The 113,105-nt window shown below is 73.2% G+C and carries 98 protein-coding genes (2 of these 98 running past the window's edge); 58 read left to right on the forward strand and 40 right to left on the reverse strand.

The genetic code is table 11. The features are described from left to right. The 5 genes from uraD to ACWFQ8_RS04590 all read left to right on the forward strand — a co-directional run. Positions 1-288: the 3' portion of a 2-oxo-4-hydroxy-4-carboxy-5-ureidoimidazoline decarboxylase gene (uraD, locus tag ACWFQ8_RS04570; protein ID WP_453784702.1), read on the forward strand. The gene continues 219 nt to the left of window position 1, outside the view; the window shows 288 of its 507 coding nt (coding positions 220-507); the start codon falls outside the window, past its left edge; its stop codon occupies positions 286-288. A 4-nt stretch (positions 289-292) separates the two neighbouring features. Then, a complete protein-coding gene (uraH, locus tag ACWFQ8_RS04575) occupies positions 293-697 on the forward strand; it encodes a hydroxyisourate hydrolase (RefSeq protein ID WP_453784703.1) in 405 nt (134 codons plus the stop codon). Between the two features lies 1 nt (position 698). Continuing rightward, positions 699-1,622, forward strand: coding sequence for a factor-independent urate hydroxylase (pucL, locus tag ACWFQ8_RS04580; RefSeq protein WP_453784704.1), 924 nt, complete (start codon positions 699-701; stop codon positions 1,620-1,622). A gap of 191 nt (positions 1,623-1,813) precedes the next feature. Beyond that, positions 1,814-3,217, forward strand: coding sequence for an 8-oxoguanine deaminase (locus ACWFQ8_RS04585; protein WP_453784705.1), 1,404 nt, complete (start codon positions 1,814-1,816; stop codon positions 3,215-3,217). A gap of 358 nt (positions 3,218-3,575) precedes the next feature. Next, on the forward strand, positions 3,576-4,964 hold the full coding sequence (locus tag ACWFQ8_RS04590; protein ID WP_453784706.1) for a nucleobase:cation symporter-2 family protein: 1,389 nt from the start codon (positions 3,576-3,578) through the stop codon (positions 4,962-4,964). A gap of 90 nt (positions 4,965-5,054) precedes the next feature. Here the strand turns inward: ACWFQ8_RS04590 and ACWFQ8_RS04595 are convergent, their stop codons facing one another. From ACWFQ8_RS04595 to ACWFQ8_RS04610, 4 genes are all read right to left on the reverse strand, one after another. Beyond that, positions 5,055-5,651, reverse strand: coding sequence for a 3'-5' exoribonuclease domain-containing protein (locus tag ACWFQ8_RS04595; protein ID WP_453784707.1), 597 nt, complete (start codon positions 5,649-5,651; stop codon positions 5,055-5,057). A gap of 132 nt (positions 5,652-5,783) precedes the next feature. Then, positions 5,784-6,875 carry a GDSL-type esterase/lipase family protein gene (locus tag ACWFQ8_RS04600; protein ID WP_453784873.1) on the reverse strand — a complete coding sequence of 364 codons (1,092 nt, stop codon included), beginning with the start codon at positions 6,873-6,875 and terminating at the stop codon, positions 5,784-5,786. 405 nt (positions 6,876-7,280) lie between these two features. Continuing rightward, positions 7,281-8,900, reverse strand: coding sequence for a malate synthase A (aceB, locus tag ACWFQ8_RS04605; protein ID WP_453784708.1), 1,620 nt, complete (start codon positions 8,898-8,900; stop codon positions 7,281-7,283). A 252-nt stretch (positions 8,901-9,152) separates the two neighbouring features. Continuing rightward, positions 9,153-9,857 carry a nucleotidyltransferase family protein gene (locus ACWFQ8_RS04610; protein ID WP_453784709.1) on the reverse strand — a complete coding sequence of 235 codons (705 nt, stop codon included), beginning with the start codon at positions 9,855-9,857 and terminating at the stop codon, positions 9,153-9,155. Positions 9,858-10,100: 243 nt separating this feature from the next. On the opposite strand from ACWFQ8_RS04610, the gene yczR reads away from it, so the two are divergent. Next, on the forward strand, positions 10,101-11,588 hold the full coding sequence (yczR, locus tag ACWFQ8_RS04615; RefSeq protein WP_453784710.1) for a MocR-like transcription factor YczR: 1,488 nt from the start codon (positions 10,101-10,103) through the stop codon (positions 11,586-11,588). A 70-nt stretch (positions 11,589-11,658) separates the two neighbouring features. Here the strand turns inward: yczR and ACWFQ8_RS04620 are convergent, their stop codons facing one another. Next, positions 11,659-12,288, reverse strand: a complete 630-nt coding sequence (locus tag ACWFQ8_RS04620; RefSeq protein ID WP_453784711.1) for a response regulator — start codon at positions 12,286-12,288, stop codon at positions 11,659-11,661. After that, positions 12,288-13,535, reverse strand: coding sequence for a sensor histidine kinase (locus ACWFQ8_RS04625; protein WP_453784712.1), 1,248 nt, complete (start codon positions 13,533-13,535; stop codon positions 12,288-12,290). The genes ACWFQ8_RS04620 and ACWFQ8_RS04625 overlap by 1 nt, the downstream gene beginning before the upstream one ends. A 134-nt stretch (positions 13,536-13,669) precedes the next feature. On the opposite strand from ACWFQ8_RS04625, the gene ACWFQ8_RS04630 reads away from it, so the two are divergent. Both ACWFQ8_RS04630 and ACWFQ8_RS04635 read left to right on the forward strand, forming a co-directional pair. Continuing rightward, the gene (locus ACWFQ8_RS04630; RefSeq protein WP_453784713.1) at positions 13,670-14,755 is read left to right on the forward strand and encodes an ABC transporter permease; all 1,086 of its coding nucleotides are present in this window, start codon (positions 13,670-13,672) and stop codon (positions 14,753-14,755) included. Beyond that, complete coding sequence (locus ACWFQ8_RS04635; RefSeq protein ID WP_453784714.1) at positions 14,752-15,444, forward strand: ABC transporter ATP-binding protein; 693 nt, start codon at positions 14,752-14,754, stop codon at positions 15,442-15,444. Before ACWFQ8_RS04630 ends, ACWFQ8_RS04635 begins: the two co-directional genes overlap by 4 nt. Positions 15,445-15,578: 134 nt before the next feature. Here ACWFQ8_RS04635 and ACWFQ8_RS04640 read toward each other — a convergent pair whose 3' ends face one another. Beyond that, positions 15,579-16,382 carry an IclR family transcriptional regulator gene (locus tag ACWFQ8_RS04640; RefSeq protein WP_453784715.1) on the reverse strand — a complete coding sequence of 268 codons (804 nt, stop codon included), beginning with the start codon at positions 16,380-16,382 and terminating at the stop codon, positions 15,579-15,581. Between the two features lie 336 nt (positions 16,383-16,718). Between ACWFQ8_RS04640 and allB the strand changes: the two genes are divergently transcribed. The 3 genes from allB to ACWFQ8_RS04655 all read left to right on the forward strand — a co-directional run bounded on the left by allB (position 16,719) and on the right by ACWFQ8_RS04655 (position 20,087). Next, positions 16,719-18,053, forward strand: coding sequence for an allantoinase AllB (gene allB, locus ACWFQ8_RS04645; RefSeq protein WP_453784874.1), 1,335 nt, complete (start codon positions 16,719-16,721; stop codon positions 18,051-18,053). Between the two features lie 2 nt (positions 18,054-18,055). Next, entirely contained in the window at positions 18,056-19,168 is a 1,113-nt protein-coding gene (alc, locus tag ACWFQ8_RS04650) for an allantoicase (RefSeq protein WP_453784716.1), read from the forward strand. A gap of 301 nt (positions 19,169-19,469) precedes the next feature. Next, positions 19,470-20,087: a dihydrofolate reductase family protein gene (locus ACWFQ8_RS04655; protein ID WP_453784717.1), complete on the forward strand. Its 618-nt coding sequence runs from the start codon at positions 19,470-19,472 to the stop codon at positions 20,085-20,087. Positions 20,088-20,239: 152 nt separating this feature from the next. Here the strand turns inward: ACWFQ8_RS04655 and ACWFQ8_RS04660 are convergent, their stop codons facing one another. After that, positions 20,240-20,641 carry a hypothetical protein gene (locus tag ACWFQ8_RS04660; protein WP_453784718.1) on the reverse strand — a complete coding sequence of 134 codons (402 nt, stop codon included), beginning with the start codon at positions 20,639-20,641 and terminating at the stop codon, positions 20,240-20,242. Between the two features lie 910 nt (positions 20,642-21,551). On the opposite strand from ACWFQ8_RS04660, the gene ACWFQ8_RS04665 reads away from it, so the two are divergent. Beyond that, entirely contained in the window at positions 21,552-22,481 is a 930-nt protein-coding gene (locus tag ACWFQ8_RS04665; RefSeq protein ID WP_453784719.1) for a DMT family transporter, read from the forward strand. 98 nt (positions 22,482-22,579) lie between these two features. Here the strand turns inward: ACWFQ8_RS04665 and ACWFQ8_RS04670 are convergent, their stop codons facing one another. Continuing rightward, positions 22,580-23,584, reverse strand: coding sequence for a Gfo/Idh/MocA family protein (locus ACWFQ8_RS04670; RefSeq protein ID WP_453784720.1), 1,005 nt, complete (start codon positions 23,582-23,584; stop codon positions 22,580-22,582). A 151-nt stretch (positions 23,585-23,735) separates the two neighbouring features. On the opposite strand from ACWFQ8_RS04670, the gene ACWFQ8_RS04675 reads away from it, so the two are divergent. The 8 genes from ACWFQ8_RS04675 to ACWFQ8_RS04710 all read left to right on the forward strand — a co-directional run bounded on the left by ACWFQ8_RS04675 (position 23,736) and on the right by ACWFQ8_RS04710 (position 30,459). Further along, entirely contained in the window at positions 23,736-24,755 is a 1,020-nt protein-coding gene (locus ACWFQ8_RS04675) for a sugar ABC transporter substrate-binding protein (protein WP_453784721.1), read from the forward strand. Beyond that, complete coding sequence (locus tag ACWFQ8_RS04680; RefSeq protein WP_453784722.1) at positions 24,752-25,783, forward strand: ABC transporter permease; 1,032 nt, start codon at positions 24,752-24,754, stop codon at positions 25,781-25,783. Before ACWFQ8_RS04675 ends, ACWFQ8_RS04680 begins: the two co-directional genes overlap by 4 nt. Further along, entirely contained in the window at positions 25,753-26,631 is an 879-nt protein-coding gene (locus tag ACWFQ8_RS04685) for an ATP-binding cassette domain-containing protein (protein ID WP_453784723.1), read from the forward strand. The genes ACWFQ8_RS04680 and ACWFQ8_RS04685 overlap by 31 nt, the downstream gene beginning before the upstream one ends. Before the next feature lie 16 nt (positions 26,632-26,647). Beyond that, complete coding sequence (locus tag ACWFQ8_RS04690; protein ID WP_453784724.1) at positions 26,648-27,826, forward strand: ROK family glucokinase; 1,179 nt, start codon at positions 26,648-26,650, stop codon at positions 27,824-27,826. After that, positions 27,823-28,413, forward strand: a complete 591-nt coding sequence (locus ACWFQ8_RS04695; RefSeq protein ID WP_453784725.1) for a hypothetical protein — start codon at positions 27,823-27,825, stop codon at positions 28,411-28,413. Before ACWFQ8_RS04690 ends, ACWFQ8_RS04695 begins: the two co-directional genes overlap by 4 nt. Positions 28,414-28,445: 32 nt before the next feature. Further along, positions 28,446-29,078 carry an MBL fold metallo-hydrolase gene (locus tag ACWFQ8_RS04700; RefSeq protein WP_453784726.1) on the forward strand — a complete coding sequence of 211 codons (633 nt, stop codon included), beginning with the start codon at positions 28,446-28,448 and terminating at the stop codon, positions 29,076-29,078. 30 nt (positions 29,079-29,108) lie between these two features. Next, entirely contained in the window at positions 29,109-29,894 is a 786-nt protein-coding gene (locus ACWFQ8_RS04705) for an exodeoxyribonuclease III (RefSeq protein WP_453784727.1), read from the forward strand. A 124-nt stretch (positions 29,895-30,018) separates the two neighbouring features. Beyond that, positions 30,019-30,459: a DUF6278 family protein gene (locus tag ACWFQ8_RS04710; RefSeq protein ID WP_453784728.1), complete on the forward strand. Its 441-nt coding sequence runs from the start codon at positions 30,019-30,021 to the stop codon at positions 30,457-30,459. A 46-nt stretch (positions 30,460-30,505) separates the two neighbouring features. Here ACWFQ8_RS04710 and ACWFQ8_RS04715 read toward each other — a convergent pair whose 3' ends face one another. Further along, on the reverse strand, positions 30,506-32,101 hold the full coding sequence (locus ACWFQ8_RS04715; RefSeq protein WP_453784729.1) for a CocE/NonD family hydrolase: 1,596 nt from the start codon (positions 32,099-32,101) through the stop codon (positions 30,506-30,508). A gap of 155 nt (positions 32,102-32,256) precedes the next feature. Further along, on the reverse strand, positions 32,257-33,435 hold the full coding sequence (locus ACWFQ8_RS04720) for an Ig-like domain-containing protein (RefSeq protein WP_453784875.1): 1,179 nt from the start codon (positions 33,433-33,435) through the stop codon (positions 32,257-32,259). A gap of 268 nt (positions 33,436-33,703) precedes the next feature. Here ACWFQ8_RS04720 and ACWFQ8_RS04725 point away from each other — a divergent pair, with 268 nt between their 5' ends. From ACWFQ8_RS04725 to ACWFQ8_RS04750, 6 genes are all read left to right on the forward strand, one after another. Beyond that, positions 33,704-34,879 carry a lipid II:glycine glycyltransferase FemX gene (locus ACWFQ8_RS04725; RefSeq protein WP_453784730.1) on the forward strand — a complete coding sequence of 392 codons (1,176 nt, stop codon included), beginning with the start codon at positions 33,704-33,706 and terminating at the stop codon, positions 34,877-34,879. Beyond that, entirely contained in the window at positions 34,876-36,642 is a 1,767-nt protein-coding gene (gene murJ / locus ACWFQ8_RS04730; protein WP_453784731.1) for a murein biosynthesis integral membrane protein MurJ, read from the forward strand. The genes ACWFQ8_RS04725 and murJ overlap by 4 nt, the downstream gene beginning before the upstream one ends. 39 nt (positions 36,643-36,681) lie before the next feature. Continuing rightward, positions 36,682-37,365, forward strand: coding sequence for a response regulator (locus ACWFQ8_RS04735; RefSeq protein WP_453784732.1), 684 nt, complete (start codon positions 36,682-36,684; stop codon positions 37,363-37,365). Positions 37,366-37,375: 10 nt separating this feature from the next. Next, the gene (locus ACWFQ8_RS04740) at positions 37,376-38,821 is read left to right on the forward strand and encodes an ATP-binding protein (protein WP_453784733.1); all 1,446 of its coding nucleotides are present in this window, start codon (positions 37,376-37,378) and stop codon (positions 38,819-38,821) included. Then, on the forward strand, positions 38,818-39,336 hold the full coding sequence (locus tag ACWFQ8_RS04745; RefSeq protein WP_453784734.1) for a hypothetical protein: 519 nt from the start codon (positions 38,818-38,820) through the stop codon (positions 39,334-39,336). Before ACWFQ8_RS04740 ends, ACWFQ8_RS04745 begins: the two co-directional genes overlap by 4 nt. A gap of 68 nt (positions 39,337-39,404) precedes the next feature. Beyond that, the gene (locus ACWFQ8_RS04750; RefSeq protein WP_453784735.1) at positions 39,405-40,664 is read left to right on the forward strand and encodes a cytochrome P450; all 1,260 of its coding nucleotides are present in this window, start codon (positions 39,405-39,407) and stop codon (positions 40,662-40,664) included. Here the strand turns inward: ACWFQ8_RS04750 and ACWFQ8_RS04755 are convergent. After that, positions 40,624-41,346: a hypothetical protein gene (locus tag ACWFQ8_RS04755; RefSeq protein WP_453784736.1), complete on the reverse strand. Its 723-nt coding sequence runs from the start codon at positions 41,344-41,346 to the stop codon at positions 40,624-40,626. The genes ACWFQ8_RS04750 and ACWFQ8_RS04755 overlap by 41 nt on opposite strands. A gap of 101 nt (positions 41,347-41,447) precedes the next feature. On the opposite strand from ACWFQ8_RS04755, the gene ggt reads away from it, so the two are divergent. Continuing rightward, positions 41,448-43,247: a gamma-glutamyltransferase gene (ggt, locus tag ACWFQ8_RS04760; protein ID WP_453784737.1), complete on the forward strand. Its 1,800-nt coding sequence runs from the start codon at positions 41,448-41,450 to the stop codon at positions 43,245-43,247. An 83-nt stretch (positions 43,248-43,330) separates the two neighbouring features. Here the strand turns inward: ggt and map are convergent, their stop codons facing one another. Continuing rightward, positions 43,331-44,098 carry a type I methionyl aminopeptidase gene (gene map / locus ACWFQ8_RS04765; RefSeq protein WP_453784738.1) on the reverse strand — a complete coding sequence of 256 codons (768 nt, stop codon included), beginning with the start codon at positions 44,096-44,098 and terminating at the stop codon, positions 43,331-43,333. Between the two features lie 64 nt (positions 44,099-44,162). Here map and ACWFQ8_RS04770 point away from each other — a divergent pair, with 64 nt between their 5' ends. The 10 genes from ACWFQ8_RS04770 to ACWFQ8_RS04815 all read left to right on the forward strand — a co-directional run bounded on the left by ACWFQ8_RS04770 (position 44,163) and on the right by ACWFQ8_RS04815 (position 54,228). Then, positions 44,163-44,414, forward strand: a complete 252-nt coding sequence (locus ACWFQ8_RS04770; RefSeq protein WP_453784739.1) for a helix-turn-helix domain-containing protein — start codon at positions 44,163-44,165, stop codon at positions 44,412-44,414. A gap of 52 nt (positions 44,415-44,466) precedes the next feature. Further along, entirely contained in the window at positions 44,467-44,847 is a 381-nt protein-coding gene (locus ACWFQ8_RS04775) for a PPOX class F420-dependent oxidoreductase (RefSeq protein WP_453784740.1), read from the forward strand. Positions 44,848-44,892: 45 nt separating this feature from the next. Further along, the gene (locus ACWFQ8_RS04780) at positions 44,893-46,524 is read left to right on the forward strand and encodes a hypothetical protein (RefSeq protein ID WP_453784741.1); all 1,632 of its coding nucleotides are present in this window, start codon (positions 44,893-44,895) and stop codon (positions 46,522-46,524) included. Positions 46,525-46,691: 167 nt separating this feature from the next. After that, complete coding sequence (locus tag ACWFQ8_RS04785) at positions 46,692-47,534, forward strand: nitrilase-related carbon-nitrogen hydrolase (protein ID WP_453784742.1); 843 nt, start codon at positions 46,692-46,694, stop codon at positions 47,532-47,534. Then, positions 47,531-48,826: an aspartate aminotransferase family protein gene (locus ACWFQ8_RS04790; protein ID WP_453784743.1), complete on the forward strand. Its 1,296-nt coding sequence runs from the start codon at positions 47,531-47,533 to the stop codon at positions 48,824-48,826. Before ACWFQ8_RS04785 ends, ACWFQ8_RS04790 begins: the two co-directional genes overlap by 4 nt. Positions 48,827-48,835: 9 nt before the next feature. Continuing rightward, positions 48,836-50,236: a dihydropyrimidinase gene (hydA, locus tag ACWFQ8_RS04795; RefSeq protein WP_453784744.1), complete on the forward strand. Its 1,401-nt coding sequence runs from the start codon at positions 48,836-48,838 to the stop codon at positions 50,234-50,236. 15 nt (positions 50,237-50,251) lie between these two features. After that, positions 50,252-51,253 carry a TIGR03842 family LLM class F420-dependent oxidoreductase gene (locus ACWFQ8_RS04800; protein ID WP_453784745.1) on the forward strand — a complete coding sequence of 334 codons (1,002 nt, stop codon included), beginning with the start codon at positions 50,252-50,254 and terminating at the stop codon, positions 51,251-51,253. A gap of 143 nt (positions 51,254-51,396) precedes the next feature. Then, entirely contained in the window at positions 51,397-52,221 is an 825-nt protein-coding gene (locus ACWFQ8_RS04805) for an inositol monophosphatase family protein (RefSeq protein ID WP_453784746.1), read from the forward strand. Positions 52,222-52,291: 70 nt separating this feature from the next. Further along, the gene (locus ACWFQ8_RS04810) at positions 52,292-53,710 is read left to right on the forward strand and encodes a phytoene desaturase family protein (protein WP_453784747.1); all 1,419 of its coding nucleotides are present in this window, start codon (positions 52,292-52,294) and stop codon (positions 53,708-53,710) included. Then, positions 53,710-54,228, forward strand: a complete 519-nt coding sequence (locus ACWFQ8_RS04815) for an O-acetyl-ADP-ribose deacetylase (protein WP_453784748.1) — start codon at positions 53,710-53,712, stop codon at positions 54,226-54,228. The genes ACWFQ8_RS04810 and ACWFQ8_RS04815 overlap by 1 nt, the downstream gene beginning before the upstream one ends. 25 nt (positions 54,229-54,253) lie before the next feature. Here the strand turns inward: ACWFQ8_RS04815 and ACWFQ8_RS04820 are convergent, their stop codons facing one another. After that, positions 54,254-54,748 carry an Lrp/AsnC family transcriptional regulator gene (locus ACWFQ8_RS04820; protein ID WP_453784749.1) on the reverse strand — a complete coding sequence of 165 codons (495 nt, stop codon included), beginning with the start codon at positions 54,746-54,748 and terminating at the stop codon, positions 54,254-54,256. Between the two features lie 136 nt (positions 54,749-54,884). On the opposite strand from ACWFQ8_RS04820, the gene ACWFQ8_RS04825 reads away from it, so the two are divergent. Beyond that, the gene (locus tag ACWFQ8_RS04825) at positions 54,885-55,874 is read left to right on the forward strand and encodes a DMT family transporter (RefSeq protein WP_453784750.1); all 990 of its coding nucleotides are present in this window, start codon (positions 54,885-54,887) and stop codon (positions 55,872-55,874) included. Further along, the gene (locus tag ACWFQ8_RS04830; RefSeq protein ID WP_453784751.1) at positions 55,867-57,075 is read left to right on the forward strand and encodes an amino acid aminotransferase; all 1,209 of its coding nucleotides are present in this window, start codon (positions 55,867-55,869) and stop codon (positions 57,073-57,075) included. The genes ACWFQ8_RS04825 and ACWFQ8_RS04830 overlap by 8 nt, the downstream gene beginning before the upstream one ends. A 228-nt stretch (positions 57,076-57,303) precedes the next feature. Here the strand turns inward: ACWFQ8_RS04830 and ACWFQ8_RS04835 are convergent, their stop codons facing one another. The 3 genes from ACWFQ8_RS04835 to ACWFQ8_RS04845 are packed head-to-tail and all read right to left on the reverse strand — an operon-like array spanning position 57,304 to position 64,078. Continuing rightward, the gene (locus tag ACWFQ8_RS04835) at positions 57,304-58,371 is read right to left on the reverse strand and encodes a trypsin-like serine peptidase (protein WP_453784752.1); all 1,068 of its coding nucleotides are present in this window, start codon (positions 58,369-58,371) and stop codon (positions 57,304-57,306) included. A gap of 1 nt (position 58,372) precedes the next feature. Further along, positions 58,373-59,533, reverse strand: coding sequence for a trypsin-like peptidase domain-containing protein (locus ACWFQ8_RS04840; RefSeq protein WP_453784753.1), 1,161 nt, complete (start codon positions 59,531-59,533; stop codon positions 58,373-58,375). Between the two features lie 6 nt (positions 59,534-59,539). Then, entirely contained in the window at positions 59,540-64,078 is a 4,539-nt protein-coding gene (locus ACWFQ8_RS04845) for an AAA family ATPase (protein WP_453784754.1), read from the reverse strand. Between the two features lie 567 nt (positions 64,079-64,645). Here ACWFQ8_RS04845 and ACWFQ8_RS04850 point away from each other — a divergent pair. After that, positions 64,646-65,497 (forward strand): caspase family protein, encoded by an 852-nt coding sequence (locus tag ACWFQ8_RS04850; RefSeq protein WP_453784755.1) that lies wholly within the window; start codon positions 64,646-64,648, stop codon positions 65,495-65,497. A 125-nt stretch (positions 65,498-65,622) separates the two neighbouring features. After that, on the forward strand, positions 65,623-67,689 hold the full coding sequence (locus ACWFQ8_RS04855) for a SpoIIE family protein phosphatase (protein ID WP_453784756.1): 2,067 nt from the start codon (positions 65,623-65,625) through the stop codon (positions 67,687-67,689). A 61-nt stretch (positions 67,690-67,750) separates the two neighbouring features. On the opposite strand, the gene ACWFQ8_RS04860 is transcribed toward ACWFQ8_RS04855, so the two are convergent. The 3 genes from ACWFQ8_RS04860 to ACWFQ8_RS04870 all read right to left on the reverse strand — a co-directional run bounded on the left by ACWFQ8_RS04860 (position 67,751) and on the right by ACWFQ8_RS04870 (position 73,042). Then, on the reverse strand, positions 67,751-70,558 hold the full coding sequence (locus tag ACWFQ8_RS04860) for a SpoIIE family protein phosphatase (RefSeq protein ID WP_453784757.1): 2,808 nt from the start codon (positions 70,556-70,558) through the stop codon (positions 67,751-67,753). Positions 70,559-70,695: 137 nt separating this feature from the next. Next, on the reverse strand, positions 70,696-71,850 hold the full coding sequence (locus ACWFQ8_RS04865) for a glycerate kinase (RefSeq protein ID WP_453784758.1): 1,155 nt from the start codon (positions 71,848-71,850) through the stop codon (positions 70,696-70,698). A 178-nt stretch (positions 71,851-72,028) separates the two neighbouring features. Then, positions 72,029-73,042, reverse strand: coding sequence for a glycosyltransferase family 2 protein (locus ACWFQ8_RS04870; RefSeq protein WP_453784759.1), 1,014 nt, complete (start codon positions 73,040-73,042; stop codon positions 72,029-72,031). 279 nt (positions 73,043-73,321) lie between these two features. On the opposite strand from ACWFQ8_RS04870, the gene ACWFQ8_RS04875 reads away from it, so the two are divergent. After that, positions 73,322-73,852 (forward strand): NUDIX domain-containing protein, encoded by a 531-nt coding sequence (locus tag ACWFQ8_RS04875; RefSeq protein WP_453784760.1) that lies wholly within the window; start codon positions 73,322-73,324, stop codon positions 73,850-73,852. Between the two features lie 35 nt (positions 73,853-73,887). Next, on the forward strand, positions 73,888-74,319 hold the full coding sequence (locus ACWFQ8_RS04880) for a hypothetical protein (protein WP_453784761.1): 432 nt from the start codon (positions 73,888-73,890) through the stop codon (positions 74,317-74,319). Here the strand turns inward: ACWFQ8_RS04880 and ACWFQ8_RS04885 are convergent. The 3 genes from ACWFQ8_RS04885 to ACWFQ8_RS04895 form a co-directional block, all read right to left on the reverse strand. Next, the gene (locus tag ACWFQ8_RS04885; protein WP_453784762.1) at positions 74,259-74,828 is read right to left on the reverse strand and encodes a methylated-DNA--[protein]-cysteine S-methyltransferase; all 570 of its coding nucleotides are present in this window, start codon (positions 74,826-74,828) and stop codon (positions 74,259-74,261) included. The two genes, ACWFQ8_RS04880 and ACWFQ8_RS04885, sit on opposite strands and share 61 nt — an antisense overlap. 15 nt (positions 74,829-74,843) lie before the next feature. After that, the gene (locus ACWFQ8_RS04890; RefSeq protein WP_453784763.1) at positions 74,844-76,328 is read right to left on the reverse strand and encodes an AlkA N-terminal domain-containing protein; all 1,485 of its coding nucleotides are present in this window, start codon (positions 76,326-76,328) and stop codon (positions 74,844-74,846) included. 147 nt (positions 76,329-76,475) lie between these two features. Then, on the reverse strand, positions 76,476-77,699 hold the full coding sequence (locus tag ACWFQ8_RS04895) for a PucR family transcriptional regulator (RefSeq protein WP_453784764.1): 1,224 nt from the start codon (positions 77,697-77,699) through the stop codon (positions 76,476-76,478). Between the two features lie 219 nt (positions 77,700-77,918). On the opposite strand from ACWFQ8_RS04895, the gene ACWFQ8_RS04900 reads away from it, so the two are divergent. From ACWFQ8_RS04900 to ACWFQ8_RS04920, 5 genes are all read left to right on the forward strand, one after another. After that, positions 77,919-78,707, forward strand: coding sequence for an ABC transporter ATP-binding protein (locus ACWFQ8_RS04900; RefSeq protein WP_453784765.1), 789 nt, complete (start codon positions 77,919-77,921; stop codon positions 78,705-78,707). Between the two features lie 95 nt (positions 78,708-78,802). Then, positions 78,803-79,594: an ABC transporter ATP-binding protein gene (locus ACWFQ8_RS04905; protein WP_453784876.1), complete on the forward strand. Its 792-nt coding sequence runs from the start codon at positions 78,803-78,805 to the stop codon at positions 79,592-79,594. Next, on the forward strand, positions 79,591-80,481 hold the full coding sequence (locus ACWFQ8_RS04910; protein WP_453784766.1) for a branched-chain amino acid ABC transporter permease: 891 nt from the start codon (positions 79,591-79,593) through the stop codon (positions 80,479-80,481). Before ACWFQ8_RS04905 ends, ACWFQ8_RS04910 begins: the two co-directional genes overlap by 4 nt. Then, positions 80,474-81,622: a branched-chain amino acid ABC transporter permease gene (locus ACWFQ8_RS04915; RefSeq protein WP_453784767.1), complete on the forward strand. Its 1,149-nt coding sequence runs from the start codon at positions 80,474-80,476 to the stop codon at positions 81,620-81,622. The genes ACWFQ8_RS04910 and ACWFQ8_RS04915 overlap by 8 nt, the downstream gene beginning before the upstream one ends. Then, positions 81,619-82,899, forward strand: coding sequence for an ABC transporter substrate-binding protein (locus ACWFQ8_RS04920; RefSeq protein ID WP_453784768.1), 1,281 nt, complete (start codon positions 81,619-81,621; stop codon positions 82,897-82,899). The genes ACWFQ8_RS04915 and ACWFQ8_RS04920 overlap by 4 nt, the downstream gene beginning before the upstream one ends. A 103-nt stretch (positions 82,900-83,002) precedes the next feature. Here the strand turns inward: ACWFQ8_RS04920 and pssA are convergent, their stop codons facing one another. From pssA to ACWFQ8_RS04965, 9 genes are all read right to left on the reverse strand, one after another. Further along, positions 83,003-83,878, reverse strand: coding sequence for a CDP-diacylglycerol--serine O-phosphatidyltransferase (pssA, locus tag ACWFQ8_RS04925; RefSeq protein ID WP_453784769.1), 876 nt, complete (start codon positions 83,876-83,878; stop codon positions 83,003-83,005). Then, entirely contained in the window at positions 83,865-84,521 is a 657-nt protein-coding gene (locus ACWFQ8_RS04930) for a phosphatidylserine decarboxylase (protein ID WP_453784770.1), read from the reverse strand. Before ACWFQ8_RS04930 ends, pssA begins: the two co-directional genes overlap by 14 nt. 185 nt (positions 84,522-84,706) lie before the next feature. Then, positions 84,707-85,912, reverse strand: a complete 1,206-nt coding sequence (locus tag ACWFQ8_RS04935) for an acyl-CoA dehydrogenase family protein (RefSeq protein WP_384544074.1) — start codon at positions 85,910-85,912, stop codon at positions 84,707-84,709. Positions 85,913-85,914: 2 nt separating this feature from the next. Continuing rightward, positions 85,915-86,427 (reverse strand): MaoC family dehydratase, encoded by a 513-nt coding sequence (locus ACWFQ8_RS04940; RefSeq protein ID WP_453784771.1) that lies wholly within the window; start codon positions 86,425-86,427, stop codon positions 85,915-85,917. Between the two features lie 16 nt (positions 86,428-86,443). Further along, positions 86,444-87,418, reverse strand: a complete 975-nt coding sequence (locus ACWFQ8_RS04945) for an HpcH/HpaI aldolase/citrate lyase family protein (RefSeq protein ID WP_453784772.1) — start codon at positions 87,416-87,418, stop codon at positions 86,444-86,446. Continuing rightward, positions 87,415-89,466 carry a protein meaA gene (locus ACWFQ8_RS04950; protein WP_453784773.1) on the reverse strand — a complete coding sequence of 684 codons (2,052 nt, stop codon included), beginning with the start codon at positions 89,464-89,466 and terminating at the stop codon, positions 87,415-87,417. The genes ACWFQ8_RS04945 and ACWFQ8_RS04950 overlap by 4 nt, the downstream gene beginning before the upstream one ends. A 31-nt stretch (positions 89,467-89,497) precedes the next feature. Continuing rightward, positions 89,498-90,835, reverse strand: a complete 1,338-nt coding sequence (gene ccrA / locus ACWFQ8_RS04955) for a crotonyl-CoA carboxylase/reductase (protein ID WP_453784774.1) — start codon at positions 90,833-90,835, stop codon at positions 89,498-89,500. Between the two features lie 426 nt (positions 90,836-91,261). Then, the gene (locus tag ACWFQ8_RS04960) at positions 91,262-92,092 is read right to left on the reverse strand and encodes a TetR family transcriptional regulator (RefSeq protein WP_453784775.1); all 831 of its coding nucleotides are present in this window, start codon (positions 92,090-92,092) and stop codon (positions 91,262-91,264) included. A 166-nt stretch (positions 92,093-92,258) separates the two neighbouring features. Continuing rightward, entirely contained in the window at positions 92,259-94,055 is a 1,797-nt protein-coding gene (locus ACWFQ8_RS04965; RefSeq protein ID WP_453784776.1) for a 3-hydroxyacyl-CoA dehydrogenase family protein, read from the reverse strand. Positions 94,056-94,424: 369 nt separating this feature from the next. Between ACWFQ8_RS04965 and ACWFQ8_RS04970 the strand changes: the two genes are divergently transcribed. Continuing rightward, positions 94,425-94,985: an adenylosuccinate lyase gene (locus tag ACWFQ8_RS04970; protein ID WP_453784777.1), complete on the forward strand. Its 561-nt coding sequence runs from the start codon at positions 94,425-94,427 to the stop codon at positions 94,983-94,985. A gap of 225 nt (positions 94,986-95,210) precedes the next feature. Here ACWFQ8_RS04970 and ACWFQ8_RS04975 read toward each other — a convergent pair whose 3' ends face one another. The 3 genes from ACWFQ8_RS04975 to ACWFQ8_RS04985 form a co-directional block, all read right to left on the reverse strand. Beyond that, positions 95,211-96,590 (reverse strand): acyltransferase family protein, encoded by a 1,380-nt coding sequence (locus ACWFQ8_RS04975; RefSeq protein ID WP_453784778.1) that lies wholly within the window; start codon positions 96,588-96,590, stop codon positions 95,211-95,213. Positions 96,591-96,750: 160 nt separating this feature from the next. Next, a complete protein-coding gene (locus ACWFQ8_RS04980) occupies positions 96,751-98,352 on the reverse strand; it encodes an alpha/beta fold hydrolase (RefSeq protein WP_453784779.1) in 1,602 nt (533 codons plus the stop codon). Positions 98,353-98,464: 112 nt separating this feature from the next. Next, a complete protein-coding gene (locus ACWFQ8_RS04985) occupies positions 98,465-99,526 on the reverse strand; it encodes an Rv2578c family radical SAM protein (protein ID WP_453784780.1) in 1,062 nt (353 codons plus the stop codon). A 273-nt stretch (positions 99,527-99,799) separates the two neighbouring features. On the opposite strand from ACWFQ8_RS04985, the gene ACWFQ8_RS04990 reads away from it, so the two are divergent. The 4 genes from ACWFQ8_RS04990 to ACWFQ8_RS05005 all read left to right on the forward strand — a co-directional run bounded on the left by ACWFQ8_RS04990 (position 99,800) and on the right by ACWFQ8_RS05005 (position 104,949). Then, positions 99,800-100,243: an SRPBCC family protein gene (locus ACWFQ8_RS04990; RefSeq protein WP_453784781.1), complete on the forward strand. Its 444-nt coding sequence runs from the start codon at positions 99,800-99,802 to the stop codon at positions 100,241-100,243. 408 nt (positions 100,244-100,651) lie between these two features. Then, positions 100,652-101,485 carry a M55 family metallopeptidase gene (locus ACWFQ8_RS04995; RefSeq protein ID WP_453784782.1) on the forward strand — a complete coding sequence of 278 codons (834 nt, stop codon included), beginning with the start codon at positions 100,652-100,654 and terminating at the stop codon, positions 101,483-101,485. 1 nt (position 101,486) lies between these two features. Continuing rightward, positions 101,487-102,926 carry a M20/M25/M40 family metallo-hydrolase gene (locus ACWFQ8_RS05000; protein WP_453784783.1) on the forward strand — a complete coding sequence of 480 codons (1,440 nt, stop codon included), beginning with the start codon at positions 101,487-101,489 and terminating at the stop codon, positions 102,924-102,926. A 10-nt stretch (positions 102,927-102,936) separates the two neighbouring features. After that, on the forward strand, positions 102,937-104,949 hold the full coding sequence (locus ACWFQ8_RS05005) for a S9 family peptidase (RefSeq protein WP_453784784.1): 2,013 nt from the start codon (positions 102,937-102,939) through the stop codon (positions 104,947-104,949). Positions 104,950-105,055: 106 nt separating this feature from the next. On the opposite strand, the gene ACWFQ8_RS05010 is transcribed toward ACWFQ8_RS05005, so the two are convergent. Beyond that, entirely contained in the window at positions 105,056-105,841 is a 786-nt protein-coding gene (locus ACWFQ8_RS05010; protein ID WP_453784785.1) for a hypothetical protein, read from the reverse strand. Positions 105,842-105,876: 35 nt separating this feature from the next. Between ACWFQ8_RS05010 and ACWFQ8_RS05015 the strand changes: the two genes are divergently transcribed. Beyond that, complete coding sequence (locus ACWFQ8_RS05015; RefSeq protein ID WP_453784786.1) at positions 105,877-106,452, forward strand: GNAT family N-acetyltransferase; 576 nt, start codon at positions 105,877-105,879, stop codon at positions 106,450-106,452. Positions 106,453-106,479: 27 nt separating this feature from the next. On the opposite strand, the gene ACWFQ8_RS05020 is transcribed toward ACWFQ8_RS05015, so the two are convergent. Next, positions 106,480-107,292 (reverse strand): methyltransferase domain-containing protein, encoded by an 813-nt coding sequence (locus ACWFQ8_RS05020; RefSeq protein ID WP_453784877.1) that lies wholly within the window; start codon positions 107,290-107,292, stop codon positions 106,480-106,482. Positions 107,293-107,497: 205 nt separating this feature from the next. Here ACWFQ8_RS05020 and ACWFQ8_RS05025 point away from each other — a divergent pair, with 205 nt between their 5' ends. From ACWFQ8_RS05025 to ACWFQ8_RS05035, 3 genes are all read left to right on the forward strand, one after another. Continuing rightward, positions 107,498-108,070, forward strand: coding sequence for a TIGR03086 family metal-binding protein (locus tag ACWFQ8_RS05025; protein ID WP_453784787.1), 573 nt, complete (start codon positions 107,498-107,500; stop codon positions 108,068-108,070). 184 nt (positions 108,071-108,254) lie between these two features. Next, entirely contained in the window at positions 108,255-109,481 is a 1,227-nt protein-coding gene (locus ACWFQ8_RS05030) for an aminotransferase class I/II-fold pyridoxal phosphate-dependent enzyme (RefSeq protein ID WP_453784788.1), read from the forward strand. A 49-nt stretch (positions 109,482-109,530) separates the two neighbouring features. After that, the gene (locus tag ACWFQ8_RS05035) at positions 109,531-110,652 is read left to right on the forward strand and encodes an MBL fold metallo-hydrolase (RefSeq protein ID WP_453784789.1); all 1,122 of its coding nucleotides are present in this window, start codon (positions 109,531-109,533) and stop codon (positions 110,650-110,652) included. A 19-nt stretch (positions 110,653-110,671) separates the two neighbouring features. Here ACWFQ8_RS05035 and ACWFQ8_RS05040 read toward each other — a convergent pair whose 3' ends face one another. The 3 genes from ACWFQ8_RS05040 to ACWFQ8_RS05050 form a co-directional block, all read right to left on the reverse strand. Next, positions 110,672-111,136 (reverse strand): MarR family winged helix-turn-helix transcriptional regulator, encoded by a 465-nt coding sequence (locus ACWFQ8_RS05040; protein ID WP_453784878.1) that lies wholly within the window; start codon positions 111,134-111,136, stop codon positions 110,672-110,674. 99 nt (positions 111,137-111,235) lie between these two features. Then, positions 111,236-111,874: a DedA family protein gene (locus ACWFQ8_RS05045; RefSeq protein ID WP_453784790.1), complete on the reverse strand. Its 639-nt coding sequence runs from the start codon at positions 111,872-111,874 to the stop codon at positions 111,236-111,238. Then, positions 111,871-112,647: an MBL fold metallo-hydrolase gene (locus ACWFQ8_RS05050; RefSeq protein WP_453784879.1), complete on the reverse strand. Its 777-nt coding sequence runs from the start codon at positions 112,645-112,647 to the stop codon at positions 111,871-111,873. The genes ACWFQ8_RS05045 and ACWFQ8_RS05050 overlap by 4 nt, the downstream gene beginning before the upstream one ends. 148 nt (positions 112,648-112,795) lie before the next feature. Between ACWFQ8_RS05050 and ACWFQ8_RS05055 the strand changes: the two genes are divergently transcribed. After that, on the forward strand, positions 112,796-113,105 hold the 5' portion of the coding sequence (locus ACWFQ8_RS05055; RefSeq protein WP_453784791.1) for a hypothetical protein. It continues 95 nt past the right edge of the window; the window shows 310 of its 405 coding nt (coding positions 1-310); its start codon is at positions 112,796-112,798; its stop codon lies off the right edge, out of view.

The following is a 113,105-nucleotide window of genomic DNA, read 5'->3' on the forward strand; positions in this document are numbered from 1 at the left end:
CCGATCGGCCGGCCGAAGCCGGGAGACCCGACCTCCGCCCGCGAGCAGCGCGGTATGGCCGGTGCCTCGCAGGAGCTCAAGACCGAACTCCTCGAACTGAACCTGGCCTACCAGGAGAAGTTCGGCCACGTGTTCCTCATCTGCGCCACCGGTGCGACCGGTGAGTTCATGCGGGACGCGGTCAAGGTCCGGATCGACAACTCGCCGGAGCAGGAGCGGGAGATCGCCCGCGGTGAGCTCGTCAAGATCAACAAGATCCGCCTGACCCGACTCGCAGAGGGAGAGTGAGCACATGAGCACCGAGACCACGGCGTCGGTGTCCACGCACATCCTGGACACCAGCATCGGCAAGCCCGCCGAAGGCGTCGCCATCGCGCTGTCGGCCCGCACCGGGCTCGACGGCGAGTGGTCGGCCCTGGGCGGCTCCGCCACCGACGCGGACGGGCGCTGCAAGAACCTGCCGGCGCTGCCGGAGGGCACCACCCACGTACGTCTCGACTTCGAGACCGAGACGTACTTCTTCAGTGAGCACAGTTCCAAGAAGCAAGCCGAGGCGCAGCAGGACGCCCCCCGCGTAAGGGACAGCGGTGCGTTTTTCCCGGAAGTGACGATCACCTTCGCTGTCACCCCCGGCGAGCACTACCACGTACCGCTGCTGCTCAACCCGTTCGGCTACTCCGTTTACCGAGGGAGCTAGCATGGCCACGATTCTGGGCCAGAACCAGTACGGCAAGGCAGAGAACCGCGTCGTCAAGATCACGCGGGACGGCGACACCCACCACATCAAGGACCTGAACGTCTCGGTCGCCCTCTCCGGCGACATGGACGACGTCCACTACTCCGGCTCGAACGCCAACGTCCTTCCGACGGACACCACCAAGAACACGGTGTACGCCTTCGCCAAGGAGCACGGCATCGAGTCCGCCGAGCAGTTCGGCATCCACCTGGCGCGCTGGTTCGTGAACAGCCAGGAGCCGATCCAGAAGGCGCGCATCCGGATCGAGGAGTACGCCTGGGACCGGATCGCGACCTCGGACGCCAACTCCAAGTTCATCGGCGCCGACGAGGTGAACCACTCCTTCGTCCGCCAGGGCATGGAGACCCGCGTCACCCAGATCACGTACGACGGCCAGAACTGGGAGGTCGTCTCCGGCCTCAAGGACCTGGTCGTCATGAACTCCACGAACTCCGAGTTCTGGGGTTACGTGAAGGACAAGTACACGACGCTGAAGGAGGCCTACGACCGCATCCTGGCCACCCAGGTGTCGGCCCGCTGGCGCTTCAACTGGTCGGACGACGAGCAGCGGATGCCCCACTGGGAGAAGTCCTACGCCGAGGTCCGCAAGCACATGCTCCAGGCCTTCGCGGAGACCTACTCCCTCTCGCTGCAGCAGACCCTCTACCAGATGGGTTCGCGCATCATCAACCACCGTTCGGAGATCGACGAGGTCCGCTTCTCGCTCCCGAACAAGCACCACTTCCTCGTCGACCTGGAGCCCTTCGGCCTCAAGAACGACAACGAGGTCTACTTCGCCGCCGACCGCCCGTACGGCCTGATCGAGGCGACCGTCCTCCGGGACGGCGTTGACGCCCGCATCCCCGTGGACATGACCAACCTCTGACGCGGCACGCGCGTCCCGGGGCTCCGCAGTGGCCCCGGGACCGCGCGACACCCTTCAAGCTCGCTGAATCGGCACCCGGACGCATCACACGGGGCGGCAGTACTGTCAGCTGTCAAGGCCCCCGGCTCCGGCACTCAAATCTCCTGGGCCTTGCCGTGCCCGTACCGCCACTGAAAGCACGAGGAAGTCCCATGGCAGCATCGGCAGCCCTTGACGGCGCGGTCGAGCGCATCGTCATCGAGAACTGCGCGATCGCGACCGTCGACGCGAACGACACCGAGTACGCCTCGGGCCACGTGGTCGTCGCCGGCAACAGGATCGAGTCGATCGGTGCGGGCAAAGCCCCCGAGAACCTCGACAACGTGGTCCGCCGCATCGACGGCACGGGTCACCTCGTCACCCCCGGTCTGGTCAACACCCACCACCACTTCTACCAGTGGATCACCCGGGGTCTGGCCACCGACCACAATCTCTTCAACTGGCTCGTCGCGCTGTACCCGACGTGGGCGCGCATCGACGAGCAGATGACGTACACGGCGGCCCAGGGCTCCCTGGCCGCGATGGCCCGCGGTGGTGTCACCACCGCCATGGACCACCACTACGTGTTCCCCAAGGGCTCCGGCGACCTCTCCGGCTCGATCATCCGCGCCGCTTCCGAGATGGGCGTCCGCTTCACCCTCGCCCGCGGCTCCATGGACCGCAGCGAGAAGGACGGCGGCCTGCCCCCGGACCACGCCGTCGAGACCCTTGAGGGCGCGCTCGCCGACACCGAGGCGACCGTGAAGAAGTACCACGACGCCTCCTTCGACGCGATGACCCAGGTCGCCGTCGCCCCGTGCTCCCCCTTCTCGGTCTCCACCGAGCTGCTGAAGCAGGGCGCCGAGCTGGCCCGCCGCCTGGGCGTGCGCATGCACACGCACGGCTCCGAGACCGTCGAGGAAGAGCAGTTCTGCAAGCAGCTGTTCGGCATGGGCCCGACCGACTACTTCGAGTCGACCGGCTGGCTCGGCGAGGACGTGTGGATGGCGCACAGCGTCCACATGAACGACTCCGACATCGCCGCGTTCGCCCGCACCAGGACCGGTGTCGCGCACTGCCCGTCCTCCAACGCCCGTCTGGCCGCCGGCATCGCCCGGGTACCGGACATGCTGGCCGCCGGTGTACCGGTCGGCCTCGGCGTGGACGGCACCGCCTCCAACGAGTCCGGTGAACTGCACACCGAGCTGCGCAACGCGCTGCTGATCAACCGCCTGAACCCGGTCCACCGCGAGCGCGCCCTGAACGCGCGCCAGGCCCTGCGCCTCGGTACGTACGGCGGTGCGCAGGTCCTCGGCCGCGGCGACAGCATCGGTTCGCTGGAGGCCGGCAAGTGCGCCGACCTCGTGATGTGGAACCTGAGCACCTTCCTGCACTCCTCGATCGCCGACCCGGTCACCGCGCTGGTCTTCGGCGCCGCGGCTCCGGTGACGGCCTCGTTCGTCAACGGCAAGCAGATCGTGGAGAACAACCGACTCCTCTTCGCCGACGAGGACGCCATCGCCGTGTCCACGCGGGAAGAGGCCCAGCGCCTCGCGCGGATCTCCGCGCAGGCCTGATCCCCCGGAGTCCGGCCGGGGGGGACGGCCCCCGGTCGGTAGCCGCGGACCCGAGCGGGGTCCGTCGGCAGCCGATCCCGGGAAGCGCCTGCGGACCTCCGTGGGCGCCCCCGGGGCCGGTGACTCGTGCCACCGGCTCCACCGCGGCGGAACCGACTCGGGCGAATCGATTCCGCACCCTCGGGACACCTCGGACACGACGTTCGGCGCACCCGACGTTCGACGCACCCGACGTTACGGCGCACCCGACGTTGGGCGCACCACCCACAACTGAACACAGGCTCGACTCGCACCGCTTTCGCACCACCTCCATGACACCCACGTCCCTGCCAACGTGTTTAACCGACCGGAGGAAGCCGTGGCCGCAACGCCCAGGTTTCGCAAAGACGCAGTCGCAGTACCGGAGGAGAAGCACCCGGTCGACGAGACCCTGCCTCCGCTGAAGATGTTCACGAGCGGCCTCCAGCACGTGGCCGCCATGTACGCGGGTGTCGTCGCCCCGCCCATGATCGTCGGACCCGCCGTCGGTCTCTCCGCGACCGAGACCGCCTTCCTGATGGGCGCCTCGCTCTTCACCGCCGGCCTCGCCACCCTGCTCCAGACCCTCGGCTTCTGGAAGATCGGCGCCAAACTCCCCTTCGTCAACGGCGTTTCCTTCGCCGGTGTGACTCCGATGATCGCGATCGGCAAGGGAGAGGGGGACAACGCCGTCCCCATCATCTTCGGCGCGATCATCGTCGCCGGCGCGGTCGGCTTCCTCGCCGCCCCCTACTTCGGCAAGCTGGTCCGCTTCTTCCCGCCGGTCGTCACCGGAACGGTCATCACCCTGATCGGCGTCTCGCTCCTGCCGGTGGCCTTCAACTGGTCGCAGGGCGGGAACAGTGCCGCCACCGACTACGGCTCGGTGAAGAACATCGGGATGGCCGCCGCCACCCTCGTCATCGTGCTGCTGATGCGCAAGTTCCTGCGCGGCTTCCTCCAGCAGATATCCATCCTGCTCGGCCTGGTCGCCGGTACGCTCATCGCCCTGCCGCTGGGCATGACGAGCTTCGACGCCGTCCGCAACGCCTCCGTCGTCGGCTTCCCGACCCCGTTCCACTTCGGCGCCCCGCAGTTCCAGGTGGCCGCCATCATCTCCATGTGCATCGTCATGCTCGTCTGTATGACCGAGTCCACCGCCGACATCCTGGCGCTGGGCAGGATCGTCGGACGTCCGGCGGATGCGAGGACCATCGAGGGCGGCCTGCGCGCCGACGCCCTGGGCAGCGCGATCAGTCCGCTGTTCAACGGCTTCATGTGCAGCGCCTTCGCGCAGAACATCGGCCTCGTCGCCATGACCAAGGTGCGCAGCCGCTTCGTCGTCGCAGCCGGCGGCGGCATCCTCATCCTGCTCGGGCTGTGCCCGATGGCCGCCTCCGTGATCGGCGTGGTTCCGCTGCCGGTCCTCGGCGGCGCGGGCATCGTCCTCTTCGGCTCGGTCGCCGCCAGCGGAATCCAGACCCTGGCGGGCGCGGCCATGGAGAAGGGCGAGAACGCCCTGATCGTCGCCGCCTCGGTGGGCATCGGCCTGATCCCGATCGCCGCGCCGCAGTTCTACCACGCCTTCCCGAAGGACCTGCTGGTCGTCCTCGACTCCGGCATCAGCACCGGCTGCGTCGTGGCCATCCTGCTGAACCTGGCCTTCAACCACCTCGGCGCCGGGAACGGCACGGCCCGGGCCGTCGCGGACCCGGTGCCGGCGCACTGACGACCCGGCCGCCCGCGTCGGCCGCGCGCACGCCACCCGCCGCGGGTGTGGCGTGCGCGCGCCGCGCCCGTACGTCCGGGGTGAGTGCCGTCACGGCGCCCCGGGCGTCCACAGCATCAGGTTGCTCATCAGTTCGGCCTGCTCGATCGCGTCGTCCAACGCGTGGTGGGTGTGGCGCCGCTTCGACAGAAGGTCGCGGGGCATGCGGCCCTTCACGGCAGCCCGCAGCGGGACCCGCGCCTTCGTCGCGTACAGGGTCTTCATGTCCAGGCAGCCGGAGTGGCCGAACGGGCTGTCGCCGCCGAAGGACATCAGGTACCAGTACAGGAACGTCCAGTCGAAGGAGGCCGGGTAGCCGCACATCACCGGTTGGGCCCCCGCCGACACCTCGCGCACCCAGGCGGCAAACTCGGCCATCGCCGCCGCCGGTTCGGCACCCTCCCGCACCAGCCGGTCGCGGTCCAGCCCGCTGACGGCCAGCGCCTCGGGCACGTACTGGTCGCTGATCGGCCGCAACTCGCGGTAGAACGTGAGCCGTTCCGGATCGGCGGCCGTATACGAGGCGCCGTCCTGGCGCCCGGCGACGGCGGCCCCGAAGCTGATCATGGAGTACGGACCCGGGATGGGGCCGTCGGCCTCGATGTCGACGGAGATGTAGAGACTGGGACGTGCGGTACGCGATGCCATGCGCGTGAGCATGCCAGCCGGCCCGGCGCCGTTCACCGGGATTTACGCTGCCCGCCAGGAGGGCGCGATGCCGTCCGTCGCGTCGTTCGAGGCCCCGGCGGGCAACGTCCTGTCGGCTGCCGGAAGACCGCCCTAGGAGGCGGGGGTCAGGAACATGCCCGTCTGGTCGGCGCCCGGGGTGTTCTTGCAGCTGAAGCCGGAGGCGGCCGGCTGCGCCGCCACCAGGGCGAGGCAGCGCCCCGCCGCCAGCTGTCCGAAGTGGTTCGGGTGCATGGACTCCTGGATCAGCCCCTGGGTCTCGCTGCTGTCGATCCAGCGCGCCCACTCACTGGTCTTGGCCGAGGCCGGCGCGGTGGCGCTGACCTGCTTGCTCGCCCTGGCGCACACCTCACGCCCCTGGAGCATGTCCCGCAGGTCCAGGAACTGCACCCCCTTGGCCGCGGCGACCCCCTTGAGGCGGTTCGCGAGCTGCGGCACCAGCGAGTCCCGCGCCCAGTCGGAGTCACGGTTCCAGAACGGGCACCCGCCCGTGTTCAGCCGGCTCCAGTCGCTCTGCGTGTAGCGGTTCTCCGTGCCGCGCGGGATCGGCGAGGGGTAGGACTGCAGCACGATCCGGTAGGAGGAGTCGGTGTAGCCGGCGCCCCGCATCACCGCCCGTACCTCGTCCACGGACTTGCCGACGTCGGCCATCACCGCGTCGATCTTCTGGTCCACCCCGTACTGCTGGTCGTCGTAGCAGTAGGAGTTCCAGATGATGAAGTCGTACGCGCAGTCCTTGATGATCTCCGCGAAGCCGAGGTCGTTCCCGCCGACGGACAGCGCGATGACCTTGACGTCGTGGGACGCGGCCACGGTCGCGAGCCGGTCGGCCTGCGGGGCCTCGCCCTTGAAGGCCGTACCGCCGTTGGCGGCGCGGAACACGTTCTGCGCGGTCGCCCCGGAGCAGGCCAGGTTCACGGCGACATCGGCGATGGGCCCGGCGCTGCGGACCTCGGCGGAGTCGGAGCGGTGGCACCCGCCCGCGGTGCTCCCGTACACCTTGCCGGGGTCGTAGACGCTGCCGCTGACCCAGCCCCGGTCGGTGCCGGCGCGGCTCCCGGTGTCGGTCAGGCTGTTGCCCTTCCAGCGTCCGGCTTCACCGGAGATGTAGCTGTCGCCCAGGGAGACCACGGCGGTGGGCCCGGTCCCGGGGCCGGCCGCCGACGTTCCGGCGCCACCGGCCATCAGCGCCCCGACGGTCAGGGGCACGACCATGCCGGTCCTGGCCAGTCGTCGCACACGACTGCGGTGCCGGTCCTTGCTGACGTTGCGGAATCCGATCACTGCGGAACTCCTGCGGTCGGCCACGCGCGAGTCGGGAACAACTGCGGTGCGTGGCTGCTCTAGTGGGGGTACCGCCGGCCGGTGGCAACCGGAAAGGTGACACGCCGCACGTTGTTACCGCTAGGTAGCCGCAGATTACGATGAAGTAACGACCGACCGACCGATCGTTCGGGTTCTCGCCGGCTCGGCTCCGCTTCGCCGTTCGCCTTCGAGAACGGCTCCGCCCCCGCGCCCTGGGGGCGACGGGGGCGGAGCCTGCCGTGCTCTGTCTGTTCGACCGCTGTGCGTCCGGCCGAACGAGGCTTGCTAGCCGGCCAGTTGGTCGTACGCGGGGAGCGTCAGGAAGTCCGCGTAGTCCGCGTCCAGGGAGACCTGGAGCAGCAGGTCGTGGGCCTGCTGCCAGGTGCCGGTCGTGAAGGCCTCCTCGCCGACCTCGGCGCGGATGGCGGCCAGTTCCTGAGCGGCGATGGTGCGGGTCAGCTCGGCCGTGGCGAGCTCGCCGTTCTCGAAGACCACACCGGCGTTGATCCACTGCCAGATCTGCGAACGGGAGATCTCGGCGGTGGCCGCGTCCTCCATCAGGCCGAAGATGCCGACGGCGCCGAGGCCGCGCAGCCACGCCTCGATGTAGCGGATGCCGACCTGGACCGCGTTGCGCAGGCCCTCGTACGTCGGCTTCGCGTCCAGGGAGTCGATCGCGATGAGCTCGCCGGGGGCCACCGAGACGTCCTCGCGGAGGCGGTCCTTCTGGTTCGGCTTCTCGCCGAGCACCGCGTCGAAGGAGGCCATGGCGATCGGGACCAGGTCCGGGTGGGCAACCCAGGAGCCGTCGAAGCCGTCGCCCGCCTCGCGGTCCTTGTCGGCCTTGACCTTCTCGAACGCGACCTTGTTGACCTCGGCGTCCTTGCGGGACGGGATGAAGGCCGCCATGCCGCCGATGGCGTGCGCGCCGCGCTTGTGGCAGGTGCGGACCAGCAGTTCGGTGTACGCCCGCATGAACGGGGCGGTCATGGTGACCGCGTTGCGGTCCGGCAGGACGAACTTCTCGCCGCCGTCACGGAAGTTCTTGACGATGGAGAAGAGGTAGTCCCAGCGGCCCGCGTTCAGGCCCGCCGCGTGGTCGCGCAGCTCGTAGAGGATCTCCTCCATCTCGTACGCGGCGGTGATGGTCTCGATGAGGACCGTGGCGCGGACGGTGCCCTGCGGGATGCCGACGTAGTCCTGGGCGAAGACGAAGATCTCGTTCCAGAGGCGCGCCTCCAGGTGCGACTCCGTCTTCGGCAGGTAGAAGTACGGGCCCTTGCCGAGCTCGATCAGGCGCTTCGCGTTGTGGAAGAAGTACAGGCCGAAGTCGACGAGCGCGCCCGAGGCGGAGGCGCCCTCGAACTGGAGGTGGCGCTCCTGGAGGTGCCAGCCGCGCGGCCGCATCACGACGGTCGCGAGCTGGTCGGCGGGCTTGAGGGCGTACGACTTGCCGGTGCGCGCGTCCGTGAAGTCGATGCGGCGCTCGTAGGCGTCGATGAGGTTGAGCTGGCCGAGGACGACGTTTTCCCAGGTGGGAGCAGAGGCGTCCTCGAAGTCGGCGAGCCAGACCTTGGCGCCCGAGTTCAAGGCGTTGATGGTCATCTTGCGGTCCGTCGGACCGGTGATCTCCACCCGGCGGTCGTTCAGCGCGGCCGGGGCCGGCGCCACCTTCCAGTCGCCCTCGCGGACCTGTGCGGTGTCCGGGAGGAAGTCGAGGGTGGACGTACGGGCGATCTCGGCGCGGCGCTCGGCGCGGCGGGCGAGGAGCTCGGCGCGGCGGGGGGCGAACCGCCGGTGCAGCTCGGCCACGAAGGCGAGGGCCGCTTCGGTGAGGACTTCGTCCTGCCGGGGCAGGGGCTCGGCGTCGACGATGGCCAGCGGGGACGGCGCTGGTGCGGACATATCTGTCACTCCTTCAGCGGCGGTGCCTGGCGGCCGCGGGGGAATGCTCGCGCGAGACGGCACGCAGTGCCGTCGGGTGTGGAGAGTTCCGCAATACGGTCGCGGGCGCCGTCTGGGGGTTCAGGGCGCTTCTGACCAGTGGATAGTAATTTCCTCATGGTGGAAGTTCAATGGTTTGTTGATGTCGAGATTCTCAGAGTCGACAGATTCCGGTTGCCCGTGGCCCCCAGTGCCATTCCCGTCACACCCCGCTCAGGCGAGTCGGGCCAGGTCGGGCGGCGTGTCGATGTCGAAGGCCTCCGCGATGTCCCCGCACTCCACCAGGGTGAGCTCCCCGGCGTGGCGCGCCAGGTGCACTCGCGCGCCCTGGTCGCCCGTCGCCGTCGCCGCGATGTCCGCCCAGCGCTCCGCGCCGAACAGCACCGGATGGCCGCGCTCCCCGCCGTACGCCGCCGCCGCCAGGCTGGCCGGGGAGCGGTACGCCGCCCGGACCCGGGCCACGGCCGCCGCGCCGATCCCGGGCTGGTCCACCAGCGAGACCAGCGCCGCGGCCGCGCCCGTACCGGCCAGCGAGGCGAGGCCGACCCGCAGGGAGGAACCCATGCCCTCCGCCCAGTCCGGGTTGTCCACGACCGCACAGCCCGCGAGGTCCGCGCGCTCGCGGACCTCGGCCGCGGAGGCGCCGAGCACCACGTGCACCGGGCCGCAGCCCGCCTCGCGCAGCACCCGTACGGCGTTCTCCACGAGCGGCCGCCCCCGGTAGGGGAGCAGGGCCTTCGGCCGGCCGCCGAGGCGCCGGCCGCCGCCGGCCGCCAGGAGCAGGCCCGCGACGAGCGGCCCGCCCCTCTCCGGAGCCGGAGCCGGAGCCGGGGAAGGCTCCGGCCCCGGCCGCGGAGCGGTCAGTGTCGGATCGGTGTGGCGCGGCGCGGCGCCCCGCGCTTCGGTGTGCTCTGACATAACGGTGATTCTTGCTCCTGCGCCCGGACCGCCGTGCGCCGTCCGGCGGTCAGGGCGCGCCGCACGGAGGCCAGCGCGGCCCCGATCCGCAGCGGTTCTGAGATCCGGTTCTCGGTGGCGGCCAGCAGAGCTCGTTCGTCGCGATCGGTCAGCATCTCGGCTTCTCCTTGCCAATCGGGGGCCAATACGGCGAGTCTGTCCCTCGATTGGCCTGGCCGGCAGAGCCAATCAGGGGAGGTTGGCATGGCAAACGGGCGAGTGGTCCAGACGGCGGACAGAACCATCGGCAGCCGCCAGCTCGCGGCGCTGCTGCCCGCCGAAGTGCTGGCCAAGCCCGGCTACCGGGCGCTCGCCGACGCCGTCCGCACCCTGATCCTCGACGGCCGCGTCGCGCTCCACGTCAGACTGCCCGCCGAGCGCGAGTTCGCCGACGCGGTCGGCGCCAGCCGCGCCACCGTCACCGGTGCCTACGACCTGCTGCGCGAGAGCGGCTACGTACGCAGCCGGCGCGGCTCCGGAACCTGGACCGAGCTCCCCGACGGGCACCGCCCGGTCGGCGCCCACGCCCTGGTCGGGGCGGGCGGCTACAGCCCCGACGGGGACCCGGGCATCGACCTGGCCATCGCCGCCATGGGCGCCCCGGACGGCAGTCTCACCGATGCCCTCGCCTGGGCCGCCGCCCGGCTGCCCGGCGTCGCCCGAAGCCCCGGCTACCACCCCTTCGGCCTGCCTGACCTGCGGACCGCCGTCGCCGAGCGGTTCACCCGGCGCGGGCTGCCCACCCGCCCCGAGCAGATCCTGGTCACGGCCGGGGCCCAGCAGGCCTTCTCGCTGGTCGTCAGCCTGCTCTGCCGGGCCGGGGACCGCGTCGTCACCGAGAACCCGACCTACGCCAACGCCCTGGACGCCCTGCGCCACGCCCGGCTGCGCACCGGCTCCATCGCCGTCTCCGACGCGGGCTGGGACATGGAGATAGCCGAGTCCACGCTGCGCCAGACCGTGCCGAGGCTGGCCTACGTGATCCCCGACTTCCAGAACCCGACCGGCGCGCTCATGCCGCCCGAGCAGCGGCTGCGGCTGCTCGCAGCGACCCGGCGCACCGGAACCTGGCTGGTGGTCGACGAGACCGTCGCCGACATCGCCCTGGACGTCCCGGCGCCCGCGCCCCTGGCCTCACTGGCCCCGCGCGGCGGCGCGGACCACGTGGTGACCATCGGCTCGCTCAGCAAGACGCACTGGGGCGGCCTGCGGGTGGGCTGGATCCGGGCCACCGCGAAGATGATCGCCGAGCTGACGGCCGTGCGGGTCGCGGCCGACATGAGCGGCTCCGTCCTCGACCAGCTGGTCGCGCTCCCGCTGATGGAGGGCCTCGACCGGTCGCTGCCCCCGCGCCTCGCGCAGCTGCGCACGCAGCGCGAGGCCCTGGTGCGCTCGCTCCAGCGGCACACCCCGGAGTGGTCCTGGCAGCTTCCGCCGGGCGGGCTCTCGCTCTGGGTGGACCTCGGCGAGGCCGTCAGCTCCCCCCTCGCCGAGCGGGCGGCGGCGGCCGGGGTCCACATCGGGCGCGGAGCCCGCTTCGGAGTGGACCCGGGCACCTTCGAGCACCGGCTGCGCATCCCGTACACCCTCCCCCCGGAGCGGCTGGACGAGGGCGTGCGGCGCCTCGCGAGCGCCCTCCACGACGGCGTCCCGCTGCCGTCGACGGTCGAGCGCCCGCACTGGGTGGCGTGACGCGCCCGCCGCCCGGTCCCGCACGAGGACGCGGTGGCCGCCGGGGGAGCGGGCGGCGGTGCGGCCGCCCTCAGCGCGTGCGGATCAGCCGCCGGCTGCCGGCCGCCGCCACCGCCGAGGTGCGGGAGTCGACGCCGAGCTTGGCGTAGATGTGCACCAGGTGGGATTTGACCGTGGCCTGGCTGAGGAAGAGCTTCTTGGAGATCTGCTGGTTCGACAGCCCGTCCGCGACCAGTTGCAGCACCTCCAGCTCCCGCTTCGTCAGTGCCTCCGCCGGGGTCCGCATACGGTCCATCAGCCGCAGGGCCACCGCCGGTGCCAGCGCCGACTGACCGGCCGCGGCGGTCCGCACGGCCGCCGCCAGCTCTTCCGGCGGCGCGTCCTTGAGCAGGTAGCCGGAGGCGCCCGCCTCCACCGCCGCCAGGATGTCGGCGTCCGTGTCGTACGTGGTCAGGACGAGCACCCGGGGCGCTCCCGGGCGGGCCGTGATCAGCGCCGTCGCCTCGGAGCCGTGCATGCCGGACCCGAACTGGAGGTCCATCAGGACCACGTCCACCGGCGCGGCCCCCGCCAGCTCCACCGCCCGCTCGGCGGTCGCGGCCTCCGCGACCACGGCGAAGTCCGGTTCGGTGTCGAGCACCGCGCGCAACCCGGCCCGTACCACCGGGTGGTCGTCGGCCAGCAGCAGCCGGATGGTCATCAGGGGGCCTCCACGGGCAGCGGCAGGGTGACGGCCACGGCGGTGCCCTGGCCGGGATCGGACTCCACGGTGAACAGGCCGCCCAGCGACTGCGCGCGCGAGCGCATCGCCGGCAGCCCGAAGCCGCCGCCGGATCCCGACGCGGCGCGGGAGGGGTCGAAGCCCCGTCCGTCGTCCACGATGTCCAGGGTGACGGAGGCGTCCATGAAGGTCAGGGTGATCTCGGCGCGCCCCGCCCGGGCGTGCCGCACCACGTTGGCCAGCGCCGACTGCGCGATCCGCAGCAGGGCCACCTCGTAGGGCGTGGGCAGCACCCGCGGACCGCCGCTCAGCGAGAACCGCACCCGGGGCCCCGGGACCCCCGCGCACAGCCGCTCCAACGCGGCCGCGAGCGACCCGTGCTCCAGGTCCGGCGGGGTGAGGGCCCGTACGAAGCGGCGCGCCTCGGCCAGGTTCTCCTGGGCCGCCTCGCGCGCCCGGGCGATGTGCGCGAGCGCCGCCGCCGACGCGTCGGCGGGGGCGGCGGACCCGGGCCCGGCGGGCGGCTCCGCCAGCGCCCGCTCCGCGGCCCGCAGCAGCAGCTGGATGGAGGACAGGCCCTGGGCCAGGGTGTCGTGGATCTCCCGGGCGAGCCGCTCCCGCTCGGCCATGATCCCGGCGCCCCGCTCGGCGGCGGCCAGCTCGGCCCGGGTCGTGATCAGCTCCTCGATCAGCTCGCGCCGGCGTTCGCTCTCGCGGTACAGCGCCTGGTAGCCCAGTACGGTCGCCACCGCCACGGCGCCGCCCAGCAGCGGGCCGAGGAAGGCCCCCGGGGTCACGGCGCTGCTGTGCGCGAGGAAGCCGCCGATCGCCGCGCAGGCGGTCACGGCGACGGCCGCGACCCCCCAGCGCAGCCGCAGCAGGTGCAGCTCCAGGAAGTACAGCGGAAAGGCGATCCACAGCCCGTCGGGGGAGACCGCGAGCAGCGCCGCCCAGGCCGCCCCCAGGCCGGCGAGCCATACCGCCCCGGCCCGCGGGGAGCTGTGCACCGCGGGCGTCCGTACGCCCCCCAGGTACACGGCGGCCGCGAGCGCGCAGGCGGCGACCACCCAGCCGGAACGGGGCGCGGAGCCGGCGACGGCCCGGCCGGCGGCCAGCGCGAGCAGGCCGAGGAACAGCGCGTGCAGACACAGCCGCAGGACGCGGGAGACGGGGGTCAGCGGGCGCGAGGCGGCCGCGGCGGGGGTGGGGGAATTCGGGGCAGCCATGGCCCGACCAGCGTAAGTGGGCTCCGGCCGCCCCCGGTCAACCAAAAGTTTGATGTCCGCGTGCGCCCTTCGATACGAGGATCCCTCCTGTGGCGCGATGCCGTGCGGCCACCGGGCAGACCAGGGTGGGGATCATGTTCGTCGCATGGAGAGATCTACGGTTCGCGAAGGGCCGGTTCGCCCTCATGGGCTCGGTCGTCCTACTGATCACGCTGCTGGTCGGCCTGCTGTCCGGGCTCACCTCGGGCCTGGCTCGGGAGAACATCTCGGCGATCACCGGCCTGCCCGCCTCGCACCTGGCGTTCGCCGCGCCGGCCGGTGACCAGAAGGTGTCCTTCACTCACTCGCAGGTGTCCGAGAAGGCCTGGCGGGCCTGGCGCGAGCGGCCGGGGGTGACCTCGGCGGAGCCGCTCGGCATCCGCACCACCAACGCCGCCTCGGGCGAGCGCACCGCCGCCGTGTCCGTCTTCGGCGTCGACCCCGCCGGTCCGCTGGGCCCGCACGGGAGCGGGCTCGCGCAGGGCGCCGCGGTCCTGACCGAGAAGGCGGCCGCGGAGCTCGGCGGACTCGCCGCCGGCGCCAAGCTCAAGATCGGGCCGCTCGAACTCACGGTGGCCGCCGTCTCCGGCACCGCCGCCTACAGCCACACCCCGGTCATCTGGACGGACCTCGACGACTGGCAACGCATCGGCAACCCCGGCACCTCCACGGACACCCTCGCCACGGTCGTCGCCCTGACCGGGGACGGCCCGGACCTCGCCGCCGGGGACCGGGCCGCGGGAACCCGGGCCCTGACCGTCGACGAGGCCCTGGGCGCCATCGGCTCGTACCAGGCCGAGAACGGCTCGCTCCAGCTGATGCGCGGCTTCCTCTTCGCGATCTCGGCCCTGGTCATAGGTGCCTTCTTCACCGTGTGGACGATCCAGCGCAGCGGGGACGTCGCCGTCCTGAAGGCACTGGGTGCCTCCACCCCGTACCTCCTCAAGGACGCCCTCGGCCAGGCCGTGGTCATGCTCGCGGCGGGCACTGGGCTGGGGACGCTGCTCGCGGCCGGATTCGGGGCGCTGATCAGCGGTGGGGACGTGCCCTTCGTCCTCGACACCGCCACCGTGCTGGTCCCGGCCGCCGTGATGATCGCGCTCGGCGCCCTGGGCGCGGCCCTGTCCATCCGGCGGATCACCGCCGTCGACCCGCTGACCGCCCTCGGGAGTGCCAGATGAGCCTGCTCGTCCACGACGTCACGCTGACCTACCCCGACGGCGACGGCCGTCTGACCGCCCTCGACGCGGTCCACCTGGAGGTGCCCGCCGGCACGCTGACGGCGGTCGTCGGGCCCTCCGGCTCCGGGAAGTCCAGCCTGCTCGCGGTGGCCGCCACCCTGGTCACCCCGGACTCCGGGCGGGTCGTGGTCGCGGGCCGGGACACGGCGGAGCTCGACGCGGCGCGGAAGTCGGCGCTGCGCCGGGAGAAGATCGGCATCGTCTTCCAGCAGCCGAACCTGCTGGCCTCGCTCACGGCGGTGGAGCAGCTCCAGGTGATGGCCCACCTCTCCGGCCGGCCGGCCCGGTCGGTGCGCCGCCGCGCGCTGGAGCTGCTGGACGCGGTGGGCCTGGCCGACAAGGCGGGCAAGCGCCCGCACCAGCTGTCCGGCGGCCAGCGCCAGCGGGTGAACATCGCCCGCGCCCTGATGAACGAGCCCGCCGTGCTGCTGGTCGACGAACCGACCAGCGCCCTGGACCACGAGCGCGGCGCGGCGGTGCTCGACCTGCTCGTCGGCCTCACCCGCGAGCGTGCCACCGCGACCGTGCTGGTCACGCACGACCGCGCCCACCTGGAGCGGATGGACCGTACGGCGACCATGGCCGACGGCCGCCTCACGCTCGCGGCGGCCCCGGCCCGTACGGGCTGAGCGGCGGCCCGGGCGAGATCCCGGCGGTCCCCCTCCGCCCGGAGGGTGACCGCGAAAGGCCCCGGCGCCCCCTCCGGGCGGAGGGGGACCGGGGCCGTCCCGCAGGTCGTGTCGTGCCGCGCCGGGCGTCCGGGTCAGGCGGGGTTCTGGTTGGACAGCACCACCGACAGCTCGGCCGCGACGCCCTGCAGGATCGGCACGATCGAGTCCGTGAGCGCCTCGGTCACCCGGCCCGCAGGGCCCGAGATGGAGATCGCGGCGGCGGTCGGCGAGTTCGGGACCGAGACGGCGAGGCAGCGCACTCCTATCTCCTGCTCGTTGTCATCGACCGCGTAGCCCGCCTTGCGAACCTGCTCCAGGGCCTCCAGGAAGCCCTCGGGCGTGGTGATGGTCTTCTCGGTCGCGGCCGGCATCCCGGTACGGGCCAGCAGGGCCCGTACCTCGTCGGCGGGGGTGTGGGCGAGGAGCGCCTTGCCCACACCGGTGGAGTGCGGCAGCACCCGGCGGCCGACCTCGGTGAACATGCGCATGGAGTGCTTGGACGGGACCTGGGCGACGTAGACGATCTCGTCCCCGTCGAGCAGGGCCATGTTCGCGGTCTCGCCGGTCTCCTCGACGAGTCGGGCCAGGTAGGGCCGGGCCCAGGTGCCCAGCAGGCGCGAGGCGGACTCGCCGAGGCGGATCAGCCGGGGTCCGAGGGAGTAACGTCGGTTGGGCTGCTGACGTACGTAGCCGCATGCCACGAGGGTGCGCATGAGGCGGTGGATGGTCGGCAGCGGCAGGCCGCTGGCGGCGGAGAGCTCGCTGAGGCCGACCTCGCCCCCCGCGTCCGCCATACGTTCGAGCAGATCGAAGGCGCGCTCAAGGGACTGGACGCCACCGCTGGCGGCAGTGGGCTTGGCGGAAGCGTCGGTGGTGCTGGCGCTGGACGTCGGCACGGCGCGGTCCTTTCGGTGCTGGCAGGCAAGGAAGCAGCCTACCGGTCGGTCGGCGTCGGCCCTAGAGCCGGGGCGGTGGCGTCCCCGCCGGTCAGAGGCGGTTTGTCCGGGTGGCGGACGTCCTCGGGAAGTTACCCGTCCGGCTCCCCGTGGTGATAGCTCCATTCTGTATAGCGAAATCTTAATTCCATCCTGTGGAAACATCCAATGGCGGTGGAAGCAAGTCAGTGGTCCGTCCGGTCACTCTTGACTGCTCTCGGATCGCCGTGAAGACTCCGTCAACAGAACGTTGAATTTCGCTCTGTGGAAGTAGATGGGGAGGTTCCGGTGTCCGACGTGGCCGTGGAACTGGTACTGCGCTCGACGCGCGTCATCACCCCCGAGGGGACGCGCGCCGCCTCGGTCGCCGTCGCCGGCGGGAAGATCACGGCCGTGCTGGCGCACGGGGCAGAGGTGCCGGCCGGAGCCCGGCTGGAGGACTTCGGCGACGACGTCCTGCTCCCCGGTCTGGTCGACACCCACGTCCACGTGAACGACCCCGGCCGCACCGAGTGGGAGGGCTTCTGGACGGCCACCCGCGCCGCGGCCGCCGGTGGCATCACCACGATCCTCGACATGCCGCTGAACTCCCTGCCGCCGACCACCACGACCGGGAACCTCCGCGTCAAGCAGGAGGTCGCCCGTACCAAGGCGCACGTGGACATCGGCTTCTGGGGCGGCGCCCTGCCGGACAACGTCAAGGACCTGCGCCCGCTGCACGACGCCGGCGTCTACGGCTTCAAGTGCTTCCTGTCGCCCTCGGGCGTGGACGAGTTCCCCGAGCTCGACCAGGAGCAACTGGCCACCTCCCTCGCCGAGATCACCGGCTTCGGCGGCCTGCTGATCGTGCACGCCGAGGACCCGCACCACCTGGAGTCCGCCCCGCAGAACCCGGGCCCCAAGTACGCGGACTTCCTCGCCTCCCGTCCCAGGGACGCCGAGAACACCGCGATCCAGAACCTGATCGACCAGGCGAAGCGCCTCGACGCGCGCGTCCACGTGCTGCACCTGTCGTCCAGCGACGCGCTGCCGCTGATCGCCGCCGCCAAGGCCGAGGGCGTCCGGATCACCGTCGAGTCCTGCCCGCACTTCCTCACCCTCACCGCCGAGGAAGTGCCCGACGGCGCGACGGAGTTCAAGTGCTGCCCGCCCATCCGCGAGGCCGCCAACCAGGACCTCCTGTGGGACGCGCTCGCCGACGGCACGATCGACTGCATCGTCTCCGACCACTCGCCCTCCACCGCGGACCTCAAGACCGGCGACTTCGCCACCGCGTGGGGCGGCATCTCCTCCCTCCAGCTGGGCCTCCCGGCGATCTGGACGGAGGCCCGCCGCCGCGGCCGCTCGCTGGAGGACGTCGCGCGCTGGATGTCCGCCGCCCCGGCCGCCCTCGCCGGCCTGGCGGGCAAGGGTGCGATCGAGGTGGGCCGCGACGCCGACTTCGCCGTCCTCGCGCCTGAAGAGACCTTCACCGTGGACCCCGCGGAACTGCACCACCGCAACCGGGTCACGGCGTACGCGGGCAAGACCCTGCACGGCGTCGTGAAGTCCACCTGGCTGCGCGGCACGCAGATCGCCGACCACGGCATCCCGACCGAGCCCACGGGCCTCCTCCTCGAAAGGCAGAACTGACAGTGGCGATTCCTACTTTCACCGGCAACGCGAACCCGTACGGAGGCGGCGACCCGTACGCGGACTACCGCACCGCGGACTTCCCGTTCACCCAGTACGCGAACCTCGCCGCCCGTGAGCTGGGCGCCGGTGTCATCGAGGCCAACGACGAGTTCTTCGCCCAGCGCGAGAACCTGCTGATCTCCGAGCCCGCGCACTTCGACCCCGAGGACTTCGGCCACAAGGGCAAGGTCATGGACGGCTGGGAGACCCGCCGCCGCCGCGGCGTCTGCGCCAGCCGGCCCTGGCCGACCGCAGAGGACCACGACTGGGCGCTCGTACGCCTGGGCGCCCCCGGCGTCATCCGCGGCATCGTCGTCGACACCGCCCACTTCCGCGGCAACATGCCGCAGGCCGTCTCGGTCCAGGGCGCCTCGGTCGCGGGCTCCCCGACGGCGCAGGAGCTCCTGTCCGACGACGTGAAGTGGACGACCCTCGTCGAGCGCACCCCGGTCGGCGGCCACGCGGCCAACGGCTTCGAGGTGGACGTCGAGCAGCGCTTCACCCACCTGCGCGTCAACCAGCACCCCGACGGCGGCATCGCCCGCCTGCGCGTCTACGGCGAGGTCCGCACCGACCCGGAGTGGCTCGCCGCGCTGGGCACGTTCGACGTCGTCGCGCTGGAGAACGGCGGCTCGGTGCAGGACGCGTCCAACCGCTTCTACTCCCCGCCGACCAACACCATCAACCCGGGCCGCTCCCGCAAGATGGACGACGGCTGGGAGACCGCCCGCCGCCGCGACAACGGCAACGACTGGATCCGCTATCAGCTCGTCGCCGAGTCCGAGATCCGCGCCGTCGAGATCGACACCGCCTACCTCAAGGGCAACTCGGCCGGCTGGGCCTCGCTGTCGATCAAGACGGGCGAGGCGGGCGAGTGGACGGAGTTCCTGCCGCGCACCCGCCTGCAGCCCGACACCAACCACCGCTTCGTCCTGGACGCCCCGGCGGTCGGCACGCACGTCCGGATCGACATCTTCCCGGACGGCGGCTTCTCCCGCCTGCGCCTGTACGGCTCCCTGACGGAAGCCGGCGCCGCGGCCCACGCCGCCCGCCACCAGGAACTCGGCGGCTGACCGCCCCCGATCCGGCCCCGCCGCCGTTCGAAGCGCGGGGTCCGGGGCGCGGCCCCGGGAACGAACCCGCACCCGGGGGCCGACACCACCGGGCCGCACGGCCCGAAGGGCGCGCCGCCCCGCATCACGCCCTCCGGCGCACCCGGGGCGCCGGCCCGGGCGTGCTCCGAGGTCGGGTCGGCTGCGTCGGGCCGGGCGAAAGGCGGGGCAGGTGCGCGTGGCGGGGCGGTGAGTTCGCGGGGGTCCGGGAGTCTGCATGCAGAGGCCGGCGTCCGGCGGGCCGAGTAAGGAGCGCGGAGTCATGGCCAAGCTGACCCTCACCACGTTTGTCACCCTCGACGGTGTGATGCAGGCGCCCGGTGGGCCGGAGGAGGACCGCAGCGGGGGGTTCGAGTACGGCGGCTGGGCGGCGCCGTTCGTCGACGCGGGCATGGCGCAATACATGACGGAGGTCTTCGACCGGGCCGGGGCCTTCGTGCTGGGGCGGCGGACCTACGAGATCTTCGCCGGCTACTGGCCGCGCCAGACGGATCCGTCCGACCCGATCGCGAGCCGGCTGAACGGCCTGCCGAAGTACGTGGCCTCGGCCACCCTCAAGGAGCCGGACTGGTCCGGGACCACCGTGCTCGACGGCGAGCACCTGCAGAGCGAGATCGTCCGGGTCAAGGACGCGCTGGACGGGGAACTCCAGGTCCACGGCAGCGGCGCGCTGGCGCAGTGGCTGCTGGCCCGGGACCTGGTGGACGAGCTGAACCTGCTCATCTTCCCGGTGTTCCTGGGCACGGGCCGACGGCTGTTCGCGACGGGCAGCCTGCCGACCGCCTGCGAGCTGACCGCTTCCCGCACCACGGAGAGCGGCATCGCCATCCACACGTACCGGGTCACCGGCCGCGCCGAGTTCGCCACCATCGGCGGCTAAGTGCCCGCGCCCGGTCCCGCGGAGTCTTCGTGGGCTGGGGCGCCGGTCGCGACCGAGGAGCCTTCGCGTGCCCGCCCGGGCCTGCCTCCGGGTGTCGCGTCCCGGCCGCCGTCGGCCGCCGTCGGCCGCCGCGCCGGCGAACGGTCACAGCACTAGCGGCGGTCCAGTGCCAGTTGGACCACGCGGCCTTCGCGCAGGACGAGCAGGTCCGGGGCCTCGTGCTCGTAGTGGCGGAGCCGGCCGACCGGGCCCGGCGGGCGGATGTGCGGGGCCAGCACCGTCAGGAGGTCCTCCAGGTCGGGCAGCTGGTCCTCGTGGATCTCCTGGCGGGCGGTGAGGGCCCAGCCGCCGCGGCCGCCGCGTGTGAACTCCCCGACGAGCACGCCTCCGATCCGAGAGGCCGGACCGCGGGCCGCGAGCAGGAGGGACGGTCCGTACGGGTCCTTGTCGGGCTCCTGCGCCGGGGCGAGCTGACGCCGCAGCTCCGCGAGGACGGCATCGGGCGTGGCCTCATCGAGGTCGAACGCGAGGTCGAGGGCGTAGAGATCAGCCATGCCACCGATCCTAGGGCGTGCGCGCCGGTGCCGTCCCTGCGATCCGCCCTACGCCTGCGGCGCACCCCGCCCCGACCCTGGCTTCGGGCTCGCCCCGACGCCGACCACGGGCCCGCTCCGCCCCCGCCCCCGCTCCGCCCCCGCTCCGACCCCGACCCCGACTCCGTCCCCCACCCAGGCCCCCGACCCCGTCCCCGACCCAGGCCCCCGACCCTGACCCAGGCCCTCGGGCCCGCCCCGACCCTGGGTTCGGTCCTGCCCCCCGCCGAGGCTCCGCCGGCCTCCGGCCCGGTGCTTTGCCCCCGCCGGGGCGGTGCGGCCCGGTCCGCAGTGTGACGGCTCGTGCCGGTCCGGCGAGGCCGCGGAGGCCCGACCCAGCGGTGGCGCCCGCCCGGCCCCGGGCCCGCGCTCCGCCCGGGCATGGTGCCCACGTCCCGACCGGGCATGGTGCCCACGTCCCGACCGGGCCCTGTCCGCGCTCCGCCCGGGCCCGGTGCCCGCGTCCCGTCCGGGCCTGGTGCCCGCGTCCCGCCCGGGCCCGGTGTCGGCGTCCCGGCCGGTCCCGCCGCCCGGCCGGGACGGGGCTTCGGCGGCCTCCGGCCCCGGCCCGTGCCCGGCCCGCGCCCCCCGCGCGGCCGGTCCCGGGCCCGGTGCCCGCGCTCCGTCCGGGCCCGGTGCCCGCGTCCCGTCCGGGCCCGGTGCCCGCGTCCCGCCCGGACCCGGTGCCCGCGTCCCGACGGGGCCCGAAGCCCCGTCCCGGCCGGTCCCGGGCCTGGTGTCCGCGCCTCGGTCCGGTCCGGCTGCGCCGTCGGAAACGGATCCACCAGCCGTGACGGGCTCCGGTAGCGTGGGCGCGCACCCGTGCGAGCCGCCGAAGTCTCCACCCCGTGACAGCCGTTGGAGACCCCCGGTGACCGTTGCCCCCTCGCCCGAGCTTGCCGTCGCCGCCGCCCAAGACCGGCGCGGCGGCGGCCGGTTCGCCGATCTGCCCGTGCTCGCCGTCGCCGTCGTCTGGGGCGGCAGCTACCTCGCCGCCAAGGGCATCACCACCGCCCACACCGTCATCGCGGTGCTCGTGCTCCGCTTCGCGCTCGTGCTGCCCGTCCTCGTCGTGACGGGCCGGCGCCGGCTGCGCGAACTGACCTCCGCCCAGCTGCGCGGCGCCGCGCTGCTGGGATTCGTACTCGGCGGGATCTTCCTCCTGGAGACCTACGGGGTCGTCCACACCTCCGCCACCAATGCCGGGCTGATCATCAGCCTGACCATGATCTTCACCCCCCTCGCCGAGTCCGCCGTACGGCGCCGCGCGCCCTCCGCCGCCTTCCTCGGCGCCGCCGCCGTCTCCGTCGCGGGCGTCGTGCTGCTCACCCAGGGCGCCGGCTTCACCGTCCCCGGCCTCGGTGACCTGCTCATTCTCGGAGCCGCCCTCGCCCGCACCCTGCACGTCCTGCTGATGGCCCGGATCAAGGTGGTCCAGGACGCCGACTCGCTCTCCCTGACCACCGTCCAGCTCGGCGCCGCCGTCCTCGTCTTCGCCGTGCTCGCCGCCCTGCCCGGCACCGGCGCCTCGCCCTGGGCGGCCGCCGCAGACTTCGGGCCCGCCGAGTGGGCCGGGCTCGTGTTCCTCTCCGTCTTCTGCACCCTGTTCGCCTTCTACGTGCAGATGTGGGCCGTACGCCGCACCTCGCCCTCCCGCGTCAGCCTGCTGCTGGGCACCGAACCGCTCTGGGCGGCCGCCGCCGGCATCGCCATCGGCGGCGAGCACCTCGGTCCGGCGGGCCTGATCGGGGTCGTGCTCGTCCTCGCCGGGACGGCGTGGGGGCGCCGCGCCGCCGGCTGAGGCGCCCGCGACGCCCCCGGAGTTGTCCGGAACGCGTCCCCTCACCCCGTGCTCCCCGGCCCTACTGTGGCCTGATGCCCGCCCCCGCGGGGCCCCGCCTACAGGTCCGGGAGCTCCTCCAGCCGCACCGGCCGCCGCTCGCGGCGCGAGCGCTCGCACGCCTCCGCCACCCGGAAGGCGGCGAGCGCCTCCCGCCCGTCGCAGGGGTTCGGCCCCTCGCCGCGCACCAGGCGTACGAAGGCCGCCAGCTCGGCCTCGTACGCGGGGCCGAACCGCTCCAGGAACCCCGTCCACGGCTTGCTGGCCGCCGGCGGACCGTGCGGTTCCGTCGAGGTGATCGGCGTCCGGTCGTCCAGCCCGCAGGAGACCTGGTCCAACTCCCCGGCCAGCTCCATGCGCACGTCGTAGCCCGCGCCGTTGCAGCGGGTGCCGCCGGCGGTGACCAGCGTCCCGTCGTCCAGCGAGAGCACGGCCGCCGCGGTGTCGATGTCGCCGGCGTCCCGGAACAGCGCCGGACCCGCGTCCGACCCGGTCGCGTACACCTCGACCACCTCGCGCCCCGTCACCCAGCGCACCATGTCGAAATCGTGCACCAGGCAGTCCCGGTAGAGCCCGCCGGAGGTCGCGAGGTAGGCGGCCGGCGGCGGGGACGGGTCGGCGGTCATGGTCCGTACGGTGTGCAGCCGGCCCAGGGCGCCCGAGCGGACCAGCTCGCGGGCCGTGCGGTAGCCCGCGTCGAAGCGGCGCATGAAGCCCAGCTGGAGCGTCCCGCCGACCGCGGCCACCTCGCGCAGCACGTCCAGGGTGCGGGCCAGGGTGGTGGTGATCGGCTTCTCGCAGAACACCGGCAGGCCGCCGCGCACGGCCCGGACGACGAGCTCCGCGTGCGCCTCGGTGGCGCAGGCCACCACCACCGCGTCCACCCCCCAGGTGAAGACCTGCTCCACGGAGGGCGCCGCGGTGGCCCCGAGCCGGTCGGCGAGGCGCGCCGCCCGCGCGGGGTCGGCGTCGGCGAGCAGGAGCGAGCCCGCCTCCGGATGGCGGGCCAGGGCCGCCGCGTGGAAGGAGCCGATCCGGCCCGTGCCGATGAGCCCGATGCGCATGCACTCAACCTGGCCCCCTACCGGGGACCTGTCAATCCGCCCGCGCCCGCCCCGGTGCCCCTTCATGGTCCACTGTGGCGGATACTGGGCGGCTGGAACCGGAATGACCGTTTGATGACGGACGAGACCGACGAGGGAAGGGCACGGCGACGTGGCTAGGGTTCGGACAGGGGTACGCGTCGTGGGCGCCGTGCTCGCGGCGGTACTGGGAGCCTCGCTCGCGGGCTGCAGCAGCACGGGCGGCAAGCGTGCCGAGGAACGGGCCAGGGCCGCGGAGCAGGGCCGGCCCGCCGTTTCCACCCCTCGCTGGACCTTCGCGATGGTGACCCACGCGGGTGACGGCGACACCTTCTGGGACATCGTCCAGAAGGGCGCCAAGGAGGCCGCGGCCAAGGACAACATCAACTTCGTCTACGCCCACGACGACCAGGCCCAGCAGCAGGCGCAGTTCGTCCAGAACGCCATCGACCAGAAGGTCGACGGCATCATCGTGAGCCTCGCCAAGCCCGAGGCCCTCAAGGACGTCATCGGCAAGGCCGTCAAGGCCGGCATCCCGGTGGTCACGGTCAACTCCGGCTCCGCCCAGTCCGCCGCGTACGGAGCGCTGACCCACATCGGCCAGGACGAGGAGATCGCCGGCGAGGCCGTCGGCGCCGAGCTGACGAAGCGGGGCCGCAAGCGGGCCCTCTGCGTCCTGCACGAACAGGGCAACGTCGGTCACGAGCAGCGCTGCGCCGGAGCGAAGAGAACGTTCGGGGAGTCCGGCGGGGTCATGGAGAACCTGTACGTCGAGGGCACCAACATGCCGTCCGTCCAGGCCGCCCTCCAGGCCAAGCTCCAGGCCGACCCCTCGGTGGACGCGATCCTCACCCTGGGCGCGCCCTTCGCCCCCACCGCCGTCAAGGCGAAGGACGCGGCGGGCAGCAAGGCCGAGGTGGACACCTTCGACCTCAACGACTCCGTCGCCCGCGACCTGAAGTCCGGGACGCTGGGCTTCGCCGTGGACCAGCAGCCCTACCTCCAGGGCTACGAGGCCGTCGACCTGCTGTGGCTGCACCGCTACAACGCGGACGTGCTCGGCGGCGGCCGTCCGGTCCTCACCGGACCGCAGATCGTCACCGGCGCCGAGGCCGCGCAGCTGGAGGAGTACATCAAGCGGGGCACCCGATGAGCGCGGCCGCGGCAGCGGACGAACGGCTCGCGCCCCCCTCCCTGCTCCGCAGGCTGCTGGGCCGCCCGGAGCTGGGCGCGGTGGTCGGCGCGGCCGCCGTCTTCGTCTTCTTCTCCTTCGCGGCCGACAGCTTCCTGCGGGCCTCCAGCCTCAGCACGATCCTGTACTCGGCCTCCACCATCGGGATCATGGCGGTACCGGTGGCCCTGCTGATGATCGGCGGCGAGTTCGACCTGTCCGCCGGCGTCATGGTCACCACCTCGGCGCTGCTCAGCTCGATGTTCAGCTACCAGATGACCGCGAACGTGTGGGTCGGGGTGCTGGTCTCGCTGGTGGTCACGCTGGCCGTCGGATTCTTCAACGGCTTCATGCTGACCCGCACGAAACTGCCGAGCTTCATCATCACGCTCGGCACCTTCCTGATGCTGACGGGGCTGAACCTGGGCTTCACCAAGCTGATCAGCGGATCGGTGTCCACGAAGAGCATCGCCGACATGGAGGGCTTCTCCTCGGCGCGGGCCCTCTTCGCCTCGCAGTGGAACATCGGCTCGGTCACCCTCAAGGTCACCGTCCTGTGGTGGCTGGTCCTGGTCGCCGTCGCCACCTGGATCCTGCTGCGCACCCGCGCCGGGAACTGGATCTTCGCGGTCGGCGGCGGGGCCGACGCGGCCCGCGCGGTCGGCGTCCCGGTCGTGAAGACCCGGATCGGTCTCTACATGGGCGTCGCCCTGTGCGCCTGGATCTCGGGACAGCACATCCTCTTCTCGTTCGACGTGGTCCAGTCGGGCGAGGGCGTCGGCAACGAATTCCTCTACATCATCGCGGCCGTGATCGGCGGCTGCCTGATGACCGGCGGCTACGGCTCCGCCATCGGCTCCGCCGTCGGCGCCTTCATCTTCGGCATGACCAGCAACGGCATCGTGTACGCCCAGTGGAACCCGGACTGGTTCAAGTTCTTCCTGGGCGCGATGCTGCTGCTGGCCACGCTGCTCAACGCATGGGTCCGCAAGCGGGCGGAGGCGAAGTGACCGTGACCGAAGCACCCGCCCTGGTGAAGCTGGCCGGCGTCAGCAAGTACTACGGCAACATCCGCGCCCTCCACGAGGTCTCCCTGGAGGTCTCGGCCGGCGAGATCACCTGCGTCCTCGGGGACAACGGCGCCGGCAAGTCCACCCTCATCAAGATCATCGCAGGGTTGCACCGGCACGACGCCGGCACCTTCGAGATCGAGGGGGAGGAGACCGTGCTGGCCAATCCGCGCGCGGCCCTCGACCTGGGCATCGCCACCGTCTACCAGGACCTCGCGGTCGTGCCGCTGATGCCCGTCTGGCGGAACTTCTTCCTGGGCTCCGAGCCCACCAAGGGGCGGGGGCCCCTGCGCCGCCTCGACGTGGACCTCATGCGGGACACCACCCGCACCGAGCTGCTGCGCATGGGCATCGACCTGCGCGACGTCGACCAGCCCATCGGCACCCTGTCCGGCGGCGAGCGCCAGTGCGTGGCCATCGCCCGCGCCGTCCACTTCGGCGCCAAGGTCCTCGTACTCGACGAGCCCACCGCCGCCCTCGGCGTCAAGCAGTCCGGCGTGGTGCTCAAGTACGTCGCAGCCGCCCGCGACGCGGGCCTCGGCGTGGTCCTGATCACCCACAACCCGCACCACGCCCACCTCGTCGGCGACCGGTTCGTGCTGCTCAAGCGCGGCACCATGGCGGGCAGCCACACCCGCGAGTCGATCACCCTGGACGAGCTCACCCGGCAGATGGCGGGCGGTTCCGAGCTCGACGAACTGAGCCACGAACTGGAGCGAGTGGCAGAATCAGGACCGGACACCGCGTCCGGCGAGGCGCGCCGGGCCCGCCGCACCACCGAGCCATGAGGGACGACACGACGCGATGAGCACGTACCGGGACTTCACGCTCGCCCACCGGGGGTCGGCGCGGGGCACCGTCCTGCGGACCATCGGAACCCGTGAGCGCCGGTCGCACCTGACCGCCCCCCGCGTCCCGACCGTCGGCATCGACATCGGTGGCACCAAGGTGATGGCGGGCGTCGTCGACGCCGACGGCATCATCCTGGAGAAGATCCGTACGGAGACCCCGGACAAGTCCAAGAGCCCCAAGGTCGTCGAGGACACCATCGTCGAGCTGGTACTGGACCTGTCCGACCGGCACGACGTGCACGCGGTGGGCATCGGCGCGGCCGGCTGGGTGGACGCCGACCGCTCCCGCGTGCTCTTCGCACCCCACCTGGCCTGGCGCGACGAGCCGCTGCGCGACGCGCTCCAGTCCCGGCTCGCGGTCCCGGTCATGGTCGACAACGATGCCAACACCGCTGCCTGGGCCGAGTGGCGCTTCGGCGCCGGACGCGGCGAGGACCACCTCGTCATGATCACGCTGGGTACCGGCATCGGCGGGGCCATCCTGGAGGGCGGCCAGGTCAAGCGCGGCCGGTACGGGGTCGCCGGAGAGTTCGGCCACATGCAGGTCGTCCCCGGCGGGCACCGCTGCCCCTGCGGCAACCGGGGCTGCTGGGAGCAGTACAGCTCCGGCAACGCCCTGGTGCGCGAGGCCCGCGAACTCGCCGCCGCGGACTCCCCGGTCGCGTACAACATCATCGCCAGGGTCGGCGGGAACGTCCACGAGATCACCGGGCCGCTCATCACGGAGCTGGCCCGCGAGGGCGACGCCATGTGCGTCGAGCTGCTCCAGGACATCGGCCAGTGGCTGGGCGTCGGCATCGCCAATCTCGCCGCCGCCCTCGACCCGTCCTGCTTCGTGATCGGCGGCGGCGTCAGCGCCGCCGACGACCTGCTGATCGGGCCCGCCCGCGACGCCTTCCGCCGCCACCTCACCGGCCGGGGCTACCGCCCCGAGGCCCGCATCGCCAAGGCCCAGCTCGGGCCGGAGGCCGGCATGGTCGGCGCCGCCGACCTGGCCCGGCTCGTCGCCCGCCGCTTCCGCCGCGCCACCCGGCGGCGGGTCGAGCGGTACGAGCGCTACGCGCAGCTGGGCCGGCGCGACGCCACCGGGTCCCCGGACCCGTCGGACCCCAAGGACACCGGAAGCCAGTGACACCGCCCTCCCTGCCCCGCCAGGCCGCCGCTCCCGACGGGGGCGGCGCGCACCATCCCCCCGCCGAGGACCGCAGGCACGTCGTCCGGCGCCGCTGGATCACGGCGATCATCATCCTGCTGCTGGTCGGCGTCCCGGCGGGCTACCTCGCCGTCTCCGCCCAGCAGAGCCGCCAGAGCGGCCGCGACAAGGCGGCCAAGGTCGGCGCCACCAAGGTGCGCCCCGGCTGGCCCTCCAAGGTGCAGCGCAGCATCTACGAGGTGCCCATCCCGGACCAGGCCTGGCGGGTCGGCTTCCTGGAGACGAACAACTGGCGCACCAGCCGGCTGTACACGCAGTTCGCGGTCAGCCCGTCCGAGCTGGACCGGTTCCTGGCCTCCGTCGGCAGCGGCCGCGACGAGCTGACCCCCGGGGTCGCGATCTCCGAGCACGACACGTCGGTCGCCGGTTGGGACTGGACCCCGCACACCGAGTGGGTCGGCACCACCCTGGAGCAGGACGACCCGCGCCCCACCCGGGACATCACGGTCGACCTGACGGACCCCCGCATCGCCAAGGTGTACGTGGTGTCCTCGACCACTCCCTGACGGACCGCCCGCTCCGGGGCTAGCCTTGGATCATGAAGCTCACCAAGCGGCTGCACTCCTGCGTCCAACTGGAGAAGGACGGGCGCACGCTCGTCATCGACCCGGGCGCCTTCAGCGAACCGGACGCCGGCCTCGGCGCGGACGCCCTGCTGGTCACGCACGAGCACCCCGACCACTTCGAGGAGGGCCGGCTGCGGGCCGCCCTCGACGCGAACCCGGCGGCCGCGCTGTGGACCCTGCGCAGCGTCGCGGAGAAACTGGCCGCCGCCTACCCGGGCCGGGTGCACACCGTGGGACACGGCGACACCTTCACCGCCGCCGGGTTCGAGGTCCAGGTGCACGGCGAACTGCACGCGGTCATCCACCCCGACCTGCCGAGGGTCACGAACGTCGGCTACTTCGTGGACGGTTCCCTCTTCCACCCCGGAGACGCGCTGACCGTGCCGGGAGCCCCGGTGGAGACCCTGATGCTCCCCGTGCACGCCCCGTGGAACAAGATCTCCGAGGTGATCGACTACGTCCGCGAGGTGAAGCCGCGCCGGGCGATCGACATCCACGACGCGTACCTCGCCGACATCGCCCGCCCCGTCTACGACGGCGCCCTGGCCGCCCTGGGCGGCTCCGACCACCGTCGACTCACCGCCGGGGAAGGCACCGAACTGTGACGGTCGGTGCCGGGCGGTAGGTTGGGACGCATGCGTATCGCCACGTACAACGTCAACTCGATCACCGCCCGGCTGCCGCGCCTGCTGGCCTGGCTGGAGAGCTCCGGCACGGACGTCCTGTGCGTCCAGGAGACCAAGTGCTCCGCGGAGCAGTTCCCGCACGCCGCGCTGCGCGAGCTGGGCTACGAGTCGGCCGTCAACGCCACCGGCCGGTGGAACGGCGTGGCCCTGCTGTCGAAGGTCGGCCTGGAGGACGTGGAGCTCGGGCTCCCCGGCGGACCCGACTACGAAGGGGTCCAGGAGCCGCGCGCGATCTCCGCCACCTGCGGCGGGGTCCGTGTCTGGTCGGTCTACGTGCCCAACGGCCGCGAGGTCGAGCACGACCACTACGGGTACAAGCTGGACTGGTTCCGCTCGCTGACCGGCGCCGTCGCCGAGGACGCGGCCGGCGGCCGCCCCTTCGCGGTGCTCGGCGACTTCAACGTGGCCCCCACCGACGAGGACGTCTACGATCCGGCCGTCTTCGCCGGCGCCACGCACGTGACCCCCGCCGAACGCGCCGCCCTGGAGGCGCTGCGGGCCGCCGGGCTCAGCGAGGTGCTGCCGCGCGCGCTCAAGTACGACCGCGCCTACACCTTCTGGGACTACCGGATGCTGGCCTTCCCGAAGAACAAGGGCATGCGCATCGACCTGGTCTTCGGGAACGAGCCCTTCACCAAGGCCGTCACGGACGCCTACGTGGACCGCGAGGAGCGCAAGGGCAAGGGGGCTTCCGACCACGCGCCCGTCGTCGTGGACCTCGACCTCGACCGGTAGGCCCGCTCACGGGCCCCGATCCGGCTCGGGGATCTCCCGGTCCGGGACCGGGGTCCGGGATCCCGGTCCGGGATCCAGGCGCGCCCTGTGGCCACCGGCGGATCCTGGTGCGAGTCTGGTCGGTATGAACATCCCTTTCCTGGGCAACTGGCTGAACCGGCACGAAACGGAACAGGGCGCGGATCTGGCCGCCGCCCTCGCGGACGACCCCGAGGGCATCGTCGAGCTGTTCTCGGAGTGCGAGATGCTGCGCGTCCAGGCAAGGGCGACCGGACTCGAACTGGACGAGACGCAAGGGTCGTTGGAGGCCCTCGACCAGCTGATGCCGCGCTGGCGGCGGGATCCCGAGATCGTGCCGTGGCTCGGCAACGACGCCGGCTTCTACCTCGGAACCGTGATCATCCGGACCATCCCGGGCGCCGCCTGGCAGGTGTGGCCGAACGGCCAGCCGGTGATCCGGATGGCCTCGGGCCGGGAGCTGAACGTGATCGAGTCGGGGGTCTCCTGGGCGATGACGGGATCCCCCGAACTCAGTCAGGCGTACGCCGAGGCCTCCGAGGGCTGACGCCCGGCGCCTTCGCCGTCCTCGCGCTCGGCTGCCGCACCTGGGATCACTGCTCGCGCAGCGGTACCGAGACGTAGCTGGGATCGCTGCGGGGCGAGGAGAAGGTCAGCTGCGCGCCGGTGGGGTTGTGCTCGATGTAGAGCGGGTCGACGGTGTCGACCACCAGGGCGAGCCGGTGCCCCGCGGGCACGTCGTAGGCGGTGGAGAAGAGCTCCAGGTCCACGCCGAACGCCTGGCCGGGGGCGCGGCCGTGGAAGGTGTACGGGGCGTTGCTGACCAGTTTGCCGATGCCGAGCGGGCCGACGTCGTAGAGGTACGCGACGAAGGTGCCGTCGGACTTGGTGGGCGTGACGGTGGTGTGCAGTTTCACCGTGCCGCGGATCTCGCGCTCGCTCGCGTAGCGCTCGGACTGCCAGACGGCGGCGAACGCGCGGGGCAGGAGGGGGATCGAGGCGACCGGGGGCGCCTGGAAGAACTGGTCGAGGACACTGGAGAGCAGGACGACACCGCCGTTGGCACCGGAGTCGACATTGGCGAACAGGTGCTCGCTGTCGTTCAGCGGCACCTTCAGGGTGCCGCCGGAGCCGACCGACTTCCAGTCGGCGTAGCCCTCGTACCCCTCGTCGCCGCGGGACTTGATCTGCACCGGGGCCTCGGTGTCCACGCCGTTGCGCTCGCCCTTGAGGTAGCGGTCGAACCAGCGGTGGGCGTTGGTCCAGGTGTCGTTGGGCAGGCCGAGCAGGCCGGACCCCTCGGCGGTGGCGTGGTCCCCGGGGCGGAACTCCAGGCGCTTGGGGCCCGTGAGCCGCTCGTAGAACGCGGCGTACTGGTTGGGCGGGAAGATGGTGTCGCCCCAGGCGTTGCCCAGCATGACGGCGGTGCCGTTGGCGTTGATCCGGTCCACCTGCTCGGAGGCGGAGCGCTTCTTGCCCCAGTCGATCATCTGCTGCTCCCGGTCGAGCCGGGAGCCGAGGAAGTCGGTGAGGATCGACTGGAGTTCGGGACCGGGGCGGCCGGTGAGGAAGCCGGCGGCGCCGAGCAGTCCTGCGGCCTGGAGGTGCTGGGTGCGGCCCGAGTAGATCGACTCGATGAGGTCGGCCCAGCCGCTGAGTGCGACCACGGCCTTGACGCGCGGATCGTGCGCGGAGGCCAGCAGGGTGATGCCGGCCCCGTACGAAACGCCGCCGAGTCCGATCCGGTCCGCGTCGGCGGGGGTACGGGCGAGGGCCCAGTCGATGACGGCGGACACGTCGGCGACGTCCGGCGGGCCGGCGACCTCGATCTGGCCGCCGGAGAGCCAGAAGCCGCGCGAGGTGTAACTGACCACGACGTAGCCGGAGTCGGCGAGCTTCTTGGCCTGGGCGATGTATTCGATCTGCGGCATGCCCCAGCTGGTGGGGAGCACGATGAGCGGGTACTTCCGGCCGGGCTCCGCGCCCGCCGGGGTGAAGACGTTGCCCTTGAGGATGATGCCGCCCGAGCCGGGGATGTCGTGGAAGGTCGGCCCGGAGGGAGCGGTCGAGGTGGTGGCGGTCGCCGCGGCGGCCGGTACGGGAGCCGCCTGGGCCTGGTGGGGGGCCAGGCCCAGGGCGGCTGCCGCCAGCACGGCCGCCACGGCCGCGGCGGTGGTGGTGCGTTCCATCAATGGCTCCTCGCGTAAGCCGGGTTGTCAAAGTGACCCGACGGTAACGGGAGCGGGTTACCGGAAGTAACCCATTGGTAAGTTACGCGCTGGTAACGATTGAACGAAGGTCAGTGGAATCGGCTGCGGGCGCGCCGGCCGACTGAAAGTCGAGGTCAGCCGTTTTGAGGTGCGCCGGTCAGCGCGCTCTTGGCCTTCCACTGGTCCCAGGAGAGGTTCCACTCGCCGTAGCCGTTGCCGATCTCGGCATTGCCCTTGGAGCCCTCGCCGACCACCTCGAACGGGTCACCGACCTGGACCTGGGCGTAGAAGGACGCGGCATCGGCGTCGCTCATCCCCACGCAGCCCGAACTGGAGTTGACGCGGCCGAAGTCCGCCGAGTTCCACGGCGCGGCGTGCGCGTACATGCCCGACCACGTCAGGCGCATGGAGTAGTCGACCATCTTGTCGTAGGCATCGCCCAGGCCCACCGTCTGGGAGTCCATCCGGATGGTGCCCTCCTTGGACATGAGCACCATCTTCCCGGACCACGAGGCCTTCTTGCCGCCCGGGGTGCCGGCCGAGACCGCGATGGTCCTGACCGTCTGACCGTCCTCGACGACCTTCATCTTCTTGGTGTCGAGACCGACCTCCATCCGGCGGTCCTTGCCGATCTTGAACTCCGTGGTGTAGTCCTTGGCGAAGAGCCCGCCGCCCTGCCCGGAGTCCACCCCGTTCAGGTTCATGTCGACTTTCACCTCGGTGCCGGACTTCCAGTACTCCTTGGGGCGCCAGTCCACCCGGTCCTTGCCGCTGTAGTCCTTGAACCAGCCCCAGGAGCCCTCGGTGCTGTTCGAGGTGGTGACCTTCAGCTGCTTCTCCACCCCCGCCTTGTCGCTCACCGGGTTGTCGAAGACGATCGAGACGGGCATGGCCACGCCCACGACGCTGCCCTTGGGGATGTTGATCGACACCTTGTTCACCTTGTCGGCGGCGCCGCTCCTGAACTGGGTGGCCGCGCTCTGGCTGTCGGTGTTCTGGGCTTCGACCCGGTAGTCCGTGCCCGGCGAGGCATTGCGCTCCGACGTCCAGGTCCTTCCGTCGTCGGCTATCTTCCCGGGCAGCTCCCCGCCCTTGCCGTCGGTCACCTTCACCAGCGCGAGCTTGCCCTCGGCCAGGGTCACGGTGACCGGCTCGCCGGCCTTCACCTGATCACCCGTGAGGTTCACCGCTATCGCCATGTCCGACTTCGGCTTCATCTCCGCCTCGGCCTTGCCGGTCCCGCTCCCGGCAGCTCCGGACCCGCCCCCGCAGGCGGTCAGGGCAGCGGCCAGGAGTGCGGTGCCCGCCAGCATGGCGTGGCGGCCCCGACGGCGCGGCAGTGCGGTACGGCGTGTGCGGCTCAACGAAACCCCTCCGATGCAATGGTCTTTCGCGAATAGAGAGCGAACGGGACGGCTCCAGGTTGCGTATTCAGGGGAAAAACTCTTCCTTTCGGTTGTGACGTGGACCGCAGCGAAACGGTCATCGTCCGGTCACAATCGCCGCTCACTCCCGTCACGGGCCCCTGTGAGAGTCCTGTGCAGCCATCTCCCCGCCCCACGCACAGGAAGGCCGACAGCCGTGTGTGCACTGCTCGTGACCACCGCCCGGCAGCCCCGTCTCCAGCACGTCAAGCAGGATCTGACGGTGCGTGAGCTGTCCGTAGCGGAATACCGGACCTTCCTTTACCGGCACGGGAGGGCGAGTTTCCTCCAGTACCCCTCCTGGGCCGAAGTGAAGGACCTCTGGCGTTCGGAAAGGGTCGGATGGCACTACCCGGACGGGGAAATCGCGGGGGCCGCCCTCGTCCTCTACCGGCAATTCCCAGGCACCCGGAAATACTTCGCCTACCTTCCCGAAGGACCCGTCGTCGACTGGTCCGACCCCCGCATAGACCACTGGCTGACCCCGCTGCTGCGCCACCTCCGGGCCGCGGGGGCCTTCGCCGTCCGGATGGGTCCCACCCCCGCCTACCGCCGCTGGGACGCGGCCACCGTCAAGTCCGCGACCGGGCCCGGCCGTCAGCTGTCCGACGTCCTGGCCACCGAGGTCGATCCGGTCGGCTCCGCCCTCGCCGACCGGCTGCGCACCCGCGGCTGGAAGCGCTGCGGCGGCGAGGACGACGGCGACGCCCAGCCCCGCCACGTCTTCCGCGTCCCGCTGGCGGGCCGCTCGCGCGAAGACCTCTGGTCGGGGCTGAACCAGGAGTGGCGGCGCAATGTGCGCAAGGCCAAGAAGGCCGGTGTGGAGACGGTCCTCGGCAGCGCCGCCGACCTGCCGGAGTTCTACCGGCTGCTGAGGATCACCGAGGAACGCGACGGTTTCCGGCTCGGCCGCTCCCTCGCGTACTACGAGCGGCAGTACCGCGTCCTCAACGCCGAGCAGCCCGGACGGATGCGGCTCTACCTGGGCATCCACCAGGGCGAGATCCTCGCCGCCCACACGATGATCGTCGCGGGAAGCCGGGTCTGGTACCAGACCGGCGCCTCCGCCGACCACCGGCGCGAGGTCCGTCCCAGCAACGCCCTGCAGTGGCGGATGATGGGTGACGCCCACGCCCTCGGCGCGGACGAGTACGACATGCGCGGGGTACCCTCCACCCTTGACCCCGACGAACGTTCTTTCGGGTTGCTGCGCTGGAAGCTCGGCACCGGCGGGCAGGTCGTCGAGACGCTCGGCGAGTGGGAGACCCCGATGGACGGACACACCAACACGGCGTTGTACAAGGCCTTCCAGGCGTACCTGGCCCGCCGGTGAGCAACGGCACCACCGCCGCGGCGTCCGCCGCGGCCGAGCACACCCCGGCCGAGCGGCAACCGGCCGGGCAGCGACCGGTCGGGCGGCAATCGACCGGGCGGCAATCGACCGGGCCCACCGCAGACTCCCCGGCCCAGCGGGCCGCGGCGCCGCCCAAGACCTCGGTGCTCCGCAGCGGCGCGCTCATGGCGGCCGGTTCGATCGTCTCCCGCGCCACCGGCTTCGTCCGTTCCGCCGTCGTCGTCGCGGCGCTGGGCGTCGGCCTGCTCGGCGACAGCTACGCGGTGGCCAACACGGTCCCGAACATCATCTACATCCTGCTCGTGGGCGGCGCGCTCAACGCCGTCTTCGTGCCGGAGCTGGTCCGGGCCGCGAAGGAGCACGAGGACGGCGGCGCCGCCTACACCGACCGGCTGCTGACCGCCTGCACGGTCGTGCTGGTGGCCATCACGGCGGCCGCGGTCCTCGCCGCCCCCCTGATCGTGTCGCTGTACACCGGCTACAGCGGGGCCCAGGAGAGCACCACCGTCGCGCTGGCCCGCTACTGCCTGCCGCAGATCCTCTTCTACGGCCTCTTCACCCTGCTCGGCCAGGTGCTGAACGCGCGCGGCCGGTTCGGCGCCATGATGTGGACCCCGGTCCTCAACAACTTCGTGATCATCGCAGTCTTCGGCCTCTTCCTCTACGTCGCCCACGACGCGGAACACGGCCTGACCGCCGGGGAAACCCGGCTGCTGGGCCTCGGCACCACCGCCGGCATCGTCCTCCAGGCCCTCGCCCTCCTCCCCTCCCTGCGCGCCGCCCGCTTCCGCTGGCGCCCCCGCTTCGACTGGCGCGGCAGCGGCCTCGGCCGCCCGCTGCGCAACGCGGGCTGGCTGGTCATGCTCGTCCTCACCAACCAGATCGCCTACTGGGTCGTCACCCGGCTCTCCACCACCACCGGCGCCCGGGCCGACCTGGCGGGCCTCCCGGGCGCCGGGTACACGGCCTACAGCAACGCCTACCAGCTGTGGATCGTCCCCCAGGGCATCATCACCGTCTCGCTCGTGACCGCGCTGATGCCCCGGATGAGCGCCGCGGCCTCCGACGGCGACCTCACCGCCGTCCGCCGGGACGTCTCGTACGCGCTGCGCTCCAGCGCGGCCCTGGTCGTGCCGGCCGCCGCGCTCTTCGCCGCCCTCGCCCCCTGGGTGATGGGCTCCGTCTTCGAGTACGGCCGCACCGGCGCCGCCGACATCGAGGTGATGGCGGGCATCCTCGTCGCCTTCGCGCCCGGCCTGATCGCCTTCTCCGCCCAGTACGTCCTCTCGCGCGGCTTCTACGCGCTCTCCGACACCCGGACCCCGTTCTTCCTGAACCTGGTGGTCGCCGCGCTCAACGCGGGCCTGTCGGCCGCCGCGTACTTCCTGCTCCCCCCGCGCTGGGCGGTGACCGGCATGGCCGCCGCCTCCTCGGTCGCCTTCTTCGCCGGCGCGGCCGCGACCGCCCACGTCCTGGCCCGCCGGCTCGGCCCGCGCGCGGGCACCCGTACCGAGCGGCGCACCACGGCCGTACGGACCCACCTGCGGGTTCTCGTCGCCAGCGCCCCGGCGGCCGTCGCCGGGTACGCCGCCGCCCGCGCCGCCGAACGGTGGGGCGACTTCGCCGCGGTGGGGGCGGGAACCGCCGCCCTGCTGCTCGTCGTCGTCCTCCTCGCCGGGCCGCTGCGCCTGACGGAGATCACCGACCTGCTGGCCTCCCTGCGGCGCAAGACCGGCCGTTAGCGCGAGGAAGAGCCCCGAACCTCTTTGGAAAATGACCGGATGCCACGCGTACTGCTGATCGAGGACGACCCTTCCATCAGGGAAGGGGTGGGACTGGGCCTGCGCCGCCGCGGCCACGAGGTGAGCGCCGCCGAGACCGGCGAGGCGGGGCTCGCCCTGATGGCGGGCTTCCGGCCCGAACTCGTACTGCTCGACCTGATGCTGCCCGGGATGAACGGCGTACAGGTCTGCCGCCGCATCCGGGAGACCAGCGAGGTCCCCATCATCATGCTCACCGCGCGCGGCGACGACTTCGACATCGTCGTCGGCCTGGAGGCCGGCGCCGACGACTACATCGTCAAGCCCGCCCGCACCGAGGTCATCGAGGCCCGGGTCAGGGCCGTCCTGCGCCGGCTCGCCGACCCGGTGGGGATCCGCCCCGACGTCGAGCACCACGCCGAACTGGCCATCGACCGGGCAGGACTGACCGTCTCCAAGAACGGCGAGCGCGTCGCCCTCGCCCCCAGCGAGATCAAGCTCCTGCTGCACCTGTCGGCCTCCCCCGAGCAGGTCTTCTCCCGCCAGCAGCTCCTGGAGTACGTGTGGGAGCACAGCTACCACGCCGACGCGCGGCTGGTGGACGCCTGCGTGCGCCGGCTGCGCCACAAGATAGAGGACCCCGACGCCGCCCCCCGCTACATACAGACCGTGCGGGGCTTCGGCTACCGCTTCGGTCCCCTGTAGGGGTCGCGGAGTGAGAAGGGCGGCGCCGCTCGGCCTGCGCACCCGGCTGATCGGGGCCTTCCTGCTGGTCGCCGCGATCTGCGCGGTGACCACGGCCGCCCTGACCTACCAGCAGGCGCGCAACGCGATCCTCAAGCAGTCCCAGGACACCGCCGTCAGCACCCTGCGGGACCAGGTCGAGCAGCAGCAGATGCGCCTCCCCCTGGACCAGCAGGAGCTCCAGCGCATCGTCACGGACCTGGGCAAGCGGGGCAAGCCGCATCCCTGGATCGTCTTCGGCGAGTACGGCGGCCTGCGCGCCTCTTCCAACATCACCTCGCCGACCTCCACCGTGGTCACCGACCGGCTGCGCGACAAGGTCCGCACCAACCAGTACGGCGCGTTCCAACGTGTCGAGGACCGCAACGGCAATCCGTACCTGACGGTCGGTGTCGCCGCCGTCTTCGAGCACGGCGGGCTCCGCGAGCCCACGGGGGCCGTCTTCTTCGCCAGCATGGCGCTGACCGCCGAGAACCAGACGGTCCAGGCCATGGTCACGGCCGCCCAGCAGGGTGCCGTCCCCGGCCTGGCCATCGCCGTCGTCCCGGCCCTGCTGGCCGCGCGCAGCGTGCTGCGGCCGGTGCGCGACATGCGCCGCGCCGCCCAGCGGCTCGGCCGGGGCCGCCTGGACACCCGTATCGAGGTCCGGGGCGCCGACGAACTCGCCGGGCTCGCCCGCACCTTCAACGAGACCGCCCGCGCCCTCGAACACTCGGTGACCGAGCTACGGGAGGCGGAGTCCCGGGCCCGCCGCTTCGCCTCCGACGTCTCGCACGAGCTGCGCACCCCGCTCGCCGGGATGCTCGCCGTCACCGAGGTCCTCGACGAGGACGCCGCGGGCCTGGACCCCGACACCGCCAAGGCCCTGCGCCTGATCAGCGCCGAGACCGGCAAGCTGGCCGTCCTCGTCGAGGACCTGATGGAGATCTCCCGCTTCGACGCCCGCGCCGCCGAGCTCAACCTCGACGACGTGGACATCGCCGAGGCCGTCGGCAAGACCCTGGAACGCCGTCACTGGGACGGCGACGAGGTCCGCGCCGAGTTGCCGCACCTGGTCCGCGCCCGGCTCGACCCCCGGCGCTTCGACGTGGTCCTCGCCAACCTCGTCGGCAACGCCCTGCGGCACGGCGGCGCCCCGGTACGGATCACCGTGCGGACCGCGCCGGGCCCCGCGGGGGAGCGGCTGCTGATCGAGGTCGCCGACAGCGGGCCCGGCATCGCCCCCGAGGTGCTGCCGCACATCTTCGACCGGTTCTTCAAGGCCGACGCCGCCCGCACCCGCTCCGCGGGCAGCGGCCTCGGTCTCGCCATCACGCAGGAGAACGTCCATCTGCACGGCGGTACGCTCCGGGCGGCCAACGGGCCCGCCGGTGGCGCCGTCTTCACCCTCGACATGCCGCTGGAGGCAGGGCCGTGAGCGGAGCGAAGAAGACCGCGACCGCCGTCCTCGCCCTGGTCGGCACACTGCTGCTCGGCGCCTGCGGCATCAAGCCCACCGGCGTGATCGACAGCGGCCACGCCGCCACCGTGGTCGTCCCGGGCGCCGCCGACGGGCCGGTCCTGTACTACGTGAACAAGGAGACCGGGCGGCTGGTGCCGGCCCCACTGGCGCTGGAGGGATACACGATCAAGCCCCCCGCGCTCCTGTCGGTGCTGCTGACCGGGCGCGGCGCCCCGGCCCGCGCGGCCGGGCTCACCACCGAGCTGCCCCAGGTCCCCGCCCAGGAAGCGATGAGCACGGAGATCGAGCACACCGCGGAGGGCCGGGTGCGCGCCCGGGTCCCGTTCAAGGTGGGGGACCTGTCGGAACTGGGCGTCGGCCAGATCGTCTGCACCCTCGGCTTCGCCGTGACCCCGGGGACCCTCAGCGAGGTCACCGTGCAGGGGACCGACACCGTCCTCGAACCCGCCATGTGCGACCTGCGGCGCTGACCCCGGTCGCGCGCGCGACCGGCGCCGCGCCCTTGCGGGCGGGGCGCCGCACCGGTCACCGTGGCCGCATGGACCACGCCCCGGCCCCGCCCGACGTCTTCGACCCCCGCGTCTACGCCGAGGGGATCCCGCACGCGCGCTACCGCATCCTGCGCGACACCGACCCGGTGGCCTGGCAGCCCGAACCGGAGGTGCTGGGATGGCCCGCCGGACCGGGCTTCTGGGCCGTCACCCGGCACGCCGACGTCGTACGGGTCCTGCGCGACCACCGCACGTACTCCTCCTGGCTGGGCGCCACCCAGATCCGCGACCCCGACCCGGCCGACCTGCCGTTCCTGCGCCGCACCATGCTCAACCAGGACCCCCCGGACCACGGCCGGCTGCGCCGGCTCGTCGCCCGCTCCTTCACCCCCGCCCGCGTCGACGCCTTCGCCGGACGGGTCCGCGAACGCGCTCGGTCGCTGCTGGCCGGCGCCCGCGAGAAGGCCGAGGACGGCGCCGTCGACATCGTGCGCGCCGTCACCGACGAGTACGCCCTGCTCAACCTCACCGACCTGCTGGGCGTGCCGGCCGCCGACCGGGCGCTGCTGCTGGAGTGGACCGTACGGGTCATCGGCTACCAGGACCCCGAGGACGCGCCCGCGCCCCTGACGGGCCCGGACGGCACACCGCTCGACCCGCGCTCCCCGGCCCTGCTCGGGGAGATGTTCGCGTACGCCCGCGATCTGGCCGCCCGCAAGCGCGCGCACCCCGGCGACGACGTGATGACGGCCCTCGCCCTGGGCGGACTCGACCCGGCCGAGCTGGAGATGTTCTTCTTCCTGTTGACCGTCGCGGGCAACGACACCGTGCGCGGGGCGGCCCCCGGCGGCCTGCTCGCCCTAGCCCGCGACCCGGACGCCTACCGGCGCCTGGCCGACGGCCGGGTGGCGGTGGACCCGGCCGTCGAGGAACTCCTGCGGGTCCACCCGCCGGTGCTCAGCTTCCGCCGCACCGCGGCCGTCGACACCGTACTGGCCGGGCGGCGCATCCGGGCCGGTGACAAGGTGGTGGTCTTCCACGCCTCCGCCAACCACGACGAGCGCGTCTTCACCGACCCCGCGCGCCTCGACCTCGGGCGCTCGCCCAATGCGCACGTCTCCTTCGGGGACGGGCCGCACGTGTGCCTCGGCGCCCACTTCGCCCGGCTCCAGCTGCGCACCCTGTACGAGGAGTGGCGGGCCGCCCTGCCCCCGCCCGAACTCGCGGGTCCGCCGCGCAGGCTGGTCTCGAACTTCATCAACGGGATCACACGGCTGCCGCTGCGGGTGTCCGGGCCGCGCCGGTGACGTCCGCCTCCAGCTCCGTCACGTCGGGCCCGTAGGCGTCGGAGTTGACGACCTTGAGGACGAGGCAGAAGGACGAGTCGCCGTACTTGCGGGCCAGTGCCCTGTGGTGCCGGGCCAGATAGCGGGCGCCGGCCTGGTTGCTGTTGGCGGTCTGCCCCGACAGCAGGAACACCGGCCGGGCGCCCCGGCCCGTCGTCAGCCGCGCCAGCAGCACGAACTCGACCACGCCCTTCTCCCAGCGGTACGTCTCGTCAGCCACGAAGATGGCCCCCCGGTCCGGGCCGGGCTCCCCGGACACGTCGACCCGCACCCCCGGCAGCATGGAGCTCAGGTGCGCCGCGGTACGGGCGTTGGAGACCGGGCCGCCGACACAGAACTCGGCGCGCTCGCCGAAGCCCTGGCGGGCCTCGTGGGTGATGATCTGCACGTTCGCCCCGCAGTCCTTGATCAGGGCGGAGATCTCCAGCAGCGCGAAGGCGTCGTTGCGGTGCAGCGAGGAATCGGTGCCGCCCATCTGCCGGTTGACCACGAAGAGGCAGTCGGAGCCCGTCGGCAGCCCGAAGAACGCCTGCTTGCGGCGCAGCGTACGGCGCCACAGGTAGGTCCGGGCACACCAGCCGACCCCGCCGCTGAGTGCGGTGGCTATCACCCCGAGCACGATGTTGCGCACGTCGTCGTTCATGCGGCGGATGGTAGCCGTCACACCGCCTTCCTGACGCGGGGGGTGCGGTGAAGTTACAGTGCCGCAGCCGGGCCTGACCGGCTGTCGACTGGAGGAAACGGATGCGTCGTCCCGCCGTACGTCAGTTAGCGCTCGTCGCCCTCGCCGGGGCGCTCGTCTCCACGGGGGCCGCAGCTCCGCCGTCGGGGTCCGCCGCCCCGCCCAAGGTCCCCGTGGCGGCCGGCTACGGCGGAGCGGTGGCCAGCGTCGACGCCGACGCCTCGGCCGTCGGTATCGGCGTCCTGCGCGCCGGCGGCAACGCCGTGGACGCGGCGGTGGCCACCGCCGCCGCGCTCGGGGTCACCGAGCCGTACTCGGCGGGGATCGGCGGGGGCGGCTACTTCGTCTACTACGACGCCGGGTCCCGCCGGGTGCACACCATCGACGGCCGGGAGACCGCCCCGGCCTCGGCCACCTCCGCGCTGTTCCAGGAGAACGGGGTCGCCATCCCCTTCGCCGAAGGGCAGACCAGCGGCCTGGGGGTCGGCGTCCCCGGCACCCCGGCCACCTGGAAGAGCGCCCTCGACGCCTGGGGCACCCGCCCGCTGGGCCGGCTCCTGGAGCCCGCCCGGAAACTGGCCCGCGAGGGCTTCACGGTGGACTCCACCTTCCGCGCCCAGACCGAGGCCAACGAGGCCCGGTTCAGGGACTTCCCCGACACCCGCGAGCTGTTCCTGCCGGGCGGCGCCCTGCCGGTGGTCGGCTCCACCTTCAAGAACCCGGACCTGGCCGCGACGTACGCGGAGCTCGGCCGCAAGGGGGCCGGCGCGCTCTACCGGGGGCCGATCGCCGAGGACATCGTCCGGACCGTGCGCACACCCCCGGTGGACCCGGCCGCCACCCGCGTCGTCCGCGCGGGCGACCTGACCACCGGCGACCTGCGCGCGTACGCGACCAAGCGGCAGGCCCCGACCCAGGTGCGCTACCGCGGCCTGGACGTCTACGGCATGGCGCCCTCCTCCTCGGGCGGCACCACCGTCGGCGAGGCGTTGAACATCCTGGAGCGGACCGACCTCTCGAAGCTGTCGGAGGCCCAGTACCTGCACCACTTCATCGAGGCCTCGCGGATCTCCTTCGCCGACCGGGGGCGCTGGGTCGGCGACCCGGCCGCCGAGGACGTGCCGACGCGGCAGCTGCTCTCGCAGCGGTTCGCCGACTCGCGTGCCTGCCTGATCGAGCCGGACCGGGCGCTCACCAGCCCGCTGGCCCCCGGCGACCCGCGGGCTCCCGAGCCCTGCGCCACCACCGGGCAGGCGGCGCCGACCACGTACGAGGGAGAGAACACCACGCACCTGACGGTCGCCGACCGCTGGGGCAACGTGGTCTCCTACACCCTGACCATCGAGTCCACCGGGGGCAGCGCGATCACCGTTCCGGGGCGCGGCTTCCTGCTGAACAACGAGCTCACCGACTTCTCCTTCGTCCCGGCCGCGCCCGGCGTCCCGGACCCGAACCTGCCCGGCCCCGGCAAGCGGCCGCGCTCGTCCATGTCGCCGACCATCGTGCTGGAGCACGGGCGGCCGGTCCTGGCCGTCGGTTCCCCCGGCGGCGCGACCATCATCACCACCGTGCTGCAGACCCTGACCGGGCATCTGGACCGGGGTCGTCCGCTCGTCGACGCGATCGCCGCGCCGCGCGCCAGCCAGCGCAACCAGACCACCACCGAGCTGGAGCCGGGGCTGTGGAACAGCCCGGTCCGGGCCGAGCTGGAGGCCATCGGCCACGGCTTCCGGCAGAACCCGGAGATCGGGGCCGCCACCGGAGTGCAGCGGCTGCCCGACGGGCGCTGGCTGGCGGCGGCGGAGACGAGCCGGCGGGGCGGCGGATCGGCGATGGTCGTCCACCCGCACGGGAGGCCGTAGGGATCCGAGTCGCCGTGCGGCCGCCGGCCCTCCCGGCGGGCTTCCGGCCGCTCCGGCGCCGCGCGGCAGGCCCTACGGGAGTCCTACGGGAGGGTGAGGATCCGCGGCCCGTCGGCGGTGATCGCGACCGTGTGCTCCGCGTGCGCGGCGCGGTTGCCGTCGACCGTCCGCAGGGTCCAGCCGTCGCCGTCGCAGCGGTAGTCGTCCGTACCGCCCGCGATCAGCATCGGCTCGATCGCGATCACCATGCCGGGGCGCAGCTTCATGCCGCGCCCCGGCGGACCCTCGTTGGGCACGCCCGGATCCTCGTGCATGCGGCGGCCGATCCCGTGGCCGCCGAAGCCGTCCGGGATGCCGTACCCGGCGGCGCGGCACACGGTGCCGATGGCGTGGGCGACGTCCCCGATCCGGTTGCCGGGCAGGGCGGCGGCGATCCCGGCGGCCAGCGCCGCCTCCGCGGTCTCGATGAGCCGCAGGTCGGCGGGGCGGGGCCGGCCGACGGTGAAGCTGACCGCCGCGTCACCGACCCAGCCGCCGAGCCGGGCCCCGCAGTCGATGCTGACCAGGTCGCCGTCGCGGAGCCGCGCCCCGTCGGGGATGCCGTGCACGATCGCGTCGTTGACGGAGGTGCAGACCACGCCCGGGAAGGGCACCGGCGCGAAGCGCGCCCGGTAGCCGAGGAAGGGCGAGGTCGCCCCGGCCTCGCGGAGCACCTCGCGGGCCACGCCATCCAGGTCCAGCAGGGAGCTGCCGACGCGCGCGGCCTCCCGTACGGCCGCGAGGGCCTCTGCCACGACGCGGCCCGCGGCGCGCATCTCGTCGATCGACCGGTCCGTCTTCAGTTCCACCATGCCAATAACTATACCGGTATAACTGTAACGGGATAGTTATTGGCATGGGAGGTAGGATGGACGCATGGTCCGTACCCCCCTCACCCCGGAAGAGCGCGAGCGCGGCGAGCGCTTGGGCGCGCTGCTGCGCGAGGCGCGCGGCGCGCGCAGCATGGTCGAGATCGCGGCCGGCGCCGGCCTCTCGGCCGAGACGCTCCGCAAGATCGAGACCGGCCGGGCGCCCACCCCCGCCTTCTTCACCGTCGCCGCCGTCGCGGAGGTCCTCGGTCTCTCCCTGGACGAAGTGATGCGCCGCTGCGCCCTCGTGCCCGTCTGAGCGGGGCGGCGGCCGTGCGGGCCGCGGGGCCGGGGCCGTAGGGTCGTGCGGTATGGATCTCGAAGAGCTCGGCAGGGCCCGGTACGTCAGCCTCACCACCTTCCGCAAGGACGGCACGCCCGTGGCGACGCCGGTCTGGGCGGTGGCCGACGGCGGCGAACTGTACGTGTGGACGCGCAGCGACTCGTGGAAGATCAAGCGGATCCGCAACGACGGACGGGTCCTGGTCACCCCCTGCGACGTGCGCGGACGCGTCGCGCCGGGGGCGCCCGTGCGGGAAGGGCGGGCGCGCCTGCTGGACGAGTCGGGGCTGCGGCGGGTGCGGAAGCTGATGACGCGCAAGTACACCTGGCAGTTCTGGGCCGTGGACGTCCCGGCCACCCTCGCGCGGCGCGGCAAGCGGCCGCACACCGCGATCGCCGTCCAGCTTTGAGGCGCCCGTAGCCCGCACGTAACACTGGTGGGGTCCAATGCGGTCATGGAGACCGCGACTGCACTGATGATCAGTCAACTCGCCGACTACTTGAGGGGATTGACGCAGAGACTGGATCCCGGGGCGGGCTGGTACGGGGAATTCCTGCGGCGGGATCCGGACGGAGTGCGGGCCTGTCTGGACGGGGCCGCGATGCCGCCGTGGGACGTGGTGGAGTCGCTGCTGCGGGACCTGGAGGCGGTGGTCGGCGCGGAGGCCGCGGCGCGGGAGACGGTGTACGCGGCCCGGCTGCGGGCCGCGGCGGCCGCCGCGTGGGACCGGCTGCCGGGCGGGGCCGAGGAACTGCGGTCGCTGCTCACGGCGTCGGCGTCCGAACGGGCACAGACGGCGGCGGCCCTGCGCGCGCTGACGGCCCGGCTCGGCGGCGCCGTCGACCCGGAGGTCGCGACCGCCCTGGCCGGCGAGCTCGCGTGGGCCCAGGACGACGCCGTGCGCGCCGCGGCCCGCCACGAGGACCTGACCGCCCGGCTGGCCACCCTCCACGCCACCGAGCCCGGTGCGGCTCCCACGGGGGAGGACCCCGCCGGCACCGCCGACGAGCCCCGCCCGGGTGTCCCGCGGCAGCGCGGCGCCGTCGCGGATCCGCCGGTCGGGCGTGCCGAGGGGCGCCGGCTGCGCGGCGCCCGGCGGTCCGGCGGCGCGCGCTACGCGGGTGCGGCGGCCCCGCAGGCCCCGGTCGCCGCCCCGCCCGGGCAGCACACCGCTTCCGCGCCGGTCCTGCCGACGCCGCGCGGGGCCCGCTTCGGCCGCCCGGAGCCGGACACCGCGCCGCACGACGCGCACGGGTCGGCGGGGAGCCGGACGGAGGTCGGCGGGGCGGACGGCGCGGCGCGGCACAGTGCGGAGGGCCCCGCCGGGCAGGCGGGCGGCGGGGCGGACGGCGCGGCGTGGTGGAGCACGCGGAGCCCCGCCGGGCAGGAGCACAACCGGGCGGACGGCGCGGCGCGGCACAGTGCGGAGGGCCCCGCCATGCAGGCGGACGGCGCGGCGTGGCACGGTGCGGGGGGACCCGCCGGGCAGGCGGAGGGCGCGGCGCGGCACGGTACGGGGGGCCCCGCCGGGCGGGAGCCGGACCGGGCGGAGGGCGTGGCGCGGGGGAGTACGCGGGGACTCGTCGGGGAACTGGTAGCCCTGCGCGCGCAGGGGCGCAGCGGGGAGGCGCACGGGCTGCTGTGCGAGGCCGCCGCCTGGCCCGCCGAGCGGTTGCCCGGGCTCGCGGCCGAGCTGGCCCGCGCCGGGCTCGCCGCCGACTGGGCCACCCTGCTGTGGGAGGCGGCCTCGTTGCCGCCCGGTCAGCTCGCGGCGGCCGCGGCCGCCCTCGGCGAGGCCGGCCGGGAGGCCGACTCCGACCGCCTGCTGCGCCAGGGCATGGCCCGGCCCCCGGCCGAGATCGCCGACGCGGCGCTCGCCCTCGGCGAAGCCGGCCGGACCCGCGAGACGGCGGCCCTGCTCGGCGCCTTCGTCCGGGTCCGCACCGCCGAGGAGGCCGCCGCGATGGCGCGGCGGGACCCCCAGTGGTTCGCGCCCCGGTTGCTTCACGCGGCCCGCGCCCTGTCCGGGACCAGGCACCGCGACCTGGTCCACGCGCTTCGCGTGGCCGGTATCGCGGCGGCGTAAACCGCCCGTTCACTGACCGGAATCGATCGCCGGACGACCTGTCCTGATCGACTGCTCCTACCGTGCGAGGCGGTCTTGCCCCGGGCCGGGCCGAGGCCTACGTTCTACTCCCTACGTACTCCGTCTACGTGCGTAGAACTCGGCGATCCCGTCGCGAGGAGCAGCTCATGGCCCAAGTCGTCCGCGCCGCGCTGGTCCAGGCCACCTGGACCGGAGACACCGAATCGATGATCGCCAAACACGAGGAGCACGCCCGGCGGGCCGCCGCCCAGGGGGTGAAGATCATCGGCTTCCAGGAGGTGTTCAACGCCCCCTACTTCTGCCAGGTCCAGGAGCCCGAGCACTACCGCTGGGCCGAGGCCGTCCCCGACGGCCCGACCGTCCGCCGCATGCAGGACCTCGCCCGCGAGACCGGCATGGTGATCGTCGTACCGGTCTTCGAGCTGGAGAGCGAGGGCTTCTACTACAACACCGCCGCCGTCATCGACGCCGACGGCAGCTACCTGGGCAAGTACCGCAAGCACCACATCCCGCAGGTCAAGGGGTTCTGGGAGAAGTACTACTTCCGCCCGGGCAACCTCGGCTGGCCGGTGTTCGACACCGCCGTCGGCCGGGTCGGCGTGTACATCTGCTACGACCGACACTTCCCCGAGGGCTGGCGCCAGTTGGGCCTGGCGGGAGCCCAGCTGGTCTACAACCCCTCCGCCACCCATCGCGGCCTCTCCGCCTACCTCTGGCAGTTGGAACAACCCGCCGCGGCCGTCGCCAACGAGTACTTCATCGCCGCGATCAACCGCATCGGCCAGGAGGAGTACGGCGACAACGACTTCTACGGGACCAGTTACTTCGTGGACCCGCGCGGCCGCTTCGTCGGCGAGACCGCCAGCGACAAGGAAGAGGAACTCCTCGTCCGCGACCTCGACTTCGACCTGATCAAGGAGGTCCGCGACCAGTGGGCCTTCTACCGCGACCGCCGCCCCGACGCCTACGGAGGGCTCGTACAGCCGTGAGCAACCCGATTCCCCTGCACAGCCGCCACCGCACCGTCCTGCCCGACTGGCTCGCGCTCTACTACGACCGCCCCATCGAGCTCACCCACGGCGAGGGCCGCCACGTCTGGGACGCCGACGGCAACCGCTACCTCGACTTCTTCGGCGGCATCCTCACCACGATGACCGCCCACGCCCTGCCCGAGGTCACCAAGGCCGTCGCCGAGCAGGCCGGGCGGCTCATCCACTCCTCGACCCTGTACCTCAACCGGCCGATGATCGAGCTCGCCGAGCGGGTCGCCGCACTCTCCGGCATCCCCGACGCCCGGGTCTTCTTCACCACCTCCGGCACCGAGGCCAACGACGCCGCCCTGCTGCTCGCGACGACGTACCGCCGCTCCAACCAGATCCTGGCGATGCGCAACAGCTACCACGGCCGGTCCTTCTCCACCGTGTCCGTCACCGGCAACCGGGGCTGGTCCCCGACCAGCCTGTCGCCGCTCCAGACCTACTACGTCCACGGCGCGGTCCGCACCCGGGGCCCCTTCGCGGAGCTGTCCGACCGCGACTTCACCGCCGCCGCCGTCGCGGACCTCCAGGACGTGCTGGGCCAGGCGCGCGGGGGAGTGGCCGCGCTCATCGCCGAGCCGATCCAGGGCGTCGGCGGGTTCACCTCGCCCCCGGACGGCCTGTACGGGGCCTTCCGCGAGGTCCTCGACCGCCACGGCATCCTGTGGATCAGCGACGAGGTGCAGACCGGCTGGGGCCGTACCGGTGAGCACTTCTGGGGCTGGCAGGCGCACGCGCAGAACGGCCCGCCGGACATCCTCACCTTCGCCAAGGGGATCGGCAACGGCATGTCCATCGGCGGGGTCGTCGCCCGCTCCGAGGTGATGAACTGCCTGGACGCCAACTCCATCTCCACCTTCGGCGGCTCCCCGGTCACCATGGCGGCCGGCCTCGCCAACCTCTCGTACCTGCTGGAGCACGACCTCCAGGGCAACGCCCGCCGCGTGGGAGGCCTGCTCCTGGAACGGCTGCGCTCCGTCGCCGCCCACGCGCCCGCCGTACGGGAGGTCCGCGGCCGGGGCCTGATGGCCGGACTGGAACTCACCAGGCCCGGCACCGACCAGGCCGACCCGCAGGCCGTCGCCGCCGTTCTGGAAGCGGCCCGCGAGGGCGGTCTGCTCCTCGGCAAGGGCGGAGGGCACGACACCAGCGTGCTGCGCATCGCACCGCCGCTGTCCCTCACCGTCGCCGAGGCGGAAGAGGGCGCCGAGATCCTCGAACAGGCGCTCCGCAGCATCGAGTAGGGGGACCCCATGAGCATCCGCACCCTGATCCGCGGCGGCCTCGTCGTGACGGCCGCCGACGAACTGCACGCCGACGTCCTGATCGAGGACGGCCGCGTGGCGGCCCTGGCCACGCACGGCTCGGCGCCCGCCGAGGCCTGGACGGCCGACCGGGTGATCGACGCGAGCGGGAAGTACGTGATCCCGGGCGGGGTCGACGCCCACACCCACATGGAGCTCCCCTTCGGCGGCACGTCCGCCTCGGACACCTTCGAGACCGGCACCCGGGCCGCCGCCTGGGGCGGCACCACCACCATCGTCGACTTCGCCGTGCAGAGCGTGGGCCGCACCCTGCGCGAGGGGCTCGACACCTGGTACGACAAGGCCGACGGCAAGTGCGCCGTCGACTACGCCTTCCACATGATCCTCTCCGACGTCAACGAGGGCACCCTCAAGGAGATGGACCTGCTGGTCGGCGAGGGCGTCACCTCCTTCAAGCTGTTCATGGCCTACCCCGGCGTCTTCTACAGCGACGACGGCAGGATCCTGCGCGCGATGCAGCGCGGCACCGCCAACGGCGGGCTGATCATGATGCACGCGGAGAACGGCATCGCGATCGACGTCCTCGTCGAACAGGCCCTGGCGCGCGGGGAGACCGACCCCCGCCACCACGGAGAGGTTCGCAAGGTGCTCCTCGAAGCCGAGGCCACCCACCGCGCCATCCAGCTCGCCCGGGTGGCCGGCGCGCCCCTCTACGTCGTCCACGTCTCGGCACAGGAGGCGGTCGCCGAGATCGCCGCCGCCCGCGACAAGGGGCTGCCCGTCTTCGGCGAGACCTGTCCGCAGTACCTCTTCCTGTCCACCGACAACCTCGCGGAGCCCGACTTCCAGGGCGCCAAGTACGTCTGCTCCACCCCGCTGCGCCCCCGCGAGCACCAGGCGGCCCTGTGGCAGGGCCTGCGGACCAACGACCTCCAGGTGGTCTCCACCGACCACTGCCCGTTCTGCTTCCGCGGCCAGAAGGAGCTCGGCCGCGGCGACTTCTCGAAGATCCCCAACGGACTTCCGGGTGTGGAGAACCGCATGGACCTCCTCCACCAGGCCGTCCTGGACGGGCACATCAGCCGCCGCCGCTGGATCGAGATCGCCTGCGCGACCCCGGCCCGGATGTTCGGCCTCTACCCCCGCAAGGGCACCATCGCGCCGGGCTCCGACGCCGACATCGTCCTCTACGATCCGCATGCCGAGCAGGTCATCTCCGCCGAGACGCACCACATGAACGTGGACTACTCGGCGTACGAGGGCAAGCGGATCACCGGACGCGTCGACACCGTGCTCTCGCGCGGCGAACTCGTCATCGACCGGCGCGAGTACACGGGCCGGGCCGGCCACGGGGCCTTCGTCCACCGCTCCACCTGTCAGTACCTGTAAGGAGAGTCCCCCTTCATGGACTTCGGCCTCGTCCTCCAGACCGACCCGCCCGCCTCCCAGGTCATCAGCCTCATGAAGCGCGGCGAACGCAACGGCTTCCGCTACGGCTGGACCTTCGACTCGGCGATCCTCTGGCAGGAGCCGTTCGTCATCTACAGCCAGATCCTGGCCAACACGCAGAAGATGCACGTCGGCCCGATGGTCACCAATCCGGGCACCCGGACCTGGGAGGTGACCGCATCCACCTTCGCCACCCTCAACGACATGTACGGCAACCGCACGGTCTGCGGGATCGGGCGCGGCGACTCGGCGATGCGGGTCGCCGGGCGCGCGCCCAACACCCTGGCCCGCCTGGGCGAGGCCATCGACGTCATCCGCGACCTCGCCGAGGGCCGGGAAGCCGAGGTGGACGGCAATCCGATCCGCATCCCCTGGATCCGGGACGGGAAGCTGCCGGTGTGGATGGCCGCGTACGGGCCGAAGGCCCTCGCCCTGGCCGGGCAGAAGGCGGACGGGTTCATCCTCCAGCTCGCCGACCCCTACCTCACCGAGTGGATGATCAAAGCGGTCCGGGAGGCGGCCGCAGCGGCCGGCCGGGACCCGGACGCGATCACCATCTGCGTCGCGGCGCCCGCGTACGTGGGCGAGGACCTCGCGCACGCCCGCGACCAGTGCCGCTGGTTCGGCGGCATGGTCGGCAACCACGTCGCCGACCTGGTCTCCCGCTACGGCGAGCACTCCTCGATGGTCCCGGACGAGCTGACCGAGTACGTCAAGTCCCGCCAAGGCTACGACTACAGCCACCACGGCCGCGCCGGCAACCCGTCCGCGGACTTCGTCCCCGACGAGATCGTCGACCGGTTCTGCCTGCTGGGCCCGCCCGAGGCCCACATCGAGAAGCTCCGCGCCCTGCGCGACCTCGGCGTCGACCAGTTCGCCGTCTACGACATGCACGACGCGAAGGAGGCCACGATCGACGCGTACGGCGCCACGATCATCCCGGCGTTCGAGGATTGACGGCGCCGGCCGGCGGGTGTCCGGCCCCGGGTCGCTGCGCAGCGGCGAGGGCGGGGCCGGTTCACCCCGCGGCCATCCGGTGTGCCGCGGTCCGTCGGGGGCCGTCGGTGGGGTTTGTCGGCCGGGCGTGCTTTGCTGGGGGCATGATCGATGACTTCCTGGCCCATTCCCTGCCCGACGTGGAGGAGGCCGTCCGCAAGGCGGCGGCCGTCGAGATCATGCCGAGGTTCCGGCAGCTCGCAGACCACGAGGTGGACCGAAAGAGCGGTCCGCACGACCTGGTGACCGTCGCCGACCGCAGGGCCGAGGAGTACCTCACGGCCGCCCTCACCCGACTGCTGCCCGGCTCGAACGTGGTCGGGGAGGAGGCGGTGCACGCCGACCCCGGCGGGTACGGGGCGCTGCGCGCCGACGCGCCGGTCTGGATCGTCGACCCGGTGGACGGCACCCGGCAGTTCGTCGCCGGCGACCCCCACTTCTGCACCCTGGTGGCGCTCGCCCACCGCGGCGAGCTCCTCGCCTCCTGGACCTTCGCCCCGGCGCTGGAGGAGATGGTGACCGCCGTGCGCGGGCAGGGCGCGTACTGCGGGGGCGAGCGGATCCTCAGCGGTTCGCCCGCACCGGGCGCGGACCTGCGGGTCGCCACGGCCGACCCGCTGTACACCTCCGAGGAGGACGAGCGGGTCCTGGCCCGGCTGAACGTCCCCGGGGTCACCCCCCGGCCGTGCGGCTCCGCGGGCCTGGAGTACCTGCGGGTGGCGCGCGGGGAGATGGACGGACTCGCCTTCACCTGGCCCTCCGCCTGGGACCACGCGGCGGGCCTGCTCCTGGTCGGTGAGGCCGGCGGCGCGCACAGCACGGTCGACGCGGTCCCCTTCCGGGTGGACCGCGACAACGCCCTGCCCTTCGCCGTCGGCCGGGACGAAGCCACCACCGTACGGATCCGAGAGCTGCTGCGCGGCGCGTGAGCCCCGGCCCGTCCGCGACGGCGGGCGCCATATCCTGAGGCCGCAGGGCCACCGGACGAAGGAGTCGCAAGTGCCGCCGATTCTCGATGCGGTCGTGGTGGGGGCGGGGCCCAACGGCCTGACGGCCGCCGTCGAACTGGCCCGCCGCGGCTTCTCCGTGGCCGTTTTCGAAGCCGCCGACACCGTCGGCGGCGGAGCCCGGACCGAGGAGCTCACCCTCCCCGGCTTCCGGCACGACCCGTGCTCGGCGGTGCACCCGCTCGGCATCGGCTCCCCGGTGTTCGCCACGATGCCGCTGGCGCGGTACGGGCTGGAGTGGCTCCACGCCCCGCTGCCGATGGCGCATCCCTTCGACGACGGCACGGCCGCCGTGCTCTCCCGCTCGGTCGCGGAGACCGCGGCCTCCTTCGGGCCGAGCGACGCGGGCACCTACCGGCGGCTGGTGGAACCCTTCCTCGGCAAGTGGGACACCCTGGCACGGGACTTCATGTCGCTGCCGGACACGGCGCTGCCCCGGGACCCGCTCACCCTCGCCCGGTTCGGGATCGCCGGACTGCCCCCCGCCACCTGGCTCCTGCGGCGCTTCCGCGAGGAGCCCGCCCGGGCGCTGTTCGCCGGCCTCGTCGCGCACGTCATCGCCCCGCTCGGCGGGATCGCCACCGGCGCCGTGGGCCTGGTCTTCGCCCTCGCCGCGCACGCGAACGGCTGGCCGCTGCCGCGCGGCGGCTCGCAGTCGATCTCCGACGCCCTCGCCGGGTACCTGCGCGACCTCGGCGGCGCGGTCCACACCGGCTTCGCGGTCAAACGGCTCGACGACCTGCCGCCGGCCCGCGCGTACGTCTTCGACACCTCGCCGACCGCGCTGGCCCGCATCGCCCGGCTGGGGCGCGTCTACGACGGCTACCGGTACGGCGCCTCCGTCTTCAAGCTCGACTACGCGCTGGACGGTCCGGTGCCGTGGACCGCCGAGGCGCCCCGCCGGGCCGGCACCGTCCAGGTGGGGCCGCGCACCCGTGACATCGACGCCGCCCTGCAACTCGCTTCCGGCGGCCGGGCGCCCCGTACCCCCTTCCTGATCACCGCCCAGCCCAGCCTGGTCGACCCGGGCCGGGCACCCGAGGGCAAGCACGTGTTCTGGGCGTACGGTCACGTGCCCGCGGGTTGGGACGGCGACCTCACCGAGGCCGTCGAGCGCCAACTGGAGCGCTTCGCACCGGGCTTCCGCGACCTGGTGCTGGCCCGCGCCACGGCCGGCCCGCCGCAGCTCGCCGCCCGCAACCCCAACTACGTCGGCGGGGACATCGCCTGCGGCGCCGCTTCGGGACTCCAGCTGCTGCTGCGCCCCAAGCTCTCCCTCTCCCCGTACACCACGGCCCACCCGGCGGTGTTCCTGTGCTCCTCCGCGACCCCGCCCGGGCCGGGCGTGCACGGCATGTCCGGGCACAACGCCGCCAAGGCGGTCTGGCGCCACCTGCGAAAGGACTCCTGATGGTCCGCATCACCCTCGTCCTCGGCGACATCACCGCCGAGAAGGCCGACGCGATCGTCAACGCCGCGAACTCCTCGCTGCTCGGCGGCGGCGGGGTGGACGGCGCCATCCACCGGCGCGGCGGTCCGCAGATCCTCGCGGCCTGCGAGGACCTGCGGCGCTCGCACTACGGCAAGGGCCTGCCCACCGGCCGGGCCGTCGCCACCCCGGCCGGCCGGCTGCCCGCCGAACACGTGATCCACACGGTCGGCCCGGTCTGGTCGCGCGACGAGGACCGCTCGGAGCTGCTCGCCTCGTGCTACCGCGAGTCCCTCAGGGTCGCCGACGAGCTGGGGGCCCGTACGGTCGCTTTCCCGGCCGTCTCCACGGGGATCTACGGCTGGCCCATGGACGACGGCGCGCGGATCGCGGTGGAGACCGTCCGCGCGGCGCGGACCGAGGTGGAGGAGGTCCGCTTCGTCCTGTTCGACGACGCTGCCTACGCGGCCTTCGAGGCAGCGGCCGAGGCCTCCTGCTAGTGCCCTGGCCGGCACACCGTGCCGGTCACCGCACTGGCTGGGGACCCCGCCGGCCTCCGCCCGGGGCCGGGCGGGGGTAGGTGCGGGACTGCTTGACGCTGCCGTACGCGAAGCTCGACTCGATCGCGGCGATGCCGGGGATGGCGTGGATCCGGTGGCGCACCAGGGCCTCGTAGGCCTCCAGGTCCTCGATGACCACCCGCAGCAGGTAATCGCTGCTGCCCGCCATCAGGTAGCAGTCCTGGATGTGCTCGATGCCCGCGACGTGCCCCTCGAACACCGCGACCGCCTCCGCGGTGTGGCGCTCCAGCCGGATCCGGACGAAGACGGTGACCGGCAGGCCGAAGGCGACCTGGTCGACCATCGCGGTGTATCCGCGGATCAGGCCCGCCTCCTCCAGCCGCCGCACGCGGCGCAGGCAGGGGGACGGGGAGAGCCGGACACGGTCGGCCAGATCCTGGTTGGAGAGGCGTCCGTCGGCCTGCAATTCCCGGATGATCTGCAGATCGACTGCGTCCATGGCCACTCCTTGGCAGATTCTGCCCCAAACGTATGTCCGGGAGGCAGAACTGGCAATCGGCTGCCCCAGGTCTGGCCCTAGCGTTGCCCGGGAACGGACCGACCGGTCCGGGACCCAGAGGCTGGAGTACGACTTCGTGGCCGCGACGCACACCACCGAGGCGACCACGCCTCCACCCGAGGCGGGCCCGCGCGCCGGACACCCCGGCCGCCGCGGGCTCTCCCCCCAGGCCGAGGGAATGCTGGCCCTGCTGGTCACGGTGGCCATCTGGGCCGCCTTCGCCCTCAGCGCCCGCGCCCTCGGCTCCTCCTCCCTGCTGCCCGCCGACGCCGCGCTGCTGCGGTTCGGCGTCCCGCTCGTCGTGCTGTTCCCCGCCCTGTGGCGACGCCGCCGCCGCATCCTGGCGGTGCGGCCGGGAGCCGCCGCCAAGATCGTCTGCGGCGCCGGGGTGCCCTTCTTCCTCGCGGCCATGCACGGCGGCGCCCTGACCTCGGCGGCCTTCGTCGGCTCGATCGTGCCCGGTATGGTCCCGCTGTTCGTCTCCGCGCTGATGGTCTCCCGGGGGCGCGGAGTGCCCCGCGGCACCCAGGCGGCCGGGCTGGCGCTGATCGCGGCCGGCGTGGTCGCCCTCGTCTGGCGCTACGTGGTCCCCGTGGACACCGACGTCCTCGCCGGCGCCGGCACGCTGCTCGTGGCCAGCGGGTTGTGGGCCCTGTACACGGTCGGACTGCGGGAGGTCGACCTCGACCCCGTCGGCTCGATCGGCCTGCTGTGCCTGCCCTCCTTCACCGTGATCGCGCTGCTGGTCCTGACCGGGGCGCTGCCCACGGGCATCGCCCACGCGGCCGGCGCCGACATCGCGTTGTTCCTCGTGGTCCAGGGGCTCGGCGTCGGGCTCTGCGCGGGCCTGCTGTACGCCTTCGCGATCCGCCGGCTGGGCGCCGAGCGCAGCTCCGTCGTCGGCAGCCTCAGCCCCGTCGCGGTCGTCCTGCTCGCGGTCCCCCTCCTCGGCGAGACACCGACCGCCGCCGTGCTGGTCGGCGTGCCCCTGATCACCGCGGGTGTCGTCCTCGCCAACCGCACGCCCCGTTCCCGCCGCACCCCCGAGGTTCCCGCAGATGCTTGAGCTCCTTCCCCCGCCGCCCGCCGACCCGCTCTGGGAGCTGACCCGCGAGTTCGGTACCGACGAGCGGCCCGAACGCCTCGACCTCGTCCTCGGCGTCTACCGCGACCGGACCGGGAGCACGCCCGTGATGGCGGCCGTACGGGAGGCCGAACTGCGGCTGGCGCAACGGTCCGAGTCCAAGGAGTACCGGGGCCTCTCCGGCAACACCGCGTTCAACCGGGCCCTGCTGGAGCTGGTCCTGGGGGCCCCGGGCCGGCCGGGGCCGACCGACCGGGCCGCCGCCGTCCAGACCGTCGCGGGCTCCGGCGCGCTGCGCCTGCTGGCCGATCTGATCTGCCGGACCCGCCCGGGCACCACCGTGTGGATCAGCGACCCGGCCTACGTCAACCACCGGCCCATCCTGGAGGCCGCCGGGCTGCGGGTGCGCACCTTCGCCTGGCGCGACGCCGACGGCGGCTTCGACACGGCCGCGGTGCTGCGGGACCTCGGCGGCGCGCGGCGCGAGGACGTGGTCCTGCTCCAGGGGTGCTGCCACAACCCTTCCGGGGTGGACCCGTCGTGGCAGGACTGGGAGGCGCTGGCCGACCTCGCCGCCCGCGACGGCTGGGTGCCGTTCGTCGACCTCGCCTACCACGGGCTCGGGGACGGCCTGGAGGCAGACCTGCGGGCCACCCGGATGCTGGCGGAGCGCGTACCGGAGATGCTCGTCGCCGTCAGCTGCTCGAAGAACTTCGGCCTCTACAGCGACCGCACCGGCTGCGCCCTCGTGCTCGGCGCGTCGGCCCGAGCGGTACGGCACGCCGAGACCGCTCTGCAGAACGCGGCCCGGACGCTGTACTCGATGCCGCCGGAGCACGGCGCCGCCGTCGTCGCGACCGTCCTCGGGGACGAGGGGCTGCGGGCCGCCTGGCGGGCCGAACTCGACGTCATGCGGGGCCGGATCGCCGCCAACCGGACGGATCTGAGCGCGCGGCTGACCGCGCTCGGCCTGGACGCGCCCGCGCGGACCCTCGCCCGGCAGAAGGGCATGTTCTCGATGCTGCCGCTCGACCCGGCGCAGATGCTGCGGCTGCGCAGGGAGTTCGCCATCTACGGGACGACCTCGGGCCGGGTCAACATCGCGGGCCTCCCCGCCGACCGGGTCGCCTGCCTGGCGCAGGGCGTCGCGGCCGTCCTCGCGCCCTCCGGCCGGACGCGCTGAGGGGGGCCGGGCCCCCCCCGCCCCGCGGCCCGGGGGGGCCCCCCCGGGGGGGGCGCGGGGGGGGGGGCCCCCCCCCTGGGCGCAGCCCCCGCCCCCCACCGGGGCGGCGGGGTGGGCGGTGGGCGTCGCGGCGGTCCCCGCGCCCCCGGGCCGGCGGGGTTGTGGGGGGCGGCCCCGCCCGGGCTCCCGGCGGGGCCGGGCCCCCTCGGTGGGCCGCACGGAGCGGCGTCACACCCAGTTGACCTCAGCCCGCTCCAGCAGCGGGTCCTCCGTCAGCTGGAACAGCGGTACGGCGAAGTTCCCGGACCGGAACCGGCCGCCGAAGTGCAGCCCTAGCACCCGGTGGTCGGCGAGGTCGAGCACCGGGGAGCCGCTGTTGCCGCCCAGGGTGGAGCAGTCGTGCCGCATCGTGAACTCCTGCGGCAGCAGCGCCGTCGCCGTGCCCGGCTGCAGCCGCTTCACGTCGTACACGTCCATGAAGATCCGGCGCATGGCCTCGGGTTCGTTGCGCCGTCCGTCCGCCGCCGGATAGCCGACCACGTACACGGGCCGGCCGGCCAGGTCCGGCGGCGCGTCGGCCGCCACGGCCAGCGGCGTCGGCAGGATGCCGCCGGCGGCCGCCGTGGGGGAGACCCGCAGCAGGGCCATGTCGACGTCGGCATGGATGCCGATCACTCCGGTGACCTCGAACTCGGACGAGCCGCCCGGGGCGGGTACGCCGAACTCCTCGGCGGTGTCGACGCGCGCCCCCATGCCCTGGCGGAAGGTGAACCCGCCGGCGCCGTCCGCGCGGGTGAACTCGGCCGCGACGTGGCGGTTGGTCATCACCGCGAAGGGCGAGACGAGGAAGCCGGTGCCCAGCCAGTCCAGGTCCGCGTGCCCGGACACCTCCACCCGCCCGACCCGCGCGATCGACTCCCTGATGCCGGCCCGCTGCCCTTCCAGCAGGGCCCAGTCGCCGAGCTGGGGGGCGAAGTCCTGGTTCTGCACCAGGATCGCCGGTCTGCCTTCGAGCAGGACGATCGCCTCCACCCCGAAGTACTCGTCCTCGTCGACGTCGTCGGCGCGGCCCGCGGCCAGCTTCTCCAGCCCGCGCACCCCCGCCTGCAGCACCCTGGTCCGTTCCTCGCGGGCGGCGCGGCCGATCTGCGCCGCGCTCGCCTCCCGCGCCGGGAGTTCCTCGTCGGATTCGAGGACCTCCGCTTCCAGTCCCTTGCGCACGCGGGCGGCGACCTCCGCCAGGTCCTCCGAGAAGACCTGTTCGGGGCCCGTCGCCACCGGGGATCCACCGCGCATGTCACACCTCCTGTGGTGTCGTCCGCGGGGTCAGCGCGGACTGCGCCGCCGTGATCTCCTCGTGGGTCCGCGGGCTGTGCTCCCGCAGGTGCCCCATGACGGCGCTGAGTTGCGTACCGACATTGACGAAAGCGCTGCTCTTGCCCTGGAAGCTGACGTCCGAGACGCGCCGCGTACCGCGGTGCAGGGCCACCACCGTCCAGTCGTCGGTCAGGACGGGCGAGCCGGACGAACCGCCCCGGGTGTCGGTGAAGTAGCGCACGTCCCGGTCGTCCGCGTCGAAGACCAGGTTGTTGCGCAGCGCGATCCGCTTCGGCTCGCCGCCCGGGTGCTGGATGATGTTCACGGCCACCGGCAGGTCCGCGGTGACCCGCAGCGGCTCGGTGGCCACCCGCAGGTAGGGCCGGGGCGAGGCGTCGGCGAGCCGCACCACCGCGTAGTCGAGCGCCTCGTCGAGGGCCACGAGCTCGCGGGCGGTCACCTCGACCGCCGCCGGGTCGTCCTCGGTGAGGTAGTCGAACCGGGACAGCGAGCCCTGGGCCTGGAGCGCCAGGTCCCCCGGGTCGACGGACTGCCGTTCGCCCGGACCGCGCTTGCGGGCGGTGACCACGTGGTGGTTCGTCAGGAGCAGCCCGGGGGCGATCAGCCAGCCCGTGCCGTGGTGCGGCAGCGCGACCGGCAGGAGCGGCGCGCCCCCCTGGTACGGGAGGACCTTGACGCGGGCGACCGAGGCGCCCGCCAGCACGCCGCCGCCGAGGAAGTCGAAGGGCACGGTGTCGTCCCGGAAGACGATCTCCTCCTTGGTCTCCCCGGTGGGGGCGCCGGGTGCCACGTCCGGTTCGCCGGCCGCGTCCCGCACCACCCGGTCGAGCGCGCGCAGGAACACGTCCCGCGCGGCGGCGTCGGTGAGCTGGGCGGTGGCGTTCCCCAACCAGAGCGCCAGCGGCACCTTGCCGTCGATCAGCCGCTCCACCCGGTTCATCTCGTTGAGGTCGGAGTGGACCTGCGGTCCGGGCGCCGGCAGCTGCGGCAGCGAGCCGCGGTACTGGGGCAGGACGCCCTCGAACAGCAGCCTGCGGAGCATCGGATCCGCGATCCCCTGCTCCACCGCCGTGTCGCGCAGCAGCACGATCTCGTCCTGCGGGAGGTAGGCATCGGTCATCGCCGCTCAGGCCGCTCTGCGGCCGTTCCCTTCGCCCGACGGGTCGGCGCCCGAGGCCGGGGCCGGGGCCGGCGGCCCGCCCGGGGCGTGCGCGGCCGCCAGGGCGACCCCGCCCGCCACCGGGGCGGCGGGGGCGCCCGCGCTCATCGCCGCCGCCACGCCCGAGACGAGCCCGCCGCTGGTGTCGTCCAGGCTCAGCAGCCGCCGGGCGAGCCGGTCGAGGGTGCCGCGGCGGCGCGCCTCGCGCAGGATGCCCGTCATCCCGGCGTGCGTGCCCCCGTACGTGCGCCCGGTGCGCGCGGTCCCGGTCCGCGGACCTACGGCTCCCGCGTCCCGGGTTCCGGTGTCCCGGGTTCCGGTGCCCCCGGGCCGGGTGGGTCCGGCTCCCGTGTCCCGCGCTTCCGTGTCCCGCGCTTCCGCGTCCCGGGCTCCCGCCTCGCCGGTTTCCGCGTCCCCGGGCCGCGTGTGCCCGGCCTTCGGATCCCGGGCTCCCGGGTCCCCGACCTCCGCGTCCCCGGGCCGCGCTGGTCCGGCTCCGGCGTCGCCGGTTCCGGTGGGTCCGGGCCGCGTGGGCGCGGTTTCCGGGTATCCGGTCCGGCTGTCACCGGCTTCCGGGTCTTCGGGGCGGGTGCTTGCGGGATGGGCGTATTCCGCCCGCGCGTGGTCGGGGGAGGAGGGTCTGTCCGGGGGGCCGATCGCGTTCGCCAGCAGGTCGCGCAGCGAGGCGCGCAGTTCGGGCCGGCCGGCCACGGCCCCGTCGATCGCCTCCGCGAGCGCGTCCAGGACCGCTTCCTCGGTCTCCGGGAGGCCCACCACTTCCAGGGTGTGCTCCAGGACCCGGGGGTGGTCCCGCGACACCTCCGCGGCCGCCGCGCGCACCAGCGCGGGCCGGCGGACCAGTTCCGCGTCCGGCAGCCGCCGCAGCCGCTCGGCGAGCCTGCCCTCCACCTCGACGTCCCGGTCGTCCGAGGCCGAGGCCAGCCGGGCCCGGGCGAGGAGCGCGCCCAGGGCCTCGAAGTCCCGGCCCAGGCCCGCGGCGAGCTCCTCGGCCTCCCCGAGGTCGCGGCCGGCCTCGGCGAGGTCGCCGTCCGCCTCGGCCATCCGGGCCGACAGGAGCAGCAGCTCCAGCCGCAGTTCGGGGAAACCGGCCTCGTCCGCGCCGTCCACGGCCGCGTCGGTGGCCGCCCTGGCCTCCGTACGCCGGCCCAGCCGGTCCAGGGTCTCCGCCCACAGGGGGTGCAGCGGGCTGCCCGGGGTCCACGGCCGCCGCCCCGCGAGGCGATCGGCGGCCACCTCCGCGTACCCCTGGGCCAGCAGGTCCTCCACCTCCCGGGCGGTGATCCGCTCCCAGTCCTCCTGGTCGGCGTCGGCCATCACCTCGTCCGAGGTGTGCCCGCCGAGCTGTCCCGAGAGATAGGCGGCGGACCGCCCGGCCATGTCCTGGGCGGCGCCGTCGAGGAACCGCTCGACGCCGGGCAGCCACCGCCGGTCCACCTCGCGCGGGTTCTCGTTCAGCCGCAGCCGGTGGTAGATCTCCTCCGCCCGCGCCTCCGGGCCCTCGACCGCCGCGAAGTGGACGACCGCGCGCTGCCCCACCGTACGCATCAGGTCCGCCCGGGCCCGGTCGGCCAGTCGCAGCATGATCGCCCGCAGGTCGGCGCGGTGCCGGACGGCGCCCGGGCCGGCGCTCTCCACGAGGTCGAGCCGGGACAGCCGGCCGAAGAGGCGGCCCGCCTGCTCAGCGGACTCCACCCGCAGCCCGCAGGGCGCGGCGAGGACCGTGCGGATCAGTTCGGGAGTGATGGTCCGCAGAGCGAGCCCCGCCTGCGCCAGGGCGCGCACCTCGTCGCCCGGGATGCGGTCGAGGATCCGCTCGTACAGGATCCCCTGGATCAGCATCTGGTCGACCTTGCGGAAGAAGTGCCGGCGGCGGGCGGGCAGGCTGTCGATCAGCTCACCCGGCGACCCGGTCCCGTCCGCCTCCCGCACCACCGCCCGCGCGGCCAGTTTCAGGCTCAGCGGATGCCCGCCCACGCGGTCCGCCAGCTCCGTCGCCAGCCGCTCGCCGGTGACGCCGCAGGACATCAGCAGGGCCACGGCGGCGTCCCGGTCGAGGTCGCCGAGCTCGATGGTCCGGGGGCGGACCACGCGCGCCGGATGCTCGATCGGCCCCCGCCCCGCGACGACGGTCCGCAGCCGGGGGTGGGACTCCTGGAGCGCGGACCAGACCGCCCACATCCGGCCGAGGATCGGGGAGGCGCTGTACTGGGCCTCCTCGAAGGAGTCGATCACGATCACCAGCGGTGGCGGCTGCCCCGGCTGCCCCTGTTCTCCCGCGGGGTCGCCTCCCTGGGCCCGCACGACGAGGGCCGCCAGCCGCCGCGCCAGTTCTGCCTCGCGGGCCGCGGCCCGCGCGTGCAGTCCCGACGAGGAGAGCCGCCCGAACGTCGCGCGCGTCGTCGACAGCTGGTAGAGCTCGTCGACGGCGCCCTGACCGGCCCGGTGGGTACCGGCGGACTCCTCGCACGTGGCGGCCAGGGCGTCGAAGGCGGCGCGCTCCCGCGGGAACTGGATGCCCAGTTGCCGGGCCATCTCCGCGATCAGGGTGGCCGGCTCGTGGACCGAGAGGGTGGGCCGCTCGAAGTCGACGTAGGCGAAGGGGAATCCGGCGGGGAAGTCGCGCAGGCTGTCCAGGAGGAACTTCGCGAGCAGGGTGCTCTTGCCGACCCCGCCCGGACCGTGGACCAGTACCGGTGGCGCGGAGGGGCCCGGTCCGTCCACGGCCACCGGGGACGCCGCCCCGTGCCCTTCCGGCGGAAGCCCGATGTACGCGCGCAGTTCCGCGAGTTCGCCGGTCCGGCCCTGGAACGCGCCGTGCACCAGGCGTTCGAGGGGGTGCAGCAGCCGTGTGCGCTCCAGCAGCCGCTGGACCTCCGCCGCCGGGGGAATGCCGGTGGCGCCGGGGATCTCCGCGAGCCACAGCACCGCCTGCAGGACGTGCGGCAGCTCGTCCGCGCCGAGGAGGGCCAGGTCCGGGGGAGTGCCGGTGAGATAGGCCAGCGCGCTGCGCTCGGGTCCCGGGCCCGGCGGGATCTGCCGTTCGTTGGCCAGCAGCGCGAGACGGGCCCGTTCCGGGCCGGCCAGAGCGCGCAGGGTCGCGTCGCGGACCTCCGGTTTGAGCACCCAGCCGCACGTGTCGCGCGGGCCCAGGGTCCGGCAGTCGCCCACCAGCTCCAGGTCGGCCCGCCCGGACGGCTCCGTCTCGCCCGGCAGCATCAGACGCTCCGGGTCGAACCGGGTGAGCAAGGACGCGGCCTCCCGGTAGGCGGTGCGCAGGGCCGGGACCGGAGCCGGCCCGGGGGCGGCCGCGGCGGCGCACAGCCGCTCGCGCAGCAACGCGCCGAAGTCGGCGTCCGGGGCGAGGGAGCCGTAGAGGCGGACGGCCTCCTCGCTCGCGGTGCAGACCTTGCGCATGTAGCTGTCCGGGCCGGGGGCTTCGGCCGCCCCCAGGACGGCGGACACGGCCGCGTCCACGAGGACGGCGATCCGCCGCGCGTCCGGGGGAGGCCGGTCCGGGGGCGGCGGAGCCTGTGCGAAGAACTGCTGGAAGAACTGCCGCAGATCATCGGCGCCGGCCGCGTGCGCCGTGTCGTGGACCTCGTTCTTCCTGATCTCGTAGGGGAGTTGGCGGGTCGTGGCGGAGTAGCCGAGCAGCACGAGCCGGGGCGCGGTCTCCCGCCGCACCGGCGTGTGCTCGTAGATGGTCAGGGCGAGCTTGCCGATGCAGTCCCAGACGTCGGAGTTGACGTCGACCGCGTCGCACTCGTCCAGGACGAGCCAGAACTGCTCGTCGGCGGCGGTGGCCCGGCTGACGATGCGGTGCACGGCGGCGTCGATCGCGGGCAGTGGATCGTTCAACTGTGTCGGATTCAACGGTGAGATGCCGGTGCGCGGGTCGGCGACGAACTCGGCGAGTCGCCGGACCACCTGCTCCGCGGTCGAGGTACGGCCGAGCGTCACCCGTACCGGACGGAACCCGCAGTGCACGCCCAGGTGTCTGATCAGGGTGTACGTGTAGGAACGGCCGCTGTCCGGATCGCCGTCCACCACCAGGACGGTCTTGTCGGGATCGGCGACGAACTCGCGCAGCTTCCTGCGCAGGTCCGTCCGGTCGATGAACACCTCGGCGCCGTTCTTCAGCACGCCGGTCAGGAAGTGGTCCTCCTCCGGCCTCCCGTGCGAGCGCGCCGCGTCGTCCAGTTCCCGCTTGAGCCGCAGGACCACCACTGCGGCGGGGATCGAGCTCAGCGAGTCGAGCCGGGTGAGCGTGTCGAGCAGCTGGAGCTGGAGCGTGACGCCCCTGTTCCGGACCGCCTCGACCAGGGCCACGGCATTGTCGCTGCTCACGTTGGAGAGGGGGATGTCGCCGACGAACTCCTGCGGGAAACCGAACTGGACCAGGCGCGGTCGGGGTTCCCCGGCGATGAAGAGGTGGTCGCGCACCCATTCGGTGACGAGGTCCCATTCGGTATCGGTGAGCGGCATAGCGCACCTGCACGACCGCCGGGTCGCGGCGGGGAGACGGACTGCCTGATACCTGCCATGGTTTCACCCGGTCCCACCGCCTGCAAGGCGACCGAACGCGGCCCCCGGTCCCGCGGACGGGGGGCCGCCGACGGGCCGCGGCGCGGCGTACCGCAGCGGAGCCCGGTAGGCCATTCGCGACACCGCGCCCAGGTGCCCGCCGAACGGCGCCCGGTCCCCCCGGGACTTGAGGAGCTGCCGGCGGACCCTGCCGATCCCGTGGACGGGGAGGACCGGGGCGCCGTCGGGGACGGCCTCCCGGAGCGGCGCACCCTCCATCGCGTTCACACCGCGCGCGGCGCGGCTCTCACGGATCGGCCGCGCGGGACACCCGATCAGCCGTCCTCCCGGGGCGGCCCTCCGGCAGACCCTTTCGGGCGGCGTCCCGGGCGGCCCGGTTCGGCCGCCGCCGACCACGGAACCCATCCTGTCGACCCCTCGAACCCCCTCCCGCCCCGTGTCCGCCGCGCCGCGCGCCGCCCCGGGGCGGCCATCCCCCCTCTCCCTCCGCCCCCCGAGGAGCCCTCAGTGCCCACAGGTCTTTCCCTCCACGTCGGTCTGAACAAGGTCGATCCCGCCCGCTACGAAGGCTGGGACGGGCAGCTCCAGGCCTGCGAGAACGACGCCCGCGACATGGCCGCGCTGGCCCGTGCCCGCGGTTTCTCCGACACGGTGGTCCTGACCGCCGACGGCACCGTGGAGAACGTCACCGCGGAGCTGCGCAAGGCGGCCGGCCGACTGGGCGACGGGGACATCCTGCTCTTCACCTACTCGGGCCACGGCGGGCAGCTGCCCGACACCGCCGGCCCGGACCGCGAGCGCGACCGGAAGGACGAGACGCTGGTCCTCTTCGACCGGCAGTTCCTCGACGACGAGCTCCACCGCGAGTTCCAGCGGTTCCAGGACGGCGTCAGGATCCTCGTCCTGCTCGACTGCTGCCACAGCGGCACCGGCATCGAGTCGCTGACCCACCTGCTGACCCCCGACGCCCTGCGCACGCAGTTCGGCACGCCCGACCCGGACGGGGTGGAGGCCGCGTCCCGGCTGATGCCGGTGCTCCAGCAGGACCGGGTGTTCGCCCGGGACCGGGTCTTCTACGAAGAGCTCCGCCGCGAGATCCGGGAGGACGGAGCGAACCCGGGGCCGGGGGCGGTGCTGATCGGTGCCTGCCAGGACAATCAGCTGGCCTCGGACGGCGACGTCAACGGACTCTTCACCGCCCGCCTGCTGGAGGTGTGGGGCGACGGCGCCTTCGAGGGCGACCTGCGCGGCTTCCACCGCGCCGTCCAGAAGCGGATGCCTGCCATCCAGAGCCCGAACTTCTACACGACGGGCACTCCCTCCCAGGACTTCCTGGGGCAGCAGCCCTTCACCGTCTGACGCCGGCGGACCGCGGGCCCGGTAAAGCGGGCCCGCACCGGCCGCGCCCGACACAGAGCCCCGTGCCGGTGCCTCGGATAGGGTGAATCGGTAGGAATCAGGCCCCCCGGGGTGAGGTCGGTGCGTTGGACACTTACCAGTCGACGAACGAGGTGCCGGAACAGCCGGTCGGGGCTGTCGGGTACGCGGGCGTCCTCCGCGAGCTGCTGCCGATCGCCCTGTGGCGGGAGGACGCGGACGGCCGCATCGTGGAATGGTCGCTGGCCGCGCAGGACCTCCTCGGACACCGGCCCGAGGACATCATCGGCCTCCCCGGCGCCACCGTCCTCGTCCCCGAGGCCAACCACGAGCTCGCCCAGCAGCTGACCCGGCGCGTCCAGGCGGGCGAGACCGTCGTCGGGACCCTGCCCGTGCGCCACCGCGACGGCCACCGCGTACCCATGGAGATGTGGATCGTCCCCGCAGTCGATCCGCAGGGGCGTAAGGGGGCGCTGCTGATCGCCGTGGAGACCACCGAGGTGCTCCACATGAGGGACTCGCTCGCGGCCCTCCAGAGCCTCTTCACCCAGTCGCCCATCGGCCTCGCCACCCTCGGCCCCGACCTGCGCTTCCTACGGGTCAACGACGCGCTGGCCCGGATGAACGGCGTCTCCGCCGCCGAGCACCTCGGCCGACGGCTCACCGAGGTGGTGCCGGGGGTGAACGCCGCCGCGCTGGAGGCGACGATGCGGAAGGTCCTCGACGGGGGGACCGCCGTCGTCGACGTCCGGCGCACCGGGCGGACCCCCGCCGACCCCGACCACGACCGGACCTGGTCCTGCTCGTACGCACCCCTGCTCGACAGCGCGGGGCGCCCGCTCGGCCTCATCGCCTCCCTCATCGACATCACCGAGAGCCAGCGCGCCCAGCTCGACGCCGAACGGGCCCGCCACCGCTTCGCCCAGCTGGCGGAGGCCGGCGCCCGCATCGGCACCACCCTGGACCTGAGCCAGACGGCCCAGGAGATCGTCGACCTGCTGGTGCCCCAGCTCGCGGACTCGGCCGACGTCCAGCTGCTGGAGTCGGTACTGGACCCGGACGAGGGGGCGGCCGCCCGGGCGACCACCCACGGCCTGCTGCGCCGCATCGCCGCCCACTTCCCCGACCCGGACGCCCCCACCGCGCGGCTGGCCGCCGGCCAGACCTTCCAGATCCCGACGGACACGGTCTACGAGCGGGTCATCGCCGAGGGCCGCCCGATGAACCTGTACCAGGCCGACATCCCGGCCCTGATCAGCGACCCCCGCGCGCAGGCCCTGCGCAGCTACCTCGCCACCCTGGGCTCCGCGCGGCTGATCCCGCTCGTCGCGCGGGGCACGGTGCTGGGCGCCGTCGCCGTGACCCGGGTCCGTGACCGGGAGCCCTTCGACGAGCAGGACTGCGTCCTGATCGACGAGCTGGTCGCCCGCGCGGCCCTCAACATCGACAACGCCCGGATGTACACCCGGCAGCGCCAGGCCGCCCTGACGCTCCAGCGCAGCCTCACCAACAGCGCCCTGCCCCGGGTCACGGACCTGGAACTGACCGGCCGCTACCTCCCCGCCAGCGACCACGACGTCGGCGGGGACTGGTTCGACGTGATCCAGTTGCCCGGCCGGCGGACCGGGCTGGTCATCGGGGACGTCATGGGCCACGGCATCCACGCGGCGGCGGTCATGGGGCAACTGCGTACGGCGGTACGGACCCTGGCGCGCCTGGACGTGCCCCCGGAGCGGATGCTCCGCTCGCTCGACGCCGTCGTGGCCGACCTGGGCGAGGACGAGATGGCCACCTGCGTCTACGCCGTCCACGACCCGGCGGCGGGCGTCTGCGTGATCGCCCGGGCGGGACACCCTCCGCCCGCCGTGGTCACCGCCGAAGGGACGATCACCTTCCTGGACGGTCCGCCCGGGACCCCGCTGGGCACGGGCGGGCAGGACTTCCGCACCGAGGAGGTGCGGCTGCCTCCCGGGAGCCTGCTCGTGCTCTACACCGACGGGCTCATCGAGGCCCGCGACCGGGACCTCGACCAGGGCATGGACCAGCTGGCGCGGGCCCTGCACGGGGTGGACCAGCCGCTGGAGCAGCTGTGCGACGGAATCCTGGAGGAGCTGCTGCCCCACGCGCCCCAGGACGACGTGGCGGTCCTGCTGGCCCGCACCCGGCAGCCCTGATCGCCCGGCGGGGCCGGGTCGCCCGCCCCGCGACGGCCGGGCCGCCCGGCACCCCGGCCGGTCACCAGGCCAGGTCCTCCAGGGCGTCCAGGTCCAGCGGGGCCGGGGCCGGCGGCTCCCTGCCGGCGGTCAGCGGCAGCTCGGCCCAGATGACCTTGCCGCGTTCCGTGTAGCGAGTGCCCCACCGCTCGGCGTACTGGGCCACGAGGAACAGCCCCCGCCCGCCCTCGTCGGTGGTGGCCGCGTACCGCAGGTGCGGCGAGGTGCTGCTGCCGTCGGAGACCTCGACGATCAGACTGCGGTCGCGCAGCAGTCGGACCCGCACCGGCGCGGACCCGTACCGGATGGCATTGGTGATCAGCTCGCTGAGGATCAGCTCGGTGGTGAAGGAGATCTCCTCCAGGCCCCAGGCGGACAGCTGCGCCGCGCCCGCGTTGCGCACCCGCGAGACCGCCGAGGCCTCGCCGGGCACCTCCCACTCCGCGATCCGGTCCGGGTCCAGCCGCCGGGTGTCCGCGATCAGCAGGGCGATGTCGTCACTGGGCACGGGGAACAGCAGCGCCCCCAGTACGTCCGCGCAGGCCTGTTCGGGGCTGCGGCCCGGCCGGGACAGGGTCTCGCGCAGCAGGCCCAGCCCGGTGTCGAAGTCCCGGTCGCGGTCCTCCACCAGCCCGTCGGTGAACAGCGCCAGCCGGCTTCCCTCGGGCAGTTGGAGCGTGACGGCCTCGAACGGCATGCCGCCCACGCCGAGCGGGAGCCCCGAGGGCAGCTCGGGGAACTCCACCCGGCCGTCCGGATGGACCAGTGCCGGTCCGGGATGGCCGGCGCTCGCCATGACGCACCGCCCGGAGACCGGGTCGTAGACGGCGTACAGGCAGGTGGCGCCGGTGATCCCGGCGGCCGGCTCGCCGACCGTGTCCGTCACGGCCCCGCCGGGGTCGTCCGCGTCGCCTCCGGCGGCGGCCAGGCAGCCGGACTCGTTCTGGTCGATGCGGTTGATCAGCTCGTCCAGGTGCCCGAGCAGCTCGTCGGGCGGCAGGTCCAGGGTGGAGAAGTTGTGCACGGCGGTCCGCAGCCGGCCCATCGTGGCGGCCGCGTGCACCCCGTGCCCGACGACGTCGCCCACGACCAGGGCCACCCGGGCGCCCGGCAGCGGGATCACGTCGAACCAGTCCCCGCCCACGCCGGCCTTCGCGGGCAGGTAGCGGAAGGCGACCTCCACGCCCGTCTGGTCCGGCAGCACCCGGGGCAGGAGGCTGCGCTGGAGCGTCACGGCGGTGGCGTGCTCGCGGGTGAAGCGGCGCGCGTTGTCGATGGAGACGGCCGCGCGCGCCCCCAGCTCCTCGGCGAAGGACAGGTCCTCCTCCTCGAAGGCCTCCGGGGTGTCGGTGGCCCGCCAGAAGTTGGCCATGCCCAGCACCACGCCCCTGGCCTGGAGCGGTACGGAGATCAGCGAGTGCAGCCCGTAGTCCAGTGCCACCCGGGTGCCTTCGGGGTCCTGCGCCCGCCACCCCATGGCGGCGTTCAGATCGGCCGCCAGCACCGCGTGCCCGGCGTCCAGGGCCGAGGACATCGGCGCCGTCGACACCACGAAGCGGATGATGTCGCCGACCGGCTGGAGCGGCTGGTCACCGCGGACCCCGCTCACGGCGGCCCGCCGCATCTCGGTGTACACCCCGGAGGGCTCGTCACCGCGGAGCACCGGTTCCAGCAGCTCGACGGTGACGAAGTCCGCGAAGCGGGGGACCGCGACCTCCGACAGCTCCTCGGCGGTGCGCACCACGTCCAAGGTGGTGCCGATCCGCACTCCCGCGTCGTAGAGCAGCTGGAGGCGTTCGCGGGCCACCTCGGCGCGGCCCGAGAGGGCGGCCAGTTCGGTGGAGTCGCGCAGGGTCATGACGCTGCCGGAGGGCCGGCCGGCGTACGGCTGGGTGGGGCGTACGTTGACGGCGAGGAGCCGGTCGCCGGCCAGGTGCACCTCGTCCGTCGCGACCCGGCCGGAGGCGAGCAGTTCGGCGGTGCGCGCGTCGAGCCCGAGGTCGGACACGTGCCGCCGTTCGGCGTCGGGCGGCAGGTCCAGGAGCCGGCGCGCCTCGTCGTTGGCGAGGACGAGGCGCTGGTCCGCGTCGATGATGAGCACCCCCTCGCGCACGGCGTGCAGGACCGCCTCGTGGTGCTCGTTCATCCGGGTCATCTCGGCCGCGCCCATGCCGTGCGTCTGGCGCCGCAGCCGGCGGCTGACGAGGGCGGCGCCCCCCGTACCGAGCAGCAGGGCGCCCGCCGCGGCCCCGACCATCAGCGGGAGCTGGTCCTCGACCACCTCGGAGACGTTCTGCACCTCGATGCCGGTGCCGACCAGGCCGACGACCGCGCCGTCGGCGTCCCGCACGGGGACCACGGCCCGGACCGCGTCGCTGGGCTCCCCGACGTAGGTCTCGGTGAAGGAGGTGCCGGCGACGGCGCGGGACAGGTCCCCCGTGGCGCGCCGGCCGATCAGCTCCGGCCGCGAGTCGGTGTAGCGGAGTCCGTCCTTGTTCATCACCGCGATGAAGTCGAGGCCCGAGGCGCGGCGGGCGGCGTCGGCCAGGGGCTGGAGCGAGGCGCTCGGGTCGGGGGACCGGAGCGCCTCGGGGAGGCCGGGGGCGTGTGCGAAGGCCTCGGCGGCCGCGAGCGAGCGGTTGCGGGCGTCGCGATGGCTGTCGTACCGGGCCTGGAGCACCAGGGCGAGCGAGGCGGTGGTGATCAGCAGCAGCACGATCACCGCTTCGAGCGCGAAGACCTGACCGGCCACACTGCCGGCCCCGAGGGACAGGCGCGCGAGCAGCCGCCCGCCCCAGCCGGTCGGCTCGCGACCCGTACGTCCGGTCATGAGCCCTTTCTAACACTGTCCCGGTGGTTTGGGAGTGGCTGCGGGGGCAACTGCTGCCTCCCGGGGCCCGGCCGGAAGGCGACCGGCCGGGGCCCGAATCCCCGCGCGAGGGGATCCGGGGTCAGCAACCGGGGCCGTTACGGTCGCAGGACGTCGGCGGCGATCTTCGCCGCGACCCGCTCCAGCAGGGGGCCCGCGTTCGGGATGGACTTGGCCGGGTCGGGCTCCAGGTCCGAGAGCGGGTATGCGCGGCGGATGCCGGCCGCCCGCAGGGCCTCCTCGGTCAGCAGCAGCCGGCCGCAGACCGCGACGACGGGCTTGCCGGCCGCCCGCGCCGCCGCTGCGACACCGGCCGGGGCCTTGCCGTGCAGGGTCTGCTCGTCCAGCGAGCCCTCACCGGTGATCACCAGGGTGGCCCGCTCCAGCGCCGGGGCGAAGCCCAGCACCTCCAGCATCAGCTCGATGCCCGGCCGGAACGTCGCGCCGAGCAGCAGCGCCCCGTACCCGATGCCGCCCGCGCCGCCCGCGCCGGGCAGCACCGCGCACTCGGCGGCCCGGGCGCCGATCGACTTCTCCAGCACCACCGCGAAGTGGGCCAGCGCGGCGTCGAGCGCGGCCACGTCCTGGGGCGAGGCCCCCTTCTGCGGGCCGTAGACCGCCGGGGCACCCTTCGGGCCGGTCAGCGGGTTGTCCACGTCGCCGGCGAGGACGAACTGCACGTCCGCGAAGCGAGGGTCGACCCCGGACAGGTCCGCCGAGGCCAGCCCGGCCAGGGCGCCGCCGCCGGGACCGACCGGTTCGCCGTTCGCGTCGAGGAACGTCGCGCCCAGCGCTGCCAGCATGCCGGCGCCGCCGTCGGTGGTGGCACTGCCGCCCACACCGAAGACGATCGAGCGCGCGCCCGCGTCGAGCGCCGCCCTCAGCAGCTCGCCCGAGCCGTACGTGGTGGCCGTCAGCGGGGCGAAGGTGCCCGCCGGCAGCAGCTGGAGGCCGGAGGCCTCCGCCATCTCGACCACCGCGGTGCCCCCGCGCAGCGCGAAAGCGGCCGTGACCTGGTCACCGAGGGGCCCGGTGACCCGTACCTCCCGGCGTTCGAACCCGGCCGCCACCGCGGCCGCGACCGTGCCGTCGCCGCCGTCCGCGACGGGGAGGGTCTCGACCTCCACGTCCGGTGCGGCCCTGCGAAGACCGGCCGTCACCCGCTCCGCGACCTGCACGGCCGTGAGCGAGCCCTTGAATTTGTCCGCGGCGATGAGCACGCGCGCGGTCTCAGTTACTGCTCCGTCCGTCACCTTGCTAATCCCTTGCTATCGAACAGTGCAGTCGCGCCCCCATGAGCCTATCCGGAGGATCCTCCTATGCCCATGCGTGGCCTGGGCCACAGTCGGCGTTCGGCGCCCCTGAATGCCGACATACACCGGAATGTCATGGCCATGGGAGCGGGGATTCAGCGGAACGGCAACGTCCGGATCAGGCCGCGGGCTCGGAGGCGCGCGATCCGCGCTCCTCGGGGTCGTCCGCGGAGTCGTAGCCGACGAAGTAGGCGGGCCTGGCCTGGACGGCCGAGTAGATCCGGCCTATGTACTCGCCGAGGAGGCCGACGCAGATGAGCTGGACGCCGCCGATGAAGTGCATGCCGATGAACAGCGAGGACCAGCCCGGCACCGTCGAGCCGAGCGCGTACTGGACGGTCGTGTAGACGGCGAGCAGCAAGCAGACCAGGAAGCTCGTCAGGCCCAGCCAGGTGGCCAGGCGCAGCGGGCTGGCGGAGAAGTTCGTGATGCTGTCGAGGGCGAGGCGCACCATCTTCGACAGGGGGTAGTGGGTGCTGCCGGCCACCCGCTCCTCGCGGACGTAGTCGACCTCGCCGCTGCGGAACCCGAGCCAGGGCACGAGCAGCCGGTAGACCGGCTGGTGCTCGGGCAGGGACTTCAGCGCGTCGACGGCGGTCCGGCTGAGCAGGCGGAAGTCGCCCGCCTGGTTGGGCATGTTCGTGCCGACGAGCTTGCGCATCAGCCAGTAGTACGCGCCGGCCGTGCGCCGCTTGAAGAAGGTGTCGGTGCCGCGTTCGCCGCGCACGCCGTAGACGATGTCCAGGTCCTTCTCGCGCGCGAGCGCGTACATCTCCGTGATCTTCTCCGGCGGGTCCTGGAGGTCGGCGTCGATGCTGACGACGTAGTCGCCGAAGGCGCGGTGGATGCCGGCGGTCAGGGCGGCCTGGTGCCCGGAGTTGCGGGCGAACCGCACGATGCGCAGTTCGGGCCAGTCCTGCCGGATCTTCTGCATGATCACGGGAGTGGCGTCGGTGCTGCCGTCGTCGATGCCGACGACCTCGTAGCGGATGCCCATCGCGTCCAGGACCGGACGCAGCCGCGCCACCGTCAGCGGCAGCGCCTCCTGCTCGTTGTAGATCGGGATGACGACCGACAGCACGGGAACCGGCGGTCCGGTCTCGTCGAGAGCCGGGGTCTGTGCGTTGTGCATGGCTGTTCGCTCGTCTCCAATGTCCGGGAGCGGAGGACCGGCGGCGGGCGCGCCGGCGATCCGGGCGGCCGGGCGCGGCCGGTCGAGCATGTGCGCCGGGCCGACGATCGGTTGATCGGCTTCCGAATCCCCCCGGGACGTGACGGAGCAGGAGTGGCCAACTCGGGCGGGCCGTAACGATATCACCTGAAAACGATCATGAAACTGGTCGCCCGCGGCGCCGCCGAGGACCCGACCGCGCCATCCCGTCCGGCGCGGACGCCTGGGTAGGGTGGCCGGGTGACGACCACGGATGACTACGCCACCTACATCGCGAGCCTGCCCCGGGTACTGGCCGGCGCGGCCGCCCTCTACCGGGACGCCGAGGGCCGCGTCCTGCTCGTCGAGCCCAACTACCGTGCGGGCTGGGCCCTGCCGGGCGGCACCATCGAGTCCGACCAGGGGGAGTCGCCCCGTACGGCCGCCCGCCGCGAGAGCGCCGAGGAGATCGGCATCGACGTGCCGCTCGGCCGGCTGCTGGCCGTCGACTGGACCCTGGGCGCCGGCCGCCCCCCACTCGTCGCCTACCTCTACGACGGCGGCGTGCTGGACGCCGCGCAGTTGTCCTCCATCGAGCTCCAGGAGGAGGAACTGATCTCCTGGCGGCTGGTCGAGCCCGCCGAACTCACCGCCTACCTGCCCGGACCGCTCGGCCTGCGCACGGCGGAGGCCTACCGCGTCCTGCGCTCGGGCGAGGGCACCGCGGAACTGGAGAACGGCCGCCGCCCCGACCGCGACGAGCCCGCGGCTCCCGGCCCGTCCGCCCCGTAACCCGCGCCTACGTCGAGCAGGACAGAATCCAGCAGATGATCACCATGTACGCCTGGCCGAGCACGGCCGACGGTCCCGACGCCCTGCCGATGGTCCACTTCACCACCGCCGAGCAGGCCGGGGGCGAAGTGACCCCCGAGGGAACGCCGGTCTGGCTGTTCGACACCGCGATACGCGAGGGCGGCTGGGCCCGCTTCACCGACTTCGAGGGCTGGTCCGCGCCCGCCGCCGACTGGCAGGCCTACTACCGCCGCGAGGACGACTTGCTCGCCGTCAGCGGCCCCGGCGCCTGCGAGGGCTGGTACCAGGGCAACCTCGGCGCCGACACCACTTGGGTGGCGGCCGCCGCCACCCAGCAGAGCGTGGTCCTGCTCGCCGCCCCCGTCCAGCACCCCTCGCTCTTCGGCTACGCCGTGGAGGCCGGCGCCGCCTTCGCCCTCCTGGTCCCGCTGCTCGTCGTCCAGTAGACGCCGCCCGCGGGCAGGTGCCGTTCCCGGGACTCGAAGCTCAGCAGCCGCACCTTGCGCTCCACCCCGCCGCCGTAGCCGGTCATCGAACCCGAGGTCCCGATCACGCGGTGGCACGGCACGATGATGCTCACCGGGTTCTTCCCGTTGGCCAGGCCCACCGCGCGCGAGGCGTTCGGCTTGCCCAGCCTCGCCGCCAACTCCCCGTACGACCAGGTCTGCCCGTACGGGATCCGTACGAGCTGCTCCCACACGCTGCGTTGGAAGTCGGTGCCCTCCAGCCGGACCGGGACGTCGAAGGCGGTGAGCTCCCCGGCGAAGTACGCGGCCAGTTGGCGCACCACTTCGGGGAAGGGTTCCTCGGTCGCGGCGACCCGCTCACCGAAGGACTCCTCGATCGGCCGGTGGCGCTGCTCGCTCATGTAGAGGCCGCAGAGGACGCCGTCCGCGGCGACCAGCGTGAGCGGGCCGTAGGGGCTCTCGACGACGGTGTGCTGCTTGCTGTTCATGGTCGTACGCGCCTTTCAGACGGGCAGGTGGTTGATGGGGTGCGCGTCGGTGGCCCACAGGTACTGGACCGCGTACGCGCGCCAGGGCCGCCAGCCGGCCGCCCGGGCGGTCAGTGCGGAGGGGGTGGACGGCAGCCCGAGCCCCCGCGCCGCCCGCCGCACCCCGAGGTCGGACGCGAGGAAGGCGTCCGGGTCGCCGAGCGCCCGCATCGCGATGACCTCGGTGGTCCAGGGACCGAATCCGGGGAGGGCCGAGAGCAGGGCCCGCGCCGCCTCCCAGTCGCTGTCGATGCCGAGCGGCAGCGAGCCGTCGGCCAGGGCGGCGACCAGGGTGGTCAGCGTGGCGCGCCGGGTGCGCGGCAGCGCGAGGGACTCCGGGTCCAGCCCCGCCAGCGCCTCGGGGGAGGGGAAGAGGTGCGTCAGGCCGCCGTGCGGGTCCTCGACGGGCTCGCCGTGCGCGGCGACCAGCCGGGCCGCGTGCGTACGCGCCGCCGCCGTGGACACCTGCTGGCCGAGGACCGCCCGCACCGCGAACTCCGCCGCGTCGACCGTACGCGGCACCCGGCGCCCGGGAGCCCGGTTGACGAGCGGGGCCAGCAGCGGGTCGGCGCGCAACTGCTCGTCGACGGCCTCGGGGTCGGCGTCCAGGTCCAGCATCCAGCGGCATCGGCTGATGGCGATGGTCAGGTCGCGCAGGTCGGTGAGGGCGAGGCGGCAGCCGATGTGGTCGGGCTGCGGGGTCAGGGCGACCACGCCGGTCCCGTGCGGCAGGCGCAGGGTGCGGCGGTAGGCCCCGTCCCGCCACTCCTCGACGCCGGGGACGGCGGTCGCGGCGAGGTGCCCGAAGAGGTTGTCCGGGTTGAGGGGGGCCCGGAACGGCAGCCGCAGGCTGATCGTCCCCGGAATCCTGGGGCGGTCGTCCTTGCGGCGGCCGGTCTTCACCGCCCGCTCCCGCAGCTCGCTGGGGGAGAGGGCGAACACCTCCCGGACCGTGTCGTTGAAGGTGCGGATCGAGGCGAACCCGGCGGCGAAGGCGACGTCCGCCATCGGCAGTTCGGAGGTCTCGATGAGCAGTCGGGCGGTCTGGGCGCGCTGCGCCCGCGCGAGGGCCAGCGGTCCGGCACCGAGCTCGGCGCTCAGCTGCCGCTCCACCTGGCGGGTCGAGTAGCCGAGGCGGGTGGCGAGGCCCGGGACGCCCTCGCGGTCGACGACCCCGTCCTGGATCAGCCGTACGGCGCGGGCCACGGCGTCGGCGCGGGAGTTCCACTCGGGGGAGCCGGGGCTGGTGTCGGGCCGGCAGCGCTTGCAGGCCCGGAAGCCGGCCTGCTGGCAGGCGGCGGCGCTGGGCAGGAAGGTCATGTTCTCGACCTTGGGCGGCACCGCCGGGCAGCTGGGTCGGCAGTAGATCCGGGTGGTCAGGACCGCGGTGAAGAACCAGCCGTCGAAGCGGGCGTCCTTCGACTGCACGGCTCTGGCGCAGCGCTCGGTGTCGGTGTGCATGACTCAAGCATCCGGGGTCCGGGTGGGTGCGGCTGGCGGTTTTCCGACATCGAGTCTACCCGCCACCGGCTCCCCTTCCCGGGAGTCCTGCCCGGGCGGGACGGGGAGGGGCGGGACGGGGAGGGGGCGCGGCGGCGCGGCGCGGCGTCACGGTAACGGGTCGCACCGGGCGGCCGGCGGACCCGAGGCGGCGTTCAGGCGGAAGGCGTCCCGCGCCAGGGTCAGGGCGATCAGGTCGTGCGGGCGCGAGAGGGAACGCGAGGTCAGCTGCTCCAGCCGGCGCAGCCGGTTGAAGACCGTGTTGCGGTGGCAGTACAGGCGGGTCGCCGCCCGGCCGGCGGAGCCCTCGGCGGCGAGCCACGCGTCCAGGGTCTCCAGCAGCATCGCCCGGTCCGAGGGATCCAGTTCCAGCAGGGGTCCCAGTACCGCCTGGACCAGTTCTCCGGCCAGCTCGGGCTGGCGCACCACCAGCGCCGTGGGCAGCCGCTGCGTCAGCCGGACCAGCGAGCGGTCCTCGGCCCCGCAGGTGGCCAGCGCCGTCTCCGCCAGTCGCCGGGCCCGCCCCAGCTCCGCCAGGCCGTCCACCACCGGGCTGATCCCGCCGGGGCCCGGGCAGCGGTCCGCGAGCTCCGCGACCAGCTCGTCCAGCGAGGACGACCCGAGCGCGACCACCGCCAGCTCCCGCTCCGCGCGCATCCGCCAGAACAGCCGCATCCCGCCCGCCGAGACCACCCGGTGCACCGAGTCCCGCCGGTCCACCGGCAGCACCACCACCGCGTACCGGCCCTGCTCCGGCAGGTCCAGGCCGGCCGCCGCCCGGGCCGTCAGGCCGGGCGCCGGATCCCCCTCCAGCAGGGCGTCCAGCAGCGCTTGCACCCGTTCGTCGCTGCGCCGGCGCATCTCCCGCTCGCCGGCCCGGTAGGCCTCGGCCGTCGCGGCGGCCTGCTGTTCGATCCCGGCCCACATGGCGCCCGCCGTACGCGCGAGCACCGGCAGCGCCTCGGGGTCCTTCTCCGTGACGATGTCCAGCAGCGCGTCCCACGTGAGGCGGCCCGCGCGGCGGTACGCGTACAGCAGCAGGTCCAGCGGCAGCCCCTGTTCGGCCCGCCGCCGCCCCAGCTCCTCGGCGAACACCAGGTCCTTGCGCGGGTCCGAGCGGCGCGCGGCGAACGCCTCGATGCCGTACCGCATCGCATCGCTCACCTGCTGCCAGCTTTCGTCGCGCGGTACGGCCAGGTCGAACAGCGGCGAGTGTTTCGTGAGATCACCGATCAACTGCTCGGTCAGCGCCGGGATGCGTTCCAGCAGCACCTCGGCCGCCGTCAGCAGCACCGACCACTCCGCTTCCGTGCGCGCCCTGCGTCCGCCCATGGCCGCGAGGATGTCAGTCGCGGCGCTGTCGCGTAAGGGCCCGCGTCGACAGATCTGTGCCGTTGCACAACCGCACCCCGCCCCCGGCTGGTCATCAGCAGCGATTCCGCTTCGGCCCGTGGACGTCCGCCCCCGCCCGGTGCTGGTCTGTGCGCCAGCACAACACCCCGCCCGGAACGGAACAAGGCCCCCGTCCGGGCCTAACCATTGGGAGGGGATGTGGCCTCACTCAAGGTGAGCACCCTGTCCGTCGGCTACGGGCCGGTCCGGGCCCTGCGCGCCGTGTCGCTGGATGTACCCGAGGGCGCCGTCGTCGTCGTCCTCGGCGGGAACGGTGCGGGGAAGACGACCCTGCTGCGCGCCGTGTCCCGCACCCTGTCCTTCCACCGGGGCGCCGCCAACGGCGGAAGCATCCGCTTCGGCGGCCGGCCGCTGGACGGGCTGAGCCCGGCCCGCGCGGTCGCCGCCGGTGTGGTGCAGGTGCCCGAGGGGCGGCAGGTCTTCGCCCGGATGACCGTCGCGGACAACCTGCGGGCGGGCGCCCTGGGGGCGGGTGCCGGCTCCCGGGCCGACACCGCTCGCTCGCTGGCCCGCGTCCACGAGCTGTTCCCCGTCCTCGCCAAGCGCTCCCGGCAGCGGGCGGGCCTGCTCTCCGGCGGAGAGCAGCAGATGCTCGCCCTGGGCCGGGCACTGATGGCCCGCCCCCGGCTGCTGCTCCTGGACGAGCCCTCGCTGGGGCTGGCGCCGAAGATGGCCGCCACCATCGCCGAGACGATCACCGAGATCAACGCTTCGGGTACCTCCGTGCTGCTGGTGGAGCAGAACGCCGCGCTCGCCCTGCGGCTGGCCTCGTACGCGTACGTCCTGGAGGTCGGCGAGGTCACCCTGTCGGGCCCCGCCGCCGAGCTGGCGGCCTCGGACGAGGTGCGCCGGCGCTACCTCGGCATCACCGGCGAGGAAGCCCCCGCCCCCCGCACGGCGCGGACCTTGGGCCGGTGGTCCGCGTGATTCGGATCCCGCGCCCGGGTGGCGGCCCGGTCGGCGCCGGACCCCGCGCCGTTGGCAGCCCAAGCACCGAAGACGCGCTGCGCACCGAAGACGCGCTGCGCGCCGCCGACGCCCCGCCGCCCCTCACCGTCAGCGACGTCACCGTCCGCTTCGCGGGGCTCACCGCGCTCGACTCGGTGTCGTTCACCGTCGAACCGGGCAGCGTGCACGCTGTCATCGGACCCAACGGAGCGGGCAAGTCCACCTGCTTCAACGTGCTCTCCGGCGTCTACCGGGCCGCCTCCGGCAGCGTCCGCTTCGGCGCCACCGAGCTCACCGGACTCGCCCCCCACGAGGTCGCCGCCCTCGGCATCGCCCGTACCTTCCAGAACCTGGCCCTGCCGCCGCACACCACGGTCGCGGACAGCCTCCTGCTCGGCCGCCACCGGCTGATGCGGTCCGGGTTCCTCGCCGCCGGACTGCGCCTGCCGGCCGCCGTCCGCGAGGACCGCCGGCACCGCGAACGGGTCCGCGAGATCGCGGGATTCGTCGGCCTGGAGGCCGACCTGGCCGCCCCCGCCGGCTCCCTCCCGTACGGCAAACAGAAACTCGTCGAGCTGGCCCGGGCCCTGTGCATGGAGCCCCGGCTGCTGCTCCTGGACGAACCCGTCGCCGGAATGACCGCCGACGAACGGCAGCGCACCGCCGCCGTCGTCGCGGGCGTCCGGGACGGCCTCGGCATCTCGATCGTGCTGGTCGAACACGACATGGGGGTGGTGATGCGGCTCGCGGACGCGGTGACCGTACTCGACTTCGGAAGACGGATCGGCGGGGGAACCCCCGCCCAGGTGCAGAACGACCCGGCGGTCGTACGCGCCTATCTCGGCGAGGAGGACCCGGCCGCATGACCACCTTCCTCGAACTCCTGCTCGGCGGGCTCTCCATGGGCTCCGTCTACGCGCTGATCGCCCTCGGCTTCGTCGTCATCTTCAAGGCCACCGAGGTCGTCAACTTCGCCCACGCCTCCCTCCTCCTCGCCGGCGGGTACGTCACCGCCGTCCTGCACGACGACATCGGCTTCTGGCCCGCCCTCGCCGTCGGCGTCGGCGCGGCCGCCGCCGTAGGAGCGGGCGTGGAGTTCCTCGTGATGCGCCGCTACCGGGGCCGGGACCACAGCGTGCTGGCCATCGTCACCATCGGTGTGGACATCCTGATCACCACCGACCTCACTCGCCGCATCGGTACGGACGTGCTCGCACTCGGCGACCCGTGGGGCGACGCGGTGGTCCATCTCGGCCCCGTCACCCTCCCGCAGACCCGGATCGCCGCCTTCGTCGCCGCGGCCCTGCTGATCAGCGCCTTCCTGCTCGTCTTCCGGTACACCGCGTGGGGCGTGGCCATGCGCGCCGCCGCCGAGAAGCCGGAGACCGCCGCGCTGATGGGCGTACGGCTGGGCCGGGTCTCGCTCGCCGCCTGGGCGGTCGCCGGCTCCCTGGCCGCCGTCGCCGCCCTCTTCCTCACCGTCTTCCCCACCCCGGGCCTGGAACGGGCCACCTCGCTCGCCGCCCTCAAGGCCTTCCCGGCGGCCATCCTCGGCGGCCTCGACTCCACCACCGGAGCCCTCGCGGGCGGCCTGATCGTCGGGGTCACCGAGGCCATGGCCACCGGTTACCAGAGCCAGCTCGCCTTCCTCGGCCGCGGCATCGGAGACCTCGCCCCCTACCTCGTCATGGTCGTGGTCCTGCTCCTGCGCCCGGCCGGCCTCTTCGGCACCAAGGAGCTCGCCCGTGTCTGACGTCACCGCCCCGGGCCTGCGCACGGAAGCGGACGCCCCCCTCCCGGGCCCCGCCGGCGCCGACCCCCCGACCCGGCGCGGCTCCCGCGTCCGGTACGCGCTCTGGGCCGCCGGGGGGCTGGTGCTGCTGGCGCTCCCGTTCTACCTCGAACGCTTCTGGCTCCAAGCGGGGCTGTTCGCCATCGCCGCCGGGATCGGGGCCATCGGACTCAACCTGCTCACCGGGGCCACCGGGCAGCTCTCCATGGGCCACGCCTTCTTCCTCGCCGTCGGCGCGTACGGGTACTGCGCCCTGGCCGGCGACGGCGGCCGCTCCGGCGGCCACGAGCTCGTCGGGCTCGGACTGCCCAGCTGGCTGGCCGCCGTGCTCGCGGTGGTCCTGGCCGGGGCCGTCGGCGGCCTCTTCAGCCCCATCGCCGGCCGGCTGCGCGGCGCCTACCTCGGCATCGCCACCCTCGCCCTCATCTTCATCGGCCAGCACGTCCTGTTCAACGCCACCCCCCTCACCGGCGGGTTCAACGGCCGCGCCGTGGAACCGCTCTCCCTCTTCGGCCTCACCTTCGACGACACCGAGACGGTGATCGCCGCCGTCCCCTTCCAGTCCGCCGAGAAGCTCTGGTACGTGGCCCTCGCCGCGCTCCTGGGCTGCGGCCTCTTCGCCCGGGGTGTCCTGCGCGGCCGTCCCGGGCGCGCCCTGAACGCCATCCGCGACCACAACATCGCCGCCGGGGTCATGGGCGTCCCCGTGGCCCGCTACCGGGCCGCCGTCTTCGTCCTGTCCTCCATGTACGCCGGCCTGGCCGGGGTCCTGCTCGCCCTCGTCTTCCAGCGCACGGTGCCCGACTACTTCGGCATGGTGCTGTCCCTGGAGTACCTGGCCATGATCGTGATCGGCGGCCTGGGCACGGTGGCCGGCTCCGTCGTCGGCGCGGCCTTCGTCTCCCTCCTGCCCCAGCTCCTCACCCGCTACAGCGACGCGCTGCCGCTCGTCTCCGCCCCGGGCACGGGCGGCGTCTCCCCGGGAGAGGCGTCGCGCTACCTGTACGGCGCGGCCGTCGTCGCCGTCGTCCTGTTCCTCCCCGGCGGCCTCGCCCGGATCCGCCCCTCCCTGTCCGCACGTACCCCGAAGGAGCCAGCGTGAAGAGATACGGCCCGAACAAGAGAGCACGACTCGGTACGGCGGCCGTCGCGGCCGCGCTGCTGCTGACCGGCGCCGCCGGATGCAGCGGCAAGGCGGGCACCACCACCGAGGAGAAGGAGGGCGAGGGCGGGGTCAGGACCGGCGACGGAGTCACCGCCACCTCCATCCAGCTCGGCGCGCTCACCGACATGACCGGCGTCTACGCCTCGCTCGGCAAGAGCGTCACCCAGGCTCAGCAGCTCTGGATCAAGCAGACCAACGCCTCGGGCGGCATCTGCGGCCGGCAGCTGGAGCTGACGGTCCGCGACCACGGCTACGACCCGCAGAAGGCGCTCGCCGCCTACACGGAGCTGGAGCCCAAGGTGCTCGGCTTCACGCAGTTCATCGGATCCCCGTTCGTGGCCGCGGCCAAGGACCGCATCGAGGGCCAGGACAAGGGTCTGGTCATCCCGCAGGCCTGGTCGGCCTCGCTGCTGGGCAGCGCGTCGATCCGGACCATCGGCGCCACCTACGACATCGAGACGGTCAACGCCATCGGCTACCTCCTCGACGAGAAGCGCATCGCCTCGGGCGACAAGATCGGGCACGTCTACTTCGAGGGGGACTACGGCGAGAACGCCCTCGCCGGCGCGAAGCACGCGGCGAAGGAGGCCGGGCTCACGGTCGTCGAGCAGAAGATCAAGCCCACCGACAACGACATGTCCGCGCAGGTGGCGGCCCTCAAGCAGGCCGGAGTCAAGGCCGTCGTGATCAGCGCGGGACCGCGGCAGGCCGCTTCGCTGGTCGGTGTCGCCGCCGCCGGCGGCTGGAACGTCCCGGTGGTCGGCAACAACTCCGCGTACGCGCCCCAGCTGCTCGCCACCCCGGCGGCCGCGGCGCTGCAGAAGGACTACTACGTGGCCGCGTCCACCCTGCCGATCGGCGCCACCGCACCCGGCCCGGCAGCCCTGTCCGCCGCGTACACGGCGGAGTACCCGGGCGCGGGCCTGGACAACGGCGTGGTGGCCGGGTACACGGCCGCTTCGGTCTACGGGGAGGCGCTCAAGAAGGCCTGCGCGGACAAGGACCTCACCCGTGACGGCCTGGGCAAGGCCCTGCTGAGCCTGAAGGCGTACGACAACGGCTTCGGCATCGCGCACGACTTCTCCGACCCGAAGGCCCCCTCCACCCGGCAGAGCGTGATCATGAAGCCGGACGAGAAGACGCCGGGCGGCCTCAAGGTGGTCAGGGAGGCCGCGGTGGCCGAGGCCGCCAAGAGCTTCACCCCGTCCGGCTGAGGCGCATCCGGCCTCCCGGGAACCGGGAGGCCGGATGCCGGAACGACGTGAGGGCCCCCGGACGCCATCGGCATCCGGGGGCCCTCACGTACGAGCGGTACGGCTAGCGCAGCGTCGTGGCGCGCGCCTCGCGGCGGTTGTGCCGGAAGGTGTTGGCCCTCCGGGTCGTCGCGAACAGCGGAATGGTCGCCGCCAGCGCGATCTGCAGGGCGCAGCCCGTCTGGAGCAGGAGCTGACCGCCCGGGGCGTCGAACGCCCAGGCCGCCAGCAGCCCCATCGCACCGACGATCCAGCAGAGCATCGCCACCGCGAGGACACCCCGCGGCTTGGGGTACTCGACCCGGCTCACCATCAGCCAGGCCACCCCGATGATCGCCAGCAGCGTCGGGACGAACGGCAGCTCCAGCAGCACGATCGAGACGACCGTCAGCGCGCCGAAGGGGCTCGGCATGCCCTGGAACATGCCGTCCTTCATCGTCACGCAGCTGAATCTCGCGAGTCGGAGGACGACGGCGAGCAGCACCACGATCGCGGCCAGGGCCGACATCTTCTGGTGCGCGTCGTCCGCGACCATGCCGTAGACGAGCACGAAGTACGCCGGAGCAAGACCGAAGCTGATCAGGTCGGACAGGTTGTCCAGCTCGGCGCCCATCGGCGAGCTGCGCAGCTTGCGGGCCACGATGCCGTCGAAGAGGTCGAAGACCGCGGCGAGCAGCATCAGTATCACCGCCGTCGCCGCGCTGTGACGGGCCATGCCCGTCTCGTTGCTGCCGGTGAGGTGAGGGATGAGGATTCCGGTGGTGGTGAAGTACACCGCCATGAATCCGCAGGTCGCGTTACCGAGCGTGAGGGTGTCCGCTATCGACAACCGCAGCGAGAGCGGCATGTCGTCCTCGGCGGACTCCTCGTCGGCCGACTCCGGCACCCAGCCCTGTGACGGGTTCGGTGTCGCGGGAGTCCCGGGGTCAGTCACGGTCAATTCGGGTCACCCCCGCGGTGGTGGCCTGACCGACCTCGACCGCGACCTCGACGCCCTCCGGGAGGTAGATGTCGACGCGGGAGCCGAAGCGGATCAGACCGATGCGTTCGCCCTGCTCCACCTTGGTGCCGGCCGGCAGGTACGGCACGATGCGCCGGGCGACGGCGCCGGCGATCTGCACCATCTCGATGTCACCGAGCTCGGTGTCGAAGTGCCAGACAACGCGCTCGTTGTTCTCGCTCTCCTTGTTGAACGCCGGGACGAACCCGCCGGGCACGTGCTCCACGGACGTCACCGTGCCCGCGAGGGGGGCGCGGTTGACGTGGACGTTCAACGGGCTCATGAAGATCGCGACCCGGGTCCGGCCGTCCTTCCACGGCATGATGCTCTGCACCACACCGTCGGCGGGCGAGATGACTCGACCCTGGGCGATCTCGCGCTCGGGGTCGCGGAAGAACCACAGCATGCCCGCGGCGAGCGCGGTGGCGGGCACGGCCGCGACGGCCCAGCGTCCGGACTTGCGGGCCCGGGTGAGGCTGAGCGCCGCGGTGGCGACGGTCGGCAGGAGCCACGGCGATGCTCCGCGTGCGAGACGTCCGTTCAGGAAGCCGACGCGAGGTGCAGAGGTTTGGCTGTGGGGCATGGATGACCTTCGTAGCGGGTGATTGCCGCGCCGCAAACTGGGGGACGGGACGGCGGCTTTACTGGAATGCTATCGGTTGCGTGCAACAACTGGGCAAGCCAGAAGCCGAGTCGATGACCGTCAGCCAGTGACTGGCAGTAATCCTTTCACGACGAACCATGGGCGATTCGCCGCAAAAGGTACTTTCAGCCCTGAAGGCGGTACTCCTCGAGCAGGCGTCGCCCGATGATCATTTTCTGAATCTCGGCGGTACCTTCACCGATCAGCAGCATCGGGGCCTCCCGGTAGAGGCGCTCGATCTCGTACTCCTTCGAGAACCCGTAGCCACCGTGGATACGGAAGGCGTCCTCGACGACCTCCTTGCAGTACTCGGAGGCGAGGTACTTCGCCATCCCTGCTTCGAGGTCGTTTCGTTCCCCGGAGTCCTTTTTGCGTGCTGCGTTCACCATCATCGCATGGGCGGCTTCGACCTTGGTAGCCATCTCGGCCAGCTTGAACTGGATGGCCTGGTGTTCCGCGATCGGCTTGCCGAAAGTGTGACGTTGCTGGGCATACGAGACACCCAGCTCGAAGGCACGCTGAGCGACGCCGCAGCCACGGGCCGCCACGTTCACACGGCCGACCTCGACCCCGTCCATCATTTGGTAAAACCCTCGGCCTGTCGTACCGCCGAGTACCCGATTGGCCGGAATGCGCAGTCCGTCCATGATGAGCTCGGTCGTGTCGACGCCCTTGTAGCCCATCTTGTCGATCTTGCCCGGGATGGTCAGGCCCGGACGGACCTCTCCGAAGCCCGGCTCCTTCTCGACGAGGAAGGTCGTCATCGACTTGTGGGGCGCGGTGCCCTCGGGGTGTCCCTCGTCACTTCGCACGAGGACCGCCACCAGAGTGGAGGTGCCGCCGTTCGTCAGCCACATCTTCTGGCCGTTCAGGACGTACTCGTCGCCGTCCTTCACCGCCTTGGAGGAGATGGCCGACACGTCCGAGCCCAGCGCCGGCTCCGACATCGAGAACGCGCCGCGGACCTCGCCCAGCGCCATGCGGGGCAGGAAGTGGTCCTTCTGCTCCTGCGTGCCGTGCTGCTTGAGCATGTACGCCACGATGAAGTGCGTGTTGATGATGCCCGAGACGGACATCCAGCCGCGCGCTATCTCCTCGACGCACAGGGCGTAGGTGAGGAGCGACTCACCCAGGCCGCCGTACTCCTCGGGGATCATCAGCCCGAACAGGCCGAGCTCCTTGAGGCCGTCGACGATGTCCTGCGGGTACTCGTCGCGGTGCTCCAGCTGGGTCGCGACCGGGATGATCTCCTTGTCGACGAACTCCCGGACGGTCTTGAGGATCTCCCGCTGGACGTCCGTGAGCCCGGCGGTCTGGGCGAGTCGGGCCATGGCTACTTCCCCTGTTCCTTCAGCTGCGGGCGGCCGGGCTGCTCGCCGCCGCGCTCCTTGATGTACGTCTCGGTCGGGACCATCACCTTGCGCCGGAAGACGCAGACGAGGGTGCCGTCCTGCTTGTAGCCCTTGGTCTCGACGTAGACGATGCCCCGGTCGTTCTTCGACTTCGACGGGGTCTTGTCGAGGACCGTGGTCTCGCCGTAGACGGTGTCGCCGTGGAAGGTCGGCGCCACGTGCCGCAGGGACTCGACCTCCAGGTTGGCGATGGCCTTCCCGGAGACGTCCGGGACGGACATGCCCAGCAGCAGCGAGTAGATGTAGTTGCCCACGACCACGTTCTTGCCGAAGTCGGTGGTGTTCTCGGCGTAGTTGCTGTCCATGTGGAGCGGGTGGTGGTTCATGGTCAGCAGACAGAAGAGGTGGTCGTCGTACTCCGTGACCGTCTTCCCGGGCCAGTGCTTGTAGACCGCCCCGACCTCGAACTCTTCGTACGTGCGTCCGAACTGCATGGAGATCAGGGCCCTTCTAGTTGACGGGGGTCTCGAACTTGCTGGTGCGCTGCATACCGGCGACGCGGCCCTTGCCGGCGATGACCAGGGCCATCTTGCGGCTGGCCTCGTCGATCATCTCGTCGCCGAGCATCGCGGAGCCCTTCTTGCCGCCGGCCTCCGAGGTGCACCAGTCGTACGCGTCGAGGATCAGCTCGGCGTGGTCGTAGTCCTCCTGGGAGGGGGAGAAGACCTCGTTGGCCGCGTCGACCTGGCCCGGGTGCAGCACCCACTTGCCGTCGAAGCCCAGCGCCGCCGCCCGGCCGGCCACCTCGCGGTAGGCATCCACGTCGCGGATCTGGAGGAAGGGGCCGTCGATGGCCTGGAGGTCGTGGGTGCGGGCCGCCATCAGGATCCGCATCAGGATGTAGTGGTAGGCGTCCGCGCCGTAGCCGGGCGGCTGCATGCCCACGACCAGCGTCTTCATGTTGATCGAGGCCATGAAGTCGGCCGGACCGAAGATGATCGTCTCCAGCCGGGGCGAGGCACCGGCGATCGCGTCGACGTTCACCAGGCCCTTGGCGTTCTCGATCTGCGCCTCGATGCCGATCTTGCCGACCTCGAAGCCCATCGTCTTCTCGATCTGGGTCAGGAGCAGGTCCAGCGCCACGATCTGCTGGGCGTCCTGGACCTTCGGCAGCATGATGCAGTCGAGGTTCTGGCCGGCGCCCTCGACGACCGTGACGACGTCGCGGTACGTCCAGTGCGTGGTCCAGTCGTTCACCCGCACGACCCGGGTCTTGCCCGTCCAGTCGCCGTTGTTGAGCGCGTCCACGATCGTGTGGCGGGCGCCCTCCTTGGCGAGCGGGGCGCAGGCGTCCTCCAGGTCCAGGAACACCTGGTCCGCCGGCAGGCCCTGGGCCTTCTCCAGGAACCGCGGGTTCGAGCCGGGGACCGCGAGGCAGGAGCGACGCGGGCGCAGCCGGTTCACGGGAGACGTGGGCGTGGTCATGCGGGGACCTCCAGGGGATCGAGCTTGTTCGCTTTCCGGATCTCGTCGACGATACGGCCGATGATCTCCGTGATACCGAAGTCTTTGGGGGTGAAGACGGCGGCGACTCCCGCCGCCTTGAGTGTCACGGCATCCGCGTTCGGAATGATGCCGCCGACGATGACGGGTATGTCACCCGCCCCCGCCGTGCGCAGGCGTTCGAGGACGTCCGGGACGAGCGCGCTGTGCGAACCGGACAGGATGGACAGTCCCACGCAGTGGACGTCCTCGGCGAGCGCCGCGGAGGAGATCTCCTCGGGCGTCAGCCGGATGCCCTGGTAGACCACCTCGAAGCCCGCGTCGCGGGCTCGGACGGCGATCTGCTCGGCGCCGTTGGAGTGCCCGTCCAGGCCGGGCTTGCCGACCAGCAGCCGCAGCCGGCCGGAGCCGAGGTCGTCCGCGGTGCGGGAGACCTTCTCGCGGACCAGCGCCATCGGCGTGCCCTCCTCGGCGGTGACCGCCACGGGGGCCGAGGAGACACCGGTCGGGGCGCGGAACTCGCCGAACACCTCGCGCAGCGCGCTCGACCACTCGCCGGTGGTGACACCGGCCCGGGCGCACTCCAGGGTGGCCTCCATGAGGTTCTCGGTGCCGACGGCGGCCTGCTTCAACCGGTCCAGGGCCTGGCCGACCGTGGGGAAGACGAACGGGTCGCCGCCACCCTGCCGGTCCGAGGACTCCTGGCGCTCGGCGCGCCAGCGCACGATGCGCTCGACGGTGAGGGCCTCCACCGCGGGGTCGACCGTCATGATCGCGCCGTCGAGATCGGCGGTGAGCGGGTTCTCCTCGGTCTGCTGGAAGCAGTTGACCCCGACGATCTTGTCCTCGCCGGCCTCGATCCGCGCCCGCCGCTCGGCGTGCGAGGAGACCAGCTGGGACTTGAGGTAGCCGGACTCGACGGCGGCCATCGCGCCGCCCATCTCCTGGATCCGGTCGATCTCGGCCAGGCACTCCTCCACCAGGGATTCGACCTTCGCCTCGATCACGTGGGAGCCCGCGAAGATGTCCTCGTACTCCAGCAGGTCGCTCTCGTGGGCCAGCACCTGCTGGATGCGCAGCGACCACTGCTGGTCCCAGGGCCGGGGCAGGCCCAGCGCCTCGTTCCAGGCGGGCAGCTGCACGGCGCGGGCGCGGGCGTCCTTGGAGAGGGTGACCGCCAGCATCTCCAGCACGATGCGCTGGACGTTGTTCTCCGGCTGCGCCTCGGTCAGACCCAGGGAGTTGACCTGGACGCCGTACCGGAAGCGGCGCTGCTTGGCGTTCTCGATGCCGTAGCGCTCGCGGGTGACCTTGTCCCAGATGCGGCCGAATGCGCGCATCTTGCACATCTCCTCGATGAAGCGGACGCCCGCGTTCACGAAGAACGAGATCCGGGCGACCACCTCGCCGAAGCGCTCCTCGGGCACCTGGCCCGAGTCGCGCACCGAGTCCAGCACGGCGATGGCGGTGGACATCGCGTACGAGATCTCCTGGACCGGGGTGGCCCCGGCCTCCTGGAGGTGGTACGAGCAGATGTTGATCGGGTTCCACTTCGGGATGTGGTTGACCGTGTACGCGATCATGTCCGTCGTCAGGCGGAGCGAGGGTCCCGGCGGGAAGACGTGCGTCCCGCGCGAGAGGTACTCCTTGACGATGTCGTTCTGCGTGGTGCCCTGGAGCTGCGAGACGTCCGCACCCTGCTCCTCGGCCGCCACCTGGTAGAGCGCCAGGAGCCACATGGCGGTGGCGTTGATCGTCATCGAGGTGTTCATCTGCTCCAGGGGTATGTCCTGGAACAGCCGCCGCATGTCGCCCAGATGGGAGACCGGGACCCCGACCCGGCCCACCTCGCCGCGGGCGAGGATGTGGTCGGGGTCGTAGCCGGTCTGCGTCGGCAGGTCGAACGCGACCGACAGGCCGGTCTGGCCCTTGGCGAGGTTGCGGCGGTACAGCTCGTTGGACGCCTCGGCCGTGGAGTGGCCGGCGTACGTCCGCATGAGCCACGGACGGTCCTTCTGGCGCTCTGTCATCTCAGGCTGTCCCTTTGGCCTTTGAGGCGTCTCAGACGTTACGGAAGCGATTGATCGCGTCGAGGTGCGTGGCGCGCAGCTCGTGGTCGCGCACGCCCAGGCCCTCCTCGGGGGCCAGCGCGAGGACGCCGACCTTGCCCTGGTGGAGGTTGCGGTGGACGTCGTACGCGGCCTGGCCGGTCTCCTCCAGGGAGTAGACCTTCGACAGGGTGGGGTGGATCTTGCCCTTCGCGACCAGGCGGTTGGCCTCCCACGCCTCGCGGTAGTTCGCGAAGTGCGAGCCGATGATCCGCTTGAGCGACATCCACAGGTAGCGGTTGTCGTACTCGTGCATGTAGCCGGAGGTCGAGGCGCAGGTGGTGATGGTGCCGCCCTTGCGGGTGACGTAGACGGACGCGCCGAAGGTCTCGCGGCCCGGGTGCTCGAAGACGATGTCGATGTCCTCGCCGCCGGTCAGCTCGCGGATGCGCTTGCCGAAGCGCTTCCACTCCTTCGGGTCCTGGGTGTGCTCGTCCTTCCAGAACTTGTAGCCCTCGGCGTTGCGGTCGATGACCGCCTCGGCGCCCATGGCCCGGCAGATGTCCGCCTTCTCCGGGCTGGAGACCACGCAGATCGGGTTGGCGCCGCCGGCGAGGGCGAACTGGGTCGCGTATGAGCCGAGGCCGCCGCTGGCGCCCCAGATCAGGACGTTGTCGCCCTGCTTCATGCCGGCGCCGTTGCGGGAGACCAGCTGGCGGTAGGCGGTGGAGTTGACCAGGCCGGGAGAGGCGGCCTCCTCCCAGCTGAGGTGGTCCGGCTTGGGCATCAGCTGGTTGGACTTGACGAGGGCGATCTCCGCCAGCCCGCCGAAGTTGGTCTCGAAGCCCCAGATGCGCTGCTCGGGGTCGAGCATCGTGTCGTTGTGCCCGTCCGAGGACTCCAGCTCGACCGAGAGGCAGTGGGCGACGACCTCGTCGCCCGGCTTCCAGGCGTTCACGCCGGGGCCGGTGCGCAGCACGACGCCCGCGAGGTCGGAGCCGATGATGTGGTACGGCAGGTCGTGGCGCTTGGTGAGCTCCGACAGGCGTCCGTAGCGCTCCAGGAAGCTGAAGGTGGACACCGGCTCGAAGATCGAGGTCCAGACGGAGTTGTAGTTGACCGAGGAGGCCATGACGGCGACCAGGGCCTCGCCCGGACCGAGTTCGGGGACCGGGACCTGGTCGAGGTGCAGGGACTTGCGGGGGTCCTTCTCGCGCGTGGTGAGCCCGGCGAACATCTCCGTCTCGTCCTTGTGCACGGTGATCGCGCGGTACGAGTCGGGGAGCGGCAGGGCCGCGAAGTCGGCGGCCGTAGCGGCCTGCGACTGGATCGCGTCCAGGATGTCCTTCACGGTAGAGCCTCCGGCATGAGCGCTGATGGGGGTGCGCTGGGGGATACGCGTTGCGTGCGTGTGAGTGGGTGGTGTGGTGCTGCGGTGCTGCGGTGCCGTCGGTCCGGCTGGTGCGGTGGTGCTGGCGACGCCCGTGGTGAGGCGTGCGGTGCCTGGTGACGCAGGCATCCGGGGCGCGTTCCTTGCCGAGTGGGCGCGGGCCGCGGGGACATCCGGACGAGATTCAACGTATGGCACCCCGTGTCACTCAGCAAGGCACCGCGTGCCAAAACTTTCTCTCATTTGCCTATTGACCTGCGCAGATGAGCGATGATCGATCAGAGTTACCCACGAGTAGGGACAAGCTGGACACACGTCGAAGGCCGCCCCCGGGCACGGGGGCGGCCTTCGACGTGTCCTACCGGCGGTAGCCGCAGGAGCGCTTCGCTACGCGTTCTTCAGGGCCTCTTCGATGGTCCGCATGACCTCGTCCAGCGGGGCGTCGGTCCGGGCCACCGCCACGAGCACCTCGCCCTGCGCCCGCACCGCGGCCGGGGCGGCCGGAGCCGAGCTCGCGGTGCGCCCGGCGCCGATGCCCGAGCCGAAGGTCTTGCGCACGATGGAGAAGGCGTGGTCGAGCTGCGCCTCCACGTCCCCCTGGCCGCCCGCCCGCAGCCAGCGCCGCAGGACGTGGTTGTGGGCGGTCACCACCGCCGACGCGGCCACCTCGGCCAGCAGCGGGTCGTCGTTGCCGTCGTGGTGGTCGTGCTCGTCGAAGTGGGCCAGCAGGTAGCGGGTGAACAGTCGCTCGTACCGGGCCACCGAGGCGATCTCCCGCTCCCGCAGCGCCGGCACCTCCCGGGTCAGCCGGTAGCGCTCCACCGACACCGCCGGCGAGGCGGCGTACATCTTCATGACTTCCTTGATCCCGCGGCACACCGTGTCGAGCGGGTGCTCGTGCGCCGGAGCCACGTCCAGTACGGCCTCGGCGCGGGTCAGGGTGTCGTCGTGGTCCGGGAAGATCGCCTCCTCCTTGGACCGGAAGTGCCGGAAGAAGGTGCGGCGCGCCACTCCGGCGGTCGCGGCGATCTCGTCGACCGTCGTAGCCTCGTACCCCTTGTTCGCGAACAGCTCCATGGCCGCCGCGGCGAGCTCACGGCGCATCTTGAGCCTCTGTGCGGCGGCCCGGGTGCCGGCCGCGCTCTCCGGGGCGTCGGAGGCCGTGGAGGTGCGGGGCGGGGTCTTGGCGGGCTGGGACATAGAGCGAAAGTACTTCATCCGCGCGGGGGAGCGCGCCTGCGGGGCGCGGGGCGGGTGGGACGGGGGAGGATGCGGGGGAGGGCCGGCACTGGGCACACAGTGCTCGTCGGGAGGGTTCGCCCGCCGTGAGGGTCCGGCGGGCCCGAGGAGCCCTCCCCACGCATCCGGCTCGTGGCCCGAAGGGTTACCGGCGGGCGTGCTCACGGAATCCGCGGCCGGTCTTCCGGCCCAGGCAGCCCGCCGCCACCAGGTGCTCCAGCAGCGCGGACGGGGCCAGTCCCGGGTCGCGGAACTCCTTGTGCAGCACCTTCTCGATGGTCAGCGAGACGTCGAGGCCGACCACGTCGAGGAGCTCGAAGGGCCCCATCGGGTACCCGCCGCCCAGCTTCATCGCCGCATCGATCTCGTCGAGGCTGGCGTAGTGCTGCTCGACCATCTTGATCGCGTTGTTCAGGTACGGGAACAGCAGCGCGTTCACGATGAAGCCGGCGCGGTCCCCGCAGTCGACCGGGTGCTTGCGCACCTTGGCGCAGATCTCGCGGACCGTGGCGTGCACGTCGTCGGCGGTCAGGACCGTGCGGACCACCTCGACCAGCTTCATCGCCGGGGCCGGGTTGAAGAAGTGCATGCCGATCACGTCCTGCGGGCGCGAGGTCACGCGGGCGACCGCGATCACCGGCAGCGAGGAGGTGGTCGTGGCCAGCACCGCGCCCGGCTTGCAGACCTTGTCCAGGGCCGCGAACAGCTCCTGCTTGACCGCCAGGTCCTCGGCGACCGCCTCGACGGCCAGGTCCACGTCGGCGAAGGCGTCCAGCGAACCGGCCGGGGTGATCAGCTCCAGGGTCCGCGCCGCCGCGGCCTCGGTCAGCTTGCCCTTGGACACCGCACGGCCCAAGGACTTGCCGATCGAGGCCTTCGCGGCGTCGGCCTTCTCCTGGCTCCGGGCGGCCAGGACCACCGGGAAGCCGGACTGCGCGAAGACCTGCGCGATGCCGCTCGCCATGGTGCCCGAGCCGGCGACGCCCACCGAGGCCACCGGGCGGCCCTCGCCGAGCCGCGCGCCGTCCTGCGGGGTCTGCGCGTCGCGAACCACAGCGGACCCGCCCGGGGCGTCGTACGTGTAGAAGCCGCGCCCGGACTTGCGCCCGGTCAGACCGGCCTCGGCCAGGTGGCCCAGGATCGGGGCCGGGGCGTGCAGCCGGTCGCCGGAGTCCGCGTACATGGCCTCCAGGACGGTGCGGGCGGTGTCCACGCCGATCAGGTCGAGCAGCGCGAGCGGACCCATCGGCAGGCCGCAGCCCAGCCGCATCGCCGCGTCGATGTCCTCGCGGGAGGCGTACTTCGCCTCGTACATGGCGGCGGCCTGGTTCAGGTACCCGAAGAGCAGCCCGTCGGCGACGAAACCGGGGCGGTCGCCGATCAGGACCGGCTCCTTGCCGAGCCCGCGGGCCAGCTCGGTGACCGCTTCGACGGCGGTCGGGGAGGTCAGCACGCAGGAGACGATCTCGACCAGCTTCATCGAGGGCGCCGGGTTGAAGAAGTGCAGGCCCAGCACGCGCTCGGGGCGCTGGGACTCGGCGGCGAGCCGGGTCACCGACAGCGCGTTGGTGCCGGTGGCCAGGATCGTGTCCGGCCGCACGATCGCGTCGAGCTCGCGGAACACACGCTGCTTGAGCTCGTAGGACTCCGGCACGACCTCGATGACGAGGTCGGCCTCGGCGGCCGCGCCCAGGTCGGTGAAGGTGCGGAAGCGGGCGAGGACGTCCGCCCGCTCCTGCTCGGTGAGGCGCTCCTTGGCGACGGAGCGCGCGGTGCCGGCCGTCAGCGCGGCCGTGGCACGGCGGGCCGCGGTGGCGCTGATGTCGATGCCGATGACCTCGTGGCCGGCCTGGGCGAGGACCTCGGCGATGCCGGTGCCCATCGTGCCGAGACCGACGACGGCGATGGTCTGGAGGGTGGACTGACTGGACGGACGGTCCATCGAGGGACTCCAGTGGGAGAGGGTGGTGACGACTGAGGGGGCACGGCGGCGTGCGGGAGGCCGTGCGGGAAGCCCGAGGGGCGAGAACGGCCGGACCCTGTCCCGGGGTCGCGCCGTGTGATCGTGCGGAACCGACTGGCACGGGGCGGCTGCGTCACCAGGCCTGCCCCGTACGTGTTGAAGAGACAGTAACCCGCCGGTAACTGGCGCGCCAGAGCGCGGAGATGTGACCTGTACCGCCCAAATGTACCGATCATCGATCATCGATCATCGGCCGGAAATACGCAGGTGCCGCAGGCGTCCGGGGCGGCCCGTCCCGAACTCGCGGAACCCGGCACGCCGGCGGCCGGGGCCCCCTAGGGTGGCCGGGTGAACGACGTGCTCGATCGACTGCGGACGGAAGCCGCCGGTTCGCCGGAGTATCCGGAGTACGAGGCGCTCCTCGCCGCCGACCCGGACGCACTGGCGGACTCCCTGAGTTCGGCCGGGCTTCCCCTGTGGGCCCGCGAACTGGCCGCGTACCGCCTCGGGCTGGCCGGGGACCGCCGCGCCTTCGAGCCCCTGGTCCTGCTGCTCAACCACCGGGACCCGCCGCGCTGCGCGGCCGCCGCCGAGGCCCTGGCCGTACTGGGCGACCCCCGCACCGCTCGGGCGGCGGCGGCCCTCGCCACCAACTCCCTGCGCACGGCCTACGCCCTCCAGCCCGTACGGCTGCTCACCGCCCTGCGGGCACCCGAGTCGGTCCCGGCCCTGACGGCCACCCTGTCCCGGCTGCTCTCTCCGCGCGATCCGTACTGGCGGGTGGCCCTGGCCTGCGTCGAGGGACTGGGAGCCCTCGCCGACCCGCGGGCCCGCGAGGTCCTGCTCCGGGCCCAGGCCCACCCGCGCCTGGCCGTGGCGGCCACGGCCGCGCTGCGCGCGATGGGATGACCCGGGCGGGCAGGCCCGGCAGGTGTTCGAGAACCTCCGGCGGTGCCTCGCGGTGCCTCGCGGTGCCTTGCCGTGCCTCGCGGTGCCTCCCCGCGTCCACGGCCGTGCGGGTCCGCGCCGCTTCCGGCCCGAACTCCTGCGGGCGGCCGAGGACTTCGCGGTGGTGCCGGTGCCCACCGGGGCGCAGGCGCCCGGCGGTGACGTCGGCGGCGCCCGGGTCCGGCGTCAGCTACGGGACGCGGGCACCCGGTCGTCCACCGGTCCGGCCGCGGTCGCGGGCACACCGGCCTCGGCCGGTGCCGCCGGGGCGGTCGGTGTCCGGGGCTCCCGGCGGCGGTCCGCCGCCTGCTGGACCCGCCGGCCGACGCGCTGCATCGGCAGCTCGACCAGGCGGTACATCAGGTGGCTCGCGGCCAGCAGCACGGCGAGGAAGACCGCCGTCCAGGCGAGCTTGCCGAGCGTGGACGACGGCATCGGCGGCACGCCGAACAGCGGCCCGACGGTGCGCAGCAGCGGGAAGTGCAGCAAGTACAGAGAGAAGCTGATCGCGCCGAGCCAGGTCAGCACCTTCGGGAAGCGCCGTTCACGCAGCAGGAAACCGAGGCCGAAGAGGGCCCACGCGGCCAGGTAGGAGATCGTCCAGGCCTGCCAGCCCGCGGTCCAGGTGTGCTCCTCGACGCCGTCGCGGTTGTACAGCCGGCCGACCAGCATGCCCGCGCCCACCACGAACCCGCAGGACAGCAGCGCCGGGACCCGGCCGAGACCGCCGTGCTGCGCCCGGTACACGGCGGTGCCGGCGAACATGGTCGCGAAGATCATCAGGGTCTCGAAGGCGGGGGCCCGGCTGTTCAGCGTGATCAGCACCAGGCCCAGACCGCCGAGCAGCAGCGCGCCCGCCACCGTCAGGCGCCGGTTGCCGCTCAGCACCCCCCACAAGCCCGCGAGCACGATCGGGGTGACGATCAGCAGGAGCAGCCGGGTGGAGCCGACCTCGGCCGAGATCAGCTGCGTGCCGAGCGCCGTGCCGACCGCCAGCGCGGCCGCGGCGAAGGCCACCGCGATCGGGGCGCTGTGCCGGTGCAGGCCCCGGGTGAAGAGGGCGGTGACGAAGAAGTAGAAGATCATCTCGTAGCAGAGCGTCCAGGTGACGTTCATGCTGTTGCGGACGCCCAGCATGTCCTGGAGCATCAGGCCGTTCGCCACCAGCGAGGACAGGTCGTCCCCGGTGCGCAGCAGCGCGACCGAGTCGTCGCCGTCCGGCAGCATGAGGATCGAGACGGCCAGGCCGGCGATCAGCGCCGGGTAGATCCGAAAGACGCGGCCGATCCAGAACCCCCGGACGTCGCCCCGGCGCTCCAGCGAGGCCGGGACGATGTAGCCGCTGACGATGAAGAAGAGCATGACGCCGAACAGGCCCATGTCGAAGTTCCGCCAGACCGCTCCGCCGAAGGGCAGCATCCGCAGGACGTCGAAGTGGTGCAGCGCCACGACCAGGGCGGCGATGCCGCGCAGCGCGTCCAGCCAGCCGAGCCGGGCACCGGTGGCGGCCGGGGCCGGGGCCGCGGCGGGCGTCCGCCGGGCGAAGGTGGGTATGAGCTTCTTCACCGGAAGGACCCTAGCGGACGTCCCGCCGCCCCCCGCGGACCGGACCGGGGCCCCGCCCGGGCGCTGCACCGGCCCACGGGCCGCAGCGCCGGGGGCCCGGCTCACCCCGGTCCCGCGGCCGCGACGGCTCCTCGCGCGGTGACCGGCACGGTCCTGCGGACTAGCCGCGGAATCCGAGCAGGCCGTGCAGGGCCGCGCCGCCCGCCGAGGGGGCGACCGCACGGGTCGCCGTGGCCGGCTTCGGGGCCGCCTGGGCGGGGCAGACGGCGTCCGCGGCCCGGCCCGTCCGCAGGTACAGCGCCACCTTCTCGTCCAGGCACTTGTTGCCGCTGAGCGCGACGCCGTGGTTGCCGCCGCCCTCCTCCACGACCAGGGCGGAGCCCGCCAGCTTGTCCCGCATGCTGACGGCGCCCTCGAACGGGGTGGCCGCGTCCTCCGTCGCCTGGAGGAGCAGCGCCGGCGGCAGGGCGGCGTTGGTGACGTCCGGGGCCCGCAGCGGCTCCACCCCCCAGAACGCGCACGGCGCGTTGTACCAGGCGTTGTTCCACGTCATGAACGGCGCCTTGGCGTGCGTGCGCCACATGTCCGCGCGCCACGCGTTCCAGTCCCGGGGCCAGGCGGAGTCCCGGCACTGCACCGCGGTGTACACGCTGTAGCTGTTGCCCGCGGAGGGCCCCACCGCCCCGAACCGCTCGTACGCCGCCACCAGCGGCTTCGGGTCGCCCTTGCGCGCGTACGCCGCGAAGGCCTCGGCGAGGTTCGGCCAGTAGCCGTTGAAGTAGCCGCCCGGCAGATAGGTGTCCTCCAGCTCCGCGGGCCCCACCTTCCCGCCCGCCGGGGCGGTCCGCAGCGCGGATCGCATCGCGTACCAGCGCCTCTCGACCTGCGCCGGATCCGTGCCGAGCCCGTAGTCGGCGTCGTACTTCGCCACCCAGGCCATGAAGGCCTTGTGGCGGGCGTCGAAGGCCCGGTCCTGCGCGAGGTTGTCCTCGTACCAGACCCCGGCGGGGTCGACCACGGAGTCCAGCACGAGCCGGTGCACCCGGGTCGGGTGCAGCTTGGCGTAGACGGCGCCCAGGTACGTCCCGTACGAGTAGCCGAAGTAGCTGATGCGCTCCGCGCCGAGGGCGGCGCGCAGCAGTTCCATGTCCCGGGCCGCCGAGACGGTGCCGATGTGCGGCAGCACGTCCCCGTGCCGGGTCCGGCAGGACTCGGCGAAGGAGCGCACCCGCTCCAGGTTGGCCCGCTCCGTCCGCGCGTCGAACGGTACGGAGTCGGGCCGGGCCGGGGTGAAGTGGCCGGGCCCGCAGTCGAGGGCCGGCTCGCTCCGGCCCACGCCCCGGGGGTCGAAGCCGATCACGTCGTACTGGGCGGCGACGTCCTTGGGGAGGGCGGACGCGACGAACCCCGCCAGGGCGCGGCCGCTACCGCCCGGCCCACCGGGGTTGACGAGGAGCGGGCCCTGGGACGTGCGGGCGGTGTGGGGCACCCGGGTCAGCGCGAGGTTGATCTGCCGGCCGGCGGGCGCGGCGTGGTCGAGCGGGACCTTGAGGGAGGCGCACTGCAGGGTCGGGTGGCGGGGGGTCGCGCAGTCCGCCCAGCGCAGGGCCCCGGCGGAGGCCGCCGGGGGCGCCGAGAAGGCGCGGGGCGCCGCCGGGGCGGCCGTGACCGGGCTCGCGAGGGCGGCGGCGACGGTGGAGATCGCCAGCAGGACGGCGGCGCGCTTCTTCACGGGACCGCGCTTCTTCACGGGGTGCAGCATGGGGCCTCCCAGCCGAGGGTTCTGGGCGGAATCGTCCCGGAAACCTCGCCCGGAAGGCGGGATTGGGCAGGGATGTGGCCCGATGTGATGACCCTTCGGCGGGCCCCGGCCCTCAGAGGAGGGTGAGCTGGGTCGGTCCGGGGGCCGCGGACACCTCCGGCCCCGCCGCGGGGCGCTCCGGTACGAGCACGGGACGGGCGGCCGCGCGCCCGCCCGGGCCGATGCCGAATTCGGCCGCCAGTTCGTGGACTTGGCGGGTGATCTGGCGCTGGTACCAGGTGGGTGCGTACGAGCCCTGCGCGTACATCCGCTCGTAGCGCCCGACGAGGTGGGGATGGTGCGTGCCCAGCCAGGCCATGAACCACTCGCGGGCCCCGGGTCGCAGATGGAGTACCAGGGGTGTCACAGAGGTGGCGCCGGACGCCGCGACGGCGCGGACCGTCTCCCGCAGCTGCTCGGGCGCGTCGCCGAGGAACGGGATCACCGGGGCCATCAGCACCCCGCACTCGATGCCCGCGTCGGTGAGCGTCCGTACGGCGTGCAAGCGCCCGGCGGGGGAGGGCGTACCCGGTTCGACGGTCCGCCACAGCCCGGGGTCGGTGAAGCCGACCGAGACGGAGATGCCGACGTCGGTGACCTCGGCGGCCTCCCGCAGGAGGGGGAGGTCGCGCAGGATCAGGGTGCCCTTGGTGAGGATGGAGAAGGGGTTCGCGCGGTCGCGCAGTGCCTCGATGATGCCCGGCATCAGCCGGTAGCGGCCTTCGGCGCGCTGGTAGCAGTCGACGTTGGTGCCCATGGCGATGTGTGCGCCGGTCCAGCGGCGCGCGCCGAGTTCGCGCCGCAGCAGCTCGGGGGCGTTGGTCTTGACGACGATCTGCGAGTCGAAGCCGATGCCGGTGTCGAGGTCGAGGTAGCTGTGGGTCTTGCGCGCGAAGCAGTAGACGCAGGCGTGGCTGCACCCCCGGTACGGATTGACCGTCCACTCGAACGGCATGCGGGAGGCGCCGGGCACCCGGTTGACGATCGAGCGGGCCCGCACCTCGTGGAAGGTGATGCCGCGGAATTCGGGCGTGTCGAAGGTCCGTGTCACCACGGCGTCCGCCCCGAAGAGCGCGCCGGGCCCGGCGGCCCGGCCGTCCCGGTCGCCGTCCCCGGTCAGGTTGTCCCAGCGCATGAGCGCCTCCCTCGATAGCTCTGCTCCGAGAATAGAACAAACGTTCCCATGATCGTGCGGAGCGGGAACGACGGTGGTGATGTACCTCCCCGGGCGCGCCCGGGACCGAGGAGGCCGGCGGGTCGGCCGGGCGGACTTCGCTACCTGGAAGGTCTTGCCGGGGACGCGCTCCCCGTACGCGTCCGCGTGCACGGCCGATGCGGATTTGGGCGCCCGCGCCGGAGGTGGTTGGCTTCGCCGTGACGAGCGATCACAACTGCTGGAGGAACACCCATGGCGCAGGTCGAGGCCACCACGGAGCGGATCATCGCGGCCGACGCGGAAACCGTGTTCGACGCGCTGGCGGACTACACCGGGACCCGGGCGAAGCTGCTGCCCGAGCACTTCAGCGAGTACGAGGTGCGCGAGGGCGGCGACGGCGAGGGGACCCTGGTCCACTGGAAGCTCCAGGCCACCAGCAAGCGCGTGCGCGACTGCCTGCTGGAGGTCACCGAGCCCACCGACGGGCAGCTCGTGGAGAAGGACCGCAACTCCAGCATGGTCACCACCTGGGTGGTCACCCCGGCCGGCGAGGGCAGGTCCAAGGCCGTCGTCACCACGGTGTGGAACGGCGCCGGCGGCATCGGCGGCTTCTTCGAGCGCACCTTCGCGCCCAAGGGCCTCGGCCGAATCTACGACAGCGTGCTGGCCCGACTGGCCGAGGAAGTCGAGTCCTGAGCAAGGCCGTTGCCCGCCGCGCCCGCCGCGCGGCTCACCGGATCGGGTGGATTTCCGGTCCGGGGTGAGCCTCCGGTGGGCGGGTGCGGCCCGGGTCCGCCGCCGGACCGCCCGCGCGAGGCCGCCACCGCGCCGCATGGGCCGAGCGCCGAGTGGCATGCGCCCCCCTGCGCCGCCGCCCCCCCTGCGCCGCGCCCCCCCCTGCGCCGCGCGCCACCGCGCCGCGCCGCGCGCCACCGCGCCGCTCCGCGCGTTGCCCCCCTGCGCCGTGCGCCTGGCGCCGCCCCCCTGCGCCGAGTGGCGTGCGTCGGGCGGCGTGGGTCGGGCGGGATCCGGAAGGGACGCCCTAGGGTGGGAGACCTGCGTGCGCCGTCCGCGCCGCTCGCGACCCGACCGCCCGGGGGCCCGATGAAGATCCTCATCTCCGCCGACATGGAAGGCGCCACCGGCGTCACCTGGCCCGCCGACGTGCTGCCCGGGACCCCGCAGTGGGAGCGCTGCCGGTCGCTGTTCACCTCCGACGTGAACGCCGCCGTCCTCGGGTTCTACGACGGCGGCGCGGACCAGGTCCTCGTCAACGAGGCCCACTGGACCATGCGCAACCTCCTGCTGGAGCGGCTCGACGCCCGGACCGAGATGCTCACCGGCCGGCACAAGTCCCTCTCCATGGTCGAGGGCGTCCAGCACGGGGACGTGGACGGCATCGCCTTCGTCGGCTACCACACGGGGGCCGGCAGCGAGGGCGTCCTCGCCCACACCTACCTCGCCAACTCCCTCACCGGGGTCTGGCTCAACGGCGCGCGGGCGAGCGAGGGCCTCCTCAACGCCCACGTCGTCGCCGAGTACGGGGTGCCGGTCGTCCTGGTCACCGGCGACGACCTGACCTGCGTGGACGCGGCGGGCTACGCCCCGGACGCGGTGACCGTCGCGGTGAAGGACCACGTCTCGCGCTACGCCGCCGTGTGCCGCACCCCCGCCCGCACCGCCGCCGACATCAGGTCCGCCGCCAAGGAGGCCACGGCCCTGGCGGTCCGCCACGAGCCGGTCGCCGGCGGACCCTTCTCGATGGAGCTGGAGTTCGACGCCGAGCACCTCGCGATGACCGCCACGGTCGTCCCCGGCGTCGAACGGTGCGGGGAGCGCCGGGTCGCGTACGGCAGCGAGACCATGTACGAGGGGATCCGCACGTTCAAGGCGGTCACGACGGTCGTCTCGGCAGCCGTGGAGGAGCAGTATGGCTGACATGCCCGCAGTCGCCCCGGGGGCCCGCCCCCAGGCCCCGGCCCGCCCCCAGGCCCCGGCCCGGACCCCGGTCCCGCCACCGGCCCCCCGCGCGGAATCCGCTCCCGACGGGGCCGAGGTCCCCGCCGTGGACCGGACCGCGCTCGACGAGGCCGTCGCCTTCACCTCCGACCTCATCCGCATCGACACCACCAACCGGGGCGGTGGCGACTGCCGCGAGCGCCCCGCCGCCGAGTACGTGGCCGAGCGGCTCGCCGCCGCCGGCCTGGAGCCGGTCCTGCTGGAGCGGACCCCCGGCCGCACCAACGTGGTGGCCCGTGTCGAGGGCACCGACCCGACCGCGGCGGCCCTCCTGGTGCACGGCCACCTCGACGTGGTGCCGGCCGACGCCGCCGGGTGGAGCGTCGACCCGTTCTCCGGCGAGGTCCGGGACGGCGTGGTCTGGGGCCGCGGCGCCGTCGACATGAAGAACACGGACGCGATGGTGCTGGCCGTCGTACGGGCCTGGGCGCGGGCCGGCGTACGGCCCCGGCGGGACATCGTGATCGCCTTCACGGCCGACGAGGAGGACAGCGCGGTCGACGGCTCGGGCTTCCTCGCCGACCACCATCCGCGGCTGTTCGAGGGCTGTACGGAGGGCATCGGCGAGTCCGGCGCCTTCACCGTGCACATCGGCCCCGGCCGCTACCTCTACCCCATCGCCGCCGGTGAACGCGGCACCGCCTGGCTGAAGCTGACCGCGCACGGCACCGCGGGACACGGCTCCAAGCCCAACCGGGCCAATGCCGTCAGCCGCCTAGCCGCCGCCGTGGCGCGGATCGGGGAGTACCGGTGGCCGGTGCGGCTCACCGCCACCGTCGCCGCCTGCATCACCGAACTCGCGCGCTCCCAGGGCCGGTCGGTGGACCCGCACGCTCCGGACTTCGACCTCGACGCGGCGCTCGCCGAACTGGGCCCGGCCGCCGACCTGGTGGCGGCGACCGTCCGCAACAGCGCCAACCCCACGATGTTCAGTGCCGGTTACAAGGTGAACGTGATCCCCGGGCAGGCCACCGCCTATGTGGACGGGCGGATGCTGCCGGGCGGTGAGGCGGAGTTCGCCGCCGCTCTGGACGCCCTCACCGGTCCCGACGTGCGGTGGGAGTTCCACCACCGCGAGGTGGCGCTCGAAGCCCCCGTCGACGGGCGGACCTACGCCGTCCTGCGCGAGTCCGTCGAGCGGTTCGATCCCGGCGGGCACGTGGTGCCGTTCTGCATGGCGGGGGGCACCGACGCCAAGCAGTTCTCCCGGCTCGGCATCACCGGCTACGGCTTCTCCCCGCTCAAGCTTCCGCCCGGTTTCGACTACTGGTCCCTCTTCCACGGCGTGGACGAGCGGGTCCCCGTGGACGCCCTGCACTTCGGCGTCCGGGTCCTCGACCACGCGCTGCGGACGCTGTGAGGAGGCCCCGGTGACCGCCGCCGCGACCCTGCCCTACGGGAGTTGGCCCTCGCCCATCGACGCCGCCCTCGCCGCCTCGCTCGACGGGCGGCCCGAGTACGTCGGCGCCGTCGGGTCCGAGGTGTGGTGGACCGAACCCCGCCCGGACGAGGGCGGCCGCCGGGCCCTGGTCCGCCACCCCGTCGACGGGGGGCCCGAGACCACCGTGCTCCCCGCGCCGTGGAACGTGCGCAGCCGCTTCACGGAGTACGGCGGCACCCCCTGGACCGGCGCGCCGCGCCCCGGGGGCGGCCCCCTGCTGGTCTTCGTCCACTTCGCCGACCAGCGGCTGTACGCGTACGAACCGGACGCCCCCGGCGGCGCCGGACCGAGGCCCCTGACGCCCCTCTCCGGGATCGGCGGCGGGCTGCGCTGGGCCGACCCGGTCCTGCGCGGCGGCGAGGTCTGGTGCGTGATGGAGGAGTTCACCGGCCCCGCGCCCACTGACGTACGGCGCTGCCTGGCCGCCGTACCGCTGGACGGGTCGGCGGCCGACGACCGCGCCGCGGTACGGGAGCTGACGGACGACCGGCACCGTTTCAGCACCGGGCCGAGGCTGTCCCCGGACGGGCGGTACGCCGCCCGGCTGGTGTGGGACCACCCCAGGATGCCCTGGGACGGCACCGAGCTCGTGCTGGCCGACATCACCGGCGACGGTGCGCTGACCGGGGCCCGGACGGTGCTCGGCGGTCCCGGAGAATCCGTCGCCCAGGTGGAGTGGACGGTGGGCGGGGCGCTCCTCGCCGTCAGCGACCGGAGCGGCTGGTGGAACCCGTACCGGGTGGACCCGCGGAGCGGTGGGGCGGTCGAACTGTGCCCACGTGAGGAGGAGTTCGGCGGCCCGCTGTGGAAACCGGGACTGCGCTGGCTCGCGCCGATCCCCGGCGACACCTCCACGGCCGGGGGCACGGGACTCGTCGCCGTCCTGCACGGCCGGGGCTCCGCGGTGCTCGGCGTCCTGGACCCCGAGAGCGGGGACCTGGTGGACGCGGCGGGCCCGTGGACGGCCTGGCAGCCGACCCTCGCCGTGTGCGGCACCCGCGTCTACGGGGTCGCGGCCAGCCCGCGCAGCGCGTACGAGGTGGTGGAACTGGACACCGCGACCGGGCACGCCCGCGCCGTCGGCGCGCAGGCGTCGGACCGGGTGGACCCGGCCCACTACCCGGAGCCCCAGAGCCGGACCTTCCACGGCCCCGACCGCCGCGAGATCCACGCCCACGTCTACCCGCCGCACCACCCCGCCTGCCGGGCCGCCGCCGACGAACTGCCCCCGTACGTGGTGTGGGCGCACGGCGGCCCCACCGATCACGTGCCGCCCGTGCTCGACCTGCACATCGCGTACTTCACCTCGCGCGGCATCGGCGTGGTCGAGGTCAACTACGGCGGCTCCACCGGTTACGGGAGGGCCTACCGGGAGCGGCTGCGCGAGCAGTGGGGCGTGGTGGACGTGGAGGACTGCGCGGCGGTCGCCCGGGCGCTGGCCGCCGAGGGCACCGCCGACCCGGACCGGCTCGCCATCCGGGGCGCCAGCGCCGGCGGTTGGACCGCGGCCGCCTCGCTGGCCGCCACCGACCTGTACGCCTGCGCCACGATCAGCTACCCGGTCCTTGACCTGCGCGGCTTCGCCGAGGAGACGCACGACCTGGAGTCCCACTACATCGACGGCCTCGCCGGGCCGCCGCAGACCCTCGCCGTACGCTGCCGCGAACGCTCCCCGGTGGCCCGCGCCGACCGGATCACGGCGCCGTTCCTCCTGCTCCAGGGGCTGGACGACGCGGTCTGCCCGCCCGCCCAGGCGGAGCGGCTGCTGGCCGCACTGCGCGGGCGCCCGGTCCCGCACGCCTACGTGGCCTTCGAGGGTGAGGGGCACGGCTTTCGGCGGGCCCGGACCATGGTCCGGGCGCTGGAGGCGGAACTGTCCCTCTACGCGCAGGTCTTCGGGATCGAGCGGACCGACATCCCCCGCCTGGCCCTGTCCGACTGAGAACACCCGCCCGACGACCGGGTTCCGGCCGCGGAACCCGCGGTTGACGGTGTCGCTGTACGCCGCCCCGCTGATCGCGGCCGTCCTCGGCGGGCCGTGCGGGGGCCTACTCGGCGCGGCGGCGCAGGTGGCGGGTCCGGTCGCCGGTGCGCAGCCACACCCGCAGCGGGCCGAGCGGGGCGAATCCGTGCCGCAGCGCCGCGTCCAGGTCGTCACCCGACTCGTAGCCGACCACGTCCGCGTCCGGCCACAGCGCCGTGACCCGCGCGAGGACCGCCGCCCACACGGCGTCCGCCCGCTCCTCCTCGTCGGTGAAGAGGTTGGACACGCCGACGACGCCGCTGCCGAGACTGCCTACGGCCCCCGCGACGATCCGGCCCCCGGAGCGGCCCGCGAGGAAGGCGATGTCCTCGCGCAGGAGCTCCGGCCGGAACAGGCCGGTGCTCTCCTCGCCGCCCCAGGCGGCCTCCCAGGCCTCCAGCTCCGCCGGGGAGCCGACCCGCGACCACACCAGGTCCTCGTCCCCGCCGTCCCCGCCGTCCCCGCCGTCGGCGGCGGCCGGGACCGGGGCGCCGGCCGGGCGGTGGATCCACTGCGCCTCGACGATCACCTCGAAGCCGTCGCCGTCCAGGTCCAGACGCGCGAAGCTGTCCTTCACGGAGCAGCCGGAACCGTCCGTGTCGATGCCGAGGAGCACGCCCTCGGCCGACACGGACGCGTCCAGCGTGATGGCGTCCGGGTAGAGCGGCGGCGTCCGCTCGGCGCTCGCCCACACCGCGGCCCCGTCCCCGAAGCCCCCCGGCAGACCGTGCGCCGCGCATACGGCGTGGCACCAGCCGGCGTTGTTGAGCACGGCGCGGCGCAGCCGCGCGTCGATGTCGTCAATGATCACGCCGGTGATCGTGCCACACGGTCTAACCTGGGGCGATGACTTTTCCGACCTACCTCCGGGAAGGGCCGAGGGTGGGCATTCGGCCTCCGCGGACCGCCGACGGGCCCGAGTTCACCGCCCGCGTGCGCGAGAGCCGCGAGATGCACCGGCCCTGGCTGTTCCCGCCCGCCACCCCGCGGGAGTACGAGCCCTGGGCGGCCCGGCTGACCGAGGGGGCCGGGCGCGCCGGGTTCCTCGTCTGCGAGCTCGCCACCGGCGCCGTCGCCGGCTTCGTGAACGTCAACAACATCGTCCGCGGCGCCTTCGAGTGCGGCGCCCTCGGCTACGGCGCCTTCGCACACGCCGCCGGCCGCGGACTGATGGGCGAGGGCCTCGGGCTGGTCCTCGACCACGCCTTCGCCCCGGAGCCGCACGGCCTCGGGCTGCACCGGCTGGAGGCCAACATCCAGCCGGGGAACGCCGCCTCGATCGGGCTCGTGGGAGCGCACGGCTTCCGCATGGAGGGCCTCTCCCCGGACTTCCTCCACGTCGACGGTGCGTGGCGGGACCACGAACGCTGGGCCCTGACGGCCGAGATGCGGGCCCCGCGGGGGGCGCGTCGCACAGGATGAGGGCACGGTCGGGCGCGGGCCCGCGGGTCAGGCGCGGCACAGGACCTCGCCGTTCAGGACCGAGAACCAGGCGTCGGGGTCCGCGCCCCAGGCCCGCCAGGCCGCGGCGGCGGCCGTCAGTTCCGTTTCGGTCGCGTGGCCGCCCCGGACGGCGATGTCCGCGTACCCGGAGGCCGTCGTACGGTCCGCCCAGAGCCGTGACCACCAGGAGACCTCCTCCGGGGTCGCGAAGCACCAGGCCGTGGCCGAGGAGGCCACCTCGGTGAAGCCCGCGCCGCGGGCCCATGTCCGCAGCCGGCGCCCGGCGTCCGGTTCGCCTCCGTTGGCGCGCGCGACCCGCCGGTACAGACCCAGCCATTCGTCCAGGCCCGGGGCGGCCGGGTACCAGGTCATCGCCGCGTAGTCGGCGTCCCGCGCCGCCACGATCCCGCCCGGCCGGCACACCCGGCGCATCTCGCCCAGGGCCCGCACCGGGTCTGCGACGTGCTGCAGCACCTGGTGGGCGTGGACCACGTCGAAGGAGTCGTCCGGGAAGTCCAGGGCATGGACGTCCGCGGCGGCGAACTCCACCGCGGTCAGGCCGCGCTCCGCCGCGTACGCCCGGGCCCGCTCGACGACCTCCGGCGCGGCGTCGACGGCCGTGACCCGGCCGCCCGGCGCGACGAGCTCCGCCAGGTCGGCGGTGATCGTGCCGGGGCCGCAGCCCACGTCCAGCACCGACATCCCCGGCCGCAGCTCCCCGATCAGGTAGGCGGCGGAGTTCTCGGCCGTCCGCCACCGGTGCGAGCGCAGCACCGACTCGTGGTGTCCGTGCGTGTAGACGGCGCTCCCGGCGTTCATGACCCGGCCCTGTTTCATGGAACGGCCCTCCTCTTCGAAGTGGTGCTCCCACCGTAGGACGTCCGACCGCCATACGAGACAGGCGTATTGACATGTGGACACCCTCCTTTCCCGCCATGGTGAGGGGGCGGGAAGGTGGCAGGGTCGTACGGCGCGGAGGAGAGTGAGCAGCGGGGGCGACCCGACGCGGAGGACGGTGGGAGCCATGCCGGACACGCTGCTCGAACGGCACGCCGAGGCGCTGCGGCTCTTCGGGGACCGGGTGCGCTCCGTGGCGCCGGACCAGTGGGACGCGCCGACCCCCTGCTCGCAGTGGTCCGTGCGCCAGGTGGTCAACCACGTGACCGGGGAGCAGCTGTGGATACCGCCGCTGGTCACCGAGGGCCGGACAGCCGAGGAACTCGGCGACGCCTTCTCCGGCGACGTCCTGGGCGAGGACCCGGCCGCCGCCTTCGACCGTGCCTCGGCCGCCGCGATGGCCGCCTTCGCCGCTCCGGGGGCGCTCGACCGGACCGTCCGGCTCTCGTACGGTCCCGCGCTCGGATCGGCGTACTGCTCGGAGCTGACCGCCGACTGCGTGGTGCACACCTGGGACCTCTCGCGGGGCATCGGCGCGGACGACCGACTGCCCGACGGCCTCGTCGGGTTCTCCCTCGACGAAGTCATGCCGTACGCGGACGGGCTCGCGGCCGGCGGCATGTACGCGCCTCCGGTGGACGTGCCCGCGGGAGCGGACGCGCAGACCAGGCTGCTCGGGCTGCTCGGCAGGCGGGGATGACCGGACAGCGGGCGTACCGTTCCAAATAATCGTATAAAGGGCAGACGAGGCAGACGAGGAGCCGGGCGGGCGCGGTCCCGGTCACCGGCGCCGGCGGCGCGGGCGCGGCCACGGGGACGGCGGGCGCAGCGGAGCGGGCACACACGGCGGGACGGATGCGGAAGGCGGGGAAGCGGTGGCGGGGATGCAGCGAGCGGTGGCGGAGGGCCGCGGCCCGGTCCGGTACGGGCCGCCCGCGCCCCAGCCGGGCCTGCCCGTGCTGCCCGAACTCGTCTCGGTCCTCGCCTCGGCCGCCGACCGCTCCGCGCCCGAGCCCCCGGGTGGCGGAGAGGCCGTCCGCGAGGCCGCCTGCCGGCACTGGGGACGGCGCGGGCTCGCCACCGCCCCCGAGTGCGTGGCCGCCGGCCCCGGCGCCCCCGCGCTGCTGCTGGCACTGCTCGGCGCGTTCGGCGGCGACGTCATGCTGCCCCGGCCCTGTCCCGCTTGGTGGACGCCGCAGGTCCGGCTGCTGGGAGGGCGGGCGTACCACGTGCCGACCCCGGCCGAGTGCGGCGGCGTACCGGACCCGTACGCGCTGCTGGAGACCGTGGCCCGGGTACGGGCGGAGGGCGGCGATCCGCGGGTGCTCCTGCTCTCGGTGGCCGACGACCCCACGGCGACCGTGCCGCCGCCCGAGTTGCTGCGCGAGGCCTGCGAGGCGGCGGAGGCCGCGGGGCTGTTCGTGGTCAGCGACGAGAGCTGGCGCGACACCGTGCACCGGCCGCGCGACACCCTGGTCCTCAGCCCGGCCGAAATGCTGCCCGACCGCGCCGCCGTCCTGCTCGACCTGGCCGGAGCGCTGCTGCCCGCCGGCTGGCCGGCCGCCGTGCTGCGCTTCCCCGACACCCCGCGCGGTACGTGGTTGCGCGCCCGCACCCTCGACGTGCTCACCGCCACCGGCGCCCTGGTCGCGGGGCCCGTCGCCGGGGCCGCCGCGCACGCCCTCGACGAACCGGACGCCGTCGCCGGACGCGCCCGCGCGGCCGCCGCCCTGCACGGGGCGGTCGCCGCCGCCGCGCACCGCGAACTCCTCGCGGTCGGCGCCCTCTCCCGGCCCCCGCAGGCCGGCCGCCACCTCTACGCCGACCTGACCCCGCTGCGCGCCGGACTGGCCCGGCACGGAGTCGGCGACGCCATGGAGCTGGAGGACTGGCTCGGCGCCCGCTTGGGCGCGCCGACACCGGGCGGACAGCGGTTCGCGGACGAACTGGGGGCGCTGCGCGTCAGGTTGTCGACCGGCCCGCTGCTGGGCGCCACCCCGGAGGAGCGGCTGGCCGCCCTGACCGCCCGTGACCCGCTCGGGCTCCCGCACGTACGGCGTTCCCTGGACCACCTCCGCTCGGTCCTGGCCGAGCTGACCCGGCCGGCCTGACCACCCGCCCGCCTTCCCGATCCGACGCGCGGTGAACGGAGACTTCTCGATGTGGGACCAGACGGACGCCCCCGCCGCCGAGGGGAAGGCCCAGCCACCCGTCGCCCGCCGGCCCGCACCCCGGCCGGAGCGGCCGGAGCAGCCAGAGCGCTCGGAGCAGCCGGAGCGGTCGCAGACGCGCCCCGCCGCGCCGCGCCCCCTCGGCGAGCACCGCCGCTGGCCGCGCTCCTTCGCCGACCGGCTGACCACCCCGCTGCCCGGCGTCCGCGCCTTCGCCCGGCTGGCCCGCGAGGGAGCCTTCCGGCCGGGCCCCGAAGGGCTGCGCGGCATCCCCGACCTGCCGTTCGAACCCGCCCCGCTGCCCGCCTCCGCCCCCGGCTCGGTCTCCGTCACCTGGGCCGGGCACGCCAGCTGGGTGCTCCGGACCGGCGGCCTGACCGTGCTGACCGACCCGGTGTGGTCCCGACGAATCCTCGGGACCCCGAGCCGGATGACCCCCGTCGGGGTCCGCTGGGAGGACCTGCCGGCCGTGGACGCGGTGGTGATCAGCCACAACCACTACGACCACCTCGACGTACCCACCCTCAAGCGGCTGCCCCGGCACACGGCCCTCTTCGTCCCGGCCGGTCTCGCCCGCTGGTGCCGCCGCCGGGGCTTCACCCGCGTCACCGAGCTGGACTGGTGGGAGGCGGCCGAACTGGACGGTGTCCGCTTCGAGTTCGTACCGGCCCACCACTGGTCCAAGCGGTCCCTGACCGACACCTGCCGGTCCTTGTGGGGCGGCTGGGTCCTCACCGACACCCGCAGCCCGGAGCCGCGGCGGCTCTACTTCGCGGGGGACACGGGCTACGGCCACTGGTTCGCCGAGATCGGCCGCCGCCACCCCGGCATCGACCTGGCCCTGCTGCCGATCGGCGCCTACGCCCCCCGCTGGTGGCTCAGCGACGTCCACGCCGACCCGGAGGAGGCCGTCCAGGCCTGCCTGGACCTCGGCGCCCGCCGGATGGCCCCCATGCACTGGGCCACCTTCGTGCTGTCCGCCGAACCGGTGCTGGAACCCCTCCAGCGGGTCCTGGCTGCCTGGAGCCGGGCCGGCCTCCCGCGCGACCACCTCTGGGACCTTCCCATCGGCGCCTCCCGCACCCTGCCCGTCCCGGACACCGCTCCCTAGCGCCGTGACCGGCCGCGCACTAGTGGTGCCAGGCCTTGCCGCCCGTGTTGTGGATGAGGCGCTGGAGCACCTTGAGGGTGGTGAGGTACTCCTCGTCCGTGATGCCCTCGTGGCGCTCGGCCCACAACCGGCCCTGCAGGGCGGCCGCTTCTCCGTAGAAGCGCCTGCCCTCGGGAGTGAGCGTGAGGTTCCGGGCGTCGTCCTGGTCGATCCAGCCCCGGGCGATCGCGGTGTCGATCTCCTCGGCGATCGCCTCCTCGCCCGTGGCCAGGTAGCCCCGCAGGGTCTCGACCACCTCGTCCCGGCCCTGGCCGCGGCCCTCCGGGGCCAGGGCGACCCGGGCGAGCACCCACCACTGCGGCTGGGTGGTGCCGATCCCGGCGAGGGCGCCCCGGGTACGGCTGACGACCGCGTCGTAGGCGGCCCAGGTCCAGTAACCGACGGGCTGCCGGATCAGTTCGGCGTCGCTGTGCGAGTACTCCATGGTGATGGTGCTCCGTTCGCTCGTGACATCGTCCGACATCCGCGTCCGACATCCCAGAGCCTAGGAACTGAACCGCACTTGAGGTCCAGTGGGAATTTTTCAGCGCGGCCGGATCCGGCGCCACAGCGCCGGGCCCGCGCTGATCAGCACGGTCAGCCCCACCGCCACTGCCACGCCCTTCCAGGGCTCGGCGAACAGCGAACCGCCCAGGATTCCGATGAGGCCGTACGTCGCCGCCCAGGCCAGGCAGGCCGGGGCGGCGCCGCGGGCGAACCGGCGCAGCGGCATCCGCGCCAGCAGGCAGGCCAGCATCACCGGGATGCGGCCCGCCGGAACCAGCCGGGAGAGCACCAGGATTCGTACGCCGTGCTCGTCGAGCTTCGTCCGCGCCCGCTCCAGCCGCTCGGGAGTGGCCCGGCCGCGCAGCGTCGCCGGCCACCGCGAGCCGTTCCGCGAGCCGTTCCGCGAGCCGACCCCGCGCTGCCCGAGCCAGTACAGGGCGAGGTCCCCGGCGAACGCGGCCACCGCCGCGACCGCGACCACCAGCGCCACCCCCCAGGGCAGCGACTGGTGGTGGAACGCCACCACCGCCGCCGAACTCACCAGCGCCCCCGTCGGGATCACCGGCACCAGCGCGCCCAGCGCCACCAGGACGAACAGCGCCGGGTAGCCCACCGCCTGCTGGGTGGTCTCCGGCGGCACCCGGCCGGCCGCCGCGAGCGCGTCGCACCAGGTCACGGCAGTCGCACCCGCTCGCCGTGCGCGGGTACCCGTACCGTCACCTTCGGTGCGAGCCGCCGCGCCGCTCGCTCGAACTCCGCGCCCGGGGCGTGGAATTCGTGCGGCCGCACCGCGTCCATGCCGATCGGCCAGAACGTGCCGTAGTGCACAGGGACAGCCGCTGCCGGGGCCAGCTCGGCCAGTGCCACCGCCGCACGCCCCGCGTCCAGGTGTCCCGGACCCAGGCACGGGCCCCAGCCGCCGACCGGCAGCAGTGCCACGTCCACCGGACCGACCTCCCGGGCCATCGCGTCGAACAGCCCCGTGTCCCCGGCGAAGTACGTGCGCGCCGCGCCCTCGACCACGTACCCCAGGGCCGGGGCCAGGGCCGGACCGAACGGCAACCGCCGTCCGTCGTGCCGGGCGCTGACCGCCCGCACCCGTACCCCGTTCCGTACGCCGACCACGTCGCCCGGCGCCACCTCCGTCACCGCCAGCCGGCGCGCGCCCGCGATCCGGGCCAGCCCCGGCACCGCCCGGCGGGCACCTCGGGGCACCAGCAGCCGGGTGCCGGGCGCGAGCCGGGCCAGCGACGGCAGGTGCAGGTGGTCGGCGTGCAGGTGCGAGACCAGCACCGCGTCCGCCACGGCCGCCGCGGGCGGGGGCGGCGCCCCGCGCCGCCGTCGCAGGTGCGCCAGCCTCCGGGTGAACAGCGGGTCCGTCAGCAGCCGCACCCCGGAGTCCTCGACGGTGCACGTGGCGTGCCCCCACCAGGTGATCTCCACGGGCATCGGGGCCGCCTCTCCTGCCGTCTCGCTCACGAGCCTAGTGCTGCGGCCGGGAGGCCCACAGCACTGGAGCCTGCCCCGTCCGCGCGTCCGGAACCGGATGCCGTCGTTCCGTCCTCCCGGGCGGCGGATCGGAGTAGGGTCGGGCCGCATGGAAGCGCTGCGCGTGGCCGCGATCGCCAGCCTGGCCCCGCTCGAAGACCTGGACGTCGACCCGTTCGCCGTGGACACCCGGAGCCAGCACGCCGTGTGCGCGCGCTGGGCCGCCGACCGGGGCTACGTCGTGACGCGCCACCTGCTGGGCTACGGGCTCCGTCCCGACCACTGCGGGCTCTGGTCCGACATCGACGACGGGCAGGTGGACCTCTTCGTCGCCGCCAACCACCGGGTGCTGACCCGGGCCCTGCGCTCCGTCGAGGAGTTCACGGCCGAGTGCGAGCGGCGCGGCGTACGGCTGGAGA

This window comes from Streptomyces sp. NPDC055254 (assembly GCF_053606025.1).

What these genes read in the sequence shown, in the direction of transcription:
- ACWFQ8_RS04880 (WP_453784761.1), top strand. Translation starts at nt 73,888, where the DNA reads ATGATCACCATGTACGCCTGGCCGAGCACGGCCGACGGTCCCGACGCC.
- ACWFQ8_RS04985 (WP_453784780.1), bottom strand. Translation starts at nt 99,526, where the DNA reads ATGCGCTGGGACAACCTGACCGGGGACGGCGACCGGGACGGCCGGGCC.
- ACWFQ8_RS04840 (WP_453784753.1), bottom strand. Translation starts at nt 59,533, where the DNA reads ATGACCGATGCCTACCTCCCGCAGGACGAGATCGTGCTGCTGCGCGAC.
- ACWFQ8_RS04770 (WP_453784739.1), top strand. Translation starts at nt 44,163, where the DNA reads ATGGTCCGTACCCCCCTCACCCCGGAAGAGCGCGAGCGCGGCGAGCGC.
- ACWFQ8_RS04930 (WP_453784770.1), bottom strand. Translation starts at nt 84,521, where the DNA reads ATGCCCCACAGCCAAACCTCTGCACCTCGCGTCGGCTTCCTGAACGGA.
- ACWFQ8_RS04835 (WP_453784752.1), bottom strand. Translation starts at nt 58,371, where the DNA reads ATGCGCGGTGGATCCCCGGTGGCGACGGGCCCCGAACAGGTCTTCTCG.
- yczR (WP_453784710.1), top strand. Translation starts at nt 10,101, where the DNA reads ATGGCAAACGGGCGAGTGGTCCAGACGGCGGACAGAACCATCGGCAGC.
- ACWFQ8_RS04895 (WP_453784764.1), bottom strand. Translation starts at nt 77,699, where the DNA reads ATGGGCGGACGCAGGGCGCGCACGGAAGCGGAGTGGTCGGTGCTGCTG.
- ACWFQ8_RS04625 (WP_453784712.1), bottom strand. Translation starts at nt 13,535, where the DNA reads ATGGCTGCCCCGAATTCCCCCACCCCCGCCGCGGCCGCCTCGCGCCCG.
- ACWFQ8_RS04635 (WP_453784714.1), top strand. Translation starts at nt 14,752, where the DNA reads ATGAGCCTGCTCGTCCACGACGTCACGCTGACCTACCCCGACGGCGAC.
- ACWFQ8_RS04680 (WP_453784722.1), top strand. Translation starts at nt 24,752, where the DNA reads ATGAGCGCGGCCGCGGCAGCGGACGAACGGCTCGCGCCCCCCTCCCTG.
- ggt (WP_453784737.1), top strand. Translation starts at nt 41,448, where the DNA reads ATGCGTCGTCCCGCCGTACGTCAGTTAGCGCTCGTCGCCCTCGCCGGG.
- ACWFQ8_RS04980 (WP_453784779.1), bottom strand. Translation starts at nt 98,352, where the DNA reads ATGCTGCACCCCGTGAAGAAGCGCGGTCCCGTGAAGAAGCGCGCCGCC.
- ACWFQ8_RS04620 (WP_453784711.1), bottom strand. Translation starts at nt 12,288, where the DNA reads ATGACCATCCGGCTGCTGCTGGCCGACGACCACCCGGTGGTACGGGCC.
- ACWFQ8_RS04870 (WP_453784759.1), bottom strand. Translation starts at nt 73,042, where the DNA reads ATGCACAACGCACAGACCCCGGCTCTCGACGAGACCGGACCGCCGGTT.
- ACWFQ8_RS04785 (WP_453784742.1), top strand. Translation starts at nt 46,692, where the DNA reads ATGGCCCAAGTCGTCCGCGCCGCGCTGGTCCAGGCCACCTGGACCGGA.
- ACWFQ8_RS05000 (WP_453784783.1), top strand. Translation starts at nt 101,487, where the DNA reads ATGCCCGCAGTCGCCCCGGGGGCCCGCCCCCAGGCCCCGGCCCGCCCC.
- ACWFQ8_RS04845 (WP_453784754.1), bottom strand. Translation starts at nt 64,078, where the DNA reads ATGCCGCTCACCGATACCGAATGGGACCTCGTCACCGAATGGGTGCGC.
- ACWFQ8_RS04990 (WP_453784781.1), top strand. Translation starts at nt 99,800, where the DNA reads ATGGCGCAGGTCGAGGCCACCACGGAGCGGATCATCGCGGCCGACGCG.
- ACWFQ8_RS04655 (WP_453784717.1), top strand. Translation starts at nt 19,470, where the DNA reads ATGGCCAAGCTGACCCTCACCACGTTTGTCACCCTCGACGGTGTGATG.
- ACWFQ8_RS04885 (WP_453784762.1), bottom strand. Translation starts at nt 74,828, where the DNA reads ATGAACAGCAAGCAGCACACCGTCGTCGAGAGCCCCTACGGCCCGCTC.
- ACWFQ8_RS04950 (WP_453784773.1), bottom strand. Translation starts at nt 89,466, where the DNA reads ATGACAGAGCGCCAGAAGGACCGTCCGTGGCTCATGCGGACGTACGCC.
- hydA (WP_453784744.1), top strand. Translation starts at nt 48,836, where the DNA reads ATGAGCATCCGCACCCTGATCCGCGGCGGCCTCGTCGTGACGGCCGCC.
- ACWFQ8_RS04800 (WP_453784745.1), top strand. Translation starts at nt 50,252, where the DNA reads ATGGACTTCGGCCTCGTCCTCCAGACCGACCCGCCCGCCTCCCAGGTC.
- ACWFQ8_RS05025 (WP_453784787.1), top strand. Translation starts at nt 107,498, where the DNA reads ATGCCGGACACGCTGCTCGAACGGCACGCCGAGGCGCTGCGGCTCTTC.
- ACWFQ8_RS05050 (WP_453784879.1), bottom strand. Translation starts at nt 112,647, where the DNA reads ATGCCCGTGGAGATCACCTGGTGGGGGCACGCCACGTGCACCGTCGAG.
- ACWFQ8_RS05020 (WP_453784877.1), bottom strand. Translation starts at nt 107,292, where the DNA reads ATGAACGCCGGGAGCGCCGTCTACACGCACGGACACCACGAGTCGGTG.
- ACWFQ8_RS04630 (WP_453784713.1), top strand. Translation starts at nt 13,670, where the DNA reads ATGTTCGTCGCATGGAGAGATCTACGGTTCGCGAAGGGCCGGTTCGCC.
- ACWFQ8_RS04660 (WP_453784718.1), bottom strand. Translation starts at nt 20,641, where the DNA reads ATGGCTGATCTCTACGCCCTCGACCTCGCGTTCGACCTCGATGAGGCC.
- ACWFQ8_RS05040 (WP_453784878.1), bottom strand. Translation starts at nt 111,136, where the DNA reads ATGGAGTACTCGCACAGCGACGCCGAACTGATCCGGCAGCCCGTCGGT.
- ACWFQ8_RS04720 (WP_453784875.1), bottom strand. Translation starts at nt 33,435, where the DNA reads ATGCTGGCGGGCACCGCACTCCTGGCCGCTGCCCTGACCGCCTGCGGG.
- pucL (WP_453784704.1), top strand. Translation starts at nt 699, where the DNA reads ATGGCCACGATTCTGGGCCAGAACCAGTACGGCAAGGCAGAGAACCGC.
- ACWFQ8_RS04705 (WP_453784727.1), top strand. Translation starts at nt 29,109, where the DNA reads ATGCGTATCGCCACGTACAACGTCAACTCGATCACCGCCCGGCTGCCG.
- ACWFQ8_RS04750 (WP_453784735.1), top strand. Translation starts at nt 39,405, where the DNA reads ATGGACCACGCCCCGGCCCCGCCCGACGTCTTCGACCCCCGCGTCTAC.
- ACWFQ8_RS04830 (WP_453784751.1), top strand. Translation starts at nt 55,867, where the DNA reads ATGCTTGAGCTCCTTCCCCCGCCGCCCGCCGACCCGCTCTGGGAGCTG.
- ACWFQ8_RS04775 (WP_453784740.1), top strand. Translation starts at nt 44,467, where the DNA reads ATGGATCTCGAAGAGCTCGGCAGGGCCCGGTACGTCAGCCTCACCACC.
- ACWFQ8_RS04890 (WP_453784763.1), bottom strand. Translation starts at nt 76,328, where the DNA reads ATGCACACCGACACCGAGCGCTGCGCCAGAGCCGTGCAGTCGAAGGAC.
- ACWFQ8_RS04595 (WP_453784707.1), bottom strand. Translation starts at nt 5,651, where the DNA reads ATGGCATCGCGTACCGCACGTCCCAGTCTCTACATCTCCGTCGACATC.
- ACWFQ8_RS05030 (WP_453784788.1), top strand. Translation starts at nt 108,255, where the DNA reads ATGCAGCGAGCGGTGGCGGAGGGCCGCGGCCCGGTCCGGTACGGGCCG.
- ACWFQ8_RS04600 (WP_453784873.1), bottom strand. Translation starts at nt 6,875, where the DNA reads ATGGCCGGTGGCGCCGGAACGTCGGCGGCCGGCCCCGGGACCGGGCCC.
- aceB (WP_453784708.1), bottom strand. Translation starts at nt 8,900, where the DNA reads ATGTCCGCACCAGCGCCGTCCCCGCTGGCCATCGTCGACGCCGAGCCC.
- ACWFQ8_RS04940 (WP_453784771.1), bottom strand. Translation starts at nt 86,427, where the DNA reads ATGCAGTTCGGACGCACGTACGAAGAGTTCGAGGTCGGGGCGGTCTAC.
- ACWFQ8_RS04585 (WP_453784705.1), top strand. Translation starts at nt 1,814, where the DNA reads ATGGCAGCATCGGCAGCCCTTGACGGCGCGGTCGAGCGCATCGTCATC.
- ACWFQ8_RS04860 (WP_453784757.1), bottom strand. Translation starts at nt 70,558, where the DNA reads ATGACCGGACGTACGGGTCGCGAGCCGACCGGCTGGGGCGGGCGGCTG.
- ACWFQ8_RS04690 (WP_453784724.1), top strand. Translation starts at nt 26,648, where the DNA reads ATGAGCACGTACCGGGACTTCACGCTCGCCCACCGGGGGTCGGCGCGG.
- ACWFQ8_RS04700 (WP_453784726.1), top strand. Translation starts at nt 28,446, where the DNA reads ATGAAGCTCACCAAGCGGCTGCACTCCTGCGTCCAACTGGAGAAGGAC.
- ACWFQ8_RS04710 (WP_453784728.1), top strand. Translation starts at nt 30,019, where the DNA reads ATGAACATCCCTTTCCTGGGCAACTGGCTGAACCGGCACGAAACGGAA.
- ACWFQ8_RS05035 (WP_453784789.1), top strand. Translation starts at nt 109,531, where the DNA reads ATGTGGGACCAGACGGACGCCCCCGCCGCCGAGGGGAAGGCCCAGCCA.
- ACWFQ8_RS05015 (WP_453784786.1), top strand. Translation starts at nt 105,877, where the DNA reads ATGACTTTTCCGACCTACCTCCGGGAAGGGCCGAGGGTGGGCATTCGG.
- ACWFQ8_RS04965 (WP_453784776.1), bottom strand. Translation starts at nt 94,055, where the DNA reads ATGGACCGTCCGTCCAGTCAGTCCACCCTCCAGACCATCGCCGTCGTC.
- ACWFQ8_RS04820 (WP_453784749.1), bottom strand. Translation starts at nt 54,748, where the DNA reads ATGGACGCAGTCGATCTGCAGATCATCCGGGAATTGCAGGCCGACGGA.
- ACWFQ8_RS04945 (WP_453784772.1), bottom strand. Translation starts at nt 87,418, where the DNA reads ATGACCACGCCCACGTCTCCCGTGAACCGGCTGCGCCCGCGTCGCTCC.
- ACWFQ8_RS04960 (WP_453784775.1), bottom strand. Translation starts at nt 92,092, where the DNA reads ATGAAGTACTTTCGCTCTATGTCCCAGCCCGCCAAGACCCCGCCCCGC.
- ACWFQ8_RS04610 (WP_453784709.1), bottom strand. Translation starts at nt 9,857, where the DNA reads ATGTCAGAGCACACCGAAGCGCGGGGCGCCGCGCCGCGCCACACCGAT.
- ACWFQ8_RS04755 (WP_453784736.1), bottom strand. Translation starts at nt 41,346, where the DNA reads ATGAACGACGACGTGCGCAACATCGTGCTCGGGGTGATAGCCACCGCA.
- map (WP_453784738.1), bottom strand. Translation starts at nt 44,098, where the DNA reads ATGGTGGAACTGAAGACGGACCGGTCGATCGACGAGATGCGCGCCGCG.
- ACWFQ8_RS04935 (WP_384544074.1), bottom strand. Translation starts at nt 85,912, where the DNA reads ATGGCCCGACTCGCCCAGACCGCCGGGCTCACGGACGTCCAGCGGGAG.
- ACWFQ8_RS04780 (WP_453784741.1), top strand. Translation starts at nt 44,893, where the DNA reads ATGGAGACCGCGACTGCACTGATGATCAGTCAACTCGCCGACTACTTG.
- ACWFQ8_RS04685 (WP_453784723.1), top strand. Translation starts at nt 25,753, where the DNA reads ATGGGTCCGCAAGCGGGCGGAGGCGAAGTGACCGTGACCGAAGCACCC.
- uraH (WP_453784703.1), top strand. Translation starts at nt 293, where the DNA reads ATGAGCACCGAGACCACGGCGTCGGTGTCCACGCACATCCTGGACACC.
- ACWFQ8_RS04910 (WP_453784766.1), top strand. Translation starts at nt 79,591, where the DNA reads ATGACCACCTTCCTCGAACTCCTGCTCGGCGGGCTCTCCATGGGCTCC.
- ACWFQ8_RS04735 (WP_453784732.1), top strand. Translation starts at nt 36,682, where the DNA reads ATGCCACGCGTACTGCTGATCGAGGACGACCCTTCCATCAGGGAAGGG.
- ACWFQ8_RS04995 (WP_453784782.1), top strand. Translation starts at nt 100,652, where the DNA reads ATGAAGATCCTCATCTCCGCCGACATGGAAGGCGCCACCGGCGTCACC.
- ACWFQ8_RS04805 (WP_453784746.1), top strand. Translation starts at nt 51,397, where the DNA reads ATGATCGATGACTTCCTGGCCCATTCCCTGCCCGACGTGGAGGAGGCC.
- ACWFQ8_RS04715 (WP_453784729.1), bottom strand. Translation starts at nt 32,101, where the DNA reads ATGGAACGCACCACCACCGCCGCGGCCGTGGCGGCCGTGCTGGCGGCA.
- ACWFQ8_RS04670 (WP_453784720.1), bottom strand. Translation starts at nt 23,584, where the DNA reads ATGCGCATCGGGCTCATCGGCACGGGCCGGATCGGCTCCTTCCACGCG.
- ACWFQ8_RS04815 (WP_453784748.1), top strand. Translation starts at nt 53,710, where the DNA reads ATGGTCCGCATCACCCTCGTCCTCGGCGACATCACCGCCGAGAAGGCC.